This is a genomic window from Streptomyces sp. NPDC001068, from assembly GCF_042897315.1.
In the GTDB taxonomy this organism is placed as follows: Bacteria; Actinomycetota; Actinomycetes; order Streptomycetales; family Streptomycetaceae; genus Streptomyces.
This window is the reverse complement of record NZ_JBIAYD010000017.1, coordinates 1-113,287: the sequence shown is the minus strand read 5'-3', so window position 1 is coordinate 113,287 and position 113,287 is coordinate 1. Positions and strand designations below refer to the sequence as shown.

The window sequence follows — 113,287 nt, the reverse complement described above, 5'->3', positions numbered from 1 at the left end:
CGGCCGGCTACCTGTACGTCAAGCACCTCAACGACAACATCACGTCCGTCTCCGACGACGGCGCCAGCACCGGTGGCTTCAGCAAGGACAAGGCGATCAACCTGCTGGTGATCGGCACCGACAAGCGCACCGGCAAGGGCAACGAGGGGTACGGCGACGCCGGCAGCGTCGGGCACGCCGACACCAACATCCTGCTGCACATCTCCAAGGACCGTTCCAACGCGACCGCGTTGAGCATTCCGCGCGACCTGATCGTGGACGTCCCGGACTGCCCGACCGAGCAGGCCGACGGCAGCCAGAAGGTCATCCCGGGCACCACCGGCGTCCGCTTCAACACCAGCCTCGGCCAGGACGGCCGTACGGCCAGCTGCACCGTGCGCACGGTGACGGAGCTGACCGGGATCAAGCCGGACAACTTCATGGTGGCCGACTTCAACGCGGTCAAGACGCTGACCGACGCGGTCGGCGGGGTCGACGTGTGCCTGGCCAAGGACATCGACGACTCGGACTCGCACCTGAAGCTGTCCAGGGGCACGCACAACATCTCCGGTGAGACCGCGCTGGCCTTCGTGCGCACCCGGCACTCGGTCGGCTTCGGCGGTGACCTCAGCCGGATCCAGCTCCAGCAGCAGTTCCTCAGCGCGCTGATGCGCAAGCTCAGCTCCAACTCGACGCTCAGCAGCCCGACCAAGCTGCTGAAGCTGGCCGAGGTCGGCACCAAGGCGCTGACCGTCGACTCCCAGCTGGACAGCATCGGCAAGCTGAAGGACCTGGGTCTGGAGCTCGGCAAGCTCAACCCGAAGAACCTGACGTTCACCACCGTCCCGGTCATCGACAACCCGGCCGAGAAGGTCAAGGCGACCGTCGTCCTCAACGACACGAAGGCCCCGCCGGTCTTCGCGGCCATCAAGGACGACGTCTCCTTCACCGCGGTCAAGAAGAAGCAGGCGCAGGCCAACAAGGACGCGGCGGCCGCCCGTCTGAAGGGCCCGAAGTCCGCCGCCTCCGAGGTGCGGGTGCGGATCCTCAACGGCGGGGCCCCGTCCGGCAGCGCCCAGGCGGCCCTCAACTGGCTGCAGAACGACAAGGGCGTCCTCAAGTCGGAGAACGCCGGCAACGCGCCCGCCGAGCTCGCCAGGACCACGCTGGAGTACGGCCCCGACCAGGCCTCCCAGGCCCGCGAGCTGGCCTCGCTCATGGGGCTGTCCGGCTCCGCGCTGAAGCCCGGCAAGAGCGTGACCAACTCCCAGGGACTGCCCGCGATGACCCTGACGCTGGGCAAGGACTTCCAGGGGGCTGGGGTGTCCCTCACCGCTCCGACGAAGGCGCCGGACGTGGACAGCAAGACCACCGCGGACAAGGTGACCTGCGCCAAGTAGCCGCAAGGGCTCCGCGGCGGCGGAGAGTTGCTCCCCGGTGACACGAAGTCACAGCAAATAAGCAGGTAACCCTATGGGTCCGTCACGCGTCTAACCGGGCGCGGGGCGGACCCGCGTGGTCCGTGGAACGTCCGACGGGGGGCGTCGGCGGCGGACCGGTGCGCGGGAGTGCGCAGGGTGGGGAGGACAGGGCGTTGACGCAGAGCGATGTGCGGCGGGAAGTGCCTTCGGCCGAGGACACGATGTCTCTCGCACCGAAGGCGTCCGGGGCCCCCGGCGGTACCGACGGCGGCCGCGGGGGCGACGGAAACGGTCGGCAGGGCTCCAACGGCGGCCGGCGCAGACGCGGCAGACGCGTCCTGCGCTGGTCGGCGACCACGCTCTCGGTGGTGATCCTCGGTACGGCCGGTGCCGGCTACCTCTACTACCAGCACCTCAACGGCAACATCCACAAGGGCCAGCGCAGCAGCGGCGACTCCAAGGCCCGCAGGACCGCGCCGAACGCGGCCGGGCAGACGCCGATGAACATCCTGCTGATCGGCTCCGACAGCCGTAACTCGGCGGAGAACGTGAAGCTCGGCGGCAGCAAGGACAACGTGGGCAACCCGCCGCTCGGCGACGTCCAGATGCTCATCCACCTGTCCGCGGACCGCAAGAGCGCGTCGATGGTGAGCATCCCCCGGGACACCCGCGTCGACATACCCAAGTGCACGGACCCGAAGACCGGCAAGGTGTTCCCGGCGACCAACACCATCATCAACGAGTCGCTGGCCCGTGGCGGCGCCGGCTGCACGCTGGCCACCTGGGAGAACCTCACCGGGGTCTACATCGACCACTGGATGACGATCGACTTCGCCGGGGTGGTGAAGATGGCCGACGCCATCGGCGGCGTCGAGGTGTGCGTCAACCAGAGCGTGTGGGACCACCCGACACCGCAGGTGCCCGGCGGCTCCGGGCTGAAACTGACCGCCGGCAGCCACAAGGTCCAGGGCAAGCAGGCCCTGCAGTGGCTGCGCACCCGGCACGCCTGGGGCAGCGACCTGATGCGGGCCCGCGCCCAGCACATGTACCTGAACTCGATGATCCGCACGCTCAAGGGGCAGAACGTCTTCACCGACACCCCGCGGCTGATGGACCTCGCGGAGGCCGCCACCGACTCGCTGACGGTGTCCGAGGAGATTGGCACCGTCAAGAAGCTGTACGGCCTCGCCATGCAGCTGAAGTCGGTGCCGACCGACCGCATCACCAGCGTGACCATGCCGAACGTGCCGGACCCGCAGAACGACGACCACGTCGTGCCGGACACCGCGAACGCCGACAAGATGTGGCAGATGCTCCGCGACGACGTGGCGTTCGACAAGAACGGCGCCCCCGAGAAGAGCGGCGGGAAGAGCACCGCGCCCGCCGCGGCGACCAGTGCGCCCTCCGTCCCGGCCGGGCAGCTGGGAGTGCTGGTGCAGAACGCCACCGGGACCTCGACCGAGGCCGCGGTCTCCGGCCGGGCCCGGACGGTGGCCACGGCCCTCGGCGCCAAGGGCTACACCAGGGCGGCCGCGGACACCTCGGGAACCGCCGAGTCCGTGGAGAGGACGGTCGTGGAGTACCCGAGCGCGGACCTGAAGGGCGACGCCCAGGCGGTCGCCAAGGCGCTCAGGATCCCGGTCGGCCAGGTGAAGCAGACCACCGATGTGTCGGGCGTCACGCTCGCCGTCGGTGCCGACTGGCGTGAGGGGACCATGTATCCCAAGCAGTCCGCGCCGAAGGCCGGTGACCTGCCCGACAACGCCGACGCCATCAACGGCTCGGACACCAAGCAGTGCATGGACGTGTACGCGCCCTACCGGTGGCAGTAGCCCCCGCCTCGTCACCCACGGGTCCCCACACGTACGCCGGCCCGGACCACACCTGGTGGTCCGGGCCGTGCCGAAGCCGGAGGAGGCGGCTGCTCAGCCGGAGGAGGCGGGGTTGAGCACCGCGGGACGGCGGGACGCGATGACCCGCTTCGCCAGGGACCTGGGGCTGGTCAGGAAGCCGTACCCCCACGCCATGTGCATGGTGGCGAGGGCCAGCGGGATCTGCAGGCGCGCCTTGAGCGGCAGGCCCTTGCCGGCCGGGACGGACCCGGCGGCTATCGCGGCCAGGTAGCCGCCCGGGATCACGAACCCGAACGGGGTGACCAGGGCGCCGACCACGATCCCGGCGGCTATCGCGCACACCGCGGTGGGCGGGGCGAGGTAGCGCAGGTTGATGGAACCCTCGTGGTAGCGGGCGACGACGTGCCGCCACCGGCCGTAGTCCTTGTACTGCTTGGCGAGGGCCTTCACCGACGGCCGCGGCCGGTAGGACACCTTCAGCTCGGGAGAGAACCAGATCAGGCCGCCGGCCTCACGGATCCGGAAGTTCAGCTCCCAGTCCTGGGCACGGATGAACTCCTCGTTGTAGCCGCCCTGTTGTTCCAGGGCCTCGCGGCGGAAGACACCGAGGTACACGGTCTCGGCGGAACCCGCCTCGCCGCCCGTGTGGAAGGCGGCGTTGCCGACGCCGATCCTCGAGGTCATGGCCGCCGCGACCGCGTGCTCCCAGTCGTTCTCGCCCTCGGCGTGCATGATGCCGCCGACGTTCTGCGCGCCGGTCTCCTCCAGCAGCCGCACGGCGGTGGCGATGTAGTTCGGGGAGAGCATGCCGTGGCCGTCCACGCGCACCACGATCGGATGCCGGGAGGCCTTGATCGCGGCGTTCAGCGCGGCCGGGGTGCGGCCGGTCGGGTTCGGGACGGTGTGCACGCGGGGGTCTTCGGCCACGAGCTGCGCGGCGATCTCGTCCGTGCGGTCCGTGGACGGACCGAGGGCGATGACGACCTCCAGCTCACCGGCGTACTCCTGCGCGAGGATCGCTTGGACGGCCCCACGCAGATGCCGTTCCTCGTTGAGGACGGGCATGATCACAGAAACTGCGGGGTGCCGCACGTCGGGCTTGGCGTTCATAGGGGGCTCACGTTACCGCGAACGGGGGACAGCGGTGCGCGCCGCCGGTGGCAAGACGCGGGCTGAAGGTCGTATCGGCCTACCGTGCTCACGGATCCCACGTACGGCCTCGTCCGGAGGTGTCCTTTGGCCGCCAGCCCGCCCCGGTCCCCTGCCCGGCCCGCCCGGCCGCAGCGACGACCGCAGCCCACCCGTCAGGCCCCGCGGCCGCCGGTAAGACCCGCGAGGCCCCGGCGGCCGCGCTGGGTCATGCGGGCCGTGACCACACTCTCCGTGGTGGTGCTGGCGTCGGCCGGGATCGGGCACTCCGTGATCGCCAGCCTGGACTCGGACATCGCCCGGGTCGACCCCTTCAAGGACATGAAGAACCGGCCCCGGCAGGGTCACGGCATGAACGTCCTGCTGGTCGGCACCGACGGCCGCGACAAGATCACGGAGAAGGAGCGGCGCAAGTACCGGCTGGGCGGCGCGCCCTGCCACTGCACGGACACCATGATGATCGTGCACATCTCGGCGGACCGGGAGCGGGCGACGGTCGTCAGCCTGCCGCGCGACTCGTACGCCGAGGTCCCCGCGCACACCGACGGGACGACGGGCCGCGCGCACCCCGCCCACCCCATCAAGCTGAACGCGGCCTACGCGGAGGGCGGCCCGCAGCTGACCGTCCGCACGGTCGAGGACATGACCCATCTGAAGATCGACCACTATCTCGAGGTCGACTTCATCACCTTCATGCGGACCGTCGACGTGCTCGGCGGGGTCCGGATCTGCACGCCGCAGCCGCTGAAGGACTCCTACACCGGTCTCGACCTCTCCTCCGGCGCGCACACGCTCAACGGCGGGCAGGCCCTGCAGTACGTCCGCTCCCGGCACGTCGACGCGGCGAGCGACCTCGGCCGGATGAAGCGGCAGCAGCGGTTCCTCGCCTCGCTGATCGAGCGGGCGTCGTCCTCGGGAGTGCTGCTCAACCCGATCAAGTTCCGGGACGTGACGCGGGCGGTGCTGGGCTCGGTGCGGGCCGACACGGGCTTCGGCACGGACGAACTGCTGGACCTCGGCCGGGCGATGCGGAACTTCTCCCCGTCCTCCTCGGAGTTCACCACCGTGCCCATCGGGCAGCTCGAATACGCCGTGAAGGGCATCGGCTCGACCCTGAAGTGGGACCAGCCGAGGTCGGACCAGCTGTTCCGGTCCCTGACCGAGGACAAGCCGCTGGCCCCGCCGGCCCGCAAGCGGCCGGCCGGGCCGCAGCCGGCGCCCGTGGAGGTGGCCCCGGCGCAGATCCACGTCCAGGTCGAGAACGGCACGGGGACGGCGGGGCTCGGCCGGCGGATGGACGCGGCGCTGGCGGCGGCGGGGTTCGCGACGAACCACCAGCCGGTGACGGCCGTCAGCCACGACGTGCGGCGGACGGTGATCACCTTCGACCCCCGGTGGGACCGGTCGGCCCGGTCACTGGCGGCGGCCCTGCCGGGGAGCGAGCTGCGGGCGGTGAAGGGGATGGGTCCGGTGCTGCGGGTGACGACCGGCGCGGACTTCAAGGGGGACGTGCGCAAGGTGCGGTTCGACGAACCGGCGCCGCCGGACGAGGCGACCGTGATCAAGGGCGACGAGACGGAGTGCTGACGGTCGCCGGCCGGGTGCGTGGGCGCTGGTCGCGCGGTTCCCCGTGGGCCGGTGGGCGCTGGCCGCGCGGTTCCCCGCGGGCTGGTGGGCGCTGGTCGCGCAGTTGCCCGCGGGCCGGTGGGGGCCGTTCGCGCGGTTCCCCGCGCCCCTGAAGGGGCGCGCCCGCGGCCGGCGACGGCCCGGTGCCGCTCTAGTCCTCGAACCCCTCGGCGACCCGGCGCTCGCGCAGCTCGCGTATCTCCCGGCGCCTCGCCAGCCGGTGCGTCCGGCGGATCTGGGCCTCCTGGTAGCGCCGCCGGTCCCGGTCGGTCTCCGGTATCACCGGCGGCACCCGGCGCGGCTTGCCGTCCGCGTCGACCGCCGCGAAGACCAGGTAGGCCGAACCGACCTGGGTGGCGGGGGTCGACTCGTTCCAGCGCTCGGCGAGGACCCGCACGCCCACCTCCATGGAGGTGTGACCGGTCCAGTTGACCTGTGCCTTGACGTGGACCAGGTCGCCGACGCGGACCGGCTCCAGGAACGCCATCTCGTCCATGGACGCGGTGACGGCGGGGCCGCCCGAGTGGCGTCCGGCGACCGCGCCCGCCGCGTCGTCCGCGAGCTTCATGATCACGCCGCCGTGCACCGTACCGAGGAGGTTGGTGTCGTTGTGGGTCATGATGTGGCTCAGCGTGGTCCGGGACGCGGACGTCGGCTTGCCGGGTATGTCGGACTCCGCCTCGGGGGCCTGCTCTGTCATGGCCCCCACCTTATGGAAGCCGCGGCGCGGAATTTGTGTCGGGTTCGCAACAGCGGGGCCCTGATTTCCCGACGGCCCTTGTAAGAGGTACCGGCGCTGCCTGCACACTGGGCCACATGAGCGAATGGCCCGAGGGACGGTCGAACGACAACCGCGGCGACCGGTACGGACGCGGTAGCGCGAGCGCGCAGCCTGAGGGCGCCCGCGTGATGCGCCAGGTACGGCGCGGGGAGCCGTCGGCGCCGCCGTACGGCGCGCCGCAGCAGGGAGGCGGCTACGGCGGCGTCCCGCAGCAGCCGGCGTACGGCAACGGATACGCCGACGGCTCCGGGTACGACAACGGGTACGACAGCGGCTACAACAGCGGCCAGGTCTACGGCGGCGGTCCCGGGGGCGGGGGACCCGGCGACCAGTACGCGCGTGAACCGCGGCCGGCTCCGAACTGGCGCAAGCGGATCAAGTGGACGGCGATCGTCGTCCTGAGTGTGCTGATAGTCACCTCGGTCGCCACCTACTTCTGGGCCGACTCCAAGCTGCACCGGGACGTCGACCTGTCGAAGGTGATCGACCGGCCGGCGGCGGGGGCGGGCACCAACTACCTGATCGTGGGCTCCGACAGCCGCAAGGGCATGTCCGACGAGGACAAGAAGAAGCTGCACACGGGGTCGGCCGAGGGCCAGCGCACGGACTCGATGATGATCCTGCACGTCGGCGACAACGGCGACACCCTGGTCTCGCTGCCCCGCGACTCGGACGTGGAGATCCCCTCGTACCAGGGGTCCACGTCCGGCAAGGTCTACAAGGGCACCGGCCGGCACACGAAGCTGAACGCGGCCTACGCCGAGGACGGCCCGACCCTGCTGGTGCGCACGGTCGAGTTCAACACCGGGCTGCACATCGACCACTACGTGGAGATCGGCTTCGCCGGCTTCGCGGACATCGTCGACGCGGTCGGCGGGGTCACCATCGACATCGACAAGGGCTTCAAGGACAAGTACTCGGGCGCCGACTTCAAGTCGGGCGAGCAGACCCTGAACGGCGAGCAGGCCCTGGCCTTCGTCCGCACCCGGCACGCCTTCGCCGCGTCCGACCTCCAGCGCACCAAGAACCAGCAGAAGTTCCTGGCGGCGCTGGCCCACCAGGTGGCCACCCCCTCGACGGTCCTGAACCCCTTCAAGCTCTACCCGACCCTCGGCGCGGGCCTGGACTCCCTGACCGTCGACAAGGACATGAGCCTGTGGGACCTGGCGTCGATGTTCTTCGCCATGAAGGACGTCAACGGCGGTGACGGCACCTCGATGAACATGCCGGTCTCCGGCTCCACCGGCGGCAACCTCGTCTGGGACAAGGCGAAGGTCAAGACCCTGGTGGACGAGCTGAAGAACGACCAGAAGGTCACCGTCACCAGCGACTGAGGCCCGTCGTACGCGGTCCAGGGGCACCCCTCGGGGTGCCCCTTCGCCGTCTCAGCGGGGTGTCACATGGACGCGCCCGCCATCGAGCGGCACATCTCGGCGCAGTTGCGACACGCGTCCGCGCAGCGCTTCATCTGCGGGTCGTCCGGCATGGACATACACGCCTCGGCGCACATGTCGCAGGCCTTGGCGCACATCGCGCACATCTCGGCGGAGAGCGGCGAGCGCCGCATCATCATGTCGGCGCACATCCGGGTCATCTCGGAGCAGTCCATCAGCGCCCGCATGATCCGCATGTGGGCCTGGCCGCCGTCCATGGACATGCAGGAGCTCATGGTCTCCTCGCACATCGTGTGCGTGGCCATGCAGGCGTTCACGCACTCCTGCATCTGCTTGGACATGGCCGTCATGGGTCCGGTCTGGGTCATGGCTCCTCCAGGGGAGAGGGGGAAGGGCCCGGGGCAGGCCCCGTTCGTCTTCGTTCCTAAGCCCGACCGGCCGGTAGCGCCATTCAGGGACAGAACGGAAAAAGGCACCCTAAAGGGTGCCTTTCCGGTGAATCAGGTGCGAATTACGGCAGGTTCCTTGCCATCACGATCCGCTGGACTTGGTTCGTGCCTTCGTAAATTTGCGTGATCTTGGCGTCGCGCATCATGCGCTCGACCGGGTAGTCGCGGGTGTAGCCGTAGCCGCCGAGGAGCTGGACGGCGTCCGTCGTGACCTCCATGGCGGTGTCGGAGGCGAAGCACTTCGCCGCCGCGCCCTGGAAGGTGAGGTCGGCGTCGCCGCGCTCGGAGGCGGCCGCGGCCTGGTAGGTGAGGGCGCGGGCGGCGGCGATCTTCATGGCCATGTCGGCGAGCATGAACTGGATGCCCTGGAAGTCGGCGATCGGCTTGCCGAACTGCTTGCGCTCCTGGACGTAGCCCTTGGCGTAGTCGAGGGCGCCCTGCGCGACACCGAGGGCCTGGGCGGCGATGGTGATGCGGGTGTGGTCCAGGGTCTTCATCGCCGTGGCGAAGCCGGTGCCCTCGGCGCCGATCATGCGGTCGGCGGGGATGCGGACGTTGTCGAGGTAGACCTCGCGGGTCGGCGAGCCCTTGATGCCGAGCTTCTTCTCCGGGGCGCCGAAGGAGACGCCCTCGTCGGACTTCTCCACGACGAAGGCGGAGATGCCCTTGGAGCGCTTGTCGGGGTCGGTCACGGCCATCACCGTGTAGTACTCGCTGACGCCGGCGTTGGTGATCCAGCGCTTCACGCCGTTGAGGACGTAGTGGTCGCCGTCGCGGACCGCCTTGGTCTTCATGCCGGCCGCGTCGGAGCCCGCGTCCGGCTCGGACAGGGCGTACGAGAACATCGCGTCGCCCTTGGCGAGCGGCGCCAGGTACTTCTTCTTCAGGTCCTCGGAGCCGGAGAGGATCACCGGCAGCGAACCCAGCTTGTTCACCGCGGGGATGAGGGAGGAGGAGACGCAGGCGCGGGCCACCTCCTCGATCACGATGACCGTGGCGAGCGCGTCGGCGCCGGAGCCCCCGTACTCCTCGGGGACGTGCACCGCGTGCAGGTCGTTGGCGACCAGCGCGTCGAGCGCCTCCTGCGGGAAGCGGGCCTCCTCGTCGACCGCGGCCGCGTACGGGGCGATCTTCGCCTCGACCAGCGCGCGGACGACGTCGCGGAGCATGTCGTGCTCCTCGGACGGGCGGTACAGGTCGAAGTCAGCCGATCCGGCCAAGGTCTCTCACTCCAGACGCAGTGGTGCTGACGCTAATTACTGTTAAGTAACTCAAAGTTTAGAGCGCGGCCCACGGAACGGTGACGTGAGGTACGCGACAGCGGGAAAGTTGCCCGCAGGAGGGCCCGGTTATGCTCGGCCCCGCAGCAGCACCGACACCCCCGAGCTGGAGCATTCCATGAGCCTCAAGATCACCGTGATCGGCACCGGCTATCTCGGAGCCACGCATGCCGCGGCCATGGCTGAGCTCGGCTTCGAGGTGCTCGGCCTCGACGTCGTACCCGAGAAGATCGCCATGCTGGAGCGCGGCGAGACCCCGATGTACGAGCCGGGCCTCGACGACCTGCTGCGCCGGCACGTGGCGGGCTTCGAGGGCTCCAGCGGGCGGCTGCGCTTCACCACCGACTGGGCCGAGGTGGGCGCGTTCGGCGACGTCCACTTCGTCTGCGTGAACACCCCGCAGAAGCACGGCGAGTACGCCTGCGACATGTCGTACGTCGACTCGGCGATCGCGTCGCTGGCCCCGCATCTCACCCGGCCCGCGCTGGTGGTCGGCAAGTCGACGGTGCCGGTCGGCTCCGCGGAGCGGCTCGCCGCTTACCTCGCCGAGCACGCGCCGGCGGGCGCGGAGGCCGAACTCGCGTGGAACCCGGAGTTCCTGCGGGAGGGCTTCGCGGTGCAGGACACCCTGCACCCGGACCGGATCGTGGTCGGCGTGCGCGGTGAGCGGGCCGAGAAGCTGCTGCGCGAGGTGTACGCGACGCCGGTGGGCGAGGGCACGCCGTTCGTGGTGACGGACTTCCCGACGGCCGAGTTGGTGAAGACGTCCGCGAACTCCTTCCTCGCCACGAAGATCTCCTTCATCAACGCCATGGCCGAGGTGTGCGAGGCGGCGGGCGGTGACGTGGCCAGGCTGGCCGAGGCGATCGGGCACGACGACCGGATCGGGAAGAAGTTCCTGCGGGCCGGGATCGGGTTCGGCGGCGGCTGCCTGCCGAAGGACATCCGCGCCTTCATGGCCCGCGCGGGCGAACTCGGTGCGGACCAGGCGCTGACCTTCCTGCGTGAGATCGACTCGATCAACATGCGGCGCCGGGGCCAGATGGTCGAGATGGCCCGCGAGGCGCTGGGGGGCGGGTCGTTCCTCGGGAAGCGGGTCGCGGTGCTCGGTGCCACGTTCAAGCCGGACTCGGACGACGTACGGGACTCGCCCGCGCTCAACGTCGCCGGGCAGATCCACCTGCAGGGCGGTCAGGTGACCGTCTACGACCCGAAGGGCATGGACAACGCCCGGCGGCTGTTCCCGACCCTCGGCTACGCGGACACCGCGCTGGAGGCCGTGCGCGGGGCGCACGTGGTGCTGCACCTGACCGAGTGGCAGGAGTTCCGGGAGCTGGACCCGGCGGCGCTTGGTGCGGTGGCCTCGGCGAAGGTGGTCCTCGACGGGCGGAACGCGCTGGAGCCGGAGGTCTGGCGGCAGGCGGGCTGGACGTACCGCGCGATGGGGCGTCCGACCGCCTGAGCGCGGGTGCGGGGCTCGAGCCCGGACGACACCGGTTCGGCCGAGGCTCAGTCGGCCGAACCGGTGTCTTGTTGCATTCTGCACCACTCGGCACAGGCGTGACCGGTGAACGGTCCGTGCCTTACCTGTCCTTGGCCCGGTAGCGGCGCATCTTCACGCGCGCCCCGCACACCTGCATCGAGCACCAGCGGCCTCGCCCGGCCGGGGAGCGGTCGTAGTACGCCCAGTGGCAGGTGTCGGCCTCGCAGGCCTTCAGCCGTGTCCAGGTGCCCTCGACCAGGGCGCCGGCGACCGCCGCGGCCACGCGGGAGACCAGCGGGCCGCCGTCGGCCGGTACCAGTTCCGCCGAGCCGTCGGCCGGGTGCACGGCGACGTGGAGGGGGGCGCCGGCCAGCAGTTCCCCCAGCGGGGTCACCGGGCGGTGCGGCGGACGGCCGGCGTGTGCGAGGAGCGTGGCGCGCAGCGACTCGCGCAGGACGCGGGCGGCCGCGACCTCGGCCTCGGTGATGCCGAGCCGTGCCCTGCCGTCCGGGGTGTCGAGCGTGTCGGCGCCCGACTCGAGGTCCAGCGTGTTCACCAGTGCCTCGACCAAGGTCAGGCCGCCCGGTGCGGGCGATCTCCCACTCATCCCTGCGGGTCCTCCCGGAAATATCCCTTGCGAGGTTACCTCCATTGGGGAAGCATGCGGTAACGGTGACCGGTCAACCCGTTCTTCCGGTAACCGGCACCTCGGACCTCGAGGAGGAAGCAATGGCTCTCGCCAAGCTCGGTGACGTCGTCCTGGACTGCCCCGACCCGTCCGCGCTCGCCGGTTTCTACGCCGGGGTGCTGGGCGGTGGCGTCGAGGGGGACGAGGAGTGGGTGGTCCTGACGGTGCCCGGCGGCCGGACGCTGGCCTTCCAGCGGGCGCCCGGTTTCGTGCCGCCGAAGTGGCCCGCGCCCGACGACTCCCAGCAGTTCCACCTGGACCTGCTGGTGGAGGATCTCGACGTGGCCGAGCGGGGGGTGCTGGAGCTGGGTGCGAAGCCGCTGGACGCGGCGGACCGGGAACGCACCTTCCGGGTGTACGCCGACCCGGCCGGGCACCCGTTCTGTCTCTGCGCCTGCTGACCCAGGGAGGACCCGTGGCGATCGTCGCCCGACTGCGCAACGTAGTGATCGACTGTCCCGACCCGCTCGCACTGGCCCGCTTCTACGCCGCCGTGGCCGGGGGCACCCCGGTGGCGGAGGACGACGAGTGGGTCGTCCTGCAGGTACCGGACGGACCGCGGCTCGGCTTCCAGCGGGTGGCCGGGTACACGCCGCCCGAGTGGCCGCGCGCCGACCGCAACCCCCAGCAGTTCCATCTCGACCTCGATGCCGGGGCGACCTGGGAGGAGGTGGACGCGGCCCACGAGAAGGTGCTGGCGCTGGGGGCGCGCCCGCTGGACCTGGAGGACCGGGAGAAGAAGGACTTCCAGGTGTACGCCGATCCGGCCGGCCATCCCTTCTGCCTGTGCCGGATTCCCTGAGCATCTGCCTGTGCCGGATTCCCTGAGCACGTCCCGGGAAGCGGACCCGCCGGCCGGGGTCATGCCTCCGTGTCGGCCGGTCTGCCCGGGAGCGGCTCGCGGCGGCGCTGGGCCGCGCGGGCGGTGAAGTCGGCGCTGCGCAGGACGCGCTGGACGTTTCCCCAGGTCAGCAGGGACAGCTCGGTGTCGGACCAGCTTCGCCGGAGCAGTTCGGCGATCAGGTGCGGGTAGCGGGAGGTGTCGGCGAGACCGTGGGGGTGGGCGGCGCCGGAGTCGTAGCTGCCGGACAGCGCGACGCACTCCGGGCCGGCCACGATCCGGACGTGGTCGAGGTGGTCGGCGACGTCCTGGACGGTCGGCCCGGACTGCTCGGCGGTCAGCGGCACCATGCACAGGCCCTGCTGCCCGCCGAGCCTGGCGAGCAGCGCGTCGGAGAGGTTGGCCGGGTGGGGGCGCAGGGAGGCGGCGGCGGAGCGGGTGCACAGGACGGGGGTCTTGGACAGGGCGAGCACCCGGGCGAGGACCGTCTCCGGGGCGCCGGACAGGTCGGCGAGGACGCCGAGGCGGTTCAGCTCGCGGATCACTTCCTCGCCGAACCGGGTCAGCCCCTCCCGGTCCGCCCAGTCGGCCCCGGCCAGTGACAGGACGCGCAGGCCGAGGGAGTTCAGGACGCGCAGGATGCCGAGGGAGCCGTCGACGGCGGCGGCCGAGGCGGGCCCGAGCACCACGGCGACCCGGCCGCAGTTGCGGGCGTCGATGACCTGCCCGGCGGTGCGCACCAGCCGGAGCCCCTCCGGGTGTCTCTCGACCACCCGGCGCACCAGGTCCAGCTGTTCCAGCGTGGCCCCGACGGCCCGGTCGCCGCGCTCCGGTCCGGGCAGGTCCAGCGACCAGAACAGCACGCCCACGTGTCCCTCGCGCAGCCGGGGCACGTCCGTGTCCACGGCCGCCTCGCCGAGTTCCAGGTCGTACCAGGGCAGCGGCCCCAGTGCGCGCGGCAGTCCGCTGTAGCCGTCCGCGACCGGATGCGCGTCCAGCAGGACGTGGGCGCGTTCCAGGAACTCGGCGTCGGAGACCGCGGGGAACGGGTCGTCCGGGAGGCTGTCGTCCTCGCCGACCTCGGTCGTGGTGGGAATGTCGTGGAGGTCGGCCATTGCGGGCTCCGTACGTCGTCGTGAGCTACGTCGTGATGGGGCTGTAGCCAACGGTCGCACGCCTGCCCGGAAGGGTTCCTGGTGGACGGGGCGTTCGGGGGTACGACGGGGGCGGGGCGCCCGGTACGCCGGTCCGCCCCGCCCCCGTCCTCCCGTCAGCCGTCCAGTTCGGAGATCGTCGCGTTCGACGGCCCCCGCGTGCCCTGGAGGTCACGGGCCACGTCCTCCGCCGCGCCCAGCACGCGGACCGCGTTCTGCCAGGTGAGCTTGGCCAGGTCGGGGCGGGACCAGCCGCGGTCCAGGAGCTCGGCGATCAGGTTGGGGTAGCCGGAGACGTCGTTCAGGCCGTCCGGGGTGAAGGCGGTGCCGTCGTAGTCGCCGCCGATGCCGATGTGGTCGACGCCGGCGGTCTCCCGCATGTGGTCGAGATGGTCGGCGACCGTGGCGGTCGTCGCGACGGGACGGGGGTGGCCCTCCTCGAAGGCGCGGTGGATCTTCATCGCGTCCTCGCCGGTGTCCAGGTGGTGGAAGCCGTGCGCCCGCATGTTGTCGTCGGCCGCCGCCGTCCAGTCCACGGCCGCCTGGAGCACGAACTTCGGTACGAAGGTCACCATGGCCACGCCGCCGTTGGCGGGGAGGCGTTCGAGGACGTCGTCCGGGATGTTGCGGGGGTGGTCGCAGACGGCCCGGGCGGAGGAGTGCGAGAAGATCACCGGCGCGGTGCTGGTGTCCAGGGCCGCGCGCATCGTCGTCGGGGCCACGTGGGAGAGGTCCACCAGCATGCCCAGGCGGTTCATCTCCCGCACGACCTCGTGGCCGAACGCGGACAGGCCGCCCACCTTCGGTTCGTCGGTCGCCGAGTCCGCCCAGTCGTTGTTGTCGTTGTGGGTGAGCGTCATGTAGCGCACGCCCAGCTCGTACAGGGCGCGCAGGGTGCCCAGCGAGTTGTCGATGGAGTGGCCGCCCTCCGCGCCCATGAGGGACGCGATCCGGCCCTCGGCACGTGCCGCCTCCATGTCGGCGGCGGTCGGCGCGGCCCGCAGGTCCCCCGGGTAACGGGCGATCAGCTGCCGCACGCAGTCGATCTGTTCGAGGGTCGCGGGGACCGCGCCCGGCAGGTCCGAGCGCACGTACACCGACCAGAACTGCGCGCCCACCCCGCCCTCGCGCAGGCGCGGGATGTCGGTGTGCAGGTGCGCGTCCTGGTGGGTGGCGATGTCACGGGCGCCGAGGTCGTACCGGACCTGCTCGCGCAGCGCGTACGGCAGGTCGTTGTGCCCGTCGACCACCGGGAACTCGCGCAGCAGGGACCGGGCTTCGTCGAGAGAGGTCATTGCGTATTGCTTCCCGGTGCTCTACTTGCCGAAGCCGAAGCTGTTCGAACCGCTGTCGACCTTGGACCGCAGGCGTTTGCCCTTCTCGGTCGCCTGGTCGTTGAGTTCCTGCTGGAAGTCCCGCATCCGCTGCAGCAGCTCCTCGTCGTGGGTGGCCAGGATGCGGGCGGCCAGCAGGCCCGCGTTGCGGGCGCCGGCGACCGAGACCGTGGCGACCGGGACCCCGGCCGGCATCTGCACGATCGACAGCAGGCTGTCCATGCCGTCGAGGTACTTCAGCGGGACCGGGACGCCGATGACCGGCAGCGGGGTGACGGAGGCGAGCATGCCCGGGAGGTGGGCCGCTCCCCCGGCACCCGCGATGATCACCTTCAGGCCGCGCTCCGCCGCCTGCTCGCCGTACGTCACCATCTCGCGCGGCATCCGGTGGGCGGAGACGACGTCGACCTCGTACCCGATCTCGAACTCGTCGAGTGCCTTGGCGGCGGCCTCCATGACGGGCCAGTCGGAGTCCGAACCCATGACGATGCCAACAACGGGGCTCATTCGGTGATCGTGCCTCTCAGGTAGCCGGCAGCGTGACGTGCGCGTTCGAGAACGTCGTCCAGGTCGTCGCCGTAGGTGTTGACGTGACCGACCTTGCGGCCGGGCTTCACGTCTTTGCCGTACATGTGGATCTTCAGTTTGGGGTCGCGGGCCATGCAGTGCAGGTACGCGGAGTACATGTCGGGGTAGTCGCCGCCGAGGACGTTGACCATGACCGTCCACTTCGCGCGCGGGCGCGGGTCGCCGAGGGGGAGGTCCAGGACCGCGCGGACGTGGTTGGCGAACTGGCTGGTGATCGCTCCGTCCTGGGTCCAGTGGCCGGAGTTGTGCGGGCGCATCGCCAGTTCGTTGACGAGGATGCGGCCGTCGCGGGTCTGGAACAGCTCGACGGCGAGGTGGCCGACCACGCCCAGTTCCTTGGCGATCCGCAGCGCCATCTCCTCGGCCCGCAGCGCGAGGTCCTCGTCCAGGTCGGGGGCGGGCGCGATCACCGTGTCGCAGACGCCGTTGACCTGCTGGGACTCGACCACCGGGTAGGCGACGGCCTGACCGTGCGGGGAGCGCACGACGTTGGCGGCCAGCTCGCGGACGTAGTCGACCTTCTCCTCGGCGAGGACCGGCACCCCGGCCCGGAACGGGTCGGAGGCCTCCTCCGCCGTCTCCACGACCCACACGCCCTTGCCGTCGTAGCCGCCGCGGACCGTCTTCAGGACGACGGGGAAGCCGTCGCCCTCGGACGCGAACCGGACGACGTCCTCCGGGTCGGCCACGATCCGGTGGCGCGGGCAGGGGATGCCGATCGCTTGGAGCCTGGCCCGCATCACGCCCTTGTCCTGGGCGTGCACCAGGGCGTCGGGGCCGGGGCGCACGGGGATGCCGTCCGCCTCCAGGGCCCGCAGATGCTCGGTGGGCACGTGCTCGTGGTCGAAGGTGATCACGTCGCAGCCGCGCGCGAACGCGCGCAGCGTCTCCAGGTCGCGATAGTCGCCGATGACGACGTCGCTCACCACCTGGGCCGCGGAATCCTGAGGAGTGTCACTGAGGAGCTTGAACCTGATGCCCAACGGGATGCCCGCTTCGTGCGTCATACGCGCGAGCTGGCCCCCGCCGACCATGCCGACTACCGGAAACGTCACGCCCCCAGGGTATCGGCCGCGCCACGCAGGCCGGATTCCACGCCCGCGCCCAGGTCTCTTACCGACCGCTTCGGTCCCTCTTGCCCCGCTTTTCCGGTGCTCTTTCCAAGCTGTTCCCGACCTGTGTCGTCATCCACAGGCATGGGCGATACTGGATCGTTAGCATGGCTGGGTCGCAATACCTACGGACGGGAGCCCGCACAACCATGGAACGTGGTTCCTCGGGGCTGCAACGGCTCGTACGCGAGGTCGCCAAATTCGGGGCCGTCGGCGGCGCCGGCATTCTCGTCAATCTCGGCGTCTTCAACCTGGTCCGGCACCTCACCGAGCTTCCGGTGGTGCGGGCGAGCGTGATAGCCACCGTCGTCGCCATTGTCTTCAACTACCTCGGCTTCCGCTACTGGACGTACCGGGACCGTGACAAGGGCGGCCGCACCAAGGAACTCACCCTGTTCCTGCTGTTCAGCGCGGTGGGCCTGGTGATCGAGAACGGTCTGCTGTATCTGGCGACCTACGGTTTCGGCTGGGACAGCCCGCTGCAGAGCAACGTCTTCAAGTTCGTCGGGATCGGCGTCGCGACGCTGTTCCGGTTCTGGTCGTACCGCACCTGGGTGTTCAAGGCGCTGCCGGCCCGCGAGACCGTCGCGGACGCGGAGGCGATCCTGGAGCGGGCCGCCGACTCCGCGGAGCCCAAGACCAGGCAGCGCGTCTTCTGACGTGGCGCAGGGGCTAGCGGACCGTCGGCCGGTCGTCGTCGGCCGCCTTGTGGGCTGGCGGGGTACGGGACAGGAACAGGCCGAACACCGGCGGCTGGGCCTGGAGCAGTTCCAGCCTGCCGCCGTCGGCCTCCGCGAGGTCCCGGGCGACGGCCAGCCCGATCCCGGTGGAGTTGCGGCCGCTGATCGTCCGCTCGAAGATCCGGTTGCCGAGGTCGGCGGGCACCCCGGCCCCCTCGTCGGTCACCTCGACCACGGCCTGGTTGCCGGTGACCCGGGTGCGCAGCGCGACCGTGCCGCCGCCGTGCATGAGTGAGTTCTCGATCAGCGCGGCCAGCACCTGCGCGACCGCGCCGGGCGTCCCCACCGCCCGCAGGTGCCGCTTGCCCGAGCTGACGATCGCCCGGCCCGAGCTGCGGTAGGCGGGCCGCCACTCGGCGAGCTGCTGCTGGATGACCTCGTCCAGGTCGAAGGAGACCGCGGAGCCGGTACGCGGGTCGCGGGAGTTCGTCAGGAGCCGCTCGACGACGTCCGTCAGCCGCTCCACCTGCGTGAGCGCCACGTTCGCCTCCTCCTTCACGGTGTCCGGATCGTCGGTGAGGGTGATCTCCTCCAGGCGCATGGACAGCGCGGTGAGCGGGGTGCGCAGCTGGTGGGAGGCGTCCGCGGCCAGCCGTCGCTCGGCGGTGAGCATGCGCCCGATCCGCTCGGCGGAGGAGTCCAGCACGTCGGCGACCCGGTCCAGCTCGGGGACGCCGTACCGCTTGTGCCGGGGGCGGGGATCACCGGAACCGAGCCGCTCGGCGGTCTCGGCGAGGTCGGTGAGCGGGGAGGCGAGCCGGTTGGCCTGCCGGATGGCCAGCAGCACGGCGGCGATCACCGCGAGCAGGGCGACGGCCCCGATGATCAGCAGCGTGCGGCCGACCTCCCGGGTCACCGTGGAGCGCGGCTCCTGGACGGTGACCGTCTCGCCCTCCTCGCCGTCCACGGTGTAGTGGATGACATCGCCCTCGGGCCTGACCCCGAGTTCGATCGGCGCCTTGCCGGGGATCCGGATGACGGCGTACTGGTCCTTGCCGACCTGGCTGCGCAGTATCTCGGCGGTGATGTTCTCGTCCCCGAGGATGCGGCTGTCGACGATGCTGGCGAGCCGGAGCGCCTCGGAGTCGACGCGTTCCTGCGCGCTGTTGCTGATGGTCCGCGACTCGACGATGACGAGGGACACGCCGAAGACCGCGATGACGACCAGGACGACGGCGAGGGTGGACTGGATCAGGCGACGGCGCACGGCACTCTCCGGGAAACGGCCACGTCAGCGCCCCGAACGGGGCGTGGGGCGCAAACAGGTGCGGCTCCGCCGCGGGTGCGCGACCGGCCCACCGCGACGGCCGGTCGCGCGCACCGCACCAGCCGCCGACGGCGCGGCGCGCGCGGCCGGTCTAGCTCTTCTCGAAACGGAACCCGACACCACGCACCGTGGCGATGTACCGCGGGTTCGCCGCGTCGTCGCCGAGCTTCTTGCGCAGCCACGAGATGTGCATGTCGAGCGTCTTGGTCGAGGACCACCATGTCGTGTCCCAGACCTCGCGCATCAGCTGGTCACGGGTGACCACTCGCCCGGCGTCCCGCACCAGCACCCGCAGCAGGTCGAACTCCTTGGCGGTGAGCTGGAGTTCCTCGTCCCCCATCCAGGCCCGGTGCGACTCGACGTCGATCCGGACACCGTGCGTGGCCGGCGGCTGCGCGGGCTCCGCGGCACCGCGGCGGAGCAGCGCCCGGACCCGTGCGAGCAGTTCGGCGAGCCGGAAGGGCTTGGTGACGTAGTCGTCGGCACCCGCGTCCAGACCGACGACGGTGTCCACCTCGTCGGCCCGCGCGGTCAGGATGAGGATCGGCACGGCGTGGCCCTCGGCACGCAGCCGGCGCGCGACCTCCAGGCCGTCCATGCCGGGCAGCCCGAGGTCGAGCACGACCAGGTCGATGCCGCCCTGCATACCGGCGTCGAGCGCGGTGGGGCCGTCCTCGCGCACCTCGACCTCGTAACCTTCCCGGCGCAGTGCGCGGGCCAGCGGCTCCGAAATGGACGCATCGTCCTCGGCGAGCAGTACACGGGTCATGAGGTGATGGTAGTCCGATTACGCGCTGTGCCGGGGTGTGATCGGCACCAGGCAATTCTTACCTTGGGGCACAGTGGTACGAACCTGTGGGCGAGAGGTGAGACCGTAGGTGGGGCCTTCGAAAGCGGCGCACGGTTCCCCCGACACCTGTGATCCGTGTCTCAAGTCCTTCCATATACGGCGGTGTCCTGACGTACAGTGACGTGAACGCCTGTAGTACACCCGGGGACCTTTGGCGGGCTTTTGGACGCCGAGGGTCTCTTTTGTGTGCGGGTCGGCCCAGGCCGGCCTCGAAAGGAATGACCTCTGGCCGGGCTCCGGACGCGACTCAGCGTCACGGAGTGTGGATCCCGGTGGTCGCCGTCCCCGTCCCGTACCCCGGGGCGGACTCCCCCTGGGCGTGGGGTGGGCGGATCGACCCGCCGGTGCCGGCCGCTCGCCCCCACGGTCGCGCACAGCCCCACCGCGCGTCCCGAGCAGCAAGGAACGACCATGGCGTCCAGCCTGACGAAGGACTCGGTCCGACCGGGCACCCCCGGTTCCGAGAAGACCTTCTTCGGCCACCCCCGCGGACTGGCCACCCTCTTCATGACCGAGATGTGGGAGCGTTTCTCCTACTACGGCATGAAGGCCCTGCTTCCGCTGTACCTGGTCGCCCCCGGCGGCCTGCACATGAACGCGGCCACGGCGACGGCGATCTACTCGGTGTACCTGTCGCTCGTGTACCTGCTCGCGCTGCCGGGCGGCTGGTTCGCCGACCGGGTGCTCGGCCCCCGCAAGACGGTCGCCGTCGCGGGCGTGATCATCATGCTCGGCCACCTCACGCTGGCGCTGCCCGGCTCGGGGACGTTCTTCGGTGGTCTCGGCCTGGTCGCCATAGGCTCTGGCCTGCTCAAGGCCAACATCTCCACGATGGTCGGCCACCTGTACGACGGCCCGGACGACCCGCGCCGTGACGGTGGCTTCACGCTCTTCTACATCGGCATCAACGTGGGCGCCTTCGCCGCGCCGCTGGTCATCGGCACGGTCGGCGAGAACTACAACTGGCACCTGGGCTTCGCGCTGGCCGCGCTCGGCATGGCGCTGGGTCTCGCCCAGTTCCTGCTCGGCACCCGGCACCTGAGCTCGCGTTCGGACGTCGTCCCCACCCCGCTGTCCGCCGCGGAGAAGAAGGCCACCCTGACGAAGGCCGGCTTCTGGGCCGCCGTCGCCGCGGTCTTCTACGTCGTCGTGGGTGTCTCCGGCGTCTACACCCTGAACTGGCTGCTGGTCCCGATCACCGTCGCCGGTCTGCTGATCCCGGTCGTCGTCATCGCGCGCATCAAGCGCGACAAGGACCTGGACCGCGCCGAGCAGTCCAAGATGAGCGCGTACATCTGGTTCTTCGTGGCCGCCGCGGTCTTCTGGATGATCTACGACCAGGGCGGCTCGACCGTCTCCCTGTTCGCCGACGCCTCCGCCAAGAACACCATCTTCGGCTGGGACTTCCCGGTCTCCTGGTACCAGTCCGTCAACCCGGTCATGATCATGGCGTTCGCGCCGGTGTTCGCCTGGGCGTGGCTGGCGATGGCGCGGCGCGGCAAGGAGCCGAGCACGGCCGTGAAGTTCGCCGGCGGCCTGGTCCTGATCGGCGCCTCGTTCTTCCTGTTCCTCGCGCCGCTGTCGATCGCCGACGGCGGTCACAAGGCCGCCGCGATGTGGCTGGTCGGGATCTACTTCGTGCAGACCGTGGGCGAGCTGATGCTGTCCCCGGTGGGTCTGTCCGTGACGACCAAGATGGCTCCGGCCAAGTACGCGTCCCAGATGATGGGCGTGTGGTTCCTGGCGGTCACCGCGGGCGACGCGACGACCGGTCTGCTGTCCATCGCGGGCGTCGACCTCAACAAGACGGGGATCGTGGCGTTCGAGGCGGCGCTGGCGGTGCTCGCCGGTGTGGCCGTGTGGATGTACCGGAAGAAGGTCCGGGAGCTCATGGGCGACGTTCACTGATCGTCTTCTGACGGAGGGCCACCGCATTCCTCGGAATGGGGTGGCCCTCGTCGTGTCCCGGCTAACGGCCGGTGGGGGTCGCTCGCGCGGTTCCTCCCCCAGCCTTCGGCCGGGGGTGCCCCCAGCACCCCTGGGGCGTCACCGCGTCCTCTTCCGCGGCATGAACGTGAACACGGCGCCGCCCAGCAGGATGGCCGTTCCCGCCACCAGGCCCAGCGCCTTCACCGCGCCGTTGCTGCTGTCACCGGTCTCCGCGAGGCCCCCGCTGCCGGAGCTGCCCGAGGAGCCGGAGGAACCACCGGACGTCGACGAACCCCCCGACGCCCCGCTCGCCTGCTCGGTCGTGTCCAGGGTCAGGGAGACCTCGGACCTGGTCGGCGTGCAGGTGGTCGTCGTGCCGAGGGCGTTGACCGTCAGGACACCCGGCGAGAGTGTCGACGTGCCGCTCGCGCCCGGCTTGTAGGTGCCCGTCAGGTCCGGGATCTCGATCGGGTCGCCGGACTTGATCGGCGCGGAGTTGGTGGGCCCCTCCACATGGACCGTGCCCTTGTCGGCGCCGCCCAGGACCACCTCCATCGACGGCTTCACCGAGTCCGCCGGGATGTCCGCGGGGCTGTCCATCACCGACCCGTTGAACCGCACGGTGAGATCGAAACTCCCGCCGTTCTTCCTGGCGTTGATCTGCACCGGCGAGGTCGCGTTCTTGTCGCCGATGGGCGTCTTGCAGGCGTAGGGGACCTGGACCTCCTTGCCGGTGAAGTCGGTCTGGCCGGAGCCGGTGCCGTCGGAGGAGGAGGCGGACGGGGACGGCGACGCGGACTGCGACGGCGAGTCGGAGGGGCTCGCCGAGGTGGACGGGGAGGCCGAGCCGGTGTCGGTCGGTGTCGGTGACCCGCCGGCACCGCCGCCGGTCACCTCGATGGTCGCCGCCTTCGGTACCGCCGCCGACGGGGTGCACACGGTGTCCGTGCCGAACGCGTTGACCTTGTACCCGTCCGGGGTGAGCGTCACCTCGCCGGGCGAGGTGAGTTTCAGCGAGCCCGTCATGTCGGACAGCACCATGTCGCCGCCCTTGGGGATGGCCGGGTTCTCCCGCGGTCCCTGCAGGGCGATGTCGGCGGTCTGGGCGCCGGCGGCCTTGAGCGTGCCGGACGGCTGGACCGAGTTGGCCGGCAGGTCGATGATGTCCGGGTTCTTGGACGCGGCCTGCACGAACTTCCAGGTGATGTCGACCGTGTCGCCGACCTTCGCGGTGGCGGGCGCGGTGATCTCCACCTTCGTGGTCCCGTCGACGGGGTCGGCGACCCCGGCGGGCGGTACGCAGTGGGTGGCGAACGACACCTCGGCCGCCTGCGCGGTCCCGGCGGCCGCGCCCAGCAGCAGACCCGCGCCGCCCAGGACCAGCGCGGCCGCCGCCGCACCCGCTCCGACCGGTGTCACTCTCCTTCGCATGATCACGTGGTTCCCTTCCTGGTGGGAGTCGTGGGACTCGTGGAACTGTCGTCGTGCGGTGCGGAGAGCCGGCCGGCCGCCGTGCCCGGGTCGTTGTCCGGGGTGAACCACGGCAGGGTCGGGGTCGTGTCCGGCGCGGGCCGCGGCGAGCGCGGGCGCGCCGGGCGCAGGGCCGGGCGGCGTACGCCGCGGTGCCGGAGGCCGCCGGCGCGGGGCGGCCGTACCCGGTCCACCACCGCCATGCCGATGCGGAAGACGGCGGCGGGTACGACCACGCAGAGCAGGATCCAGAACAGGGTCACGCCCCAGGGGCGGCCGACGCCCCAGGGCTCCTCGGCGAGGATCCTGCCGTCGTGCCGGAGGGAGACGGTGTAGTCGCCGTGCGCTCCGGCGGAGAGTTCGACGGGCAGCTCGACCCGCGCCTTCCCGCCGGGGGCGAGGGTGCCGTGCCACTGCTGCTCGTCCCACTGCGGGGCGAACACGCCGTGCGCGGTGCCGACCTGGAAGACGGGGTCCTCGATCGTGGTGGAACCCGCGTTGCCGATGGTGAAGACGAGGGTGCGGGACGGGGGCGCGCCGAACCAGGTCAGCAGGCCCGAGGAGCCGTCGAGTCGGGTGTCGGTGAGCATGGCGAGACGTCCGCCCGCGGGTTCGGCGGGCAGCGCCTTCACGGGGTGCCCGGCGACCTGGAAGACGGCGTCGGCGTCGGCCTTCGTGCCGGTCACGGTCGCCACGTGCACCACGCAGGGGCAGGGCACCGGCGGTTCGCTGACCGGGAGCCGCTTGTCGAAACCGCCGTTCGCGTCGGTGGTGACGGCGCGTCCGTCGGCGTTGGCACAGGAGTTGGTGCCGCCGATCACACCCCGGGCCGGGGTGGCCTGACCGCAGATCAGCAGCATCACCAGGGTCCGTGGCCGCCAGCCGGTGCCGCTGACGGTGATCGAACCGCCGGTGCCGGCCTGTGGCTCGGAGACCTTGACGGCCGGCCCGCCGGCCGCCGCCGCCAGGGGCGTCAGGAGCAGCGCGAACACCGCCGCCAGCGCCGTCGTCAGCGCGATCGCCCGCGCCCTCACCTCGCCGCTCCCGTCAACTCCGCCTCCGTGGGGTGGGGTTCGGCCGTCACCTGGCCGGCACGGCGCCTGCGCGGTCGTACGACGATGACCGCGGCGCCCGCCGCCGCCACGCCCGCGACGCCCGCGACCGCGCCCCAGGGCACGAACCGCGCGCGGGCGGCCGCCGTGTCGTGTGCGCCGCCCGCCGCCGTCGCCGTGAGCCGGACCTCGACGGCGTCCAGGGCGGGGTGGCCGGGCCAGGGCTCGCTGAGTCCGGTACGGCTGCCCGGGGCTAGGCGGACCGGGAGGGCGCGCGGGGCCCGGTCGAGCAGGTCCCGGCCGAAGACGCCCTCCGCGTGCACCGCGAGCCTCGGTGCGAGGACGGTCGTACCCCGGTTGACCAGCTGGTAGCTGATGCGGTCGCCGTGGACGGCCACGTGTTCGACGGTCAGCGCGGTCAGGGCGGGGCCCTCGACGCGCAGCCGGACCCGTACGGTGGCGGCGCGGCCGTCGGTGTCCTTCGCGACGAGCGTGCCGGCCCGGTCGCCGGGGGCCGTCCCGGCCGGGACGGTCACCGTGAAGGGCACGTCGGCCCGGGTGCGGGCCGGGACGCGGACGCCCGGCTCGGCGAAGGTGACGGGGACACCGGTGGCGGACAGCCGTACCGTCACCGGACGCCCGCCGCGGTTGGTCACCGACACGGTGTCCTCCAGGACGGCTCCGGGGGCGCCCTCGGCGTAGACGGACGGGCGGCCGCCGCCCGCGGGGGCGATCGACCAGCCGCCGGCCGCCGCCGCGCGCGGGGCGGTGGCGAGCAGGATCAGCGCGGCGAGGCCGAGCACACGGACGGCGGACTGGGCGGACGGCATGGGCGGCTCCAGCGGTCGGACCCTTCGGGTCAGCGGCGTACGGGCTGGTTCCGCCGGGTCAGCCAGAGGGCGCCGGCCGCGCCCGCGAGCAGCACGGTGCCGCCGAGGGTGCCGAGCGCGACGAAGGAGTCCTCGGGTCCGGTCTTCGGCAGGGTGCCCGCGGAGTCGGCCCCGGTGCCGCCGGACGACGAGCCGGAGCCGGTCGATCCCGTGGAGCCGCCCCCGCCCGCGGCGGTCACGTCGAGGGTCAGGGACGGCCCGGGGTTGTTCCCGGGGGTGCAGGTCGTCGTCGTGCCGAGCGCCTTGATGGTGAGGATGCCCGCCGTGAAGGTCACCTTGCCGGTCTTCTCCGGCGTGTAGGTGCCGCTCAGGTCGTTGATCTTGATGGGGGTGTTGGCGGGTATCGCGGCCTGGTTGGGCGAGCCGGTCACGTTCAGGGTCCCGCTGTCGGCGCCGCCGAGCTTGATGGTGGCGCTCGGGTTCATCGCCCCCTTGCCGAGTTCCACGGGGCTGGAGGAGACGCCCTTCTGCCAGGACATCGTGATCTTGTAACCGCTGCCGCTCCGGACGCCCTTGATGTCGATCGGCGAGACGGCACTCTTGTCGCCGATCGGGGTCTTGCAGGAGTAGTCGACGTCGACGACGGTGGCGTGCGCCGCCGGGGCGGCGAGCAGCACCGCCGAACCGGCCAGGGCGGCGGCGGACGCGAGCACGGCGGTGCGTTTCGGGTACGGCGGCACGATCGGTCCACCCCATTCGCTACTGACGAGGTATCAGATTCGGCCGTCAAGGTACGCCGGGGCTCATGAGGAAGGAAGAGGAAGGGAGTGGCGGAAGTGTGAGCACCGAGGGCTCCGGGCGAGTGGAGCGCGCGGGGCGCCGTCCGGTCCGCGGCCGTCGCGCCGCGTGGGCGGGACAGGCCGGCGCACCGGCTCGCACCCGCGAACCGGCATTCGGCCGGCACGCCTACGCCGGTGCCGCCCCCAGTTCGGCCCAGACCGTCTTCCCGGTGTCCCCGGACGCCCGTACGACCCCCCAGTCCAGGCAGAGCCGTTGCACGATGAACATGCCGTGCCCGCCCGGCCGCCCCGCCCGGTGCGGGGTCCGCGGCGCCGGCTGCCCGGCCCCCCGGTCGGACACCTCCACCCGGATCACCTTGTTGTCGCAGGCCAGGAACAGTTCGTCCGGCCCCTCCGCATGCAGGCACGCGTTGGTGACGAGTTCCGACACGACGAGCAGGACGTCCTCTGCGGCGGCCCTGCGGTCGGCGGACTCGGCCGGCAGCCAGCCCCAGTCGTACAGCGCCTGGCGCGTGAAGTCGCGGGCGAGCGGTACCACCCCGCTCTCACCGACGAGGCGGAGCCTGCGGACCTGACGACCCCCCGACGAGGCGGACGGCACGTCGGACGCCGCCGCCTCGGACACCCCGGAAACGCCGCTGGTCTCCGGGCCGCGGTCGCCCGGCGGGTAAGGCCGGGTGGTGCTCATCAGCGCTTCACCTCACCGTTTCACCGGTTCACGATTCAAAAATTGGTGTTGCCGCACTTCGTACGGACCTGTCGGTACTTCCTGCTCAACCGGGACCGGTCGGCCCCCGACAGATCTCTCCTGCCCGGGCGATCGGCCGGGACACCCCCCGGTTGCGAACACCGGCCGCGGACTCAGTTCTCGTCGCCGGCACCGGCGGTGCCGCCGGCGTCGTCGGCGAGGGCCGCCTCGACGGAGTCGTGGACGGTGAAGACCGCCTCGGCCCCCGTGATCTCGAAGACCCGGGCGACGACGGGCAGCATCCCGGCGAGGTGCACCCCGCCTCCCGCGGCCTCGGCCCGCAGCCGGGCGCCGAGCAGTACGTTCAGCCCGGTGGAGTCGCAGAACTCGAGGCGTGAGCAGTCGACGACAAGCCGCGAGAAGCCCTTGTCGAGGAGATCGTCGAGCGGCTCGCGCAGCAGATCGGCGGTGTGGTGATCGAGCTCACCCGCCGGAATCACGACGGCGCTGGGGCCCTCTTCCCGCACCTCCACCAGAAGCCGGCCCGACTGTGCGCTGCCGACCGTCCCGTGGTCCATTGCCGTCTCTCTCCCGAGGTCGTGACCGCTTTTGTCACCGTCTGACCGATGTCGGACGATGCCCACCGATGTCCGCCGAACGTCGTGGCGACGCCCTCGAACATTACGCCTTCTCCACGTACTCCGACACCCGACCAACCTCTCAGAATCGGACAAATGCCAATAGAACGGACTTGCGAGTGGCTCGACGGAGCGGGTAGGGCTAGTAGGGACACGAAAACCGACACGGCCGGCTTTGGAGGCGCCGCACTCCGCAGTGCACGCACGGCTTCGGCAGCCTTATGCCGAGAACGATGGAGGACACCATGTCACCCCGGCTCGACGCATCGCATACCCGGACGGCGACGTCGACACCCCCACCGGAACAACTGGATGCCATCGAGGAATCCGCCGCGGGGCTCGACCTCCCGGAGATCCCCCCGTACGACGAGGTCGACGCGGTCGACGCGCGAGCCCTGTCCAAGACCCTCTTCGAGCGGCTCGAGTCGCTGGAGGAAGGCACGCACGACTACTCGTACGTGCGCAACACGCTCGTCGAGCTGAACCTCGCGCTCGTCAAGTTCGCCGCCTCCCGGTTCCGTTCCCGCAGCGAGCCGATGGAGGACATCATCCAGGTCGGCACGATCGGCCTGATCAAGGCGATCGACCGCTTCGAACTCTCCCGCGGCGTCGAGTTCCCCACCTTCGCGATGCCCACGATCATCGGCGAGATCAAGCGGTTCTTCCGCGACACGTCGTGGTCGGTACGGGTCCCGCGCCGGCTCCAGGAACTGCGTCTCGACCTCGCCAAGGCGGGCGACGAGCTGGCCCAGAAGCTGGACCGCGCCCCCACGGTCGCGGAGCTCGCGGAACGGCTCGGCCTCTCGAACGAGGAGGTCGTCGAGGGCATGGCCGCCTCCAACGCCTACACCGCCTCCTCCCTGGACGCCCAGCCCGACGAGGACGAGTCGGAGGGCGCGCTCGCGGACCGCCTCGGCTACGAGGACCACGGCCTCGAAGGCATCGAGTACATCGAGTCCCTGAAGCCGCTGATCGCCGAACTCCCGTCCCGGGACCGGAAGATCCTCTCGCTGCGTTTCGTCGGCGGCCTGACCCAGTCGGAGATCGGCGAGGAACTGGGCATCTCCCAGATGCACGTGTCCCGGCTGCTGTCCCGCACGCTGGTGCGGCTGCGGAAGGCGCTGACGCTGGAGGAGTGACGGGCGGTCGCCCAGGTCGTACGGCCGCGGGCGCGTGGGGACCGGCCGCCCCACGCGCCCGCGGCCGCGTGACGGACGCGGGCGTCCCCCACGCCCACGAACGCGCAACGGCCCGGGCGTTCCCCACGGCCACGCGACGGACCGGGCTCCCCACGCACCCGCGACCGCGTGACCCACCGGGCGCCTCACCCGCGGGCAAATGTGCCCGGCTGACGCTTTCCGGCCGTCTCTTTTCGTCAAAGGCCTACCTCGCGCCCCACCCGCACCCCAAACTGGCCGGTACGTCAGCAAGGACGGGCCCACGGCGGGCCGGCGCGAAGGGGTGCACCATGGTCCAGGACAACCCGCCCTCGGACGCACGGCTGACCGAACTCCTGCGGGCGCCCGCCGCCACCGCCTACCCGGCCCTCCAGGAACTGCGCGCCCGCCACCACTCCGCGGTCCTCGCCTACGCCCGTCTCTGCGCGGCCGGCGACGCGGCGGCCCGCCGGCTCGCCGCGCAGACCTTCAGCACCGCGGCCCGGGACATCGCGCGCGGCGCCGAGCCGGTCGTCCCCCTCCGCCACCACCTGCTCCTGCTGACCGCACGGCTGGCCGCCGAGTGGGCGCACGACGAACGCTCCGCCGCCCTGGACCCGACCCTCCTCCTGGTCCTGAACGCGACGGGCGCCCCCGAGCCGCCCGCCGCGCCGCTGCTCGCCCCCTTCCAGTCCCTGCCGTCCCGCACCCAGGGCCTGATCTGGTACGGCGTGCTGGACCGGGAACCCCCGGACCTGACCGCCGCCCACCTCGGCCTGACCTCCGAGGACGTCCGCTACGGCACCCCGCCCGCACTCCAGTCGCTGGCCCAGGCCTGCCTGCGCAGCCGGCTGGCCGCCTCCGACGACCCCCGCTGCGCGGACTTCCGCCGGCTGATCGAGGAGTCGGTACGCCCGGAGAGTCCCCGGCACAGCGCCGACCTGCACGCGCACATGGCCGACTGCCCCTACTGCACGGCCGCGTTCGAGGACCTGACCGCCCTCCGCGACAGCCCGCGCACGGCCCTGGCGGAGGGCCTGCTGCCCTGGGGCGGCGAAGCGTACGTACGGCGGGAGCCGCAGGCCCCGGCACCGGCCGCCGAGCCCGTCCCCGACCACGGCCGCCGGACCCCGTCCCGCCGTGTCCTGCTGACCTCGACGGCACTGGGCGTGGCCCTCGTACCGCTCCTGCTGGTGCTCCTGGACCGCCCGGCGCCGTCCTCCGGCGGCCCGGCGGCCGCGACGGCGGCACCGCCCGCCACCCCGCAGGTGACCGTGACGGCGACGGCGACCCTCTCCCCGTCGCCCTCCCCCACGAAGCCCTCGCGCCCCCCGTCCGCGACCCCGACGCACTCGGTGCCGCCCACCGCGACCTCGACCCCGCCCCCGAGCCACTCCGCCGCGCCGCCCCCGTCACCCGCCCCGAAGCCGCCGGGCGCCGGCTACGCCCAGGTCGTGAACGCCGCCACCGGCCGCTGTCTGGACGTCCGGTACGGCGACTTCGACAACGGCACCGACGTGGTCACGGCCGCCTGCTCCGGCTCCGCCTCCCAGCGCTGGCGGGTCGACGCAGACCGGGGCGTCCTGCAGTCCGCCGCGGACCCCGACTTCTGCCTGGACAGCCGGGGTTCGGTCGACAAGGGCGTCGGTATCTGGTCGTGCGGGTCGGTGGACGGCGACCACGGCGACAACCTGCGCTTCACGGTCCTCTCCGACGGCGAGATCCGCCCGGCGATCGCCATCGAGACGGCGCTCACCCCGGACGGCGACGACCAGCTCTCCCTGGACCCGGTGACCGGCGGCACGGCCCAGCTCTGGCGGGCCGGGGCGAGCTGACTCAGCCGGCGACGCGCACGCCCCTGCGCCACACCCCGGCGACCAGCGGAACGCCCGGCCGGTAGGCGAGGTGGACGTGGCTGGGGGCGTCCAGCAGGGTCAGGTCGGCGTAGGCACCCGGGGTGAGCCTGCCGATGTCGTCCCGCCGCAGGGCCCGCGCGCCGCCCGCCGTCGCCGACCACACCGCTTCGTCCGGGGTCATGCCCATGTCCCGGACGGCCAGGGCGATGCAGAAGGGGACGGAGGAGGTGAAGGAGGAGCCCGGATTGCAGTCCGTGGACAGGGCCACCGTCACGCCCGCGTCCAGGAGGCGGCGGGCGTCCGGCCACTCGGCGCGGGTGGAGAACTCGGCGCCGGGCAGGAGGGTGGCGACGGTCCGGCCGTTCGCCAGCGCGTCGACGTCGGCGTCGGTGAGGTGGGTGCAGTGGTCGGCGCTGGCCGCGTCGAGTTCGACGGCCAGCTGGACGCCGGGGCCGTAGGAGAGCTGGTTGGCGTGGATGCGCGGGGTCAGGCCCTTCGCCTGTCCCGCGGTGAGGATCGCGCGGGCCTGGTCGCCGTCGAAGGCGCCCTTCTCGCAGAAGACGTCGATCCAACGGGCGTACGGGGCGCAGGCGTCCAGCATCTCGCCGGTGACCAGGGAGACGTAGGCGGCGGGGTCGTCGGCGTGGTCCGGGGAGACGATGTGGGCGCCGAGGTAGGTCACCTCGTCGGTGTGGGCGGCGGCGATGCGCAGGGCCCGGGCCTCGTCCCGGACCGTCAGGCCGTAGCCCGACTTCGTCTCGAAGGTGGTGGTGCCCTGGCGGAGCGCCTCGGCGAGGTAGCGGGTGAGGTTGCGCTCCAGTTCCTCGTCGGTCGCCGCCCGGGTCGCGGCGACCGTCGTCCGGATGCCGCCCGCGGTGTACGACCGGCCGGACATCCGGGCGTTGAACTCCTGGGTGCGGTCGCCCGCGAAGACCAGGTGGGAGTGGGAGTCCACGAAGCCCGGCAGCACCGCCCGGCCGCCGGCGTCGACCCGGTTGTCAGTGGCGGGTGCTTTGCTGGATTCACCGGTCCACACGACCCGGTCGCCTTCGACGACGACGGCCGCGTCCTGGATCAGACCGAGAGGGGAGTTGTCACCGAGGGAGGGGTCGTTGGTGACCAGCGTGGCGATGTTGGTGATGACGGTGCTGCTGCTCATGGTGTCCTCGTGGGTGGTCGTCAGGCGCGGAGGGCTTCGATCGCGTCGGCGAGCGCTCCCGGCACGTCCGGCACGAGCGCGTGCGCGCCGTCCCGTACGACGTGACGGCCCGCGACGACCGTGTGGCGTACGTCCGCCGCGGTCGCCGCGAATACGGCCGTCTCGGCGCCGAGCCGCGGCAGCGGCCCCGCGGTCCTGACCGAGTCGAGCGCGATGGTCGTCAGGTCGGCGAACATGCCGGTCTCGATGGCGCCCGCGTCGTCCCAGCCGAGCGCGGCGTGGCCGTCGGCGGAGGCAGCGCGCAGCAGGGCGGCGGCCGTCCAGTGGCCCCGGGTACGGGTGCGCAGCCGCTCGTTCAGCTCCATCGCGCGCGCCTCTTCGAACAGGTCGATGACGGCGTGGCTGTCGGAGCCGAGGGAGAGCGGCGAGCCCGCCCGCTGGAGGGCGACGGCCGGTCCGATGCCGTCGGCCAGGTCCCGTTCGGTCGTCGGGCACATGCAGGTGCCGGTGCCGGAGCCGCCGAGCAGCGCGATGTCCTCGTCGGTGAGGTGGGTGCTGTGCACGCCGGTGGTGCGCGGGCCGAGGACGCCGTGGTCGGCGAGCAGGCGGGTGGGGGTGCGGCCGTGCGCGGCCAGGCAGGCGTCGTTCTCCGCCGTCTGCTCGGACAGGTGCACGTGCAGCGGGGCCCGCCGCTCCTCGGCCCAGCGGGCCACGGTCGACAGCTGGCCGGCCGGTACCGCCCGCACCGAGTGGACGGCCGCCCCGATCCTCGCGTGATCCCGTTCCTTGAGAAGTGAACAGCGTTCGGCCCAGGCCTCCGCGCTGCCGTCGGAGAAGCGCGTCTGGTGGGCGTTGGGCGGCTCGCCGCGGTGCTCGTCCACGATGGCCGCGGACAGGTACGCGGTGTCGAGAAGGGTGATCCGGATACCGGCGTCGGCGGCGGCCGCGATCAGCGCCTCGCCCATGGCGTTGGGGTCGGCGTACCGGGTGCCGCCGGGGGCGTGGTGGACGTAGTGGAACTCGCCGACGCACGCGATGCCCGCCAGCGCCATCTCGGCGTACACCGCGCGGGCGAGCGCGTGGTAGGTCTCCGGAGTCAGGCGGTCGGCGAAGGCGTACATCAGCTCGCGCCAGGTCCAGAAGGTCCCGGAGCCGACCTGGACCGTCGAGCGCAGGGCACGGTGGAAGGCGTGCGAGTGGGCGTTGGCCAGGCCGGGGAGGGTGAGACCGCGCAGGATCTCGGCCCCCGGCGGCGGGGCCGGGGTCTCGGTGCGGACCGCGGTGATGCGGCCGTCCGCCGCCTCCACGGCCACACCCGGCTCGACGTGCGTGCCCAGCCAGGCGTACTCCAACCAGTACGTCGTCCGTGTCGTCACCCGCAGGCCAGCCCTTCCAGTACGTCGGCGAGCGCGCTCACCCCGGCCACGCAGTCGTCCTCGGCCGCGAACTCGGCCGGGGAGTGCGAGACACCGGTGGGGTTGCGCACGAACAGCATGGCGGTCGGGATGCGCCCCGACAGGATCCCGGCGTCGTGTCCGGCCCCGGTACCCAGGACGGGCACGGTGAGACCGGTGTCCCGGCCGAGGAGGCGGCCGAGTTCGTCCCGCAGGGCGTGGTCGAACTCGACGACCGGGGTGAAGGACTCCCGGACCACGTCGAGGTCGATGCCGTGCGCCCGCGCGTACTCCCGGGCGGCCGTCTCGATACCGCCGACGACGGTGTCCAGGGTGGCCTGGTCGGCGGCGCGGGAGTCGAGCCAGCCGCGCACCAGGGAGGGGATCGCGTTGACGCCGTTCGGCTCGACGGCGATCTTGCCGAAGGTGGCGACGGCGCCGGCGAGTTCGGCCTCGCGGCGGGCGGCGAGCACGGTCTCGGCGTACGACAGCATGGGGTCGCGGCGGTCGGCCAGCCGGGTGGTGCCGGCGTGGTTGGCCTCGCCCCGGAAGTCGAACCGCCAGCGTCCGTGCGGCCAGATGGCGCTGGCGATCCCGACCCGGTCGCCGGACAGGTCCAGCGCGCGGCCCTGTTCGACGTGCAGCTCGACGAAGGCGCCGATGCGGGCGAGCCGTTCGGGGTCGGCGCCGATGGCGTCGGGGTCGTAGCCGGCGGCCTCCATGGCACGGGGCAAGGTGATCCCGTCCCCGTCGGTCAGCCGGTGCGCCTGTTCGACGGTGAGCTCTCCGGCGGTCAGCCGAGATCCGACACAGGCGAGACCGAACCGGGCGCCCTCCTCGTCACCGAAGTTGACGATGGCCAGCGGCCTGGTGAACTCCACTCCCCTGCCGCGGAGTTCGTCGAGCGCGGCGAAGGACGACACGACCCCGAGGGGGCCGTCGAAGGCCCCGCCGTCCGGCACCGAGTCCAGATGCGACCCGGTGACGACGGCGTCCCCGGCGGCGGGGTCCCCGAGCCAGGCCCACTGGTTCCCGTTCCGGTCGACCTCATGGACCAGTCCGCGCGCCTCGGCCTGCTCGCGGAACCAAGCCCGGCACTCGGCGTCGGCGCCGGTCCAGGCGAAGCGGCGGTAGCCGTGCGAGTCGGGGTGCCGCCCGACGGGGAGCAGCTCACGCCACATCTCGTGGAAGGAAGCCGAGCCCCGCACGGGCCGTGGGCGGTTCCGCGGCGCGGAACGGGTGGGCACGGCCGCACCCGTGCCCGGCGGCAAGGCGTCGGCCTCCACCGGAGCGCCGGCGCCACGTCCACCCTCGCGAGGGTTCACGCGTCGTCGCCCTCACGCATCGGGATGCGGACGCCCCGCTCGTCGGCGACCGACTCGGCGATGTCGTAGCCCGCGTCCACGTGCCGGATGACCCCCATGCCGGGGTCGTTCGTCAGGACCCGGCGGATCTTCTCGCCGGAGAGCTTCGTGCCGTCGGCCACGGTCACCTGGCCCGCGTGGATGGACCGGCCCATGCCCACACCGCCGCCGTGGTGGATGGAGACCCAGGACGCGCCCGACGCCACGTTCACCATGGCGTTCAGCAGCGGCCAGTCGGCGATCGCGTCGGACCCGTCCAGCATGGCCTCGGTCTCGCGGTAGGGCGAGGCCACGGATCCGCAGTCGAGGTGGTCGCGGCCGATCGCCAGCGGCGCCGCCAGCTCGCCGCTCGCCACCATGTCGTTGAACCGCTCGCCGGCCTTGTCCCGCTCGCCGTAGCCGAGCCAGCAGATGCGGGCCGGCAGGCCCTGGAAGTGGACCCGCTCGCCGGCCAGCTTGATCCAGCGGGCGAGGGACTCGTTCTCCGGGAACAGGTCGAGGATCGCCTTGTCGGTCTTGGCGATGTCGGAGGCCTCGCCGGACAGCGCCGCCCAGCGGAAGGGGCCCTTGCCCTCGGAGAAGAGCGGGCGGATGTAGGCCGGGACGAAGCCGGGGAAGGCGAAGGCCCGCTCGTAGCCGGCCAGCTGCGCCTCGCCGCGGATGGAGTTGCCGTAGTCGAAGACCTCGGCGCCCGCGTCCATGAAGCCGACCATGGCCTCGACGTGCTTGGCCATGGACTCGCGGGCGCGGGTGGTGAAGCCCGCCGGGTCCTTGGCCGCGGCGTCCGCCATGTCTTCGAAGGCCACGCCGACCGGCAGGTAGGCCAGCGGGTCGTGGGCGGAGGTCTGGTCGGTGACGATGTCGATCGGCGCGTTCATGGCGAGCAGCTGCGGGACCAGCTCGGCCGCGTTGCCGAGGACGCCGATGGAGAGCGGACGGCGGGCGTCGCGGGCCTCGGTGGCGAGCTGGAGCGCGTGGTCGAGCGAGTCGGCCTTCACGTCCAGGTACCGGTGCTCGATCCGGCGCTCGATGGCGCGCGGGTCGACGTCGATGCAGATGGCGACGCCGTCGTTCATGGTGACGGCGAGGGGCTGGGCGCCGCCCATGCCGCCGAGGCCGGCGGTGAGGGTGATGGTCCCGGCGAGGGTGCCGTTGAACTTCTTCGCGGCGACGGCGGAGAAGGTCTCGTAGGTGCCCTGGAGGATGCCCTGGGTGCCGATGTAGATCCAGGAGCCGGCGGTCATCTGGCCGTACATGGTCAGGCCGAGGGCCTCCAGGCGGCGGAACTCCTCCCAGTTGGCCCAGTCGCCGACCAGGTTGGAGTTGGCGATGAGGACGCGCGGGGCCCATTCGTGGGTCTGCATCACGCCGACCGGGCGGCCGGACTGGACCAGCATGGTCTCGTCCTGCTTGAGGGTGCGCAGCGTACGGACCATGGCGTCGAAGGAGCGCCAGTCGCGGGCGGCCTTGCCGGTGCCGCCGTAGACGACGAGCTTGTCGGGGTGCTCGGCGACCTCGGGGTCGAGGTTGTTCTGCAGCATCCGCAGGGCGGCTTCCTGCTGCCATCCCAGGGCGCTCAGTTCCGTACCGCGCGGTGCTCGTACGGGGCGGGGTCCTGACATGGTCTGCCTCCTAGCGAATGACGGCCAGCGAAATGTTCCTGCGGTTATTCGGTTATTCACATCCTGGCCCGCTGAATAGAACTAGTCAATACATCGGTCCGCCAGCGCGGCCCGCGCTCCGGGTGTTTGGCTGGACGTATGGGCCCTAAGGGTGCGGACGACGACATGTCGGGGGACGACGTGGCGGACGGCAGGACGAGTGGCGGAGCGGGCAGGGACGGTTGCGTGGAAGACGGTGAGCGGGTGCTGCGGCGGGACGACGCGGTGCGGGCGGCGGTGGAGCAGGGACTGCTGGGGCCGGACGCGCCGATCGTAGGCCTGCTGGACGTGACCGGCATCCGTGCCTCGGCGGCGGCGCTGCACCGGGCGTTCGAGGCGGTCGCGGCGCCCGGCACCCCGATACTGCACGCCTTCGCGGTGAAGGCGAACCCGCTGGTGCCGGTGGTGCGGCTGCTCGCCGGGGAGGGCGTCGGCGCCGAGGTGGCCAGCGCGGGCGAGCTGGCGCTGGCGCGCGCGGCCGGGGTGCCGGTGGAGCGGACGGTGTTCGACGCGCCCGCAAAGACCGAGGCGGAGCTGCGCGAGGCGCTGGCGCTGGGCGTGGCGGTGAACGCGGACAACCCGCAGGAGCTGCGGCGCATCGACGCGCTGACCGGCTCCACGAGCACTCGTTCGCCGCTCGGCATCCGGGTGAACCCGCAGATCGGGGCCGGGACCATCGGCGCCACCTCGACCGCGACGACGACCTCGAAGTTCGGGGTGGGACTGCGGGACGAGGGGGCGCGGGAGTGGGTGGTGCGGGCGTTCGCGGAGCGGCCGTGGCTGACCCGGCTGCACGCGCACATCGGTTCGCAGGGGATCTCGCTGTCCCTGCTGGCGCGGGGCGTGGCGGACACCTACGCGCTGGCCGAGGAGATCAACGCCCGGATCGGACGGCGGCAGATCGACACCCTCGACATCGGCGGCGGGCTGCCGGTCAACCTCGCGTCGGAGGCGACCGAGCCGACCTACGCGCAGTACGCCCGGCTGCTCGCGGAGGCCGTGCCCGGGCTGTTCGACGGGCGGTACGGGCTGGTGACGGAGTTCGGGCGGTCGCTGCTGGCCCGGCACGGGACGGTGGTGGCCCGGGTGGAGTACGCCAAGAGCTCCGGCGGGCGGCGGATCGCGGTGACGCACGCGGGCGTGCAGGTGGCCGTCCGGACGGTGTACGTGCCGGGGACCTGGCCGCTCAGGATCGCCGGGTACGACGACAAGGGACGGCCCAAGGAGGGTCCGCCGGTGGTGCAGGACGTGGCGGGGCCGGCCTGTTTCTCGGGCGACCTGCTCGCCGAGGGACGCGCCCTGCCGATGCTGGAGCAGGGGGACTTCGCGGCCGCGCTGGACACCGGCGCGTACTACTTCGGCACCCACTACTCCTACAACTCCCTTGCCCGGCCCGGGGTTTACGGCTTCATGCCGGACGGGGCCGGAGGCGTGGCGTTCGCCGTCGTGCGCACGGCGCAGACCGTCGCGGAGATCGTGGCCGACGCCGGAGGGGCGCACGCCGACGCACTCACCACCCCGCGTGCAACCGGAAGCCGTTGAGGGGTCCGGGACAGAAGGATCAACTGGTACGAAACACAGCTCAGTTGACCAACACTAGCCTGCCGTGAGCATGTTCCACTGGAAAATGCCAAACGCACCCCTCCCGTCGCACACGTTGCGTAGTGTCTGCGTCACTCAACCGGAGAGCCACGCGGCGGGAGGGGAGCCACGGTGCCCGGAATCGACGAGTGCTTACTTGAAGCGATGCGGCTGCCCGGCGCCCGGGGGGCCGCGTTGGTCGACTGGACGAGCGGGCTGGCACTGGGGACCGTCGGGGAGGCACCCGGCGGCGACCACGAGACCACCGCCGCCGAGGCCGCCGAACTGGCCCGGCTGGCCGCCGAGCACGGAGCGTTCAGCACGGAGGACGACATCGAGATGAGTCCTCCGGTGGAGGACCTGATCGTCAGCAACCGGGACAGCTACCACCTGCTGCGGTTCGTGGTCACGTCCTTCGACGCCACTGTGTTCCTGCATCTGTGGCTGGCCCGCGAGGACGGCAATCTCGCCCTCGCCCGGATCCGGCTCGGCGAGATGGCCGAGCGGCTGGTGCTGGGATGACCGTGGTCGACATACCTCCGCCGCTGCCGGTCCGGGACCGCACGGCCCCGCACGACGTGGCGGCCGGCGCGCTGTCGCCGATGCTCATACGCCTCGCCGAGGAACGGGCCACCGGTGTCCTCATCCGCGAGCACGGCACCCTGCACCTGGCCGAGGGCCGCGTGGTGCACGCCGAGAGCCCGCTCGCCCCCGGCCTCGACGTGCTCCTCACGGCCCACGGCACGCTCGACGCGGCGGTCTGGCCCTGGACCGAGGACATACCCGCCGCGACGCACCGGCTGCTCGACGCCGGTCTGCTGCCGAGGGGCGCCGTGGAACTGTGCCGCCTCGGCGCCCTGTACGACGCCGGCTACTTCGCACTCGCGCCCAGCAGCGCCCCGGGCCGGTTCCGGTACGGCACCCCGGCCGCCGCCGGCCCGCTCCCCGCGGTCCCCGTCGCCGCCCTGGAGCGCGAGACCCTGCGCCGCCGCGAACTGCTGTACCGGCTCTGGCCGGACCCGTCGACGGACGGCGCCCCGCTGATCCGCGCCGACCCGGTCGCGGCACCACCGGTCACCCCGCGGCAGCGGGCGGTCCTGAACCGGGTGGACGGCGTCCGCACGGCCCTGGAGATCGCCCGGGAGCTGGGCCGGCCGGCCTTCCACACGCTGGTGGACATCCGGCGGCTGGCGGCGGCCGGACTCCTCGCCCCGAGGAGCACCACCACCGCCCCGCCCCTGCTCCCCCCGGTCACCGACCCCGACATCGCGCTGCTGAAGAGGCTCAGGGATGCGCTGGAGGCCCTTTGAACGGCACCGCCCCGCCGAGAGGAGACAGCTGATGGCGGCAGAACCCGGCAGCTCCGGCAGAGAGGCCGTCCTCGACGAACTACGCAGGTTACGCACCCGGATGCCCCAGCTCACCGGCGCCCTCGCCGCCGGCGTCGACGGCCTGGTCATCGCGCACGACTGCCCCGGCGTCGACCCGGAGGGCCTCGCCGCCCTCACCGCCGCGGAACTGGGCGTCGCCGTACGGGTCTCCGACGCCACCGGCAAGGGCGAGCTCAAGGAGCTGCTGGTGCGCGGCGAGGACGGCTACGTCGCCACCTACGCCGCCGGCCGCAGCGCCGTGCTCACCCTGCTCGCCGAGGACCGGGTGAACGTCGGCCGGCTCCACCTTGAGGGCCGCCGGGCCGCCGCCCGGATCGGCGAGCTGGTCGACGCCGCCGAAGCCGCCGCGAAGGCGCTGCGACCGGCCCGCGGCACCGCGGCCACACGGACCAGGAACACGCGCACACCACGGACCAGCACCACCACGGACACGCGCACCACAACCGAAAGTTGAAAGGAAACAGCACGTCATGACCAACACCGAAACCGCGCTGAAGGAAGCCCTCACCTCCATCGAGGGCGCCACCGGTGTCGCGCTCGTCGACTACACCACCGGCATGGCGCTGGGCACGATGGGCGGCAGCAAGACCTTCGACCTCAACGTGGCCGCCGCCGGCAACACGGACGTGATCCGCGCCAAGATGCGGACCATGGAGCACCTGGGACTCAAGGGCGAGATCGAGGACATCCTGATCACGCTCTCCTCCCAGTACCACCTGATCCGGCTGATCAAGGGCCGGGGCGGCAACGGCCTCTTCCTCTACCTGGTGCTGGACATCAACCGGTCCAACCTGGCGATGGCCCGGCACCAGCTGCGCAAGATCGAGGAGGAACTGGAGGTCTGACCTCCGGGTCCCTGGCTCACACCAGTGCCGCGGCGCGGCGGCGGGTCCCGCCGGGGGCCGCGTCGCCGGCCGCGATGCCGGTACCGCGGTACGCCCTGACGGTCTTGCCCGCCGGGCGGCCGCCGCGGCCGTCGAGCCAGTCGACGCGCAGCCACACCAGCTGCTCCCCGGCCCGCTCCCGGCGGCCCAGCCAGGCCGCCTTCAGCCACAGCCCGGTACCGGTCCCGGCCAGCAGCATGCCGCCGGCGGCCGGCACCGCGAAGGCGCTGCCCAGGGCGACGGCCCAGGCCAGCAGCAGCCACCAGCGGTGCCCGCGCCGCCAGTTCCGCACGGTCACCGCCCGGTCCTGCAGCACATCGTGCTTGCCGGCCCGGGCGGCCCCGCGCAGCAGCGCGGTGTACCGCCGGCGGCGGGTGAGCGCCACGACGGCCGCGCCGGCGAGGAAGAGCGCGGCTCCGGCCAGCACGCCGATCCGGCGCCCGGTGATCCCCTCGGGCAGCAGGCCGACGGCGGCCGCGAACACCCCGGACCACCACAGCGGGGCGGCCCCGGCCCGTACGACCACGGCCACCCGGGCCAGGCCCTGTCCGCCCCGTGCCCCTCGTACCGCACGCGCCATGTCCGCAGCCTCCTCGCCCTGTCGCCCAGTCGGTCCGTAGGGCGGGACGCTAACCGGGGAACGTGAGACGAGTCTTAAAGCCGGCCGCCCGGGCTATTCGACGAACAGCCCCCGGGCCGCCGCGCGCGCGTCGAACTCCTCCAGACGGGCCTGCGCGTCCGGCAGGTCGTCCGCCATCGCCTCCAGGAGCACGCGGCCCAGCAGCATCGGCGCGCACGCCGTGTCGAAGGCGAGCCCGGTGCCGACGGCGGCGGGCAGCAGCAGGTCGGAGACCTTGGCGACGGGCGCGAAGGCGGAGTCGGCGACGGTCACCACGGTCAGCCCGGCCGCCTTGGCGTAGCCCAGGGTGTCCACCACCTCGCGCGGGTGCCGGGGCAGCGCGAAGCACAGCAGTGCCGTGGCGCCCGCCCGCAGGGCCGCGTCGATACGGTCGTGGATCATCGTGCCGCCCTCGTCGAGCAGCCGGACGTCCGGGTGCACCTTGGCGGCGAAGTAGGCGAAGCCGTAGGCCTGCGAGGCGGCGGCGCGCAGGCCGAGCACCGGCAGCGGCCGGGACGCGGCCAGCACCCGGCCGGCCTGCTGGACCGGGCGCGGGTCGGCGAGCATCTCCGCGAGGTGCCGCAGGTTCTCGATCTCGGCCTCGACGGCCTGCTGGTACTCGTTGTACGACCCGTTGCCCGCCGCCTGTTCGGCGGGGACGACCTCGCGCAGGTGCTTGCGCAGCGCCGGGTAGCCGTCGAAGCCGAGGGCGACCGCGAACCGGGTCACGGACGGCTGGCTGACCCCTGCCAGTTCGGCCAGCTCCACGCTGGACAGGAACGGCACGTCGGCGGCGCGCCGCACCATGCTGTGCGCGATGCGCCGCTGGGTCGGCGTGAGCCGGTGCCCCTCGAAGAGCGCCTGCAACCGTGTCGCAGGGCTGTCGGTCACGTTCATGACGTGCTCCCCCTCCAGATGTCCGTGAACCGGTCGAGCAGTCCGGCCGCCGCCGTGACGTCGTCCGTGAGCGGCCGGTCGGCCGGGTCCGCCTCCAGCACCGCCTCGGCGAGGTCCAGCGCCACGCCCACCCCCAGCCCGGGTTCGGGCCGGAGTTCGCGCTGGCGCAGAGCCCGTACCGCGGCGACGAGTTCGCAGCCGACCACCAGACGGTACGCACGGCAGGCGCGCAGCGTTTGACGGGCGGCGAGCGAGGCGAAACTGGCCTGCTCCTCGACGCCTCGGGAGAGTACAGCGTGCCCGAGGGAGGCGGGCGCGGAGAAGGCGCGCAGATCACCGAGGGCGGCGCCGGCCGCGTACTCCAGGATCATCACGCCGGAGGAGGCGGCCTCCTGGTCGGCGAGGAAGGGCCGCAGGCGGGTGAAGGCGGGTTCGTTGAGGGAGGAGAGCCGGGAGGTGGACAGGCGTGCGACCTGGGTGACGGCGAGCCGGAAGTGGTCGAGCGCGAGGGCGAGTTGGGCCTGGTAGAAGCCGCCGTGGTGGTAGGCGGCCAGGTCCGCGGCCGAGATGAGGGGGTTCTCGGCGGCCGCGTTGATCTCGACGGCGAGGACCTGCTCCAGGGCGTCGGCGGCGTCGTGGGCCGGGCCGTGGATCTGGGGCAGGCAGCGGAAGCCGTACGGGTCCTGGATCCGGCCGAGCGGCGGGGTCGGCCGGTCGGCGGCGCCGATCAGCTCCCGCATCCGGCGGGCGACCTCGACGCTGCCCCGGTGCGGGCGGGCCGCGTGCACGGGTGCCGCGTACGCCTCGTGGGAGCCGTCGACGGCGAGCAGGGACAGCGCGGCCACCACCTGGGTGGCCTCGATCAGGCCGCGCAGTTCGTGCAGGGCGAGCGCCGACTGGCCGAGGGTGAGGGCGTTGCTGCTGATCAGGGCGAGGGCGTCGTTGTTGTCGAGGGGCTGGGGATCGGGCGCCTTCTCGCCGCGCCAGGGGTGTTCCCCGGCCAGCGCGAGCCCTACCTGGGCCAGCGCGGCGATGTCCCCGGTGCCGACCGAGCCGAATTCGTTGACGACCGGGTGGGCGCCCGACTCCAGCGCCTCGCACAGGGCGGTGACGACGGTGGGCCTGAGCCCCGCGCCGCCCGCCAGCAGCTGGTTGGCCCGCACCGCGAGCATCGCGCGCACCTGCCGGGCGGGCAGTTCCTCGCCGATCGCCCCGGCGTGGCTGCGCAGCAACCGCAGTCCGTGCCCGGCGGCGGCCTCGGTGGGCACGTCCTCGTTGCGGTTGGCGCCGACGCCGGTGGAGCGGCCGTAGACGCGGCCGGTGGCGGCGATCTGCCGGGCGGCGTTCCAGGACTCCTCGGTGCGCCGCATCGCGTCCGTGCCGGGGACCGGCCGGGCGGCGCCGTCGGCGAGCCGTACGACGTCCTCGACGCCCATTCCGATGCCGTCGAGGATCACCAGGCCGGAAGGTTCCATTCCGGGTGCGTCCACGATACGAGACGACAACAAGCCCAAACTCCCCTCAATCCGGACAGTCGGTCTTGCGTTGCGGTCATCCGTTACCTCGGATTAACGCCAGACCGTTGACAAGCTATTCACCTAGGAAGAACTCTGCATGACGTTATACAGCCGGGCAAGGGACATCTCATGATCCAGTTCGACGCGGTCCACAAGCGCTTCCCCAACGGCACGACAGCAGTCCACGACCTCTCCCTGGAGATGCCGGAAGGCGGTGTGACCGTCCTGGTCGGCTCCTCCGGCTGCGGCAAGACCACCACCCTGCGAATGATCAACCGGATGGTGGACCCCACCTCCGGCACCATCCGGGTCGGCGGCAAGGACGTCCTGGAACAGGACGCGGCCGAACTGCGCCGCTCCATCGGCTACGTCATCCAGCAGGCGGGGCTCTTCCCGCACCGCACGGTGCTCGACAACGTCGCCACCGTCCCGCTGCTGCTCGGCTGGAACCGGAAGAGGGCCCGCGCCCGCGCCGCCGAACTCCTGGAGACCGTCGGACTGGCCGCGGACTCCGGCAAGCGGTACCCGCACCAGCTCTCCGGTGGCCAGCAGCAGCGCGTCGGCGTGGCCCGCGCCCTCGCCGCCGACCCGCCGGTCCTGCTGATGGACGAGCCGTTCGGCGCGGTCGACCCGGTGGTCCGCGCCCAACTCCAGGATGAACTGCTGCGACTCCAGAAGGAGTTGAGCAAGACCATCGTCTTCGTCACGCACGACATCGACGAGGCGGTCCGGCTCGGCGACCGGATCGCGGTCTTCCGCACCGGCGGCCACCTGGTCCAGTGCGCGCCGCCCGCCGAACTGCTGGCCCGCCCCGCCGACGACTTCGTGGCCGACTTCCTGGGCGCCGAGCGCGGGCTGAAGCTGCTGTCGCTGAGGACCCTGGCCGGCCTTCCGCAGGGCCCGGTGCCGGAGGGCGGCGCGTGGACCCTCGTACGCGACCCGGCGGGCAAGCCGCTGCACTGGGCGTCCGAGGACGCCGAACTCCCCCTGCGGCCGCTCAGCGACGGCGACTCCCTGCTGGCCGCGCTCGACGAGTCCCTCGCCTCCCCCACCGGCCTGGTGGCCCGCGTCGACGCGGACGGCGTCCTCACCGGCGTCTCGTCCCGCGACGACATCCACGCGCACGCCGGCCGGGCGCACACCGAGGCCCGGACGGTGGCCGCATGACCATCGACTGGTCGTGGATAGGCGGCCACACCGACGACCTCACCAGCCTGACGCTCTCCCACCTCCAGGCGGCGATGACCGCGGTCCTCCTCGGCCTGCTGATCTCGCTCCCGCTCGCGGTCCTCGCCCACCGGGTCCGCCCGCTGCGCGGGTTCCTGCTCGGCCTGTCCAACGTGCTCTTCACGATCCCCTCGATCGCGATCTTCGTACTGCTGCTGCCGGTCAGCGGCCTGACCCGCACCACCACCGTCATCGGACTCACCGTCTACACGCTGGTCGTGCTGCTGCGGAACACCGTCGAGGGCCTGGACTCGGTCCCCGCGAAGACCAAGGAGGCGGCGAAGGCGATGGGCACCCGCCCGCTGCGCACCCTCCTCACGGTCGAACTCCCGCTGGCCCTCCCGGTGATCATGGCGGGCGTCCGGATCGCCACGGTCATGTCCATCTCGCTGGTGAGCGTCGCCACCTACATCGGTGACGGCGGCCTCGGCCAGCTCTTCACCGACGGCTTCCAGCGCGACTTCCCGACCCCGGTGATCGCGGGCGTGGTGCTCACCATCCTGCTCGCCGTGGTCGCCGACGCCCTGCTGGTGGCCCTCCAGTACGTCCTCACCCCGTGGCGCAGGAGGCGAGCCTGAGATGTACGAGCTGTTCAAGAACCTCGGCACCTGGCTGACCAGCGGCTCCCAGTGGGCCGGCCCGGACGGCATCGCCCACCGGCTCGCCGAGCACCTCCAGTACTCGCTGCTCGCGACCCTGATCGCCGCCGCGATCGGCCTGCCGATCGGCCTGCTCATCGGGCACACCGGCAGGGGCGCGTTCGTCGCCATCAACCTGGCGTCCTTCGGCCGCGCGCTGCCCACCGTCGGCCTGGTCGTCCTGGTCTTCCTGGCCGGCGGCCTGTCGATGCTCCCGGTGTACGTGGCGCTGGTCGCCCTCGCCGTGCCGGCCATCGTCACCAACACCTACGCCGGTATGACGGCCGTCGACCCGGACGTCCGCGACGCCGCCCGCGGCCAGGGCATGCGCGGCCACCAGGTCCTCTTCCACGTCGAGCTGCCGCTGGCGCTGCCCCTGATCATGACGGGCCTGCGCCTCGCGCTCATCCAGGTCGTGGCCACCGCGACCATCGCCGCCTACGTCTCCTTCGGCGGCCTCGGCCGCTACGTCTTCGACGGACTCGCCCAGCGCGACCTCGTCCAGGTGCTCGGCGGCGCGGTGCTCGTCGCGGTCGTCGCCATCGCCCTGGACCTGCTGCTGAGCGGCCTCCAGCGCTTCCTCTTCCGCCACCGCACTGCCTAGGGAACCCGAAGATGAACCGTCGTACCCTCCTCGGTGGCCTGCTCGCCGCCGGATCCGTCCCCGCCCTCGCCGCCTGCTCCGGCGGCATCACCTCCCTGAACGAGAGCAGCGGCTCGGCCGCGGGCGGCGGCTCCAGCAAGGGCGGGATCACCATCGGCACCGCCAACTTCACCGAGAACCAGGTGCTCGGCTACCTCTACGCGGCCGCCCTCAAGGCCGCCGGCGTCAAGGTGAAGGTCCGCCCCAACCTCGGCACCCGGGAGATCGTGATCCCCGCGCTCAAGGCCGGCGACATCGACCTGCTGCCCGAGTACCAGGGCGCCCTCCTCAACTACCTGGCCCCGAAGGACACCTCGGCGGACCCGGGCACCATGCAGAACGCGCTGGCGATGGCCCTGCCCGCCGGCCTCCAGGTGCTGCCGTACGGGCAGGCCGCCGACTCCGACTGCTTCGTCGTCACCAGGGCGACGGCGCAGAAGTACGGTCTGGCCTCGCTGGCCGACCTCGCCGAGCAGAACGGCCGGCTGGTCATCGGGGCCGCGCCCGAGGTGAAGAAGCGCCGGGTGGGCGCGGTCGGGCTGCAGGAGGTGTACGGCGTCCGGTTCAAGGAGTTCAAGTCGCTGGACTCGGACGGCCCGCTGGTCAAGGGCGCCCTGAAGAAGGGCGACGTGGACGTGGCGAACCTCTTCACCACCGACACCGACATCGCGGCCAACGGCTGGGTGGTGCTGGGCGACCCGAAGAACCTGGTCCCCAGCCAGCACATCGTGCCGCTGATCGCCGACCGCAAGGCCGACTCCACGGTCCGCAAGGCCCTCGCCCGGCTCGGCAACCTCCTCACCACCGAACAGCTCACCGAGCTGAACAGCCAGGTGGACAACGACAAGAAGGACCCGGAGGACGTGGCGGACGCGTACGCGGAGCAGCACGGGCTGGTCTGATCACGAAGCCGTATCGCATGATCGATGAGCCGCTGACGGAAGCACCAAATATCCGCAAACAGACACGCGGAGTGACGGTGCGTGTGCTTACGGTGATGATGTGCCAACAGCACCGCACCTGACCTCTGTGAACTCTGAGGAAGCGTCATGGCCTCGAACCGCAGGGCCTTTCTGACCGCCACCGCAACCGCCACCGCGACCGCAGCCGGCGCCCTGGCCGTCGTCCCCGCCCAGGCGACGGCCGGCACCGGCCGGCCGACCGCTCCGCCCGCCACCGCGAGCGCCGCGCTGGCCGAACTCCTCGCCGGCAACCGGCGGTACGCGGCCGGCCGGCCGCGCCGCCCGCGGGACGTCGTCGGCCGGCGCCGGCTGCTGGCCGGCGGTCAGCACCCGTTCGCCGCCGTCCTCGGCTGCATCGACTCCCGGGTCGCCCCCGAGCTGGTCTTCGACCAGGGCCTCGGCGACCTGCTGTGCATAAGGACGGCCGGACAGGTGCTGGACGAGGCCGTGCTCGGTTCCCTCCAGTACGGCGTGGAGGAGCTGCGCGTCCCGCTGGTCCTGGTGCTCGGCCACGAGCGCTGCGGGGCCGTCGCCGCCACCCTCGGCCGGCTGCGCACCGGCGCGGCCGTCCCCGGCCACCTGGAACTCCTCGTCGGGGAGATCACCCCGGCCGCCCGCCGCACCAGGGCGCTGCCCGGCGACTGGGCCGAGCACACCATGCGGGCGCACACGGCATGGGTGCGGGACGCGATCCGCACGGACCCCGCGTTCGCGGCGGCCTCGGTGGTGGCGGCCCGGTTCGACCTGGACAGCGGGCTGGTGTCGCTGCTGCCCTGAAGGCGGACCCCCGGAGAATTGCGGGGGCTAACCCCAGTGCGCGGGGCGGCCGGGCTCCCTACCGTGGGCTCCATGACGGACGCCCGTGACACCGACCTGAAGAAGGAACTCGACGCCACCCTGCACGCCCGCAGGGACCTGGGGCCCGAGTACGAGTCGGAACTGGCCGACTCCTTCATCGAGAAGATCGACCAGCGCATCGACGGCGCGGTCGAACGCAGGCTGCGCAGGGCCCTGGCCGAGCAGCAGATGCAGCACGCCCGGGGTTCGCGCGGCGGCGCCAAGGGCAGCGACTCCTGGGGCGAGCGCTTCGGCTTCGGGATCGTGTCGCTGGTGCTGGCGATCCCGCTGTCGGCGATCGGCGGCGGCGTCGCACACCTGCCGGGACTGATCGCCGCCTGGGTGGGCATCGTCGGCATCAACGTGGCGCAGGCCGTCCGCGTCAACCCCGGCATGTTCGGCCGCCGCGACCGGGACGAGCTCTGACGGACCCGGCTCCGCCGGGTAGGGCTCCGGCCCGCCCGGGGTGCCGGGAGAAGTGGTGCGCGGGGACCGCCGCACCCCCGTTGCCGGGGGGCGGGACGACGGCGGTCCCCGCGAGGGACGCGAGCCGGGTCAGGGCCGGGCTTGCACGTCCGGGCGTCCATGGAGGTCCGGGAGCCGCTCCGGAGGTCCTTGGACGTTCGGTGCCGGCCCGGGCGGGGAGCCGCTCCCGCCCTGCCGACATCCACCAATGTGCCGGAGCCGTGTTAAGCGTGTGCTGCGCGGACGTGACACGCTCGTACCACTTCCGCGAAGTCCACCGCTCGGACAGGGAACGGCAGGTTCCCCGGCGCCGCGGCCGGTTCACCGGACGTTTCGCTAGTGCTTGCCGCCCTTGGCGAGAAACGCCAGCAGGTCCTGCCGGCTGACGACTCCCTTGGGCTTGCCCTCGACGAGGACGATCGCCGCGTCCGCCCCGCCCAGCACCGACATCAGGTCGCCGACCGGCTCGCCGGAGCCGACCTGCGGCAGCGGCGCGCTCATGTGCTTCTCCAGCGGGTCCTCCAGGGACGCCCGCTTGCTGAACAGCGCGTCGAGCAGTTCCCGTTCGACGACCGAGCCGACGACCTCGGCCGCCATCACGTCCGGGTGCCCGGCGCCGGGCTTGACGACCGGCATCTGCGAGACGCCGTACTCGCGCAGCACCTCGATGGCCTCCCCGACGGTCTCCTCCGGGTGCATGTGGACGAGGGACGGGATGGAGCCGCCGGCCTTGTCGCTGAGCACGTCGGCGACGCGGGCGCTCGTGCCCTCGTCCTCCAGGAAGCCGTAGTCGGCCATCCACTCGTCGTTGAAGATCTTGCTGAGGTAGCCGCGGCCGCTGTCCGGCAGCAGCACGACGACGACGTCGTCCGGGCCGAGCCGCTCGGCCACGCGCAGCGCGGCCACGACCGCCATGCCGCAGGAACCGCCGACCAGCAGGCCCTCCTCCTTGGCCAGGCGCCGGGTCATCTGGAAGGAGTCCTTGTCGGACACCGCGACGATCTCGTCGGCGACCGTCCGGTCGTAGGCGGTGGGCCAGAAGTCCTCGCCGACGCCCTCGACCAGGTACGGGCGGCCGGACCCGCCGGAGTACACGGAGCCCTCCGGGTCGGCGCCGACGACCTGCACGCGGCCGTCACTGGCGTCCTTCAGGTAGCGGCCGGTGCCGGAGATGGTGCCGCCGGTGCCCACGCCCGCCACGAAGTGCGTGATCCTCCCGTCCGTCTGCTCCCACAGCTCGGGGCCGGTCGAGTGATAGTGCGAAAGGGGGTTGTTCGGGTTGGAGTACTGGTCCGGCTTCCAGGCGCCGGGGGTCTCCCGGACCAGCCGGTCGGAGACGTTGTAGTACGAGTCCGGGTGCTCGGGATCGACGGCGGTCGGGCAGACCACGACCTCGGCGCCGTACGCGCGCAGCACGTTGATCTTGTCGGTGCTGACCTTGTCCGGGCACACGAAGATGCACTTGTACCCCTTCTGCTGGGCCACGATCGCGAGCCCGACCCCGGTGTTTCCGCTGGTCGGCTCGACGATGGTGCCGCCGGGCAGGAGCTCCCCGCTCTTCTCGGCGGCCTCGATCATCCGCAGGGCGATGCGGTCCTTCACGGAACCGCCCGGGTTGAAGTACTCGACCTTGGCGAGCACGGTGGCCTGGATGCCCTGGGTGACGCTGTTGAGCCTCAGCAGCGGGGTGTTGCCGACGAGGCTGATCATCGAGTCGTGGAATCGCACCGTTGTCTCCGGTTGCTTGCAAAAGGTGTGGTCCTGGTGGTGCCGCCAGCCTAAGGCCCGCTTCGGAGGTTCACTCCCCGTTGAGATTGACGCACGGCCTGTACGGGGCAAGGAGTGGATGAGCGGCAACGAGGAGGTGGCGGCGACGTATGTCGAGCATGTCTAGGGCGCGGGTGGCCCGCCGGATCGCGGCCGGGGCGGCGTACGGCGGAGGCGGGATCGGGCTGGTCGGCGCGGCCGCGGTGGGCGTGGTGCTGGCCGAGGTGCGGATGGCCAGGACGGCGGTGGGCAACGGCAACAGCGGCGGTCGGGTCCCGGTCGCGGACGGCCGCTACGGCGACGTGTACGGCACCGGTGAGGCGCCGCTGCGCCTGACCATGCTCGGCGACTCCACGGCGGCGGGACAGGGCGTGCACCGGGCCGCGCAGACCCCGGGCGCGCTGCTCGCGTCGGGCCTCGCGGCGGTGGCCGAACGCCCGGTCGAGTTCACCAACGTGGCCCTGCCCGGCGCCCAGTCCGACGACCTGGACCGGCAGGTGGCGCTGGTCCTGGGCGCGGCCTCACCGGTCCCCGACGTCTGCGTGATCATGATCGGCGCCAACGACGTCACCCGCCGCATGCCGCCGACCCGTTCGGTGCGCCATCTGTCCGCGGCGGTGCGCCGGCTGCGCACGGCCGGCGCGGAGGTGGTCGTCGGCACCTGTCCCGACCTGGGCACGATCGAGCCGGTACGGCAGCCGTTGCGCTGGCTGGCCCGGCGGGCCTCACGCCAGCTGGCGGCGGCCCAGACCATCGGCACGGTGGAGCAGGGCGGACGCACGGTGTCGCTGGGCGACCTGCTGGGCCCCGAGTTCGCGGCGAACCCCCGCGAGCTGTTCGGCCCCGACAGCTACCACCCCTCCGCGGAGGGGTACGCCACCGCGGCGATGGCGGTGCTCCCCACGGTCTGCGCGGCCCTCGGCCTGTGGCCGGCGGACGAGGAGCGCCCGGACGTCACCCGCCGCGAGGGTTTCCTGCCGGTGGCCCGTGCGGCGGCGGAGGCGGCGGCGGAGGCCGGCACGGAGGTCACGGCGGCGATGCCGACCGGGCCGCGCGGACCGTGGGCGCTGTTGAAGCGGCGCCGGCGCCGGCAGGTCGAGCCGGCCGGCCTCACCGACGACCCGGCGTCCGCGGAGGCGAGGTCGAGGGCGGGTACGTCCGAGTAGGGGCCGGTGGACTGTGCGCGCGTTCTCGGGTGCGGCACCGTCGTGGCTGGTCGCGCAGTTCCCCGCGCCCCTTACGGGGCGCTGCACAGCTGCACCCCCGGACCCAGCCAAGCAAGCGCTTAGAAAGTGCGGCCAGTGTCACACGCCGACACCCGTGACCGATGCCATACGTACGGGTAACTTCCCAAGCACCCCTGCCAACCCCCTTGCCAATGGAGCCGTGAGATGCCCGAAGCCGTCATCGTCTCGACCGCCCGTTCCCCGATCGGCCGCGCCGTCAAGGGCTCCCTGAAGGACCTGCGCCCCGACGACCTCACCGCGACGATCATCCAGGCCGCCCTCGCCAAGGTCCCCGAGCTGGACCCGAAGGACATCGACGACCTGATGCTCGGCTGCGGCCTCCCCGGCGGCGAGCAGGGCTACAACCTCGGCCGGATCGTCGCCGTGCAGATGGGCATGGACCACCTCCCCGGCTGCACGATCACCCGCTACTGCTCCTCCTCCCTCCAGACCAGCCGCATGGCGCTGCACGCCATCAAGGCCGGCGAGGGCGACGTGTTCATCTCAGCCGGTGTCGAGACGGTCTCCCGCTTCGTCAAGGGCAGCTCCGACGGCCTCCCGGACACCACCAACCCGGTCTTCGCCGAGGCCCAGGCCCGTACCGCCGCCACCGCCCAGTCCACCGGCTCCACCTGGCACGACCCGCGCGAGGACGGCCTGGTCCCCGACCCCTACATCGCGATGGGCCAGACCGCCGAGAACCTGGCCAGGATCAAGGGCGTCACCCGTCAGGACATGGACGAGTTCGGCGTCCGCTCGCAGAACCTCGCCGAGGAGGCCATCAAGAACGGCTTCTGGGAGCGCGAGATCACCCCGGTGACCCTCCCCGACGGCACGGTCGTCAGCAAGGACGACGGTCCGCGGGCCGGCGTCACCATGGAGGGCGTGGCCGGCCTGAAGCCGGTGTTCCGCCCCGACGGCCTGGTGACCGCCGGCAACTGCTGCCCGCTGAACGACGGCGCGGCCGCGGTGATCATCATGTCCGACACCAAGGCGCGCGAGCTCGGCCTCACCCCGCTCGCCCGGATCGTGTCGACCGGCGTCACCGGCCTCTCCCCCGAGATCATGGGCCTCGGCCCGGTGGAGGCCTCGCGGCAGGCCCTGCGCCGCGCCGGCCTGACCGTCGACGACATAGACCTGTTCGAGATCAACGAGGCGTTCGCCGCCCAGGTGATCCCCTCCTACCGCGACCTGGACATCCCGCTGGAGAAGCTCAACGTGAACGGCGGCGCGATCGCCGTCGGCCACCCCTTCGGCATGACCGGCGCCCGCATCACCGGCACCCTCATCAACTCCCTGCAGTTCCACGACAAGCAGTTCGGCCTGGAGACGATGTGCGTCGGCGGCGGCCAGGGCATGGCGATGGTCATCGAGCGCCTCAGCTGAGCCACTGAGTGACCGTCACGGGACCTACCGTGACGCGGCGGCCCGGTGTTCGAGAAAACCCCGAACACCGGGCCGATTTGTGATCCAATCTCCCCCAGGATGTGACCTATCTCCCTCCGGGGGCATGTCGCAGCAGGTCAGCGCCATCGTCAAGGCATACCCACGGGTCAAAGTCCTGTCCGTTTCGTGACGTTACGCACTGACAGCTTGATAGTCCACCCTTCAAGCTGATGTAGGAAGTCGGGGGGTCGACTTTGAACCGGGAGTACGTCAGTGAGCGCCATGCCGATCGCCTTGCTGCTCACCACGGCCGCCACGGGCGCCGTGGGCGTCGCTGTCCTGCGCACCGTGATGAAGCTGCGCCGTCAGGTCGCCGAGCTGCACACCCAGCTTGCCCAGAACCAGGCCGCCGCGATGCGCGCGCTGCTGCCGGCCGCGCGCAGCCACGCGGACACCGACCAGATACGCGCCGCCGTGGCCGAGGCGCTGGCCGAGGAGCGGGAGCGGGAGCTGGCGGAGGCGCGGGCCTTCTGGGCCGCGCAGGAGACGCGTGACGCCTCCGACACGCCTTCGCTGCTGGGCCTCGCGGACGGGGAGCCGTTCCTGCCCCGGCACAGCGACTTCGTGGGCCTGGAACCGGTCACCGAGCAGTCGGCGGACGCCGACGACTTCGCGGGGGGCGCCGCCACCGAGTCGCCGGAGCTGGCCGCGGCCCGTCGCCGGCACCCGTCCCACCCGGACTTCGTACCGGTGCAGTCGCCGGTGGTGAACGACCACGAGCGCACGGTCGCGACGCTGGAGCAGCTGGCCGAGTCCCAGGTCGAGCTCTCCGACGTGCGACCGGGGCCGCTGGGCACGCTGGACGTCTACGTCTTCGCCGACGGCACGACGCTGTGCATGACTCCGGGGCACCGGGAGACGGCGGAACGGCTGGCCGCCGCGCTGAACGACGGCGTGACGCCGTACCTGCTGGGCGGGTCGGGGATCTCCGGCGCCTACACGCTGACGTTCGCGTGCGGCGAGGAGAACGTGTACATCCTGGCGGACCGGGTCATAGCGTCGCTGTGAGCGCGGTGCGTGTCCGGGTGCGGGTGCGATGTGGCCGGCCGCGCAGTTCCCCGCGCCCCTGAAGGGGCGCTCGGCGCAACGCCCGTCTTTCAGGGGCGCCGGGGTGCCCCCGGCCGAAGGCTGGGGGAGGAACTGCGCGACCGGCCACGACGGCGCCGCACCCGGCGACACGCCTTCGCGGCCCTCACACCCCCGCCTTCTTCTGCGCCTCCTCCACCAGACGGACCGCGTCGCCGACCTCGGCGTCGCTCTCCAGGACCACCGCCAGGTCGTTCCCGGCCACCGTGATCTGGTCGGCGACCGCGAACATCCCCGCGTCCGGCATCTCCCGGGCCTCGCCGCCCGGCTCCTCGACATCCTGCGCCCAGTTGGCCAACTGCCTGGCCAGCGCCAGCGCCTCCGCGGCCGCTCCCCTCTGCAGCCGACTCTGCGGCGCCGCCCTCAACTTGTCGGCGAAGTGCTCCACGGCACGGGTAAGAGGCGTCGTATCAACCACGCCGTGAGCGTAACGCCTGCCGTCGGCCGTCCTGTCCCGACTGTTGCCAACACGCCAACACTCAGGCACGGTGACGTGAAGGACCGGCTACAACCCCCTTTGCGCACCGGAGGCGCCGATGTCCCAAGTCTTCTCCGAGGAGACCCATCGCAACATGCTCGCCCGCATCCCCCATTGCACCGGTCGTGAAGTGTCCGACTGGTTGCGTACCGTCGCCGAAGGCCCCTCCCTCTTCCGCTTCGAGGAGAAGGTCAGCTGGCTCCGCCACGAGCACAATCTCGCGTACGGCCACGCGAAGGCGTTGGTCCACGAGTACGACCTGAGAAGGGCCGCGCGAAAACTGCTCTAGGCCCGCACGGACGACGAAGGGCCCCGGGGGGTGCCCCGGGGCCCTTCTCGGTCATCCGGCTCGGCCGTCAGGCTCGGTGGTCCGGCCGGTCGGCTAGTCCCTGCTGAAGATCGCCACCAGGCGCAGCATCTCGACGTAGATCCACACCAGCGTCAGGGTGAGGCCGAACGCGGCCAGCCAGGCCTCGTTCTTCGGGGCGCCGTAGGCGATGCCGTCCTCGATCTGCTTGAAGTCGAGGGTCAGGAAGAACGCGCCGAGCAGGATCGCGATGATGCCGACGATCGCACCGAGCGGACCGAAGCTGCGCAGTCCGCCGTCGTCGGCGACACCGAACGCCACCAGCAGCAGGTTGACCGCCATGACCACCACGAAGGCGATGGCGATGGACATGCCGATGCGGGCGTAGCGGGCGGTGACGCGGATCCAGCCGGCCTTGTAGACCAGCAGGGTCGCGCCGGTGACCGCCATGGTGCCGAGCACCGCCTGGAACGGGGCGCCGCTCCACCGGCTGTTGTACATCTCGCTGATCACGCCGAGGAAGACACCCTCGAAGGCCGCGTATCCCAGGATCAGCGCGGGTACGGGGGTGCGCTTGAAGCTCTGGATCAGGGCCAGGACCATCGCCACGATCGCCGAGCCGACGGCCAGGCCGTAGCTGGTGGTGGAGACCGGCAGCAGGGCCCAGGCGAGGGCCGCGCCGACGGCGACCGTGCCCAGGGTCATGGCCGAGCGCAGGACCACGTCGTCCATGGTCATCCGGCCGGTGGTGGCCGGGGCCTGCGGCGGGGCGCCCTGCTGGACGTCCTGCTGGGCGTAGGGGTTGTTCGCGTACGGGTTCTGCGCGTACGGGTTGCCCTGTGCGTACCCGGCCTGCGGCGCGGTGTTGAAGCCCGCGTAGCCGTTGTCGCGGCTGAACCCCCGTCGCGAGAAGACCGGGTTACTGCTCCTCATTTCACTCCTCCATGGCCACCTCGCGTGGCCTTGGCATCAAGAGTAATGGATTGGCAAAAGAACGACCCTCGTACTTGGGGAGGATCTTTCTCTCGTCGTGCTGCGCAACACGCTACGCGGACCCCTCATTCCCGGCCATGGAGGGCTTCATTCCATGACCGGGCCGCGACCTGACCGGAACCGGCCGGAGATGCCTCGGACGTCCAGGGGGAAGCCCGTGTACGCCTCCGCCAGGTCGGTCCCGGCGGCCCGGCCGGACGCGATCCGCTCGAGCCGGGCCAGCTGGAGCCGGGCGTCGAAGGGCGTGTCGTCGGGACCGCGGTGCATCAGGGTCGTCATGTCGTACGAGAACCGTTCGGCCTGCCAGACCCGGCGCAGGCAGGTCGCCGAGTAGGTCTCCAGGAGTTCGGACGAGCCCGTGTCCCGCTCGTGGGTGAGGGCGCGGGCCAGGGTGACCACGTCGCCGACGGCGAGGTTCAGCCCCTTGGCCCCGGTCGGCGGCACGATGTGCGCGGCGTCCCCGGCGAGGAAGACCCGGCCGTGCCGCATGGGCTCGTGGACGTAGGACCGCATGGGGGTGACCGACTTCTGGGTGATCGGCCCGCGCTCCAGACGCCAGGCGTCGCCGGTCTCCAGACGCCGCTCCAGCTCGTCCCAGACGGCCTCGTCGCTCCACTGCCCGGCGTCCGTACCGGCCGGCACCTGGAGGTAGAGGCGGGAGACGGACGGGGAGCGCATGGACAGGAGGGCGAAGCCGCGGTCGTGGCGGGCGTAGACCAGCTCGTCGTGGGAGGGGGCGACGTCGGCCAGGACGCCCAGCCAGGCGTAGGGGTAGGCGCGTTCGAAGACCTGGGAGAGGGCCGCGGGGAACACGCCGCGGGTCACGCCCCGGAAGGCGTCGCAGCCGGCGACGTACGCGCACTCCAGCACCTCCTCCCGCCCCTCGTGCCGGAACCGCACCCGCGGCCGCTCGCTCTCGGCGCCCTCCACCGCCAGGGCCTCCGCCCCGAAGAGCAGCGGGCCGCCCTCCTTGAGCTGGAGGGCGATCAGGTCCTTGCAGACCTCGGTCTGGGCGTAGACCGTCACGGACCGCCCGCCGGTCAGTCCCGGGAAGTCCACGCGGTGGCGGTGCCCGGCGAACCGCAGCTCGACGCCGTCGTGGCGCAGGCCCTCGCGGTCCATCCGCTCCCCGGCGCCGGCCGCGCGCAGTACGTCCACGGTGCCCTGTTCCAGGATCCCGGCGCGCTGGCGGTGTTCCACGTAGGAGCGGTCGCGGCTCTCCAGGACGACCGAGTCGATGCCCGCGTTGTGCAGCAGCCGGGCGAGCAGGAGCCCGGCGGGCCCGGCTCCGATGATGCCGACGGTGGTGCGCATCGGTCGTTCCTTCCCGGGCTGGGGCCGATTCGGGAGGCACTGTTCGCCTGGTGAGACTCGCTTCACCTTGCCGCGCGAGAGTCTCCGTCCGCGTCCGTCCCCTGTCAATGTCCCCTGTCGACGTGCGCCGGCACGCGCGGCCGGCCGCCCGGCCCACCGGAGGCGGTGGTGGTCGGGGCGGCCGGTGGGCGGAGCGGCGGGGCGGGCCGGGGTCAGCGGCGGCCCGGCCAGCCGTCCAGGTGGCGGTGCATGGTGACGTCCTTGCGCGGGTCGCCCTTCGGGGCGTTCGCGACCGCGTCGTGCAGGATCGTGGTCACCTCGGCGGCCAGCCCGTCGGCCTTCGTGCGCAGGTCGTCGGCGGGCAGCGTGGAGCGGCTCAGCGCGTCGAGCCGGCGGTGGATGTCGGCGAGCTTGCCCCGCGCGGCCTTGTCGAGCAGCAGCGGGTTGGGCGTGGCCACCACGAACTGGTAGGCACCGGCCAGGGTCTGGCAGCCCGTGCACTCCTTGTTGGCGGCGTCGCTGAGGTTCACCGCGTTCAGCCGGGTGTGCTCCCCGGCGATCGTGACGATCTGGAAGGACAGCGCCACCGAACGGCAGTGGTCGTCCGCCGAGCAGCCGGCCGAGACGGCGTTGGCCTGGTTGCGTACGGCGGCGGCGTTGACCTTGCCGAACTGACGGATCGTGAACGAGTCGCGGACCTGGGTGTGGTGGCCCCGGTCGGCGTGGGTGAAGACGTGGTCGGAGGCGAACGCGGCGTGCGGCATGGCGGTGGCCGCCTGCGCGGGCAGGGCGGTGGCCGCGCCGGCGACCCCGGCGGCGAACAGGCCTATCCGGACGGCCCGCCGGGTGAGCGGACCTGAGGCCGTACGTGGTTTCCGGTGACTGCTCATGGATGCTCCAGTGCTTCGGTGCTTCTGCGGTGGATGGTTCGGCGGCCGTACCACGGCCCGTGGCCGCTCGTCAGGACGAGACCGGCGCGGGGGGTGACGTGGGCGGGTCGCTGTCCGGCGGCGGTGACGTGCTGGGCGCCGGGGACTCCGGGACGCTCGCCGACGGCGAGAGCGACGGTTCGGGCTCCGGCGCCCCGGTCCCGTCGGACGGCGAGGGCACCGGATCGGCGGCCGTTCCCCCGCTGGACGGCACCGGCGACCTGGAGGCACCCGTGCCGGAGTCACCGGACGCCGACGCGGACGGCGACGCCGAGGCGGTCGCCTCCCGCGAGGACTCCGTCGGCGTGGGCCCCGGACTCCCACCGGGCGAGTCGTCCTGGGCACCGGCCGCCGGGTCCGACGGGTCGCCGGAACCCGCCTGCCGGTCCGGCGTGTCGGCCTGGCGGGCCGGCGGGGCCTCGGTCGGCACCCCCGGCTGCAGGATCGGCGCGATCGGCGGCTGCTTCGGCAGCGGCTTCGGGGTGACGCCGGACATCCACGCGTAGCTGAGACCGGTGAGGCCGGCGAGAGCGAGCGCGCAGATGACGAGCCGCAGCTTCGGCCGCCCGTCCGTGGTCCGTTTCGCCGCCCGGAAGATCCGCCCGCCGATCTTCACGGACAGGTAGACGACACCGGCCATCGGGCACAGCAGCATCAGGCTGCCGATGGTCCCGACCAGCCCCTCGACGATCTTCCCGTCCACGAACGCCGAGCCGGTGCCGACGAGTTGTTCGGTCAGGGAACGGACCATGGTGGTGAGGATCCGCGGCAGGTTCCACAGCGCGTACCCGAGTTCGCCGATGATCAGCGGGACCATCGTGAGCACCCAGGTGGCGACGATGGTGCGCGCCGACTTCTTCAGCCCGGCGACCTCCTCGCGGGACTTGTCCCCCCGGGGCCCCGGCACCAGTGACAGCAGGATCGGCTTGATCTTGCCGTACAGGTCCGGGACGCCGGCCAGGTCGCCGAGGATGTAGTAGCCGTCCAGCCGTACGGCCGGCATCAGCTGTTCCAGGATCTCGAAGTGTCCGAGGTAGACCGTGGCCAGGAAGAACTGCGCCCCGGTGGCGAAGTAGGCACCGGCCATGGCCAGCATGAAGACGATGTTGAAGTAGACGCCGCCGAGGTCGGTCCGGAGCCGGCCGGCCCGGCCGATCCGGTAGACGTCGGTGACGTCGGTGTACATCGAGGGCCAGATGAGGAAGAGCCCGCACCCGATGCAGCCGGGGCGGGCTCCGCCGTATCTGCACGCCGAGGCGTGGCCGAACTCGTGGAAGACGAGGGAGGCCACGGTGAGCACGAAGACGACGAGGATCAGGACGGGCTGGTCGAGCACCTGGAGGACGGGTTCTATCGCCCCGAAGAAGCCGAACAGCCATACGTCCATGGCGACGACCGAGGCCAGCACCAGGGCCACCACCACCGGTCGGTGCAGCCAGGCCAGCGAGCGGGCGATCTTCGCCGTACGCCGCTCGTTGAAGATCACCCGGTGGCCCTTGAGGGCGAGCAGCAGGTCGGAGCGCGGGGCGTCGACCTCGTCGTCCTCCTGGCCCTCCGGGACCGTCACGCCGAGCGGTTCGAGCTTCTTCTCGACGAGGAAGCGGATGTTCTCCCCGCTGACCTCGCGGCCGAAGCGGGCGCTGACCCGGTGGGCGATGGCCTCGGTGTCGCGCACACCGTCGACCGAGGACGCCACCAGGTACAGCAGTCTGGACAGCTGCACGACCTGCCCGTCCCCCCGACGGGCGATGTACTTGGGCTCGGTGAATCCCGAACCCTGGTACTCGCCGTGCAGTTTCAGTCCCGCGCTCAGCCTCGGAACCGGCGCCGGCGGGTCCACCACCGGCAGGTTGCCCGTCGCGACCTGCTCGTAGGTGACCGGCCAGCCGCCGGGTCCGGGCACCGGGCCCGTGTCGTACAGTGCGGCGGACCCGTCTCCGAGCACCGTCATGTGTGGTCTCCCCCCGGATCCCGCATGCAGTTCCCCCCCTTGGCGCCAGGTCGGCGCCGGCCGCGAGCGCCACCGCCGGGGCGACGGCGGTGGCGCTCCCGGGGACTACTGGGTGACGCTGATCGACTGCGCGGCCTGCGAGCTGGCGGACGACCACGAGGAGTGGTCGTTCAGCGCGGCGGACTGGTTGGACGCCTCGATGTTGGCAACGTGCTTGGTGACGTTGACGGTCTTGCCGAAGCTGAACTTCAGCTTGCCGAGGGCCTCGCGGCCCGGCAGCAGCTCGGCGGACTCGTTCTCCAGCTCGTTCATGTCCATGCTCATGACGGATGTCCTTTCGTTCTGTGTGCGATGAGGTCGATGTCGGCACCGGCGCCGTGCGCCGGCGCGGTACTACTGGTGGACGCTGATGTTCTGGGCGGCGCCGGAGTCGGCCGCCGACCACGCCGAGTGGTCGTTCAGCGCGGCGGACTCGTTGGCGGCGCTGATGTTGGCGACGTGCTTGGTCACGTTGACCGTCTTGGTGATGCTGAACTTCAGCTTGCCCAGGGCCTCACGACCCGGCAGCAGCTCCGCGGACTCGGCCTCGAGCTCATGGGCGTCCATCATGATCGCTTCCCCCTCAGGGATAGACATTTCCGATCGGACCGAGTCAGGTTCCCCCCGGACTCTGTCCAATCTGGTCGGACGTGCTGTCCAACGAGATTGGACACTAGGCCCTCCGAGACCCGCCGCGCAACCCCTTCCGGAAATCACCCACTCGGCCGATCGCGGCGGCGACCGTAGAATCGGCCGCGACATGGCAGGACTCCGCAGGTGGCGAGCAGGAAGAGACGGTCAGTGGCCAACGCACTGCAGCAGTTGATCCGTGAGCACCTCGACCGCAAGGGCTGGTCCTACGGCGACGTGGCGCGGCGCGGCGGCATCCCCCGCTCCACCGTCCACCACCTGGCCACCGCCGAGCGGGTGGTCCGCATGCCGCAGACCACCACCCTGGAGGGCCTGGCCAAGGGACTGGAGCTGCCGCTGGAGAGCGTGCGCCGGGCCGCCGCCGAGGCGTGCGGGATCCACGTGTACGACACCTCGCCGGACGCGGAACCGGACAAGGCCGCCGCCGACCCCGAGGTCGCGCTCCTCATCGCGAGCGTCCAGAAACTGTCGGCGGACGACCGCCGGCACGTCACCGCCCTGGTCGAGTCGCTGCTGGACCGTTCCTCCAGACCCGCCGGGGAGAGCTGACCGCCTCCGGGTCACGCGCCCCCGGACGCCCCCGACCCCCCGGACCGCGGTCCGCCGTCGGACCGTTCTTCGAACGCTCTCGGACGGTCTTTCGCCAAGTCGGAAAAAGAATCCGACTCCGCACGAAACCGTGAAGATCCAGGACTAGTCTCTCGTTCTGCCCGGGACGCGAGAGCCGCACGACCACGGGCTCTCAGGGGGAAATGTGTTGTTCGTGCACGGCGGACCGGCCACGGCCGTGGTCCGGGGACCCGAGGGCGAGTCGGTCGTCCTGCTGTCCGGGGAACTGCCCGAGGTGCTCACCGACGCCTCGGTGACCGAGTTGCTCGATCTGGCCGCCGCCATCCTGGACGCCGGCGAACTCGTCCTCTTCGAGGAGTGCCTGCACGCGCTGCGCCGCAACGGCATGCGGGCGGGCCGCCGCATCGAGGTCGACGGCGCGGTCCTGACCGTCTACGAGGGGTGAGCCGAGACTCCGAGGGACGAGCCACCGCGCCCGTGAGGGCGCGGGAAGTGCCCGGAACCGGACTTGAACCGGTACGCCCGCGAGGGGCAGCGAGGTTTAAGCTCGCCGTGTCTGCATTCCACCATCCGGGCAGGCCATGGGCTCCGCAAAGAGATTCCGAGCCTATCGGGAGGCGTCCCCCGAACAGCGGACGGACGACCCGATGTTGTCTTATTTTATTGACGTCTGAGGGTGCATCAGCCACCGGAACGAGCCATCCGCACTTGCCAATAGCGTTACGCGGGGTGGGTGCACGCGTACACGGAATGACGGAATTTCACCGTCCGAACAAGGGGGCTCCACCTGTTCTCGACGACTCGGACCCAGGGTCCGCCGTCATCCCCAGGTATGACCCGGCGCGCTCCGGTCCCCCCTCGGTCGCCCCCCGGAACCGGAACTGCGGCTGACTACACGGGCCGTCGCGGCCGGGACGATGGACACGTCCCCATGAACGCCGTCGTCCCGACAGGAGCACCCTTCCGTGTCCACCACACCCTCCTCCCAACTTCGTCCGGGAGTGCCCCCGGCCGACCGGCGGACCACCTCCGTGGCCGCTCGCGCCACGGAGCTGTCCAAGATCTACGGGCAGGGTGAGACGCAGGTCGTCGCCCTGGACCGGGTCACCGTCGAGTTCCGGCAGGCCGAGTTCACCGCGATCATGGGGCCCTCCGGCTCCGGCAAGTCCACGCTGATGCACTGCGTGGCGGGCCTCGACACCTTCTCCTCGGGTTCCGTGCGGATCGGCGAGACCGAGCTGGGCTCGCTGAAGGACAAGCAGCTCACCAAGTTGCGCCGGGACAAGATCGGCTTCATCTTCCAGGCGTTCAACCTGCTGCCGACGCTGACCGCGCTGGAGAACATCACGCTCCCGATGGACATCGCGGGCCGCAAGCCGGACAAGCAGTGGCTCGACGACGTCATCCGGATGGTGGGCCTCCGGGACCGGCTCAGCCACCGGCCGGCGCAGCTCTCCGGAGGCCAGCAGCAGCGCGTCGCCGTCGCCCGCGCCCTGGCCTCCCGGCCGGAGATCATCTTCGGCGACGAGCCGACCGGAAACCTCGACTCCCGCTCCGGCGCCGAGGTGCTGGGCTTCCTGCGCAACTCCGTGCGGGAGCTGGGCCAGACCGTCGTCATGGTCACTCACGACCCGGTGGCGGCCTCGTACGCGGACCGTGTCGTCTTCCTGGCCGACGGCCGGGTCGTCGACGAGATGTACCGCCCGACGGCGGACGGGGTCCTCGACTTCATGCGCCACCTTCCCGGCGGCGGCGGCACCCCCCAGCCCCCCGAGTTCGAGGCGAAGGGCCGGACCAGCTGATGTTCCGCACCGCCCTGCGCAACGTCCTCGCGCACAAGGCCCGGCTGCTGATGACCGTGCTCGCCGTGATGCTCGGCGTGGCCTTCGTCTCCGGCACCCTGGTCTTCACCAACACCATCTCGGACGCCTTCCAGAACAGCTCCGCCAAGGGCTTCGACGGTGTCGACGTGGCCGTACAGGCCAAGTACCAGGACTCCAAGGGCGATCAGGTGGGCAGGACGCCCGATCTCACCCAGGCGCTGCTCGAGAAGGCCGAGAAGGTTCCCGGTGCGGCGTCCGCCACCGGGGTCGTCTCCGGGTTCACCGCGATCGCCGACAAGGACGGCAAGCTGATCGGCGGCGGCTGGCAGTCCGAGGGCGGCAACTACTGGGGGGCCGAGGACTCCCGCTACCCGCTGGCCGCCGGACACGCGCCGCACGGCGCGAACGAGGTGCTGATCGACTCCAGGACCGCCGAGCGGGCCGGCTACAAGGTCGGCGACACCGTGCGCATCTCGGTGAACGGCCCGGTCCTGAAGCCCACCGTGGCCGGCGTCTTCACCACCGACGACGGCAACGTCGCGGCCGGCGGCAGCCTCGCCCTGTTCGACACGGCCACCGCCCAGCACCTGTTCGGCAAGAAGGGCGCGTACGACGAGATCGACGTGACCGCGAAGCCGGGCACCGGCCAGGGCGACCTCAAGGCCCAGCTGGACCGGGCGCTGCCCGCGAAGCTCGTGGAGACCACCACCGGGCACAAGCTCGCCGACGACCAGGCCGAGGCCATCTCCAGCAGCATGAGCGGCCTGCGCCAGGGCCTGCTGGTCTTCGCCGGCATCGCGCTGTTCGTCGGCACGTTCATCATCGCCAACACCTTCACCATGCTGGTGGCCCAGCGCACCAAGGAACTGGCGCTGCTGCGCGCGGTGGGCGCCTCCCGCCGCCAGGTCACCCGCTCGGTGCTGATCGAGGCGTTCGTGGTCGGCGCGGTGGCCGGAGTGGCCGGTCTGGTCGCCGGCATCGGCATCGGCGCCGGACTGCGCGCGCTGATGGGCTCGTTCGGCGCGACCGTGCCGGACGGCCCGCTGGTCATCACGCCCGGCACGGTGGCCGCCGCGCTGGTGGTCGGCGTCGTCATCACCATGCTGGCGGCCTGGCTGCCCGGCCGCCGGGCCGCGAAGATCCCGCCGGTCGCCGCGATGAGCGCCCTGCACGCCGCCCCGACCACCAAGTCGCTGGTGCTGCGCAACACGATCGGCGCCCTGTTCTCGGCGGCGGGCGTGACGGTGATCCTGGCGGCGACCACGATGAACGGCAGCGACGGCCAGGCCCCCATGGGCCTCGGCGCCGTTCTCCTCATCATCGGCGTCTTCGTGCTGACCCCGCTGCTGTCCCGCCCGCTGATCGCGGCCGCGGCCCCGCTGCTGCGCGGGTTCGGTGTCGCCGGGAAGCTGGCCCGGCAGAACTCGGTGCGCAACCCGCGCCGTACCGCCGCGACCGCCTCGGCGCTGATGATCGGCCTGACGCTGATCACCGGCATGACGGTGATGGCGGGCAGCCTGCAGAGGTCCATCGACAAGATGGCGAGTTCGGCGATCCGCGCGGACTACGTCGTCTCGATGGCCAACGGCAACGCGCTCTCGCCCGGCGTGGCGAAGAAGCTCGCGACCGCCGACGGGGTGACCGACAGCAGCCCGCTGCGCGACGCGATCTCCCGGATCGGCGGCGACACCGAGTTCCTGACCGGCGTCAACGGCTCGGCGATCGGCAAACTGACCGACCTCACGGTGGACAGCGGGTCCTTCAGGGTCGGCGGCTCGGACGTGGTCGTCGACGACGACACCGCCAAGTCGCACCACTGGAAGGCCGGCTCGGACTTCACCGTCCACTACGAGGACGGCCGGACGCAGCGGATGACCGTCGCCGGGGTCTACCAGGGCAACCAGATGATCCGCGGGATCATGGTCGACAACGCCGCCCTCACCCCGCACCAGAAGGACCCGGCCGACATGCAGGTCATGGTGAAGACGGCGGACGGCCCGTCGGACGCGGCGAAGGACCGGCTGGAGAAGGCCCTCGGCTCCAACCCCGCGATCAAGGTCCAGGACAAGCAGGACCTGTCCGACTCCATCGCCAAGGCGTTCACGCTGATCCTGAACATGGTCTACGGCCTGCTCGCGATGGCGGTGATCGTCGCGGTCCTCGGTGTCATCAACACCCTGGCCATGTCGGTCTTCGAACGGCAGCAGGAGATCGGCATGCTCCGCGCGATCGGCCTGGACCGCCGGGCGGTCAAGCGGATGGTCCGGCTGGAGTCCCTGGTCATCTCGCTCTTCGGCGGGGTCCTGGGCCTCGGTCTGGGCGTGTTCTTCGGCTGGGCGGCCGGCCGGCTGCTCGGCGCGAAGATGCCGACCTACGAACTGGTCCTGCCCTGGTCCAGGATGGCGCTCTTCCTGGTCCTGGCCGGCCTGGTCGGCGTCCTGGCGGCCCTGTGGCCGGCCCGGCGCGCGGCACGGCTGAACATGCTGACGGCGATCAAGTCCGAGTAGCCGCGGACACGACGGAGGGGCCCCGCACCACACGTGCGGGGCCCCTCCGTCGTACCGCCGGCCTACCGGTTCCAGGTGCGGGTGCGCAGCGGCAGTCCCGACGCGCCCGACTCCGGGGTCCTGACGGCCAGCACCTGGTTGACGCCGATCCGGTTGCGTTCGAAGGCGAGGGCGGAGGCGGCCATGTACAGCCGCCACACCCGGGCCCGGCCCGGAGTGGTGAGCCGTACCGCCCGTGCCCAGTCGGCCTCCAGGTTGACCACCCAGCGGCGCAGGGTGCGGGCGTAGTGCTCGCGGATCGACTCCACGTCCCGCACCTCGAACCCGGCCCGTTCCAGCTGGGTGACGGTGGTGCCGACCGGGGCGAGCTCCCCGTCCGGGAAGACGTAGGAGTCGATGAACCGGTCGACCTGGTACGCCCCCTCGTCGCGCTGCGGGCGCCGCGCGATCTGGTGGTTGAGAAGGCGCCCGCCCGGCTTCAGGAGCCGGTACAGATCGCTCGCGTACTCCAGGTACTTCTCCGCTCCCACGTGCTCGGCCATGCCGATCGACGAGATCGCGTCGTACGGCCCGTCGCGGACGTCCCGGTAGTCCTGGACCCTGATCTCCACCCGGTCCGTCAGACCCTCGTCCGCGACCCGTTTACGGGCGTACGCGGCCTGCTCCTGGGAGAGGGTGATCCCGACGACGCTCACGCCGTGCTCACGGGCCGCGTGGATCGCCATCGAGCCCCAGCCGCAGCCGACGTCGAGCAGCCGCTGACCCGGGTTCAGGTCGAGCTTGCGGCAGACGAGTTCGAGCTTGTCGCGCTGGGCGGACTCCAGCGTGCCGCCGTCCTCCCAGTACGCGCAGGAGTAGACCATCGACGGGCCGAGGACGGTCTCGTAGAAGTCGTTCCCGACGTCGTAGTGGTGGCTGATGGCCTGCTTGTCACTGCGGCGGGTGTGCAGATGGCCGCGTCTGCGCACCTCCTCGCGGGGCGGGGTGGGCGGCAGCGGCGGTCCGGCGAGCCGCAGCAGCTCCCGGACGGCGGCCCGTACCTCGGGGTCGCGCAGGGCCTGGACGAGGGTACGCCCGTCCTCCCCGCGCTCCCAGATCAGTCCGGACATCGCCGCCAGGGCGCCGTACAGGTCGCCCTCGATGTCCAGGTCGCCGGCGACCCAGGCCCGGGCGAGGCCCAGTTCACCCGGCTTGAACAGCATGTAACGCAGGGCACGGCGGTTGCGGATCACTATCGCCGGGGCGCCCGGCGGTCCAGCCTGTGATCCGTCCCAGGCCCGCAGCCGTACCGGGAGCGGGACTCCCAGCACCTGCTCGGCAACACTCCTCAGCCGCGACGCGGCGTCGGCCATGGCGCACACCTCCAAGACGACGATCCCGGATGCCGGTTACCACGTAAACACCGTGAGGGCAGCATCGCAGTCCCGCGAAGGAGTTACGACTGAGCAAAACGTCTGTAGTGGCCACGCAGTTGCGCGGTGGCCGGGAACGCCGAAGGACCTCCCGCACCACGGATGGCGGGAGGTCCTTCGGATGGTTCTCGGCGGACCGTCGGGCAGGCTCGGGCTAGGAGGCCTTGGCCTTCTCCTCGGTCTTCGGGGCGGCGACCGGGGCCGGCTTGGCGGCCTCGTAGAACTCCTCGCGGGGGTTCTCCATGGCACCCAGGGACACGACCTCGCGCTTGAGGAACATGCCGAGCGTCCAGTCCGCGAAGATGCGGATCTTGCGGTTCCAGGTCGGCATCGCCATACCGTGGTAGCCACGGTGCATGTACCAGGCCAGACGGCCCTTGACCTTGATCTTCGTCTTGCCCAGGACGATCATCGCGACGCCCTTGTGCAGACCCAGACCGGCGACCGCGCCCTTGTTGGCGTGGCTGTACTCCTTCTGCGGGAAGCCCCGCATGCCGGAGACCACGTTGTCGCCGAGGACCTTGGCCTGACGGAGCGCGTGCTGCGCGTTCGGCGGGCACCAGGCGTTCTCGACACCGGCCTTGCGGGCGGCGACGTCCGGCACCTGGGCGTTGTCGCCCGCGGCCCAGATGTAGTCGGTGCCCTGCACCTGGAGGGTGGGGGCGGTGTCCACGTGGCCGCGCGGGCCGAGCGGCAGACCGAAGCGGGAGAGCGCCGGGTTCGGCTTGACGCCGGCGGTCCACACGATCGTGTTGGAGTCGACCTCCAGGCCGTTCTTCAGCACGACGTGGCCGTCCACGCAGGAGTCCATCGAGGTGGAGAGGTAGATCTCCACACCGCGGCTCTCCAGGTGCTCCTTGCCGTACAGGCCGAGCTTGGGGCCGACCTCGGGGAGGATCTTGTCGGCGGCGTCGACCAGGACGAAGCGCATGTCCTCACGGGACACGTTCTTGTAGTACTTCGCCGCGTCGCGCGCCATGTCCTCGACCTCGCCGATGGTCTCCGCGCCCGCGAAGCCGCCGCCGATGAAGACGAAGGTGAGCGCCTTGCGGCGGATCTCCTCGTCGGTCGTGGAGTCGGCCTTGTCCAGCTGCTCCAGGACGTGGTTGCGCAGACCGATGGACTCCTCGATGCCCTTCATGCCGATGCCCTGTTCGGCGAGGCCGGGGATCGGGAAGGTGCGGGAGACCGCGCCGAGTGCGATGACCAGGTAGTCGAAGGGCAGCTCGTACGCCTCGCCCACGAGGGGGGCGATCGTGGCGACCTTGCGGTCCTGGTCGATGGTGGTGACCCGGCCGGTGAGGACCTCCGCCTTCGGCAGCACGCGTCGCAACGGGACGACGACATGCCGAGGGGAGATGCTGCCGGCGGCGGCTTCGGGGAGGAAGGGCTGGTAGGTCATGTACGACCGGGGGTCGACGACCGTGACGGTCGCCTCGCCGTAGCGCATCTTCTTGAGGATGCGCCGAGCTGCGTACAGGCCTACGTACCCACCGCCTACTACGAGGATCCTGGGACGCTCCGTGGTGCTCATGGGATCGAGTATCCACCCGCCTCAGGGGGGGCGCTCGTGCGCCCCTTCACAAGGTCCTACAGGGGTCGTGCTACACTCCGCCGCTCACGTGACCCAGGTCATGGTCGACGGTGGGAACCCACTTCCGATACGACCCGTTGTCAATGCCGTGTGAGCTGCCGCTCCGGCCTTCCGGAGACATCGCGCAGGCACCGGATGTCACCCACATGAGGACCTCCGGAAACACCCCCGAAACGCTCTCCTGAGCACGCGCCCGGGGCCGTTGAGCCCCCGAACGGGCCAACGGGCACCCCTGGACCCCCCACCTGCACCGAATTCCTTGTGAAGAACTTCACGAAGGTTTCCGCCGGGGTGTCGTGGCACGGCGTGTCACGGGCCGTCCGGCCGCTCACCCGGCCACCTCCCGCGCTCATCCGAGGAGCCCGAAAGGGGTGGTGGGACGGCCTGCGGCGGGCCCGGAACGGGGCCCGGAGGATCAGGCGACGGACCAGGCGATGCCGTCCAGGATGTCGTGTTCGCTCACCACGACCTCCGCGGCGCCCACCCGCTCCATGATCGACAGCAGTACGAGGGCCCCGGCGCCGATGACGTCGACCCGCCCGGGGTGCATGGAGGGGATCGCGGCGCGCTCGGCGTGGGTGGACCCCAGCAGCCGCTCGGTGATCTCCCGGACCCGGGCGTAGGGGATACGGGAGTGGTGGATCGCGGCGGAGTCGTACTCCGGCAGGTCCTGGTGGATCGCGGAGAGGGTGGTGACGGAGCCGGCCAGACCGACCAGGGTGCGCGCCTCGCCCAGCGGCACGGTCTGCTCCGCGAGGTCCAGGGCGTGCTCGATGTCCGCCCGCATGGCGGCGATCTCCGCCTCGGAGGGCGGGTCGGCGACCCGCCCCTCGTGCACCAGGTGCCGCTCGGTCATCCGCACACAGCCGACGTCCACGGACCGCGCGGCCCGCACCTGCCCGTCCCCGACGACGAACTCGGTGGAGCCGCCGCCGATGTCCACGACGAGGAACGGCCTGTCGAGGTCGCCCACCCGTCGCCCACCACCCTCGATCGAAGGGCGCTCCGCGCCCCCTTGGTTTTGCCCCGCCAGCTCCCGCGTGGCACCCGTGAAGGAGAACTCGGCCTCCTGGTCGCCGCTGATGACCTCCGGCTCGACGCCGAGGATGTCCAGCACACCGCGGACGAAGTCGTCCCGGTTCTCGGCGTCCCGGGAGGCGGAGGTGGCCACGAACCGCAGCCGCTCGGCGCCGTACTCCTTGATGACCGCCGCGTACTCCCGGCAGGCGGCGAAGGTCCGCTCCAGCGCCTCCGGCGCGAGCCGTCCGGTCCGGTCGACCCCCTGCCCGAGCCGTACGATCACCATCCGCCGGTCCAGGTCGACGAGTTCACCCGTCTCCGGGTCGGCGTCGGCGACGAGCAGCCGGATGGAGTTGGTACCGCAATCGATCGCGGCGACGCGGGTCATGGCTGGTGTTTCCTCACTCTGTAGGTGACCTTGTGGCGGACCGGGCGGCGACGGTCAGCCGTCGGCGGAGGGCACCACGCACGCCCCCTTGGCCCACCACTCGGGCAGCATGGCGATCGCCTCGTCGCCCAGCGGGTTCACACCTGGTCCCGCGGCCAGCGAGTGGGCCACCAGCACGTGCAGGCACTTCACCCGGTCCGGCATCCCGCCGGCGCTCGGGAAGCCCGTCAGCTCCTCGATCTCGTCCCGGCGCCGGATGTAGTCCTCGTGCGCGGCCCGGTACGCCGCCGCCAGCTCCGGATCGCTCTCCAGCCGGGCCGTCATCTCCTTCATCACGCCGTTGGCCTCCAGGGTGCCGATGGCGGAGGCCGCCTTCGGGCACGTGAGGTAGTACAGCGTCGGGAACGGCGTGCCGTCCGGCAGCCGCGGCGCGGTCTCCACGACGTCCGGCTGCCCGCACAGGCAGCGGTGCGCGATCGCCCGCAGCCCGCGCGGTGGCCGCCCGAGCTGCTGCTTGAAGGCCTCGACGTCGGCGTCGGTCGGCTCGGTGCGCGGAGTGGAGGGCGGAGGCGTTTGCATGACTGTGTTCTGCGTGGCTTTCTGTCGGTTCACTGGTCGGACGCGTCGGACTTGTCGACGCCGTCCCAGACGTTCGCGTACCAGGGCCGGTCGGCCGCCCCGAGGTAGGCGTGTGCCTGCTTGGCGGCATTGGGGTCGATGACGATGTAGCCCGTCTCCCCCGGCATCACGTAGTGCAGCCGCAGCCGGATCTGCTGCTCGGCGTACGCGTCGTCCTGCCACCGCGCCTTGACGTCCCGCAGCTGCTCGACCCGCTGCCGGGCCCGCTGCTGCTGACGTTGCAGGTCGGAGATCTCGGCGCGCTGGGAGACGTACTGCCGCATCGGGTAGGCGAGCGCGACGATCATCGTGCACAGCACGATCGCGAGCAGCGCGGCACGGCCGGTGAGCCGGGAGCGGCGGGCCTGCCGTTTGGTCTGGGAGCGGTAGACCCGGGCCGCCGTCTGCTCGCCGAGCAGCTTCAGCCTGGTCGCGGTGGAGAACCGGTCCCGGTCCCTCACGGCCATGTCCCCGCCTCCCGTTCACACGCGCGTACGTCCCCGCACACGGTACGGGACCGGTACGGGGACGTACGTACGACTGGCGCAGCCTTGACCCTTAACGGGTCAGCGACCCCTGACGGATCGGTGGCCCCGCGCGGGTCAGCCCTTGAAGCGCGGGAAGGCGCTGCGGCCGGCGTACACCGCGGCGTCGTCGAGGATCTCCTCGATGCGCAGCAGCTGGTTGTACTTGGCGACGCGCTCGGAGCGGGCCGGGGCGCCGGTCTTGATCTGGCCGCAGTTGGTGGCGACGGCGAGGTCGGCGATGGTGACGTCCTCGGTCTCGCCGGAGCGGTGGGACATCATGCACTTGAAGCCGTTGCGCTGAGCCAGCTCGACGGCGTCCAGGGTCTCGGTGAGCGAACCGATCTGGTTCACCTTCACCAGCAGGGCGTTGGCGGCGCCGTCCTCGATGCCGCGGGCCAGGCGCTCCGGGTTGGTGACGAACAGGTCGTCGCCGACGATCTGGACCTTGTCACCGAGCTTGTCGGTGAGGACCTTCCAGCCGGCCCAGTCGTCCTCGAACAGCGGGTCCTCGATGGAGACCAGCGGGTAGGAGGCGACGAGTTCCTCGTAGTACTCGGTCATCTCGGCGGCCGAGCGGGACTTGCCCTCGAACTCGTACTTGCCGTCCTTGTAGAACTCGGACGCGGCGACGTCGAGCGCGAGCGCGATCTGCTCACCGGGGACGTAACCGGCCTGCTTGATCGCCTCCAGGATGAGGTCGAGCGCGGCGCGGTTGGACTCCAGGTTCGGGGCGAAGCCGCCCTCGTCGCCGAGACCGGTGGACAGGCCCTTGTTCTTCAGGACCTTCTTCAGGGTGTGGTAGACCTCGGCGCCCCAGCGCAGCGCCTCGGAGAAGGACTCCGCGCCGATCGGGGCGATCATGAACTCCTGGATGTCCACGTTGGAGTCCGCGTGCGAGCCGCCGTTGAGGATGTTCATCATCGGCACGGGCAGCAGGTGCGCGTTGGGGCCGCCCAGGTAGCGGAACAGCGGCAGGTCGCTGGCCTCGGAGGCGGCGTGCGCGACGGCGAGGGAGACGCCGAGGATGGCGTTGGCGCCGAGCGAGCCCTTGTTGTCGGTGGCGTCCAGGTCGAACATGGCCTGGTCGATCAGGCGCTGCTCGGTGGCGTCGTAGCCGACGAGCTCCGGGCCGATCTGCTCGATCACGGCGAGCACGGCCTTCTCGACGCCCTTGCCGAGGTAGCGGTTGGGGTCGCCGTCACGGAGCTCGATGGCCTCGAAGGCGCCGGTGGAGGCGCCGGAGGGAACGGCGGCACGACCCGTGCTGCCGTCGTCGAGGCCGACCTCGACCTCGACCGTGGGGTTGCCTCGGGAGTCCAGGATTTCCCGGGCTACGACGACGTCGATGGACGGCACGAGCATCTCCTTCTTGGGATGTGACGCTGGTTGTGCGGGCGCACGCGGGCCTTGTCGGCCCTTGCTCAGCCTTGCGACTAGAGCCTATCCGCCCCGGGCCCGTCAGCCGGCCGACCGACCGGCCCGTGGACACACAGACGGTACTCATTGTTCATGTGCGGAACAAAGGGGGGTCCGATGAAGAACGGAAGAAGAGCGGGTCACGAAGAGGAACCCCGCTCCGGTGCGTACGGGGGAAAACGCACCGGAGCGGGGTTCCGTGGGGGGACGGGGGTGGTCCTCACGTGGCTCCCGCCGGACGGGCCACGGTTGCGCGGGGGCTGCGGTGCAGCCGGGTTCTACTTCAGGTGCAGCTGCTGGCCCGGGTAGATGAAGTCGGCGTCGTCGACGATGTCCTTGTTCAGCTTGAACAGCGCCTGCCAGCCGCCCTTGACCTTGTGCTTCACGGCGATCGTGCTGAGCGAGTCGCCCTTGACGACCTTGTACTCGCCGTCGCCCTTCTTGACCTTCTTGCCGGTCGGGGTGGTGACCGTCTTCTTGGCGGCCGGACGCTCGGCGGAGCGGGAGGCGGTCCGGGTGTCGCTCGAGCGGGTGGCGGTGCCGCTGCTCGACGAGCCGCTGGAGCCGGAGCCCCCGGTGGAGGCGCCGGACAGACCCGTGCCGCAGACCGGCCAGGCACCCTTGCCCTGCGCGGCGAGGACCTTCTCGGCGATCTCGATCTGCTGCGCCTTGCTCGCCTGGTTGGCCTGCGCGGCGTACTGCGTGCCGCCGTACGCGGCCCAGGTGGAGGCGGAGAACTGCAGCCCGCCGAAGTAGCCGTTGCCGGTGTTGATGGCCCAGTTGCCACCGGACTCGCACTGGGCGACGGCGTCCCACTCGGAGGCGGTGGCGGCGGAGGCGGTGCCCGAGGCCATCAGCGGAGCGGCGATGGCGACACCGGTGACGCCGGCGAGCGCGGCGGCACGGGTGGCCATGGACGGACGACGGTGCTTGCCCTTGCCGGAAAACAGCATGGAGGATCCCCTCACCGACGCCTGCGAGGTGAGCTGTCGGGTTCGGGCCGAATGAGTTGCCCGGCCGCGCACCTCACGGTGCGCGGCTTCACCCCGAGCCGGACACGGCGGTCTCAACCACCGGTCCCGGCACCTACCTTGGGTCCCCCGCTCCTGCCTACGGCGCTTGACGCGACGACTGTTCCCGGGTGGCCACTGGCAGGACTCGGCGTTGCGGCGGCCGGGGCTCGTGGTGACGAGCGGCCTCGACCGTAAACAGGCGATCAGGTGAATTTCAAAGATGATCAGGGCTTCTGAGACTCATCCCACACTTTCCCCAAATCGGACATTTACCGTCCAAGCAGGGCGAGTTGAGGGGTCCGCCCCTGTCGCCATCAGTCCGTTTCGCCACTGAGTTTCAGGGTCTGACCGGGGGCGATGTCATCCGCGTCGGCACCGATGTCCGCCTTGTTGGCGGCATACAGCGCGCGCCACCCGCCGTCCAGGCCAAGGGAGTCGGCGATGGAGGCGAGCGTGTCGCCGTCCCGGACGGTGTACGTGCCCGCACCCGGCGAGGCATGCCGGCCGGCGGAGGCGGCACTCTGACCGTTTGTCACGTTTTCGTCCGCCGAGGTGCCGCGGTGCTTGCCGCCGCCGGTGACGGCTCCGGTGTCGACCAGATCCCAAGAGCTGCCCGTCTGCCACGAATTGTCCGAGTCGTCGGATTCGGGCACTACGGGGCTCTCGCTGGCCTTTGCGGTATCAGACGCCTTGGATTCCGACTTGTCCTTCTTCGTGGAACCCGCGGCGGAGTCCTTGCCGGAGTCGTCGCTCGCGCTCGGAGACGGGGTGGCGGAGCCGGAGTCCGTGTCACCCGAGCTGTCGTCCGAGGTGCTGGAGGAGCCGGAGGAGCCGGAGTCCAACGAACCGGACGAAGTGGTCGAATTCGACAGTCCCGAGGAGGAATCGGAGGAGCCGGACACGTCGTCCGATCCGTCGAGGCCCGTGTCGACGTTCACCGAGGCGTCGTCCGAGGACAGCCCGGCGAGCAGGGCACAGGTCCGCCAGGGCTTGGTGCCCTGGTCGGCGAGGATCTTCTCGGCGACGGCGATCTGCTGCGAACGGCTCGCCTGGTCCGGCGTGCCGGCGTACTCCTGGCCGCCGTAGTGGTCCCAGTCCTCCTGGGACATCTGCAGGCCGCCGTAGTAGCCGGTGCCCGCGTCCATGCTCCAGGAGCCGCCGCTCTCGCATTCGGCCACCCGGTCCCAGGTGTTTCCGTCGGCCGCGCTGGCGCTCGCCGCGCCGAGGAGCGGAATGGCGATGGCCGAGCCGGTCACGCCGGCCGCGACGAGGAGAGCCGGAGCCTGACGGGGGCGACGGTGACGACCGTTCCCGGAGAGCATGCGGAGACCTTTCGAGCGACAGCGGTGACCGGCGCGACGGGTCCTGCCGGCGCGCCGCACTGATGGGTGAACGTATAGGCAGACGATCACTTGTCACAAGTTAGTGCCGCGCAGATCACGTGAAGATCACATAGTTGAACGCTCGTCATCTTTGCCCCGTGGGAGGGGCCGGCCGCGCCGGCGGGCTCATCGCGCGCCGGGGGTGAACGTCACGGGAAGCGTGCGCAGGCCGCGCATGATGAGCCCGCCACGCCAGCGCAACTCACCCTCGCCAACCGCCAGTTGGAGGTCGGGGAGACGGGTGAGGAGGGTGCCCAGCGCGCTCTGGCCCTCCAGGCGGGCGAGCGGGGCGCCGAGGCAGTAGTGGATGCCGTGGCCGTACCCGAGATGCGGATTGTCCCGCCGTGCCAGATCGAGCGTGTCCGGCTCGCCGAACCGCTCCGGGTCCCGGTCCGCGGCGGCCAGTACGACGAGGACCGGGTCGCCGGAGGCGACCCGCTGCCCGCCGATGTCGAGCGACTCGGTGGCGAACCGCCAGGTGGCCAGCTCCACCGGCCCGTCGTAGCGCAGGAGTTCCTCCACACCGGTCTCCAGCAGGCCGCGCTCGCCGGCGGCCAGCGAGACCTGCAGGCGGCGGCGCTGTTCCGGGTGGGTCAGCAGGGCGTACGTGCCGTTCCCGATGAGGTTGACCGTCGTCTCGAATCCGGCGAACAGCAGGATGAAGGCCATCGCCGCGGCCTCGTTCTCGGTGAGGTGCTCACCGTGGTCGGACGCGCGGATGAGCCCCGAGATGAGGTCCTCGCCGGGGACCGGCTCGGCGGACAGCGCCTCCCGCTTGCGGTGGATCAGCTCGGCCAGGTATCCGCGCATCTTCTTCACGGAGCGCGCCACCCCGCCCCGTGGTCCTCCCCCGTGGCGGATCATCATCCCGGCCCAGTTCCGGAATTCGTCCTGGTCCTCGCGCGGGACGCCGAGCAGGTCGCAGATGGCGTAGATGGGCAGCGGGAAGGCGAACTCGTGGATGAGGTCGGCCTCACCCCGGTCCGCGAACCCGTCGATCAGCCGGTCGGTCAGCTCCTGCACCCGGGGCGCGAACTCGGCCACCCGGCGCGGCGTGAACGCCTTGCTGACCAGCCGGCGCAGCCGGGTGTGGTCCGGCGGGTCGATGTTCAGCAGGTGGGTCATCAGCTCGGCCTTGCGCTCACCGGGGATCCCGGTCTTCCCCTTCGCGTGCGCGGGCTCGTCGTGATGCGCCGGGTTCTTGGACAACCGGGGGTCGGCGAGGGCCTGCCTCGCGTCGGCGTAGCGGGTGACCAGCCAGGCCTCGACCCCGCTGGGGAGCCGGGTGCGGTGCACGGGCGCGTGCTCCCGCAGCCAGGCGTAGGCGGGGTACGGGTCGGCGGCGAACTCCCAGGTGAAGAGTTCGGGGGCGGTGCTGTCGGCGGGGGTGGGCTGGTTGGTCACCCGCTGACGGTATCCGGCGGCCCGGGTCACCGGACCAGGGTGCCGTCCGTCTCCGCGCCGGGGGTTGCCGGGCCGGGCCACCGTCCGTCTCCGCGAGGGTGTCCGCCCGCGAGGGGGCGACGGGTTCGCGAGGGTGCCCGCCCGCGAGGGCGACGGGTCCGCGTCCTGGGCGCGGGGCCGCGAGGGCGACGGGTTCGCGAGGGTGTCCGCCCAAGGGGGCGACGGGTCCGCGTCCTGGGCGCGGGGCCGCCGTCTAGGCGTCCACCCCTTCCGCGGCCCTCACCGCGTCCCGGTACACGCGGGCCGCCGCCCGCAGGGCCGCCTCCGGGTCGGTTCCCTCCGCCTCCGCGCGGGCGGCGAGCGCGAGCAGTTCGTATCCGATGCCCGGCCCCTGCGGCAGCGGCACCTCCAGCCCGGCCGTCCGCACCCGGGAGGCGAGCTTGGACGCCAGCGCCAGACCGGGCTGTGCGAGGGGCACGCCGTCCGTCACCGACGCGCGCCGCTTCTCGATCGCCTTCGTGCGCAGCCAGTGCTCCTTGACCTCCTCGGGTGTCGAGGCGGTCTCGTCACCGAAGACGTGCGGGTGGCGGTGGATGAGCTTGGCGACGATGCCACCGGCCACGTCGTCGATCGAGAAGGGGGCGTCGGGGTCCTCCTCGGCGATGCGTGCGTGGAAGACGACCTGCAGGAGCACGTCGCCCAGCTCCTCCCGCAGTTCGTCGCGGTCGCCCTCCTCGATCGCCTCGACCAGCTCGTACGCCTCCTCGATGGCGTACTTCGCCAGTCCCTCATGGGTGCGCCGCGACGACCAGGGGCACTCCCTGCGGATGCGGTCCATGACCTGGACGAGGTCGAGGAGCCGGGCGCCGGGCAGGTCGTAGGAGGCGGGCAGCAGTTCCAGCTCGGGCATCGCGACCCGGCCGGAGCCGGCGAGGCGGGCGAGGCCGTCGGTGAGGTCCGGCTCGCCCTCGCCCGTCGCCACGACCACCACCGTCCGTCCGCCGGCGCAGGCGTCGACCAGTTCCCCCGCGGCCGGGGCCGCCTCGTCCACGGCCGTCCCGGCCTCCCGCAGATAGGGCAGCTGCGGGTGCGCGCCGTCCGCGCACAGCACCCGGTCCGCCGATCGCAGCGCCTGCCACGCGGGCCAGGACAGCAGGCCGGGGGCGACCCGGTGGCTGGTGGTGAGGAGAATGATCCGGCCGGTGCCAGGGGTGGTGGGAGCGGGTGATTGCGGCCTGGTGGTGTTCACCATCCGAACGTAACGCACCCGCGCGGCCGGCCTCGGGAGTTGTCCACAGGGCAGGGGCGATCAAGCGATCGTATGACCGCCCCTGTCGGTGCCCCCGGCTACGCCGTCGCCTGGGTCCCCGACGACGTGACCTCCCGTACCCACGGCGTCTTCGCGTCCACCCGGCTGCTCTTCTGGACGTCCCAGGCGCCGTAGCGCGGGTTGAGGTCGACGTGGAGTTCCTGGGACGCCTTGGAGAGGGCCTTCCAGAAGGCGGGCTGCGTGGTGTCGGTGCCGAGGAGCCGGGCGAGTTTCTGCGCCTCCAGCTGGAGGCGCAGGTTGTCGTCCAGGCGCTTGGGGGCGATGCCGTACTTCTGGAGCCAGGCGGTCTCCAGCGCCTTGGAACCGCCGGCCTGCTGCGCGAGGCCGGTGCGCATCTGCTGGATCTCCTTGCGGGTGACGCCGATGCCCGCGTCCTGGGCGGCCCGGTGCAGCACCTGGTCGAGGACCATGTTGTGCAGCGTGTCCCGGGTGAGGCTGCTGGTGGAGGCGAGCACCTGCTGGTACTGCTGTTCGTCCGGCACCGCCGCCCGCTGCGCCTGGCGCACCTCGTTCACCCGGGTCTCCAGCTGGGCGACGGTGATCCGCTGACCGCCGACGACGGCCGCCGCGCCCGGGTGCGCGTCGCTTCCGCAGGCGGTGAGGAAGGGGACCGCGGTGGCGATCGCGGCGGACAGGACGAGCGCGGTGCGACGGCGGCGGTGCAAGGATGCCTCCCGAGGAGATTGTGCGGCGGTGCACAAAGTCTTGCGGTGATCGATGGTAGGCAGTGGGCAAGCTCTGGCCAACCCATTCGACCAACGATTCACACGCGTCGGGGGCACCGCCACACGCCCGGAATCGGAAAGGCGGTCAGCCGCGCGCCTCGACCGCTCGCTCGACCGCGCCGCCCACGTCGGCACGCAGACCGGCGCCCACGCGGACGGCCGTCACGTTGGTGCCGGCGGCCGCGGTGTCCCCCACGAGCACAAAGCCCACGTCGCGGTGGACCGGCGCGGCCTGGGCCGCGACCGCGGCCTCGGGCCGGCCGACGGCCAGGACGACGTCGCAGGAGCGCTGGAGCAGGCCGTTGAGGAAGGGGCGCGCGTTGCCGGTGTTCTGTTCGCCGATCACCTGTGCGTAGCTCACGCGCGCGTGGGTCTTCGAAGAGGCGTCCTGCATGCCCTGCCAGACCTCGGCGGCGGTCCCGCCGGTGATTCCCTTCCCGTCGGTGAGCAGACAGGCGTCGACCTCGGTGTAGTGACGGGCCCGGGTGTCGGGGACCCGCGGCCCGCCTTCACCGTCCGGGCGCAGCGCGACCGTCACGATCACCCCGGCGGCGACCACGGCGGCGACCGCCGCCGCGACGAGGACGCGGATGTGCGGGGTGCGCAGGGCGCGCAGCCGTGCGCCCACCGCGCGTCCCACGACCGCGCCCCGCCCGGCCCGCTCCCGCGGAGCCGTGCGTGCCTGTGACACCTGTCTGACCTGCTTGACCACTTGCCTGCCCGCTGCTCTCGAACCCTTGCCGTGTGTCCCGTCGCTCCCGGTCCGCCCTGCCGTGCGACCCGAAACCCTCGGGACCTGCCGTGCGACCCGCTCCCGCCCCGGACGGTGTCAGGGCCGAGCCGCCCGGCGGGGCCAGGCCGTCCACGCGTGCACGTAGGCCCCGGCGGTGGACAGCAGGACGAGCGCCAGGTCGGCCGCGAACAGGAGACCGTGGCTGTCCGCCGGGGACAGCTCCACATCGGTGACCCAGGCCGCCAGGACCGCGCTGAATCCGGCGAACGCCCGCCAGTCGGCACGGGACCGCCGGCGGAGGGCGAGCACCAGGGAGGGGACGTTGCACAGCAGCCCCAGACTGACCAGGGGCAGCAGGGCGAACCCGGCACGCCCCACCGTTCCGCGCGGCACCCGCGAGGCGACGAGCTTCATGTCCCGCTCCCTGACCGCTCGGGCGGACTCAGCCGACGATGGCGACGGGCGCGTCCCACGCGTCGCGGTCCACGGTGATCGTGTAACCGCCGCGCGACTCCTTGCTGTTGACGATGTACTGGTGCGCGCGGCTGTGGTCGGTGTACTGGGTGGACCCCCACGGCCAGTCCGAGGTGGTCGTGTAGTGCTTGTCCCACAGCGCGTACCAGAGGTTGCCCGGCAGGTCCGTCTTGTCGGTCGCGGTGGCGACGGCCTTGGCGCTGGAGCTGGTGAACCCGTAGTAGCCACTGCGGTAGATCTTGGCCCGCAGCGTCTTGGAGAAGGAACGCACGTACGTCAGCACGGCGTTGTTGCACGACGTGTTCGTGGTGTCGTACGACTCCATGTCGAGGTAGATCGGGCTGCCGGCCTTCATGCCGAGCGCCGACGCCTTGGCCGCCGCGTCACCGGCGTCGCTCACGCCCAGGGAGGCGGCGTTGGAGGCGGTGAGCTTCTCGGGGTTGGAGCCGCTCTGGCAGGGCGGCTGGGCGCCGACGTAGAGCGGGATGAGCTTCCAGCCGAGGGAGTTGACCGACTTGACCCAGGAGGCGGTGAGGTTGGGCTGGCTGCAGCCGCGGTTCTTGCCGCCGACGTAGACGGCGGCGGCGCCGTAGAGGCCGCCCTTCCATGCCTTCATGGCGTTCAGCGAAGGCGCCGCGCAGGTGTCGAAGGCGTGGCCGGTGTACGTCTTCTGCGCGGGCCACACCGTGGCCGCCATGGAGGTCTGCGCCGCGATCCCGGCTCCCGCGACGACGGCCGTGCCGGCCACCGCCCACGTGATGTACCTGCGCCTCCTGGACTGCCGGTGCTCGGCCATCCCCCACCCCTTCGTACGTACGGCTTCCGCGTACGCGTCTGAGCGGCGCACGGCCACGTCTCGCGACGGCGTACGCCCGCTGAACCCTGTGAATCCTCTGAGCCCCCGAGACGGCGCGACGGATTGGTGATGACACGTCAACGCGGCGCCGCAGAGGCATCGCACAGTAGCCGACTCCACCACCAAGATCGGGAAACCGCGGTCCCAGGCCGCCCCAGGATTTGCCAAAGACACAGCAAAGCCACAGGGAACGGCGAACGCCCCCGGACCCCCGGCCGCCTCGGCGACATCCGCTCACGGTGTCGGCGCCATGCTCTAGCCTGGCGCCGCACCCTGCGCCTCCGCTGCGGGGGCGGGAAAGAGGGCGGGATGGAAAAGCGTCTCGAGGCCGGCTGGTTCCAGCGAATAGCGTGGTCGGTTCTGGCGTGGGGATCCCTGGGCCTGTTGGTCTGGGTGCCGTTCCTGTACGCGGCGATCCGCCGCGGCCGGGGGTCGGACTGGGGCGCCGTCGCCTCGTTCGCGCTCTACGAGGTGGTGACCCTGACGTGGACGGCCGTCGTCCACACCGACGACGGCGATCCGGTGCTGGGCATCGTGGTCCTCCTGGCCCTGCTGACGGCGACGGGCATGCTCCTGTTCGCCCTGTTCGACAAGCGGACGCCGAGAGCGCAGAGGCAGGTCCAGGCGCAGGGGTACGGCACGATGGCGCCGCCGCCGGTGACGGGGAACCCGTACCTCCGCTGAACCCACCCACCTGTCGGCCGCCTTCGCCGAACTCCTCGGACAGCCCACGTCCCTGCGCCGGTCCCCGGTGGCCGCCGCGCAGGACGACCGCGCGCGGCCTACGGCCCGGACGCGACGGCGGAGGGTGTGGAGGGGACCGGGCGCGGGTCGTCGGAGGGCGGGGCGACGGTGGGACTGGAGTGCTGCGCCGGCGGTGCCGGGCGGGGGCGGTCCGTGGTGTGGGAGGACAGCAGGAGGACGACGGCGGCCGCGGCCGCCGCGGTGGCGGCGACGGTGACGGACAGCACCCGCCGGATCCGCCGTGTACCCCAGGCACTTCCGGTGGGCGGGCCGGCCGGTGACAGGTCGTGGGCGCTGATGAGCTGCCCGCGTGCTTCCAGCGCGGCGCGCAGCCGTTCCTCGATCGGTGCCCGGCTGTTCATCGGTCCACCTCCAAAAGCTTTTCCAGGGTGTCGAGCGCGCGGCTCGCGGTCGACTTGACGGTGCCACGGGACACGCCGAGCGCCTCGGCGATCTGCGCCTCGGTCAGGTCTGACCAGTAACGCAGGACCAGCACCTCGCGCTGGCGCGCGGTGAGTCGGGCCAGGGCGTCGAAGACCTGCCGGTGCTCCTCGGCGAGCAGCAGCCGTTCGTCGACCGGTGCCCCCGGGCCCTGGTGGGGCGGGGTGTAGGTGCGCGCGGTGCGCCGCCGGCGCAGCACCGAGCGGGCGGCGTTGAGCACGGCGGTGTGCAGGTAGGCGTGCGCGTCCTGGAGGTCGTCCAGGCGTTCACCGTGCCGGCGGCAGACGGCGGCGAAGGCGTCCTGGACGACGTCCTCGGCGGTGTGCAGGTCGTCCACCAGGAAGGTCGCCAGCCGGACCATGTCCAGCCGCCGGGTCCGGTACAGGTCGGCCAGCGTGGGCGCGTCCCTCTCGCCGTCCCGGTCGGCCACCGGACGCAGAGGCCGGAAGCGCCGGCCGGCATGCGGCGCGCCCGACGCCGGGTCGGGGGAGGTGGTCCGGGCGCGGCGCAGTAGCCGGGCCCACCAGGGCAGGGCAAGGGTGAGCTGCATCGTCCTCGTTCACATCAGGGATACGGCGGGGCCGGCGCGCGTCCGGCCCCGCCACACTCATGGTCGGCGACTCAGCGGCTCAGTGGCCCGTGGTGCCCGGGTAGGGCTTGCCGTTCTCGTCACCCGGAACCGGGACCGGGACCGTGTCGCCGCCACTGGAGGCGTGCTTACCCGGGGTGGAGGGGACGGGCTTCGGGTAGGGCTTGCCGTTCTCGTCACCGGGGACCGGGGTCGGGTCGCCGGCAGAGGTGTGCGTACCCGGGGTGGAGGGGACGGGCTTCGGGTAGGGCTTGCCGTTCTCGTCGCCCGGGACCGGGGTCGGGTCGCCGGTGCCGGAGGCGTGCTTGCCCGGGGTGGAGGGGACGGGCTTCGGGGCGTCCGGTGCCGACTTGGCCGGGTGCGCGTGGCCGGCGGTGGCCGCCTGGGCGGCTATGCCGCCGCCCACCACCAGGGCGAGACCGGCGGCCGAGCCCAGCACCCAGGTGCGCAGGGAACGGTTCGACTTCTTGGCGCGGGAATGCCGCATGGGAAACGACTCCAAAGAGTTCAGGGACAACGCTGACAGGTCGGGCGGCGCCGGGACCGTGGATCGCGCCCCGGAAACCGCCTTTCACCCCACCAGACGTGCGGCCCCACCCGGGGTTGTCGCCCCCCGCGAGAAATCTTCGGCGGCACACCGCGGGGTCGGCCGCCGCGACCTGGCGCGGCGGTACACGCCGGGCAAGGCGGCCGGGCGTCGCCTGACCGGACGTCGCTCGACCGTGCAGGAGTCCGCCCGGACCGCGAAGTACCTGACCGGACCGGACGAGCCTCAGGTCCACCGCCGGACCCCTTCACGTCGCTGGACGAGGCCGGCCCGCCGGCGCAACCGGTCCCGGCACTAGATTCCCTGTGGCCAGCCTCGACCGAAGCGAGAGTGAAGGAACGCGGATGAGCGTGATGGGGGTCTGGGTGGTCGGAGTCCTGGCGGACGACGCCGTCGAGGACGCGCGTCGCCGATTCCCCGACGCGGCAGGCGTCCACGGCACGTGGCCGGTGTCGGCCGCCGACATGAACCCCTGGTGCGAGCCCCTCGTACCCGCGGAACTGCTCGACGGGTCACCCGCGCGACAGTCGCACACCGACGAAATCGCGCGCTTCGCCGACGCGGTCCACAGAGTCCGGAACGAGGGGACCGAGGTGGACGAGTTCCAGGACCACCTGCTGCACACGGTCCCGCAGCAGGAGGGCGAGGAAATGTTCTGCGCCGCCGTACCCAGGGGTGACGGCGCGGCGGCGCTCCTGTGGGGACTCGGCCGCGACACGGCGCTCCGATTCCCGGGCTGTTGCGGGCAGTTCCTGTTCGACGCCGCCCAGGTACGGGCCGCGCTTCCCGCCGCCGAACAGGCGCTCGCCCTTCACCCTCCGCGTCGGGCCCACGTGTCCGCCCGGATCCGACTGTGGCTGGACGAGATGGCCGACGACCCGAACCGCGACATCGACGAACTGATCGACGCCCCACTTCGGGTGCTGCGTCACGCGGCGAGCACGGGAGTCGGCGCGGCCGGACTCACCCTTTGGTACTAGCGGAAACCTCTGGAGGCCATGGCCCCCGCTCCCCTCCCGTGGGAACCTCAGAACTCTTCCTTTTGCCATTCGATGCACGTCGGAACCCGACCGCCATTGCCGAGAAACTCCTTCACCGCCTGACGGACAAGACCGACAGGAATTTCGGAGCCCGGCATGAACTCCCGCACATGCCCGAGGAGCATGTATTCGCGTATGCCGCGATCCACCGAGCCTTTCGACACGTAACCTTCATCGACCGAGAGGGTCAGAGCGCCCACCTGGGTGACCCTGTCGACGCCAACCGCCAACTCGTGGTCTCGGTATCCCGATGGCAGCGTGGGGCGATCAAGCGAATAGACCACGGCGCAATTACGGTCGTGCCGCCCGTCCAGCAAGACATCGATGAACGAGTCCACGTCATCCGCACTGACGAGCAGAGCCCGAACTCTGCCCCGCTCGGACTGAAACTGCACATCGAGCACCTCCATCGCCGTCCTATCGCCGCGCTAGCACACTGAGACAAAGCCCTCGCGTCTGCCGTTCAGAGCCGCGGAATCGGCTATGCGCTCTCACCGTCCACCACGTAAAGGCAGAGTTCCACGGGTGTGTCATCGGGGTGGACGTGCTCCACTCCGATGACCAGGTGGACGTCGGCTACTTTCCATCCCTCGCTATGGACGAAGAAGTAGTCATCGCGGTCGAGGACCACGCTCTCCGCCTCCACCTGGTATTCCCGGCCGAGTGCGGCGGCCAGCCGACTGCTCAGCTCGCCGCACTCACGGATCGCGGCCGCGTACTCATCGGCCACCACAGCATCGGACTCCGCGCCGGCAGACCACTGCGCGAGGGTGGCACCGAGGACCACGCTCTCGTCCTCGGACTCGATGCCCAGGGCCAGTCCTTCTCGCAGCAACCGCTTCGGATAGGGCAGCGTGACCGAACCGGTTGGCTGCCAGCCCGAGCCGACGAGCACCCCTGAAATCCGCTCCGCGCTCCAAGGCCGCTCGAACCGGGTGGCTTGACCGACCAGCTCGCAGGCTGGATCAAGATCGATCTTCTGCATCACTTCATCCCTACTGCCGACACATGAAATACGCGCAACGTGCCATTCTCCACTTCCTCCGGAAAACGTTCTCGGAGGACAGCTAGGTAAAAGGCGGCTCCACCCGGGTTTGAGACGGCATAACGAACACCGCTTCCACCCAAATCGGCATTCAAGTCGAGCAGCCTTCGTGCCTGATCGACTGTCGTTCCCTCATCGAACACGGTGCGACTGTGGGACGGATTGTATCGGCTCTTGCTCCAGCCGTTCGGATCGTCGTTGCCCGTCCATTTCGCCTCGACAAGGTATCCGTCAGGACCGGGGCCACCATCAACCTTCGTCAGTCCACCGTTGTGCTGGAACCACTGCTCCTCGTCCGACCCCGTCGCGTGCTCCTGATACCTGAAACCTACGTTGGCGTTCTTCTGCCCCTCGGTAATCGGGTACCTGCCCTGCAGAACGGGACAACTGTCGTTGTGCACCAGGACCGGCGTGTCCCCAGCCTCCACATAGTACGTATGGAGGCTGCCGATCGTGAGGTCGTACGTCGTGGTGTGGGCGTGGTGGAGGCGTACGCCCGTGATCTCGGCCGTGCCGGTCGGGGTCTGGAGGACGTCGCCGGTTCTGAGGTCCTCGGCCTCGACGAACGCCGACCGGTCGACGGCGTTGTCGGCCGGGAACTGCTCGTACAGCTGGGGCGCGGTGTTGCCGGTGTAGGTGACGCGGAGGTGCGGACCGAGCGTGGGGTCGTTGAAGGAGCCGAACTGCTTCCAGTGCAGGGCGTCGCTCGTCGAGGCGTAGACCGCGAGGCCGTAGTCGGCGGTGGTGCCGCTGAACCATCCCTGGATGGCGGACGTGGACAGCGGGACCTGGAGCCAGTCGCCGACGGTGCGGTCGGCGGCGGTGTTGGCGCAGGCGTTGGGCACGCTGGGGGTGAGGTTGCCGATGGAGGAGCCCTTGGCGGGACCCGGGTAGGTGGTGACGCCCTCCGGGGTCCAGTTCTGGGTGACCAGGGCGACGTCGAACCGCTCGGCGGTGCAGGTGGCGGCCCAGGTGTCGAAGATGTCGAGGTGGGACTCGGTGACGGTGGCACCGCTGGCGTCCCAGGCGGTGTCCCAGTGGTTGACGAAGCTGATGGCGCTGTGGGTGCCGGAGTCGTAGGAGCCGACCTTGATGGTCTGCTCGTAGGAGTGGTCCTGGGCGGTGGCGCCGGATTCGGCGTAGGTGGTGGTCCAGCCGTCGTCGACGGTGACCGGGAAGACGCGTCGGGGGCTGTGCAGCCAGTCCTCGTCCAGGGTGATCCGCAGCGCGTAGCCGCCGCCGGTGCGGACGAGTTCGGTGGTGACGGCGTGGGTGGTGGCCGGGTCGCCGGAGCGCGGGTCCACCTTCGAGTCGAAGGCGTACGCCGGCGGTATGCGCTCGACGGTCCTGCCGGCCGGGTCACGCAGGTCGGTCCAGCCGTTCCGGTGCTGGACGGGCGTGAGGCCCTTGAGGCTGAGCGGGAAGGTCCAGGAGTTGCCTGCGGCCGCGGAGTCCAGGACCACGGACTCCTTCACGCCGGTGGCGGTGGGTGAGAGCGCGAGGTCGGTGCCGGCCAGGACGTCGTGGTACGTGACGGTGGAGCCGTGGGCGGTGCCCTTGACGGGGGCGGCGCCCTTGAGGGCGTAGGCGACGCGGTGGCCCTTGCCGTCGGCGAGGGAGGCGAGGGCGGGATCGGTGGCCTCGGCCGCGAGGTCGACGCCGAGGGAGTTGGCCTTCTCGTGCCAGCGGCCGTCCGGGCCGGCCCGCACGTCCACGTCGATGGGGGCCCATCTGCCCTTGCCCACCTGGTAGTTCACGGGGCTGAGGTACATCTCGCGGGTGGTGCTGCCGTCCGCGTTGGTGTAGACGGTCGCGGTGCGGGTCGACTTGGTGGGGCTGCGCTTGCTGGTCCTGGCGTCGAAGTGGCCGCCGCCGCTGCGGCCGCGGGCCGGCCGGGCGTGGTGCGCGTGGTAGGCCGACAGCTCACCGCGGCCCTTGCCGGGCTCGTGGCCCTTGCCGCGGTGGGCGGCGGTCGCCTCGGCGGGGACGTGGTGCGCGCGGCCGGCGGCGGTGCCGGACTGCTGGTGCGGCAGCCTGCCCCAGTGCGGGTCCTCGAACCACGACGCGAGCGACTTCAGGCTCAGGGAGGGCAGTTGAACCGCCGTCAGCTCCATTCCCTGCGCCGCGGCCTGCTGGGTGGTCATGGTCAGCGCGAGCCCGACGAGGGCAAAGAGCGCGGCACAGCGCCGCAGCCGTCGGGTGCGGCGGGCGGAGCGGGCACGGCGGGGCGACCGGAGGCGCACGGGATGACTCCAACAGGCAGGAGCGGCGACAAAAGCGAAGCGATCTTGGCTGCTGTGAACATCCTGTGGACAGAGAGCCTGGACGACCCTCGGGCCGACCTTGACCAGTGGCTACCGAACCCGCGTCATCTCACCCGACCCATCCCTTTTGATCTTGGGTGATTCCTTGCGTCCCTTCCACAGTCATTACCCGAAACCGTTATGCACCTGTGCCCGCGCACACGTTTGCCCGCCCCGCCCTCAGGACGCGCGGAACCGGGACGGCGCCTTCGTCGGGTTACCGCCCGCGGGCAGCTTCTGGCCCGGGCAGCTCGCGAGGACCTTCTTCATCGCGGCCTTCTCCGCCGCGGTCACCCACAGCCCGTACTTCTTCTTCACCGCCACCTGGGCCGCGACATAGGTGCAGCGGTAGGCCTTGGCGGGCGGCAGCCAGGTGGCCGTGTCGCCGTCGCCCTTGCCGCGGTTGGCGCTCGCGTCGACGGCCAGCAGATTGAGCGGATCGTTCGCCAGGGCTATGCGCTTGCTGGCGTCCCAGTACTTGGCGCCCGTCTGCCAGGCGTCCGAGAGGGCGACCATGTGGTCGATGTCGACCAGGCTGCGGCCCCGCTTGTAGGTGATGTCCTTGCCGGAGTAGGGGTCCGGGTCCAGCACACCGGAGGACACCTTGCAGTCCCCGTCGGTGAACTTCACGTCCTTCAGATCGCGCTTGAGTATGTCGTCCCGCGTGTCGCAGGAGTTGGAGTCGGTGTCCGCCCAGGCGGAGCCGAACTTCCCCCGGGTGTAACCGGTCTTCGGTGCCCGGCCCTTGACGGTCAGCGCGTCGGCGGCGGTCAGCGCCGCTCCCCCGCCCCCGCCACCGCCGGTACCCGGGGCTCCCGGGCTCCCCTTGTCCTGGAGGTCCTTGCAGCCGGCCACGGCGAACACCATGACGACGGCGATGACCGCCCCACCCCTCAGACGCGCCACGTGCGCCCCCTCTTCCTGTCTCCTTCCGCCCCCGAGCGGGCGGATCTGTGCCGGCTCACGGTATCCGCCGCGCGGTTCCCGCCGGATGCCCCCCAAAGGGGCGTACGGCAACCAACTTCCCCTTTTCACGACCTCATTCACGCATCGGGAGAAGCCAGGGCAGTACGTCCGCGCGCCCGCTCACACCACACGGCCGTCGCGCGCCGTACCGAACGCCTTGCCGTACCGCACGTTTTGCCGCTCCACGGCCCGCCAAACCGCCGGGCACCGGCCGGCACCGCCTGAACACCGGTCACCGGCACCGGCACCGGCAGGCAGGTGCCACCGGACGACAGCGGGTGCGGGCCGACCGGCCGACGGCGGGCGGGCGGTGGCGGCGGGCGGGGGGCGGGTGTCGGGCGGCCGACGGCGGGTGCCGGGCGGCCGGCCGTGGTCAGCGGGCATCGGGCATCGGGCAGGCAGGCGTGGGCGAAGCCGTGGCTCTCGTGCCGGCGAGGCCTCTCGTGCCGGCGAGGCCGGCCCACGCGCCGAGAAAAGGCGGCGCTGTCGCCGTGCACCGGGCCGGGGCCGCACGAGGCCCCGGCCCGGACGCCCTACGACCCCAGAACCGACGCCAGGAACTCGCCGACCCAGCTCAGCAGCTCGCGCCCCACCAGCGGCTTGCCGCCCACCTTCGCGGTCTTCGGGCGCGGCACCAGCACCTGGTGGGCGGCCGGCTTGATGACCGTCCCCGGGTACAGACGCTTGAGCCGCAGCTCCTGCGACTCGCGCAACTCCACCGGCGCGAAGCGGATGTTGGTGCCCTGCAGGACGATCTCGCCGACCTCGCAGGCGCGGGCGAGCATGCGCAGCCCGGCGACGAGCAGCAGGTTCTCCACCGGCTCGGGCAACTTGCCGTAGCGGTCGGTGAGTTCCTCGCGGACCGCCCGGATGTCCTCCTCCGAGTTGGCGGAGGCGATGGCCCGGTAGGCCTGCAGGCGCAGCCGCTCGCCGGGCGCGTAGTCGTGCGGGACGTGCGCGTCGACGGGCAGCTCGATCTTGACCTCGAGCGGCGGCTCCTCCTCGATCTCGCCGGTCTCCAGCTGCCGCCGGTAGTCGGCGACCGCCTCGCCGACCATGCGCACGTACAGGTCGAAGCCGACGCCCGCGATGTGCCCGGACTGCTCGCCGCCGAGCAGGTTTCCGGCGCCGCGGATCTCCAGGTCCTTCATCGCCACGTACATGCCCGCGCCCATCTCGGTGTGCTGGGCGATGGTCGCGAGCCGTTCGTGCGCGGTCTCGGTGAGCGGCTTCTCCGGCGGGTACAGGAAGTACGCGTACCCGCGCTCGCGGCCACGGCCGACGCGGCCGCGCAGCTGATGCAGCTGGGACAGGCCGAAGGTGTCGCCGCGCTCGACGATCAGGGTGTTGGCGTTGGAGATGTCGATGCCGGACTCCACGATCGTCGTGGAGACCAGCACGTCGAACTTCTTCTCCCAGAAGTCGACGACGACCTGCTCCAGCGCCGACTCCGACATCTGGCCGTGGGCGGTGGCGATCCGCGCCTCGGGGACGATGTCGCGGAGCCGGGCCGCCGCGCGGTCGATCGACTCGACCCGGTTGTGGATGTAGAAGACCTGGCCCTCGCGCAGCAGTTCACGGCGGATGGCCGCGCCGATCTGCTTCTCCTCGTACGGCCCGACGAAGGTCAGCACCGGGTGCCGCTCCTCCGGGGGTGTGGTGATCGTGGACATCTCGCGGATGCCGGTGACCGCCATCTCCAGGGTGCGGGGGATGGGCGTGGCCGACATGGTGAGCACGTCGACGTTGGCCCGCAGCTTCTTCAGCTGCTCCTTGTGCTCGACGCCGAAGCGCTGCTCCTCGTCGACGATGACCAGACCCAGGTCCTTGAACCTGGTCTCCGAGGCGAACAGCCGGTGGGTGCCGATGACGACGTCGACCGCGCCCTCCCTGAGCCCCTCCAGGGTGGCCTTGGACTCGGTGTCGGTCTGGAAGCGGGAGAGCGCCTTCACGCTGACCGGGAACTGCGAGTACCGCTCGGAGAACGTGCCGAAGTGCTGCTGCACCAGCAGGGTGGTGGGCACCAGGACGGCGACCTGCTTGCCGTCCTGGACGGCCTTGAAGGCGGCCCTGACCGCGATCTCGGTCTTGCCGTAGCCGACGTCGCCGCAGATCAGGCGATCCATGGGGATCGACTTCTCCATGTCGTCCTTGACCTCGGCGATGGTGGTCAGCTGGTCGGGGGTCTCCGCGTACGGGAAGGCGTCCTCCAGTTCGCGCTGCCACGGGGTGTCCGTGCCGAACGCGTGCCCCGGGGCCGCCATCCGCGCGCTGTACAGCTTGATGAGGTCGGCGGCGATCTCCTTGACGGCCTTCTTGGCGCGCGCCTTGGTCTTCGTCCAGTCCGCGCCGCCGAGGCGGTGCAGGGTGGGCGCCTCGCCGCCGACGTACTTGGTGATCTGCTCCAGCTGGTCGGTCGGGATGTACAGCCGGTCGCCGGGCTGGCCGCGCTTGGCGGGGGCGTACTCGACGACCAGGTACTCGCGGGTGGCGCCCTGGACGGTGCGCTGCACCATCTCGATGTAGCGGCCGACGCCGTGCTGCTCGTGGACGATGTAGTCGCCGGGTTCCAGGGTGAGCGGGTCGATGGTCTTGCGGCGCCGGGCGGGCATCCGGGCGCCGTCCTTGCCGGCCGCCTTCTGCCCGGAGAGGTCGGTCTCGGTGAGCACGGCGAGTCTGAGCGCCGGGTCGACGAAGCCGTAGTCGATCGAACCGCAGGACACGTGCACGACCGAGGGGCTCAGCTCGCCCAGGTCGACGTCCAGGCGGGCCGCGATGCCCTCGCCGCCGAGCACCTCGACGGTGCGGGAGGCGGTGCCGTGGCCCTCGGTCACGTACACCGTGCGCCAGCCGTCGGCCAGCCAGCCCTTGGTGTCGGCGAGGGCCTTCGCGGTGTCGCCGCGGTAGGTCTCGGTGGCGTGCATGCCGAGCTTGAGGGTGTCGGCGGACAGCTCCTCGTCGGCGGCGAACGGCGACACCGACCACCACATCATGTCCAGCTCGCGGGCGCGGTCGCGGACGTCCGCGATGGACCACAGGGAGGCCGCGCCGACGTCGATGGGTGCCTCGCCGCCGCCCGCGGTGGCCGCCCAGGACGCCTGCAGGAACTCCTGGCTGGTGGCCACCAGGTCGGCGGCGCGGGTACGCACCCGCTCCGGGTCGCAGACGACGGCCATCGCGCCCTTGGGGACCACGTCGAGCAGCAGCTCCATGTCGTCGACGAGGACCGGGGCGAGGGACTCCATGCCCTCGACCGCGATCCCCTCGGCGATCTTGTTCAGCAGTTCGCCGAGCTCCGGGTGGTGTTCGGCGAGGTCACGCGCGCGCCCGCGGACGTCCTCGGTGAGCAGCAGCTCGCGGCAGGGCGGCGCCCACAGGCCGTGCTCGGCGACCTCCAGGGAGCGCTGGTCGGCGACCTTGAAGTAGCGGATCTCCTCGACGTCGTCGCCCCAGAACTCCACGCGCAGGGGGTGTTCCTCGGTGGGCGGGAAGACGTCCAGGATGCCGCCGCGTACGGCGAACTCGCCGCGCTTCTCGACGAGCTCCACGCGCGCGTAGGCGGCGGCCGCGAGCGCTTCCACGACCTCGTTCAGATCGGCGCTCTGCCCGGTGCGCAGCGCCACCGGCTCCAGGTCACCGAGGCCCTTGACCTGCGGCTGGAGCACGGAGCGTACGGGCGAGACGACGACGGAGACCGGGCCGGCCCCGGGATCGTCGAGGCTCGGATGGGCGAGGCGGCGCAGCACGGCCAGGCGCCGGCCGACGGTGTCGCTGCGGGGGCTGAGCCGCTCGTGCGGGAGCGTCTCCCAGGACGGGTACTCCACCACGCCCTCGGACGGCAGCAGGGTGCGCAGGGCGGCGGCCAGGTCCTCGGCCTCGCGGCCGGTGGCGGTGACCGCGAGCACCGTGCGGCCGGTCTCGCGGGCCAGGGCGGCGATCGCGAAGGGGCGGGCCGCGGGAGGGCCGACCATGTCGACGTGCATGCGGTTGCCGTCCGCCGCCGCCTTGATCGCTTCGGCGAGTGCGGCGTCCTTGACGACGGCGTCGAGCAGACCGTGCAGGCTCATTCAGGGCGGCTTTCGCTCGGGGTTCTTCGGGGGGCTTGTCGGGAGTGGGCAACGCGAAGTGCCCGGCGCGGGCTGCGACCGGGGGGTCTCCAGCGTACGACTACGCGGGCGCGGGCGCCGGGGCTGTGGACAACCTCCGCCGCCCGGTGAGGCACCCCGCGCCGCGGTGGCCGTACCAGGGGGCTCCGCCCCCTGACCCCCGAAGCCTATGCCCGCCCACCACCCGACTCGGCCGATCGAGAAGCCGGGCTCGAACAGCAGAGCCACCCCCGGCGACAAAGCCACGCCCGGCGCCGGGAGACCTGGTGTCTCCCGGCGCCGGGCGTTCCCCCGCAACCCCCGTGTGCGGTGGTCCTCCGTGTCCGTCGGCTCAGTCCGTCGCGATCGCCTTCAGGACGTTCATGCGGCCCGCCCGGAAGGCCGGGATCAGCGCGGCGAACAGGCCCACGAAGGCCGAGCCGACGAAGACCCCGATGATCGTCGGCCAGGGGATCTCCAGGACCTTCAGGCCCTGCAGGGCGAGCAGCTTCTGGGCGGTGGCGCCCCAGCCCATGCCCAGCCCCAGGCCCAGCAGGGCGCCGAAGAGGGCGATGACCACGGACTCCATGCGGATCATCCGGCGCAGCTGGCGGCGGGAGAGGCCGATGGCCCGCATGAGGCCGATCTCCCTCGTCCGCTCGACCACCGACAGCGCCAGGGTGTTCACGACACCGAGGACCGCGACGATGATCGCCAGGGCGAGCAGCCCGTAGATCAGGTTGAGGAGCTGCCCGATCTGGTCCTTCAGTGCCTGCTTGTAGTCGGTCTGGTCACGCACCGTGTACTGCGGGTAGTCGTGCAGCGCGGACTTGAGGGACTTGTAGGCGCTGTCCTGCTGCCCGTCCTTGGCGGTGGCGAAGACCAGGTCGTCGAGGGGCATCCGGTCGGCCGGCACGTACTTGGCGAGGGTGGCGATCGACATGTACTTGGAGCCGGCGTCGATGAGGCCGTCGCTGCTGGTGATCGCCCGGACCGTCAGGTGGGCGGTGCGCCCCTCCTTGAACCTGAGGGTGATCTTCGAGCCGAGGTGGATGCCGTGCGCCTTGGCGAACTTCTCGTGCACGGACATCGAGTCGGGCAGGTAGGCGTCCTCGAGGTCACCGGCGACGGTCTTGGTCCGCAGGTCGGTCGCGTACGTCGGGTCGGCCGCCGTGATGTCGGTGTCCTTGAGCGTCTTGCCGTCGGGGGTGGTGTAGTCGGCGGTGGTCACCCGGTACTCGGTGACCCGCGCGAGGCCCGCGGTGTCCTTGACCGCCTTGACGGCCTGCGGGGTGAGCCGCTGGCCGCTGTCGGACTGGATGATGAAGTCCGTGCCGACGGTCTTGTCGAGCTGGTCGGTGGCGGAGGCGACCATGGAGGAGCCGACCACCGAGAGGCAGGCGACCAGCGCGAGGCCGATCATCAGGGCGGCGCCGGTGGCACCGGTACGGCGCGGGTTGCGCAGCGCGTTGCGTTCGGCCATGCGTCCCACGGGGCCGAACATCCGCAGCAGGACGGCGCCCAGGACCCGTACGACCGCGCCGGCGAGCAGCGGGCCGATGACGACGAACCCGATCAGCGTGAGCACGATGCCCAGGCCCAGCCAGGCGGCTCCCTGGGACGCCTTGTCGGCCTCGGCGGCCAGGTAGAGGCCGTAGCCGCCGCCGGCGGTCAGCACGAGGCCCAGCAGGGCCCGTACGACACCGGCCCGGGCGTCGGCGGGGGCGCCGGCGTCGCGCAGCGCGGCCATCGGGGAGACCTTGCCGGCCCGCCGTGCGGGCAGGTAGGCGGCGAGGACGGTGACGACCACTCCGAGGACCAGGCCCAGCACCGGGGTCGTCCAGGCGACCGTCAGATCGCTGGTCGACAGGTGCATGCCCATGGAGCCCATGAGCTTCATCAGCCCGACCGCGATGCCGACGCCCGCGCCGACGCCGAGGGCCGAGCCGACGAATCCGAGCAGCAGGGCCTCGACGAGCACGGACCGGTTGACCTGGCCGCGGCTGGAGCCGATGGCCCGCATCAGGCCGATCTCCCGGGTGCGCTGGGCGACCAGCATCGAGAAGGTGTTGATGATCAGGAAGATGCCGACGAGGAAGGCGATCCCGGCGAATCCGAGCATCGCGTACCTCATGACGTTCATGAAGCCCTCGACGTCCTTCTGGTTGGCGTCGGCGGTCTCCTTGGCGGTCTGCACCTGGTAGCCGGTGCCGAGTTCGCCGATGACGTTCTTCTTCAGCCGGGCGTCGGTGACACCGGTGGCGGCGGTCACGTTGACGTTGGTGAAGACACCGGTCTTCCCGACGAGCGTGCGCTGCGCGGTCCTCGTGTCCAGGTAGAAGATGGCGGCACCGGGGTTGGTGACGGTGAAGTCGGCGATGCCGGAGATCTTCGCGGTGTGCGTGCCGACCGCGCTGATCACGCCGATCTCGTCGCCGAGCTTCAGGTGGTGCTTGTCGGCGGTGTCGGCGTCCACCATGATCTGGCCGGGGTTCGCCGGGGCCGCACCGGAGGTGATCTTCATGGTGCGGGCGTCGTTGGAGTTCCAGCTGCCCACGATGGTGGGTGCGCCGCTGGACGGCGACAGGCTGTCCTTCTTCGCGTCGACGACGGTCACGGACGTCGAGAAGACCGTCCCCTCGGCCGCCTTGACGCCGTCCGCCGCCCGGACCCTGGTGACCACCGAGGCCGGCATGACCGGCGGCCTGCCGTTCTCGGAGGTCGTCTCACCGGAGTCGGAGGCGCCCTTGGCGCTGACCGTCACGTCGGACGAGGTCGCCGCGAACAGCTTGTCGAAGGTCGTGTTCATCGTGTCGGTGAACACCAGGGTCCCGCACACGAACGCCACCGACAGCAGCACGGCCACGGCGGACAGGGCCATGCGTCCCTTGTGCGCGAAGAAGTTGCGCATCGAGGTCTTCATGACGGTCATGACGTACGCCCCCGCGCGTCGAAGTCCTTCATGCGGTCCAGGACGGTGTCCGCGGTCGGCTTGAACATCTCGTCCACGATCCGGCCGTCGGCCAGGTACAGCACCCGGTCCGCGTAGGAGGCGGCCACCGGGTCGTGCGTGACCATGACGATCGTCTGCCCCAGGTCGGTGACGGAGCTGCGCAGGAAGCCGAGGACCTCCGCGCCCGCGCGGGAGTCGAGGTTTCCGGTCGGCTCGTCACCGAAGATGATCTCGGGGCGGGCGGCGAGGGCGCGGGCCACGGCCACGCGCTGCTGCTGGCCGCCGGAGAGCTGCGTGGGCCGGTGCTTGAGGCGGTCCGCGAGCCCCACGGTCTCCACCACGCGCCGCAGCCACTCCTGGTCGGCCTTGCGCCCGGCGATGTCCATGGGCAGCGTGATGTTCTCCAGCGCGTTCAGCGTCGGCAGCAGGTTGAAGGCCTGGAAGATGAACCCGATCCGGTCCCGGCGCAGCTGCGTGAGCTTCTTGTCCTTCAGGCCGGTTATCTCGGTCTCGTCCAGGAAGATCTGACCGCTCGTCACGGTGTCGAGTCCGGCGAGGCAGTGCATCAGGGTGGACTTGCCGGACCCCGAGGGGCCCATGATCGCGGTGAACTGCCCCCGCGTGATGTCCACGTCGACGTGGTCGAGAGCGACGACCCGGGTCTCCCCGGACCCGTACGCCTTGACGACCTGCCGCGCCCGGGCGGCAACGGCCGTACGCCCTCCAGTACCCCCGTGCCTGGGAATGGTCACAGCCGATGTCACGGTATGTCTCCTAAGTCGGTCAGCGGTCGGGCGGCGTGGTGCCGCCTCCTGCTGCGGTGTGTTCGGTACGACGACGAGTGTCGCGGTGGGCGGGGTCGCTCCGCGCTGGTGCGAAGCCCCGTCTTTCCCGGGGGTAAACCCCACCCTTGCCGGTTCGGTCAGCCGCCCCCCGGCGGCGTAAAGCCAGGTTAAGGACGGCGGGTGTGTCATCTCCTCCTCCGCCGGTACGAACCCTCCCCGAGCCGTAGTACGGAGGACCCCCTAGGGGATGTCCACCGACGGGTGGAGTCCTTCTCCGGGTCCGGCTCCACCCTCCGGTGCGGTCAGCCTCCTCCCTCCCCTCGCGTGAGGGTCAAGCGGACGCGCACTCCCGGCAGGTCGGAGCGGATGGGAAGCTGTGCCGGGCGAGATCGGTGCAGGGGGAACGCAAAGGGAGGGGATCCGGCGTGGAGAACACGAAACCCGCGATACACGCGGCCGGGCGGGACACCGGGACGGGCCGCCGGGGGGCCGTGGTGGCCGCCCTGATGCTCGCGATGGCGCTGGCCGCGCTCGACTCCACCGTCGTCTCCACCGCCGTCCCGCAGATCGTCGGCGACCTCGGCGGGTTCTCGGTCTTCTCCTGGCTGTTCTCCGGGTACCTGCTGGCGGTGACGGTGACGCTGCCGGTGTACGGCAAGCTCTCCGACACCTTCGGCCGCAAGCCGGTGCTGATCGCCGGGGCGGTGCTGTTCCTGCTGGGATCGCTGCTGTGCGCGGCCGCCTGGAACATGGCCGCGCTGATCGCGTTCCGGATCGTGCAGGGCCTCGGCGGAGGCGCGCTGCAGGGCACCGTGCAGACCCTGGCCGCCGACCTCTACCCGCTGAAGGAACGCCCGAGGATCCAGTCCAGGCTGTCCACGGTGTGGGCGGTGTCCGCGGTCGCCGGGCCGGGACTCGGCGGGGTGCTGGCCACCTACGCGGACTGGCGGTGGATCTTCCTGCTCAATCTGCCGATCGGCGCGGCCGCGCTGTGGCTGATCGTGCGTCACCTGCGCGAGCCGGCGCGCGCGCCGCGCACCCGCCCGCGGGTGGACTGGGCCGGCGCGCTGGCGGTCTTCGCGTGCGGGGGCGTCCTGCTGACGGCGCTCGTGCAGGGCGGGGTGGCGTGGGCGTGGTGGTCCGCGCCGTCCTGCGCGCTGTTCGCCGCCGGGCTGGCGCTGGCGGGGCTCGTGGTGTGGGTCGAGCGCCGGGCCGCCGAACCGATCATCCCGGGCTGGGTGTGGCGCCGCCGCACGATCGCCGCGGTCAACCTCGCGCTCGGCGCGCTGGGCCTGCTGATGGTGGCGCCCACGGTGTTCCTGCCCACCTACGCCCAGTCGGTCCTCGGCCTCGCGCCGGTCGCCGCCGGGTTCGTGCTGTCGGTGTGGACACTGAGCTGGCCGCTCTCGGCGGCGCTCAGCCAGCACGTGTACCGGCGGATCGGCTTCCGCGACACCGCGCTGCTCGGCATCGGCGCGGCCACGCTGACCCTGTTCGCCTTCCCCTTCCTGCCCTACCCCGGCGCCGCGTGGCAGCCGACGCTGCTCATGCTCGTCCTCGGCGGCGCGCTCGGCCTGTTCCAGCTGCCGCTGATCGTCGGCGTGCAGTCGACGGTGGGCTGGGAGGAACGCGGCACGACCACGGCGTCGGTGCTCTTCTGCCGGCAGACCGGACAGACGATCGGCGCCTCGGTGTTCGGGGCGATCGCCAACGGGGTGCTCGCGGCCCGTCTGGGCGGCGACGGCGACCTCGACTCGGTCACGCGCGCGCTGGACGACGGGACCGCCCCCGAGTCCACCCGCCACGCGATCGCCGACGCGGTCCACTCGGTGTATCTCGGAGCGGCGTGCGCGGCCGCGCTGGCGTTCCTGGTCCTGCTGTTCCTGGCACCCCGACGCTTCCCGGTCCTCAAGGACTGAGTCCCGACCCGGCGTCGCCCCGGCCCCCGAAACGGACTCCCACCCCACGGTTAACGCGGGTAACACCCCTGGTCAGGCGGGCTCTCCACCAGCAAGCGCATACCGGCAGGCCAGTTGGCGAAAAACCCCGCAGCCCCGGCTACTTGCGAGTAGGGTGCGTGACCCCGCTCCCTCCCCTCCCTGCGGTCCGCCGCCACGGACCCGAGCCACGCAAGGAGCACCGGGATGTCCCAGGACCCCTCCCCGCACGATCCGCCGTACCTCACCTACCCCTGGCAGCCACGGCCGCCGCAGCCCCCCGTCCCCCGCCACGTACCGCACCGGGCACCGGTCGGCCACCACAGCGACCTGCGGATGCTGCGCGGCGCCTACCGCCTCCAGCGGCGCACCGCGACCCTCACCGCACTCGGCTACTTCACCCTGTTCCTGCTGCTGTCCGCGTTCGCCCCGGGCGTGATGACGAGCACGGTCACCGACGGCGTACCCGCAGGCCTCCTCCTGGCCGTCGTCCAACTGCCCGTCACCTGGCTGGCGATCGCCCTGTACGAGCACAGCGCGCGCCGCCGCGTCGACCCGCTAGCCGACCGCATCCGCAGAACCGCGGAACTGGACGCCCGGCGAGGAGCCCTACGGTGACCGGCTTCAGCGACTCCGCGCAGTCCATGTCCTCGATGTCCCTGGTCGCCTTCACCGCCGTCGCCACCCTCACCCTGCTGCTGTGCGTGCTGACCGGCCCGGACCGCGACGACCTCGACGCGTTCTACACCGGCTTCGGCTCGCTCTCCCCGCTGCGCAACGGCCTGGCCATCGCCGGCGACTACATCTCCGCGGCCACCGTCCTCGGCACCGGCGGCGTGATCGCCCTGTGCGGCTACGACGGCGTCGTCCTGGCCCTCAGCACGGCACTGTCACTGATGCTGCTGATGTTCCTGCTGGCCGAACCGCTGCGCAACGCGGGCCGGTTCACCATGGGCGACGCGCTGGCCCGCCGGATGCCCGGCCGGGGCGTACGGATCACCGCCTGCGCGGTGACCGTCGCCGCCCTGTTACCGCTGATGCTGGTCCAACTGGCGGGCGCCGGACAGCTGATGGCGTACATCCTCGGCTTCTCCGACCAGTCCGTGCAGACCTGCTGCGTCATCGGCCTCGGCGCGCTGATGATCAGCTACGCGGCCATCGGCGGCATGAAGGGCACCGCCCTCATCCAGATCCTGAAGATCGTGACACTGCTCGGCTCCGGCACCGTGGTCGCCCTGCTCATCCTGCACCGCTTCGCCTGGGACCCCGGCGCCCTGCTCACCGCGGCGGCCCGGGGCAGCGGCGCGGGACCCGCCTACCTGCACTCCGGCCTCCAGTTCGCCGCCGGCCCCAACCCCCGCCTGGACATGATCAGTTCGGAGCTGACCATCGTCCTCGGCGGCGCCTGCCTGCCGCACGTCACCATGCGCATGTACGCGGCCGCCGGCGCCCGCCAGGTCCGCCGCTCGATGTCCTGGGCGGTCTCGTGCGTCGCCCTGTTCGTCCTGATCATCGGCGTCGTCGGCTTCGGCGCCACCGCCCTGGTCGGCCGCACCGCCATCACCGCCGCCGACCCGCAGGGCAACACCGCCTACCTGCTCGGCTCACGCGCCGCGTTCGGAACCGACGTGTCGACGGCGGGCACCCTGCTCTTCACCACCGTCACCACCGCGCTCTTCCTCACCCTGCTCGCCTCCGTCGCCGGCATGATCCTCGCCTGCGCCAACTCCCTCGCCCACGACGTCCTCGCGACCCGCGCCCAGGAACCGCCTGCCCGGCGCGAGATGAGACTCGCCCGAATCAGCGCCGTCGCCATCGGAGCCCCCACCATCCTGCTGGCGACCCTGGTCCAGCACCACAGCCTGCAGCCCCTGGCCACCCTCTCCTTCTGCCTGGGCGCCTCCGCGCTGGCCCCCGCGCTCGTCTACGGCCTCTTCTGGCGCCGCTACACCCGCACCGGCCTGATGTGCACCCTCCTCGGCGGCACCCTCACCGTGCTGCTCCTGATGCCCGGCACCAACCTGGTCTCCGGCACACCGGGGGCCGCCTTCCCGCACGCCGACTTCAACTGGTTCCCCTTCACCACCACCGGCATCGTCTCCATCCCGGCCGGCTTCCTGCTGGGCTGGCTGGGGACGGCCGTCTCCGGCCGGCGCGGGGCGGCGGAACAGCGCAGGCAGTACGAGGCCGTCGAGGGCTGGATCCTGGCGGGCGCCGGACGCCGGGAGACCTGAGCGAGCGCGACGGACCGCGCCCGGAAAGGCGCTACTCCGCCGTCGCCCGCCCCGTCAGGGACACGAGGGAGTCGCGCATGTGGTCCATGTGCGCCTGTACGTCGTCCCAGGTCTCCCCGTGCTCGCGCAGCACCCGCTCGGTGTCCCGCGCGATGCGCTCCTCCCGGACCCGCGCCTCCGCGAGGATCTCCTCGGCCCGCACCCGCGCCGCCTCCTGGGAACTGTGCTGCCACTCCTCCGCCTCGCCGAGGGCACGCGTCGCCTCGGCCAGCGCGGCCTCCGCGCGGGCGATCCGGTCGGCGGACTCCGCGTCGGCCTCGGCGGCCCGCGCGACCTCCTCGCGCTCCGCCTCGGTCCAGCGCTCGGCGAGCTCCCTGGCCTGCTCGGAGATCATCCCGGTGGTGCGCTCGCGCAACTCGCGCAGAGCCGCGAGGGCCTCGCCACGCGCCTCCTTCACCTCCAGCCGGGCACCGATGCGGATCTCGTCGGCCTCGGCCTGCGCGGCGAGCAGCAACTGACGGGCGCGTTCCTCGGCGTCCGCGCGCAGCGCGTCCGCCTCCTCACCGGCCGCGCAGCGCGCGTTCTCCGCGCACGTCTGCGCCTCCACGGCCCCTTCGGTCAGTGCCCGCCTGGCGTTGTCGCGCAGCGCCGCCGCCTCGTCCACCACGAGCCGGAAGATCCGCGCCGCGCGGTCCCCGAGCGCCTCGTACGTCTGGGGCGGGAGCTGCTCCAGGACGGCACGGACCTGCGCGAACTCCGCCTCCATGTCCTTGGCGAGCACGGTGAGCCGCGCGGCACGCTCCCACGCGTCGTCCCGGTCCTGCGAGAGCGCCACCAGGAACGCGTCGACCTCCTCGGGGCGGTAACCACGCCCCCGGACGGTCACGAAGTCGTACGGCGGCATCGATGCGCTGCTCACCCTGGAACCCCTCTCCGCCGGACCCGCACGAAATGATGATTTCGCGCACATCTTGATGGATAGGGCGTAAGTGTTCATAACGCGACACTCCGCAGAGATGTCACGGCCGGAGCCCCGCACGACGCATCCGGCCCCACGAGACCACCGGGAGGTGTGAACCCCCGGCCGCGCGCCCCGGCCCGGGACAGCCCGCGAACACGCGTGGGGGCCGGTCCGGTTCACCCGACCGGACCGGCCCCCACCGCCACCTCCCGCGGCTCCTACCGCCGCACTACAGCAGACCGTCCCACATCTGCTCCAGCAGCACCGACCACCAGCTCTCCGGCGAACCCAGCGCCGCCGGGTCGAGGGAGGCCAACTGAGCCTGGAAGTCGACGGTCCAACGGCCCGCCTGCTCCTGGTTCAGACCGAACCTGAGCCGCCACATCCGGCCCAGCAACGCCAGGCAGCGCGCGAACTCCGGCAGGCCGGTGTTGACGAACTGCGGCGGCACGGCCGCCCCGCCCGGGCCCGCCTCCACCGGCACGGCCACGATGTTCGCGGTGCCGTACTGCACACAGACCGCCTTGCCGAAGTCGGTCCCCATCACCAGGTACGACCCCGCGTCCGCCGCCGGCTGCACCCCGCGCTCCTGCGCCAGCTCGGCCAGCGTCGGCACCGGACGGCCCGGCTGGGCCTGCGCCCAGAAGAACGGCCCCATGTCCAACGGCAGCCCGGCCGCCACCAGCGTGTGCGCCACGACCGGCGGCACCCCCTGCCGCTCCACCGCCGCGGGCTCGAACCGGAACACGCCGGGCCCGAACGCCGCCCCGAGCTCCTGCGCGATCGCCTCCGGCGGGACCGGCGGCGCCGCCTGCACCGGCGGCAACGGCGCCCGCACCGGCGCGGGCCGCGCGGGACCCGCCGCCACCTGATGCAACTCGCCCTGGTGCGCCAGCAACTCCCGCATCCCCTGCTGCCGGCTCGCATGGTCCGTGCCGTACGGCGCGATGCTCGCGAGCCGCGCCTGCGGCCACTGCTCCCGGATCATCCGGGCGCAGTACGCACCGGGCAGCTCGCACGACTCCAACTCCGTGTGCAGCTCCAGCACCTGGTCCGGCGGCACGTTCATGGCCCGCAGCTCGTGGTAGATCTGCCACTCCGGGTGCGGGGTACCCGGCGCCGAACGCCGGATCAACTGCTGCTCCGAGCCGTCCTGCGCGCGGTAGCGCAGCACCGCCTGGTAGCCGGGGCCCACGGTCGGCTGACCCTGCTGCGGGTAGCCGTAGGCGGGCGGCTGCTGACCCGGCACGGACTGCCCGGGCGGCGGCATCGCGCCGGCCGGCACCGGCGGCGGCATCTGCGGGGCACCCGCCGGCACCCCGGGGACACCCGGCGCCGCGGGTCCGGCGGGGGCGGGCGGGGGCAGCGGTGCGCCAGGGGCGCCCACCGGGGGCGCGGCCAGCACGGTCTCCGCGTGGTGCACAGCCCCCTGCGCACCCGGCGCGGAAGGCGCACCGGGAGCACCCGGCGGCTGCGCCCCACCGGCGAACGGCGCGCCGGGGGCGAACGGCGGCGGCTGCGCACCGGGCGCGGGCGGCACACCGGGGGCACCCGGGGCGGCGGGAGCGCCGGGCGGGTTCGGCATGCCCGGGACGCCCGGGCCGGCCAGCATCGTCTCCGAGCGGTGGACATCGCCGGAGGGCGTGCCACCCGGCGGAGTCTGCGGGTTGGGGGCGACTTGCGGCCGCGCCGGACCTCCGGGCCCCTCCGGGCCCAGCGCCGACACCATCTGCGTCGGCACGTAACCGCCCACCGGCGGGGGCGGCGGAGGCGTGCCCCCGGGGCGCCCGCCGGGCGCTCCCGGGGCGCCCGGCGGCGGCGGAGGCGCGGCGGCCGCGCCGCGGGCCTTGCGCGGCGGAGGCGCCGCCCTGCTCGTCGCCGCATCCGCGATGTCACTGGCGTTCGGCGCCGGCGGGCGACCCGCGGCCGGCGGACCCACCGGCGGCCGGGACGCGCCCTGCGCACCGTCCGGCCCCTGCGGATAGCCGTGACCCGGCGCGGCCGGGCTCTGCGGGTAACCGTAAGAGGGCGCGGGCGGGGCGGCGGGGACACCGGGGGCAGAAGCACCCGGAGCGTGGGCGCCAGGCGCAGGAGCACCCGGAACAGGCATACCCGGAGCATGCGCACCCGGAGCCGGCGCGCCCGGAGCCTGGCCGCCAGGCGCGGGAGCGCCCGGAGCATGGGCACCCGGCACAGGCGTACCCGGGGCAGGGGCGCCAGGCGTGGGAGCGCCCGGCGCCGCCGGGGCCTGCGGGTAGCCGTACGTCGGGGCGCCCGGCGAAGACTGCCCGCGGGTGCCGCCCCGCGGCGCACCGGCGCCCGCGGGCGCCCCCTGGGCACCGCCCCGCGCACCCGGCGCGCCCGTGTCGTCGACAGCCGGGGACACCGCCGTGCGCGGCAGTTGACTGCCACCCGCCATCAGCGCCGTCTCGGCGTCTCCCAGCGCACCGTTGTCGGAACCGCTCAGCGGCGGCGCGAACACCGTCGCCGGCAGCGGGACGGAACGGTCCGCACCCGGGTCGGCGTTCGTGTCGGTACCCGCCCAGGGAGTCGCACCGGCAGGCACGTCGGGGGTGTCCGGCGCCCCCGCCCCGGCCGCCGGCCAGGAAGGCCCACCGGATCCACCGGCCCCCGCCGGCACCCCCGCCTGCGTCTGCGCGAGGCCGGCCGAACCCGCCCCCGGCCCGGCGCCGGAACCCACACCCGAACCCACCGCGGGACCCCCGGCCGACCCCCCGGCCGGCCCTGCGGCCGTCCGCTCGTCCGCCCGCCCGGCCGACGGCCCGTCAGCACCCGGCCGCCGGTCCGGAATCCCCAGCTTGTCCGCCGCCTCCTGGAGCCACTCCGGAGGGCTCAACAGGAACGAGGTCTGATTCAGATCGACCCGCGCCGCGGGCGCCGGCACCGCGTCGGCGACCTCCGCCTCGCGGCCGTACTCCTCCTCGTACCGGCGGATCACCTCGCCCACCGGCAACGCCGGCCACAGCGTCGCGTCACCCGTGTCCCGGGCGATGACCAGCCGCTGCCCGCCCGCGTCCGAACGCGGGCCGTCCGCACGGTCCTCGCCCCACACCACGAACCCGAGACCGAACTCCCGCACCCGCACCTCGCGGTGCTGGTACGCCGGCACGTCGCCGTTGATCCACTCCTCGGCGCGCTCCTGCGCCTGCGCGAACGTCACCATGCCGAAACTCACTCCCCCGAGCCAACAGAGACGGCGCGGGCGAAGCCGCCGTCCACCATCAGGTTCGCCACCGTCTCCAACTCCGGCGGAGAACCCGCCAGCCGGGACAGGAACACGTCGAAGTCCTCACCGCACGGCAGCAACAGCCGCTCCACCCGCTCGGCCGGCGGCCACGACGGATCCACGTCGCGCACGTCGTCGTACGCGCAGAACCACACCGAACCGAGCCGGTCGCCCTTCACCTTCACCGCCAGCAGACCGCCCTGCACGAAACACACGCCCAGGTAGTCCTTGGTCAGATGGTCACGCAGACACTTGTTGACGTACACCAGGTCATTGACCGCGGCCTCGTCACGGACCGTGAAGAACGGCTGGTCCAGCAGCAGACCGAGGCCGGCGTCCAGAGCCGTGCCCACCGGCGCACACCCGCCCGCCGCCTTCAGGAAGGAGCGGTACGCGCCCGGCAGCCGGTATCCGAGATCCTCCTCGACACCCTGCACCTGCGACTCCGACACCGCCACACCCGACTTGGGCAGCCCGACATGGGCCGGGCGGGTCTCCTGCAACGGCCGCGTGCCCCGCTTGCCCTGGTCCACGCCCGCCGTCGCCACCCCGCCGTGGTGCCGCAACAACGCCTTCACCTCGACCGGGACCAGCTCCAGCCGCCGCGACCCGGCCACGTGATGCCACGTCCAGCCGTGCGGCGTCGCCACCGCGGGCACCGTGTCCCACAGTTCATGACCCGACCCGGCCAGCACCGCGTTCGCCGACACGTAGTCCGTCAGCCGCAACTCGTCGACCCCGAAGCCCTCCGGCGGGTCCGCGATCTCCACGGCCGCGCGCGCGTAGGGCGAGAAGTCCGGGTAACCCTGCTCGTCGACACGCACCCCCCGGGGATGACGTGCCGCCCGGACCGGATCCGGGAAATGCACGACCTGCCCCGCGTAGGCCGCGTTCGGCGGCGCGGCCTGCCCCCCGGCCTGGCGGCTGGGCGGTGCCCCCATCCCGAGCCGACCTGTCGTCATGACGGTTGCCCCCTGCGGCACTCTGTACGAACCGGAACCGCACCCATCGGCGCGCCCCGGCCCGTAACCGGCTGAATCTTCCACGTCCCAGACGCGTCGACCGCGCCCATTCGCGGTGCCGACAGCCTATGCGGTGCGCGAACCCCGGTCACCGGGCCTCCGCTTCCGTGACCAGCCGTCACCCCGCCGTGACAGCCTGCCCAAACCCGGGCGTGTCGCACCGCCCCAGCTACCGCACACGCCACGGGATTTGGCAGTCTGTGACTTTCGGGGGATGCCCGGGAGGGGAAGACGATCATGAACACCACGCAGACGGGACCACACACCGGCGTGCCCGGCGCAGGTCACAGCGCCACCACCGGCGACCCGCGCATCGGCTGGACCGGCACCGAAACACCTCCCGCGCCCACCCTCCTGTACCGCCGCGACGGCATCCTGCCCACCGTCGCCGCCGCCCTCTCCGTACGCGGCGCCACCCTCACCGGCACCGCCGCCCGCGGCGACCAGCCGCCCCCACTGCACCCCCTGGTCCAGGAATTCCTCGACACCCTGCCCAGCGGACAACGCGACCGGTTCACCGGCCGCTGCGCCGAGGCCATCCTCGTCTCCCGGCACATCGCCTCCGCCGACGGCGCCCGCAGCAAACGCGCCGCCCGCAAACCCATGACCAACGGCGAAGCCCGCAGAGCCCTCAAACAGGCCAAACTCACCGCCCGCCGCATACGCGAGGACGGCGACCCCCTGCACGGCAGCTTCGCCGCCCCCTGCCGGGCCTGCACCGCCCTCACGGCCCACTTCGGCGTCCGCGTCGTCGACCCGACCACCACCGACGACTGACGGCACCCCGCCCCCCCCATGAACACCGCACCCGCACCGAACACGAACAAAGGGCAGATGCACCCCGACCGCACCTCCACCACACGCTTCTCCGTGCCCGTCGACGCAGCCCTGCGCGCCGCCGGCTGGCAGCCCGGACGCTGGGACATAAAACAGGCCGAGGTCTGGGCCGACGCCCTCCGCGAACACACCTCACCCGCCGGCCACCGGCACACCGTCTTCCCCGCCGCCGTGGAAGCCTGGGCCGAATTCGGCGGCCTGCGCATCAACCCCACCGGACCCGGCCGCCAGATCGCCCCCGCCGGCCTCCACCTCGACCCCCTGCACGGCCTCCACCTCGCCCGGACACTCGGCGACCTCGGACGCGCCCTCGACACCGAGATCTGCCCGCTGGGCGAGGAGACCGAGACCCACTCCCTGCTCGCCATCGACACCGAAGGCCGCGTCTACACCCTCGACCACACCGGCGACTGGTACGTGGGCCCCGACATCGACCACGGCCTCACCACCCTCATCGCGGGCGTCGAACCCCACCGCCTCACCACCCACACCTGACCGCCGACCGCGCCTGACCGCCACCCACACCTGACCGCCGACCGCACCTGGCCGCCGCCCACACCTGCTGCCGCGCAGAAGGCCACGGCTCAGGCCGCCGGGATCACCGCCGACACCCGGAAACCCCCCGCGTCCGTCGGCCCCGAGACGAACACCCCGCCAAGCCCCAGCACCCGCTCCCGCATCCCCACCAGACCGTTCCCGCCGGACGGCAGACCCGCCGACGCGGCCGACGCCGGCTCCGGCGGCGGCTCGTTCTCCACCTGCATCGCGATCTCGGCCACCCGATGCGCGAGCCGCACATGGGTCTTGGCACCCGCCGCGTGCTTGTGGACGTTGGTCAACGCCTCCTGCACCACCCGGAACGCCGTCTGCTCCACCGCGACCGCGTACGACCGCACATCCCCCTCCACCGACAGGTCCACCACCATCCCCGCCGCCGCGGACTGCCCGATCAACTCCTCCAGCTCCGACAGATACGGCCCCTCCTCCTCCGCCACCCGCGAGGCCGCCGCCGCCGCGGCCACCCCCACCGCCGCCAACGGCACCGACGCGGCCACCGACACCGGCGCACGCCCCCGGCCGCCGTCCCCGGAACGCAGCACCCCGAGCATCTCCCGCAGCTCCGTCAACGCCTGCCGCCCCATGTCACCCACCAGCGCCGCGTTGCGCACCGCCTTCTCCGGATCCTTCCGCGCCACCGCCTGCAGAGCCGCCGCGTGCACCACCATCAGACTCACCCGGTGCGCCACCACGTCATGCATCTCCCGCGCGATCCTGGTCCGCTCCTCGCCCCGCGCCCACTCCGCACGCTCCTCCGCCCGCTCCGCGAGCAACTGGAGCTCCCGCTCCAGACTGTCCGCGCGCTCCCGCAGGCTCTCCATCAACCGCCGCCGCGCACCCACGTACAGGCCCAGCAGCACCGGAGGCGCGGTCAGCCCCAGCGAGGTCGCCAGCGCCGCGAACGGGACGAACCAGTCCCCCATCGTCAGGTCACCGCGCGCCATGCTCTGCCGGACCCGCACGAACGTGACGATCAACGTGCCCAGGAACGTCATCCCGGACAGCGCCACGATGATCCGCCGCGGCACCTCGGCGGCGGCGAGGGTGTAGAGGCCGACGATGCCCATCAGGAAACCCATCTGGGCCGGCGTGATCGCTATCGACACCAGAACGACCGCGATCGGCCACTTCCTGCGCAGCAACAGCACCGAACCGGCCAGCAGACCGAACACGACCCCGACCGACACCGGAACGCCCGCGTCCCGCGCGAAAGGGATCCCCTCGGCGCCGCACTCCAGCGCCGACACCAGTGCCAGACCACCGTCCAGCACCGCACTACGCCACCGCGACCACCACCACGGCCCTGCCAAGGCCGTCGTGCGGTCTGCCCCCGTCGTGGTCATGCGTCCAGCCTACGGGCGCGAGGGTGGGCTTTTCCGGTGAGTTTCGTCTACTGCCCTACACCACCCTCCGTAACCGAACAACACCGAAACCCACCGCCATCCCTCGAACAGGTGAACCACACCCGTTCCGGCACGGAACCTTCCATTCCACCCGGACGGTATGCCCATGGCACATTCACACGGCAAGTACGCCGACTTCGAGGGGCTGCGGGAGCGGGCGGTGGCACTGCGGCGCGGCGGCCACAGCCTCCGGCAGATCCGCGACGAACTGAAGATCTTCAACAACGACATCCTCAGCCGGCTGGTCAAAGGAGAACCCCCACCGGAATGGACCAAACGCCCGAACGCCAAGGACGACCTGCGCGCCAGGGCGCGGGAGCTGCGGCTACAGGGGTGGACGTACGACCGGATCGAGGCGGAGCTGGGCTGCTCGAAGAGTTCGGTCTCGCTGTGGGTACGGGATCTGCCGAAGCCGGAGCGACGCGACCCGGGGGAACAGGCGAGGCTCGCGGGCCGGAAACGCTGGGAGCACGAACTGGCGGTTCGCGACGCGGAACGCCAGGAGACCAAGGCGGCGGCGAGGCGCGAGATCGGCGAACTGACCGATCGGGAGCTGTTCATGACGGGAGTGGCCCTGTACTGGGCCGAGGGCACCAAGGACAAACCTCACGCACGGCGCGAACGGATCGCCTTCGTCAACAGTGACCCCGACGTGATCCGCCTGTTCCTTGCCTGGCTCGACCTGCTCGGAGTCGAGCGAGAGCGTGTCGGGTACCGAGTGATGATCCACGAGTCGGCGGATGTCGAGGCCGCCGAGAACTACTGGGCGGACCTGGTCGAGGCCGCTCGAGGCGCCTTCGGCAAGACGACCCTGAAGCGGCACAACCCGAAAACCGTACGCAAGAACGTCGGCGACGACTACCGCGGATGCCTCGTACTCACCGTTCGGCAAAGCGCCGAGTTGTACCGTCGCATCGAAGGCTGGTGGTACGGCATAGTAGGGGCTGCCACCGCACCCGATCTACGAAATCGGACATAGCGGCAATCCCGGGTCGTCTAAGGGCAAGACGTCAGATTTTGGTTCTGATCATGGGGGTTCGAGTCCTCCCCCGGGAGCACATGCCCGGTTCGGGTCCTGACTGGTGACAGCACCGTCAGGGCCCGCTCCCATGTCCCCCCTGAAACGCCCCGGTATCCTGCGGATGTCACCCCCACTCATCCAAGAAGCCGAAGGGCAACTCCGTGAGCGCCATTCGCCCGGCAGCCGTCGTCGTTCTCGCAGCGGGTGAGGGCACCCGTATGAAGTCGGCCACACCCAAGGTCCTGCACGAGATCTGCGGCCGTTCTCTGGTGGGCCATGTGCTCGCCGCCTCCCGTGAGTTGGACCCGGCGAACCTGGTCGTCGTCGTCGGGCACGCGCGTGAGCAGGTCGGCGCGCATCTCGCCGAGGTCGACGCCGCCGCCCGCACGGCCGTGCAGGAGAAGCAGAACGGCACCGGGCACGCGGTGCGGATGGCGCTGGAGGAGCTGGGCGGCGCGGTCGACGGGACGGTCGTGGTGGTCTGCGGGGACACTCCGCTGCTCACCGGTGCGACGCTCGCCCGGCTCGCCGCGACGCATCACGGTGACGGCAACGCGGTGACCGTGCTGACCGCGGAGGTCCCGGACGCGACCGGTTACGGCCGTATCGTGCGCGACGAGGCGTCCGGTGCCGTGACGGCCATCGTCGAGCACAAGGACGCGTCCGAGGCGCAGCGGGCGATCCGGGAGATCAACTCGGGTGTGTTCGCGTTCGACGGGCAGTTGCTCGCGGACGCGTTGGGCAAGGTGCGCACGGACAACAGTCAGGGTGAGGAGTACCTGACGGACGTGCTGGGGATCCTGCGGGAGGCCGGGCACCGGGTCGGTGCGTCGGTGGCCGGCGACCACCGGGAGATCGCGGGGATCAACAACCGGGTGCAGTTGGCGGAGGCCCGCCGGATCCTCAACGACCGGTTGCTGGAGCGGGCGATGCTGGCCGGCGTGACGGTGGTGGACCCGGCGACGACGTGGGTCGATGTGGCGGTCACCTTCGAGCAGGACGCCGTCGTGCTGCCGGGGACACAGCTGCTGGGCGCCACGCATCTCGGTGAGGGTGCCGAGGTGGGGCCGAACAGCCGGCTGAGGGACACCCGGGTCGGTGCCGGGGCTCGGGTGGACAACACGGTGGCCGATTCGGCCCATGTCGGTGCGGGCGCGAGCGTGGGACCGTATGCCTATCTGCGGGCGGGGACGCGGTTGGGGGCCAAGAGCAAGATCGGCACCTACGTGGAGACCAAGAACGCCAGGATCGGGGAGGGGACGAAGGTTCCGCACCTCTCCTACGTGGGCGACGCGACGATCGGCGAGTACTCGAACATCGGGGCGGCGAGCGTGTTCGTGAACTACGACGGTCAGAGCAAGCACCACACGACCGTCGGGTCGCACTGCAAGACGGGTTCGGACAACATGTTTGTGGCGCCTGTCACGATCGGGGACGGTGCTTACACCGCCGCCGGGTCCGTGATCACGAAGGACGTGCCGCCCGGTTCGCTGGCCGTGGCCCGTGGCCAGCAGCGCAATATCGAGGGTTGGGTGGCCCGGAAGCGTCCCGGGAGTCCGGCGGCGCAGGCCGCGGAGGCGGCGTCCCGGCAGGGCGTGAGCGAGGACTGACCGGAAACAGGTGCGCCAAAGACGTCGTACCGTGATAAGTGCACACCCGCACCTAACCAGCTGTTCGGCCTGCCGCGCCCGGCGCGGGGGCCGGGGGCGGCTGGACATCCAGCTGTACGGCTGAGACACCTCTGAGGAGACAGTGCTGTGACCGGGATCAAGACGACCGGCGAGAAGAAGCTGATGTTCTTCTCCGGCCGCGCCCACCCCGAGCTTGCCGAGGAGGTCGCCCAGCAGCTGGGTGTCGGGGTCGTCCCGACGAAGGCCTTCGACTTCGCGAACGGTGAGATCTACGTCCGTTACCAGGAGTCGGCTCGCGGTGCCGACTGTTTCGTGATCCAGAGCCACACGGCTCCGATCAACCAGTGGATCATGGAGCAGCTGATCATGATCGACGCGTTGAAGCGGGCGTCGGCGCGTTCCGTCACGGTGATTGTGCCGTTCTACGGTTACGCCCGGCAGGACAAGAAGCACCGGGGTCGCGAACCGATCTCGGCGCGGCTGATCGCCGATCTGATGAAGACGGCGGGTGCGGACCGGATCCTGACGATCGATCTGCACACGGATCAGATCCAGGGCTTCTTCGACGGTCCGGTGGACCATCTGTTCGCTCTTCCGCTGCTCGCGGACTATGTGGGCGGGAAGGTGGACCGGGACAAGCTGACGGTGGTGTCGCCGGACGCCGGCCGGGTGCGGGTGGCGGACCGGTGGTGTGACCGGCTGGGTGCGCCGCTGGCGATCGTGCACAAGCGCCGGGACAAGGACGTGGCGAACCAGGTGACGGTCCACGAGGTGGTGGGCGAGGTCAAGGGCCGGGTGTGTGTCCTGGTCGACGACATGATCGACACGGGTGGCACGATCTGTGCGGCGGCGGACGCGTTGTTCGCGCACGGTGCGGAGGACGTGATCGTGACGGCGACGCACGGCGTGCTGTCGGGTCCGGCGGCGGACCGTCTGAAGAACTCGCGGGTGAGTGAGTTCGTGCTGACGAACACGTTGCCGACGCCGGGTGAGCTGAGCCGGGATCTGGACAAGATCACGGTGCTGTCGATCGCGCCGACGATCGCGAGTGCGGTGCGTGAGGTGTTCGAGGACGGTTCGGTGACGAGCCTCTTCGACGAGCAGTGAGGTTTCTGCACCAGGCGCACCAGGCGCACCACCGGTCGCACCACCGGCCACACCGGTCGCGCTAGCCGTCGTTGAAGATCCTTTTGGTCCGGCCTCCGTCGCCGAGTAGACTGCTCCAGTTGCTCGGCGAGGGAGGCCGGACCTGTTTTCATGCGGGTGCCGGTGGTCCGTTATCGACGCGCTCTTCGTAGCAGGCCGTAGGTGGCCGGGTAACCACGTCCCCATCTACCTCTACGAGGAGTGATCACCATGTCCGAGGTGAAGATCGCCGCCGAGTCGCGCGCCGAGTTCGGCAAGGGCGCCGCCCGCCGCATCCGCCGTGACCACAAGGTCCCCGGTGTCCTGTACGGCCACGGTTCGGACCCGATCCACCTGACCCTGCCGGGCCACGAGCTGCTGCTCGCGCTGCGTACCCCGAACGTCCTGATCTCCCTGGACATCGACGGCAAGACCAACGAGCTGGCGATCCCGAAGTCCGTGGTCCGCAACCCGATCAAGGGCTACCTGGAGCACGTCGACCTGCTGCTGGTCAAGCGCGGCGAGAAGGTCACGGTCGAGATCCCGGTGCACACCGAGGGCGAGCTGGCCCCGGGCGGCAACCTGCTGGAGCACGTGCTGAACGCGCTTCCGGTCGAGGCCGAGGCCACCCACATCCCCGAGGCCGTCACCGTCTCCGTCGAGGGCCTGGAGGCCGGTGCCTCCGTCCTCGCCAAGGACATCACCCTGCCGTCCGGCGTGACCCTGGCCGTCGAGGAGGACGCGGTCGTCCTCCAGGTCCTGGCCGCGCAGGCCGAGGAGGCCCCCGAGGGCGAAGAGGGCGCGGCCGAGGAAGTCGCCGAGGCCTGATCCTCACCTTCGTTTCATCGTTCGTCAGCCGCTGCTTCCTGTCGGGAGCGGCGGCTGGCGCGTATCAAGGAGACATGGACGTGACCACCCCCGCAGCCGCCAACGCCCCCTGGCTGATCGTCGGCCTCGGCAATCCCGGACCGGAGTACGCGATGAACCGGCACAACGTCGGTTTCATGGTCGCGGACCTGCTCGCGGGGCGGATCGGGGGGAAGTTCAAGCGGGCCGGCAAGGCGCAGGCGCAGGTCGTGGAGGGGCGGCTCGGGGCGCCGGGTCCGGCGAGCCGGCGGGTGGTCCTGGCGAAGCCGATGTCGTTCATGAACCTGTCCGGCGGTCCGGTGAACGCGTTGCGCGACTTCTACAAGGTGCCGCTGGCGAACATCGTCGCGGTCCATGACGAGCTGGACATCGACTACGGCGTGCTGCGGCTGAAGCTGGGTGGCGGCGACAACGGGCACAACGGTCTGAAGTCGATGACGAAGGCGATGGGCGCGGACTACCACCGGGTGCGGTTCGGGATCGGGCGGCCGCCGGGCCGGATGCAGGTCGCGGACTTCGTGCTGAAGGACTTCGCCTCGGCCGAGCGCAAGGAGCTGGACTACTTCGTGGACCGGGCCGCGGACGCGGTGGAGGCCCTGGTCACCGAGGGTCTCGAGCGGGCGCAAAGCTCGTACAACTCCTGACTTGTCGCCCACCGCGGTTGACCGGCCGTAGGGGTATGGCCAATGATCCCGGCCATGCCTGCTGCGTCGGTCCCCTCCTCCCGTACCGCCCCGGTCACCGCCCTGCGGTTCGGCCGGGTCCTGGCGATGGGCGCGGTCGCCGTGCTGATCCTGGTCGGCGGGGTGTGGGCGTCGTGGAGCACGGCGCAGGACGTGATGCTGACGAAGGGCAAGGAGCGGGGCACCGTCGAGGTGACCGCGTGCGCCGCGGAGACCTGCACGGGTCCGTTCACCCCGGTGTCGTCCGGTGCCGTCCCGCGCTCCCGGGTGGTCATCGGCGAGTCGGTGGCGGTGCGCAAGGGGCGGACCTACGACGTGATCGTGAAGCCCGGCACCGACGGTGTGGTCCGGTCCGGCCCGGCCGGGGTCCTGTACGCCTGGGTGCCGCTGGGCGGCGCGCTGCTGCTGGCGTCGGTGGTGGTGGCCGGCGGCCTGCGGCTGAGACGGGTGGCGTGGGTGCTGGGCGGTTCCGGTGCGGCCCTGCTGACGGCGGCCTTCTTCGCGGTGCAGTGAGCGCGCACGAGCGTGCCCCCGGGTGTGTGGGCGAATTCCAGGGGTCGTTGCAACACGGTGGTCAACTGGCTGTGGCCAGGAGCCTAGCGAGACGCTCGGCTGGGGTTTCCCAGTCGAGCGTTT

General features: G+C 71.6%; 103 protein-coding genes, 2 tRNA genes and 1 riboswitch (1 of these 106 cut by a window edge). Of the genes, 44 read left to right on the top strand and 61 right to left on the bottom strand.

Annotated elements, in window-relative coordinates; translation table 11 throughout:
* Both ACFY3I_RS37970 and ACFY3I_RS37965 read left to right on the top strand, forming a co-directional pair.
* A protein-coding gene (locus ACFY3I_RS37970) for an LCP family protein (protein WP_390865510.1) crosses the window boundary here: on the top strand, window positions 1-1,379 show its 3' portion. Its footprint begins 346 nt before the window's first position; only the last 1,379 of its 1,725 coding nucleotides appear in the window; its start codon lies off the left edge, out of view; the stop codon is at window positions 1,377-1,379.
* Between the two features lie 242 nt (window positions 1,380-1,621).
* On the top strand, window positions 1,622-3,232 hold the full coding sequence (locus ACFY3I_RS37965) for an LCP family protein (protein WP_390865509.1): 1,611 nt from the start codon (window positions 1,622-1,624) through the stop codon (window positions 3,230-3,232).
* 93 nt (window positions 3,233-3,325) lie between these two features.
* Here ACFY3I_RS37965 and ACFY3I_RS37960 read toward each other — a convergent pair whose 3' ends face one another.
* A complete protein-coding gene (locus ACFY3I_RS37960; protein ID WP_365284375.1) occupies window positions 3,326-4,363 on the bottom strand; it encodes a glycosyltransferase family 2 protein in 1,038 nt (345 codons plus the stop codon).
* A gap of 249 nt (window positions 4,364-4,612) precedes the next feature.
* On the opposite strand from ACFY3I_RS37960, the gene ACFY3I_RS37955 reads away from it, so the two are divergent.
* Entirely contained in the window at window positions 4,613-5,989 is a 1,377-nt protein-coding gene (locus ACFY3I_RS37955; RefSeq protein WP_390865508.1) for an LCP family protein, read from the top strand.
* A 190-nt stretch (window positions 5,990-6,179) separates the two neighbouring features.
* Here the strand turns inward: ACFY3I_RS37955 and ACFY3I_RS37950 are convergent, their stop codons facing one another.
* Complete coding sequence (locus tag ACFY3I_RS37950; RefSeq protein WP_365284379.1) at window positions 6,180-6,728, bottom strand: acyl-CoA thioesterase; 549 nt, start codon at window positions 6,726-6,728, stop codon at window positions 6,180-6,182.
* A gap of 116 nt (window positions 6,729-6,844) precedes the next feature.
* Between ACFY3I_RS37950 and ACFY3I_RS37945 the strand changes: the two genes are divergently transcribed.
* On the top strand, window positions 6,845-8,143 hold the full coding sequence (locus tag ACFY3I_RS37945; protein ID WP_390865507.1) for an LCP family protein: 1,299 nt from the start codon (window positions 6,845-6,847) through the stop codon (window positions 8,141-8,143).
* Window positions 8,144-8,205: 62 nt separating this feature from the next.
* On the opposite strand, the gene ACFY3I_RS37940 is transcribed toward ACFY3I_RS37945, so the two are convergent.
* Together ACFY3I_RS37940 and ACFY3I_RS37935 are read right to left on the bottom strand one after the other, a co-directional pair.
* The gene (locus tag ACFY3I_RS37940) at window positions 8,206-8,571 is read right to left on the bottom strand and encodes a four-helix bundle copper-binding protein (protein ID WP_365284383.1); all 366 of its coding nucleotides are present in this window, start codon (window positions 8,569-8,571) and stop codon (window positions 8,206-8,208) included.
* Between the two features lie 143 nt (window positions 8,572-8,714).
* Entirely contained in the window at window positions 8,715-9,872 is a 1,158-nt protein-coding gene (locus ACFY3I_RS37935; RefSeq protein WP_365284389.1) for an acyl-CoA dehydrogenase family protein, read from the bottom strand.
* 178 nt (window positions 9,873-10,050) lie between these two features.
* Here ACFY3I_RS37935 and ACFY3I_RS37930 point away from each other — a divergent pair, with 178 nt between their 5' ends.
* Window positions 10,051-11,394 carry a UDP-glucose dehydrogenase family protein gene (locus ACFY3I_RS37930; protein ID WP_390865506.1) on the top strand — a complete coding sequence of 448 codons (1,344 nt, stop codon included), beginning with the start codon at window positions 10,051-10,053 and terminating at the stop codon, window positions 11,392-11,394.
* A 121-nt stretch (window positions 11,395-11,515) separates the two neighbouring features.
* Here ACFY3I_RS37930 and ACFY3I_RS37925 read toward each other — a convergent pair whose 3' ends face one another.
* Window positions 11,516-12,022 carry a CGNR zinc finger domain-containing protein gene (locus ACFY3I_RS37925; protein ID WP_390865505.1) on the bottom strand — a complete coding sequence of 169 codons (507 nt, stop codon included), beginning with the start codon at window positions 12,020-12,022 and terminating at the stop codon, window positions 11,516-11,518.
* Between the two features lie 122 nt (window positions 12,023-12,144).
* Between ACFY3I_RS37925 and ACFY3I_RS37920 the strand changes: the two genes are divergently transcribed.
* Window positions 12,145-12,504 (top strand): VOC family protein, encoded by a 360-nt coding sequence (locus ACFY3I_RS37920; protein WP_390865504.1) that lies wholly within the window; start codon window positions 12,145-12,147, stop codon window positions 12,502-12,504.
* Window positions 12,505-12,518: 14 nt separating this feature from the next.
* Complete coding sequence (locus ACFY3I_RS37915; RefSeq protein WP_365284397.1) at window positions 12,519-12,905, top strand: VOC family protein; 387 nt, start codon at window positions 12,519-12,521, stop codon at window positions 12,903-12,905.
* 59 nt (window positions 12,906-12,964) lie between these two features.
* On the opposite strand, the gene ACFY3I_RS37910 is transcribed toward ACFY3I_RS37915, so the two are convergent.
* The 4 genes from ACFY3I_RS37910 to ACFY3I_RS37895 all read right to left on the bottom strand — a co-directional run bounded on the left by ACFY3I_RS37910 (window position 12,965) and on the right by ACFY3I_RS37895 (window position 17,075).
* Window positions 12,965-14,059 (bottom strand): dipeptidase, encoded by a 1,095-nt coding sequence (locus ACFY3I_RS37910; protein ID WP_365284399.1) that lies wholly within the window; start codon window positions 14,057-14,059, stop codon window positions 12,965-12,967.
* A 155-nt stretch (window positions 14,060-14,214) separates the two neighbouring features.
* Window positions 14,215-15,393 carry a dipeptidase gene (locus ACFY3I_RS37905; RefSeq protein ID WP_390865502.1) on the bottom strand — a complete coding sequence of 393 codons (1,179 nt, stop codon included), beginning with the start codon at window positions 15,391-15,393 and terminating at the stop codon, window positions 14,215-14,217.
* 21 nt (window positions 15,394-15,414) lie between these two features.
* Window positions 15,415-15,939, bottom strand: a complete 525-nt coding sequence (gene purE / locus ACFY3I_RS37900) for a 5-(carboxyamino)imidazole ribonucleotide mutase (RefSeq protein ID WP_365284403.1) — start codon at window positions 15,937-15,939, stop codon at window positions 15,415-15,417.
* On the bottom strand, window positions 15,936-17,075 hold the full coding sequence (locus ACFY3I_RS37895) for a 5-(carboxyamino)imidazole ribonucleotide synthase (RefSeq protein ID WP_365284405.1): 1,140 nt from the start codon (window positions 17,073-17,075) through the stop codon (window positions 15,936-15,938). Before ACFY3I_RS37895 ends, purE begins: the two co-directional genes overlap by 4 nt.
* Window positions 17,076-17,281: 206 nt before the next feature.
* Here ACFY3I_RS37895 and ACFY3I_RS37890 point away from each other — a divergent pair, with 206 nt between their 5' ends.
* A complete protein-coding gene (locus ACFY3I_RS37890; protein ID WP_365284407.1) occupies window positions 17,282-17,791 on the top strand; it encodes a GtrA family protein in 510 nt (169 codons plus the stop codon).
* Between the two features lie 13 nt (window positions 17,792-17,804).
* Here ACFY3I_RS37890 and ACFY3I_RS37885 read toward each other — a convergent pair whose 3' ends face one another.
* A complete protein-coding gene (locus ACFY3I_RS37885; protein WP_365284409.1) occupies window positions 17,805-19,079 on the bottom strand; it encodes an ATP-binding protein in 1,275 nt (424 codons plus the stop codon).
* A 151-nt stretch (window positions 19,080-19,230) separates the two neighbouring features.
* Window positions 19,231-19,908, bottom strand: coding sequence for a response regulator transcription factor (locus ACFY3I_RS37880; RefSeq protein WP_007382513.1), 678 nt, complete (start codon window positions 19,906-19,908; stop codon window positions 19,231-19,233).
* A gap of 492 nt (window positions 19,909-20,400) precedes the next feature.
* On the opposite strand from ACFY3I_RS37880, the gene ACFY3I_RS37875 reads away from it, so the two are divergent.
* Window positions 20,401-21,897: an oligopeptide:H+ symporter gene (locus ACFY3I_RS37875; RefSeq protein ID WP_365284411.1), complete on the top strand. Its 1,497-nt coding sequence runs from the start codon at window positions 20,401-20,403 to the stop codon at window positions 21,895-21,897.
* Window positions 21,898-22,035: 138 nt separating this feature from the next.
* Here the strand turns inward: ACFY3I_RS37875 and ACFY3I_RS37870 are convergent, their stop codons facing one another.
* The 6 genes from ACFY3I_RS37870 to ACFY3I_RS37845 form a co-directional block, all read right to left on the bottom strand.
* Window positions 22,036-23,349, bottom strand: a complete 1,314-nt coding sequence (locus tag ACFY3I_RS37870) for a hypothetical protein (protein WP_390865501.1) — start codon at window positions 23,347-23,349, stop codon at window positions 22,036-22,038.
* Window positions 23,350-23,351: 2 nt separating this feature from the next.
* Entirely contained in the window at window positions 23,352-24,422 is a 1,071-nt protein-coding gene (locus tag ACFY3I_RS37865) for a hypothetical protein (protein ID WP_365284416.1), read from the bottom strand.
* Window positions 24,419-25,270 (bottom strand): hypothetical protein, encoded by an 852-nt coding sequence (locus tag ACFY3I_RS37860; RefSeq protein WP_390865500.1) that lies wholly within the window; start codon window positions 25,268-25,270, stop codon window positions 24,419-24,421. Before ACFY3I_RS37860 ends, ACFY3I_RS37865 begins: the two co-directional genes overlap by 4 nt.
* A 29-nt stretch (window positions 25,271-25,299) precedes the next feature.
* On the bottom strand, window positions 25,300-26,010 hold the full coding sequence (locus ACFY3I_RS37855; protein WP_390865499.1) for an LPXTG cell wall anchor domain-containing protein: 711 nt from the start codon (window positions 26,008-26,010) through the stop codon (window positions 25,300-25,302).
* Window positions 26,011-26,236: 226 nt separating this feature from the next.
* Window positions 26,237-26,758 carry an ATP-binding protein gene (locus ACFY3I_RS37850; protein ID WP_365284422.1) on the bottom strand — a complete coding sequence of 174 codons (522 nt, stop codon included), beginning with the start codon at window positions 26,756-26,758 and terminating at the stop codon, window positions 26,237-26,239.
* A gap of 173 nt (window positions 26,759-26,931) precedes the next feature.
* The gene (locus tag ACFY3I_RS37845) at window positions 26,932-27,336 is read right to left on the bottom strand and encodes an STAS domain-containing protein (protein ID WP_365284423.1); all 405 of its coding nucleotides are present in this window, start codon (window positions 27,334-27,336) and stop codon (window positions 26,932-26,934) included.
* A gap of 305 nt (window positions 27,337-27,641) precedes the next feature.
* On the opposite strand from ACFY3I_RS37845, the gene ACFY3I_RS37840 reads away from it, so the two are divergent.
* Window positions 27,642-28,535, top strand: a complete 894-nt coding sequence (locus ACFY3I_RS37840; RefSeq protein ID WP_390865498.1) for an RNA polymerase sigma factor SigF — start codon at window positions 27,642-27,644, stop codon at window positions 28,533-28,535.
* A gap of 329 nt (window positions 28,536-28,864) precedes the next feature.
* Window positions 28,865-30,388: a ricin-type beta-trefoil lectin domain protein gene (locus tag ACFY3I_RS37835; RefSeq protein ID WP_390865497.1), complete on the top strand. Its 1,524-nt coding sequence runs from the start codon at window positions 28,865-28,867 to the stop codon at window positions 30,386-30,388.
* A gap of 1 nt (window position 30,389) precedes the next feature.
* Here the strand turns inward: ACFY3I_RS37835 and hutI are convergent, their stop codons facing one another.
* The 4 genes from hutI to hutU form a co-directional block, all read right to left on the bottom strand.
* Window positions 30,390-31,568 carry an imidazolonepropionase gene (gene hutI, locus ACFY3I_RS37830; protein ID WP_390865496.1) on the bottom strand — a complete coding sequence of 393 codons (1,179 nt, stop codon included), beginning with the start codon at window positions 31,566-31,568 and terminating at the stop codon, window positions 30,390-30,392.
* Window positions 31,569-31,588: 20 nt separating this feature from the next.
* Window positions 31,589-32,950, bottom strand: a complete 1,362-nt coding sequence (locus ACFY3I_RS37825) for a formimidoylglutamate deiminase (RefSeq protein WP_390865532.1) — start codon at window positions 32,948-32,950, stop codon at window positions 31,589-31,591.
* Window positions 32,941-34,143 (bottom strand): allantoate amidohydrolase, encoded by a 1,203-nt coding sequence (locus tag ACFY3I_RS37820; RefSeq protein WP_390865495.1) that lies wholly within the window; start codon window positions 34,141-34,143, stop codon window positions 32,941-32,943. Before ACFY3I_RS37820 ends, ACFY3I_RS37825 begins: the two co-directional genes overlap by 10 nt.
* Window positions 34,144-34,283: 140 nt before the next feature.
* Entirely contained in the window at window positions 34,284-35,948 is a 1,665-nt protein-coding gene (gene hutU / locus ACFY3I_RS37815; RefSeq protein WP_365284431.1) for a urocanate hydratase, read from the bottom strand.
* A gap of 165 nt (window positions 35,949-36,113) precedes the next feature.
* Between hutU and ACFY3I_RS37810 the strand changes: the two genes are divergently transcribed.
* The 5 genes from ACFY3I_RS37810 (at window position 36,114) to ACFY3I_RS37790 (ending at window position 39,804) form a co-directional block, all read left to right on the top strand.
* A complete protein-coding gene (locus tag ACFY3I_RS37810) occupies window positions 36,114-37,529 on the top strand; it encodes a diaminopimelate decarboxylase (protein WP_390865494.1) in 1,416 nt (471 codons plus the stop codon).
* Between the two features lie 171 nt (window positions 37,530-37,700).
* Entirely contained in the window at window positions 37,701-38,090 is a 390-nt protein-coding gene (locus ACFY3I_RS37805; RefSeq protein ID WP_365284436.1) for a hypothetical protein, read from the top strand.
* Window positions 38,087-38,878, top strand: a complete 792-nt coding sequence (locus ACFY3I_RS37800; RefSeq protein ID WP_390865493.1) for a transcriptional regulator — start codon at window positions 38,087-38,089, stop codon at window positions 38,876-38,878. Before ACFY3I_RS37805 ends, ACFY3I_RS37800 begins: the two co-directional genes overlap by 4 nt.
* Window positions 38,879-38,909: 31 nt before the next feature.
* Window positions 38,910-39,413, top strand: coding sequence for a roadblock/LC7 domain-containing protein (locus ACFY3I_RS37795; RefSeq protein ID WP_365284440.1), 504 nt, complete (start codon window positions 38,910-38,912; stop codon window positions 39,411-39,413).
* Window positions 39,414-39,429: 16 nt separating this feature from the next.
* On the top strand, window positions 39,430-39,804 hold the full coding sequence (locus tag ACFY3I_RS37790) for a hypothetical protein (RefSeq protein ID WP_365284443.1): 375 nt from the start codon (window positions 39,430-39,432) through the stop codon (window positions 39,802-39,804).
* A gap of 16 nt (window positions 39,805-39,820) precedes the next feature.
* On the opposite strand, the gene ACFY3I_RS37785 is transcribed toward ACFY3I_RS37790, so the two are convergent.
* The 3 genes from ACFY3I_RS37785 to ACFY3I_RS37775 all read right to left on the bottom strand — a co-directional run bounded on the left by ACFY3I_RS37785 (window position 39,821) and on the right by ACFY3I_RS37775 (window position 42,834).
* Complete coding sequence (locus ACFY3I_RS37785) at window positions 39,821-40,423, bottom strand: hypothetical protein (RefSeq protein ID WP_390865492.1); 603 nt, start codon at window positions 40,421-40,423, stop codon at window positions 39,821-39,823.
* A gap of 93 nt (window positions 40,424-40,516) precedes the next feature.
* Window positions 40,517-41,359: a MurR/RpiR family transcriptional regulator gene (locus ACFY3I_RS37780; protein ID WP_390865491.1), complete on the bottom strand. Its 843-nt coding sequence runs from the start codon at window positions 41,357-41,359 to the stop codon at window positions 40,517-40,519.
* On the bottom strand, window positions 41,356-42,834 hold the full coding sequence (locus tag ACFY3I_RS37775; protein WP_365284449.1) for an aromatic amino acid ammonia-lyase: 1,479 nt from the start codon (window positions 42,832-42,834) through the stop codon (window positions 41,356-41,358). Before ACFY3I_RS37775 ends, ACFY3I_RS37780 begins: the two co-directional genes overlap by 4 nt.
* Window positions 42,835-43,005: 171 nt before the next feature.
* On the opposite strand from ACFY3I_RS37775, the gene ACFY3I_RS37770 reads away from it, so the two are divergent.
* From ACFY3I_RS37770 to ACFY3I_RS37745, 6 genes are all read left to right on the top strand, one after another.
* On the top strand, window positions 43,006-44,043 hold the full coding sequence (locus tag ACFY3I_RS37770; protein ID WP_390865490.1) for an ABC transporter ATP-binding protein: 1,038 nt from the start codon (window positions 43,006-43,008) through the stop codon (window positions 44,041-44,043).
* A complete protein-coding gene (locus ACFY3I_RS37765; protein WP_351320847.1) occupies window positions 44,040-44,681 on the top strand; it encodes an ABC transporter permease in 642 nt (213 codons plus the stop codon). The genes ACFY3I_RS37770 and ACFY3I_RS37765 overlap by 4 nt, the downstream gene beginning before the upstream one ends.
* 1 nt (window position 44,682) lies before the next feature.
* Window positions 44,683-45,345, top strand: a complete 663-nt coding sequence (locus ACFY3I_RS37760; protein ID WP_365284453.1) for an ABC transporter permease — start codon at window positions 44,683-44,685, stop codon at window positions 45,343-45,345.
* Between the two features lie 11 nt (window positions 45,346-45,356).
* Window positions 45,357-46,286 (top strand): ABC transporter substrate-binding protein, encoded by a 930-nt coding sequence (locus ACFY3I_RS37755; protein WP_390865489.1) that lies wholly within the window; start codon window positions 45,357-45,359, stop codon window positions 46,284-46,286.
* A 147-nt stretch (window positions 46,287-46,433) separates the two neighbouring features.
* Window positions 46,434-47,123, top strand: coding sequence for a carbonic anhydrase (locus ACFY3I_RS37750; protein ID WP_390865488.1), 690 nt, complete (start codon window positions 46,434-46,436; stop codon window positions 47,121-47,123).
* A 72-nt stretch (window positions 47,124-47,195) separates the two neighbouring features.
* Window positions 47,196-47,609, top strand: a complete 414-nt coding sequence (locus ACFY3I_RS37745) for a hypothetical protein (RefSeq protein ID WP_365284459.1) — start codon at window positions 47,196-47,198, stop codon at window positions 47,607-47,609.
* A 375-nt stretch (window positions 47,610-47,984) separates the two neighbouring features.
* On the opposite strand, the gene ACFY3I_RS37740 is transcribed toward ACFY3I_RS37745, so the two are convergent.
* On the bottom strand, window positions 47,985-49,376 hold the full coding sequence (locus ACFY3I_RS37740) for a cystathionine beta-synthase (RefSeq protein WP_365284461.1): 1,392 nt from the start codon (window positions 49,374-49,376) through the stop codon (window positions 47,985-47,987).
* A gap of 149 nt (window positions 49,377-49,525) precedes the next feature.
* On the opposite strand from ACFY3I_RS37740, the gene ACFY3I_RS37735 reads away from it, so the two are divergent.
* From ACFY3I_RS37735 to ACFY3I_RS37725, 3 genes are all read left to right on the top strand, one after another.
* Entirely contained in the window at window positions 49,526-50,581 is a 1,056-nt protein-coding gene (locus ACFY3I_RS37735) for an SGNH/GDSL hydrolase family protein (protein WP_390865487.1), read from the top strand.
* Between the two features lie 225 nt (window positions 50,582-50,806).
* Window positions 50,807-52,027, top strand: a complete 1,221-nt coding sequence (locus ACFY3I_RS37730) for an acetyl-CoA C-acetyltransferase (RefSeq protein ID WP_365284465.1) — start codon at window positions 50,807-50,809, stop codon at window positions 52,025-52,027.
* 273 nt (window positions 52,028-52,300) lie between these two features.
* Window positions 52,301-53,095, top strand: coding sequence for a hypothetical protein (locus tag ACFY3I_RS37725; protein ID WP_390865486.1), 795 nt, complete (start codon window positions 52,301-52,303; stop codon window positions 53,093-53,095).
* A 184-nt stretch (window positions 53,096-53,279) separates the two neighbouring features.
* On the opposite strand, the gene ACFY3I_RS37720 is transcribed toward ACFY3I_RS37725, so the two are convergent.
* Window positions 53,280-53,591, bottom strand: coding sequence for a hypothetical protein (locus tag ACFY3I_RS37720; protein ID WP_390865485.1), 312 nt, complete (start codon window positions 53,589-53,591; stop codon window positions 53,280-53,282).
* A 118-nt stretch (window positions 53,592-53,709) separates the two neighbouring features.
* On the opposite strand from ACFY3I_RS37720, the gene ACFY3I_RS37715 reads away from it, so the two are divergent.
* Entirely contained in the window at window positions 53,710-53,940 is a 231-nt protein-coding gene (locus ACFY3I_RS37715; protein ID WP_365284471.1) for a DUF4287 domain-containing protein, read from the top strand.
* 93 nt (window positions 53,941-54,033) lie between these two features.
* On the opposite strand, the gene ACFY3I_RS37710 is transcribed toward ACFY3I_RS37715, so the two are convergent.
* The 6 genes from ACFY3I_RS37710 to ACFY3I_RS37685 form a co-directional block, all read right to left on the bottom strand.
* Window positions 54,034-54,891, bottom strand: a complete 858-nt coding sequence (locus ACFY3I_RS37710) for a Bax inhibitor-1/YccA family protein (protein ID WP_390865484.1) — start codon at window positions 54,889-54,891, stop codon at window positions 54,034-54,036.
* Window positions 54,892-55,038: 147 nt separating this feature from the next.
* Complete coding sequence (locus ACFY3I_RS37705) at window positions 55,039-56,265, bottom strand: 4-hydroxybenzoate 3-monooxygenase (RefSeq protein ID WP_390865483.1); 1,227 nt, start codon at window positions 56,263-56,265, stop codon at window positions 55,039-55,041.
* 212 nt (window positions 56,266-56,477) lie between these two features.
* Window positions 56,478-57,155: a hypothetical protein gene (locus ACFY3I_RS37700; protein WP_390865482.1), complete on the bottom strand. Its 678-nt coding sequence runs from the start codon at window positions 57,153-57,155 to the stop codon at window positions 56,478-56,480.
* 70 nt (window positions 57,156-57,225) lie between these two features.
* Window positions 57,226-59,145, bottom strand: a complete 1,920-nt coding sequence (locus ACFY3I_RS37695; RefSeq protein ID WP_390865481.1) for a hypothetical protein — start codon at window positions 59,143-59,145, stop codon at window positions 57,226-57,228.
* 105 nt (window positions 59,146-59,250) lie between these two features.
* Window positions 59,251-59,469, bottom strand: a complete 219-nt coding sequence (locus ACFY3I_RS37690) for a hypothetical protein (RefSeq protein WP_365284481.1) — start codon at window positions 59,467-59,469, stop codon at window positions 59,251-59,253.
* 69 nt (window positions 59,470-59,538) lie between these two features.
* The gene (locus tag ACFY3I_RS37685; protein ID WP_365284483.1) at window positions 59,539-59,754 is read right to left on the bottom strand and encodes a hypothetical protein; all 216 of its coding nucleotides are present in this window, start codon (window positions 59,752-59,754) and stop codon (window positions 59,539-59,541) included.
* 231 nt (window positions 59,755-59,985) lie between these two features.
* Between ACFY3I_RS37685 and ACFY3I_RS37680 the strand changes: the two genes are divergently transcribed.
* Complete coding sequence (locus ACFY3I_RS37680; RefSeq protein WP_365284485.1) at window positions 59,986-60,384, top strand: helix-turn-helix transcriptional regulator; 399 nt, start codon at window positions 59,986-59,988, stop codon at window positions 60,382-60,384.
* Window positions 60,385-60,598: 214 nt separating this feature from the next.
* Window positions 60,599-60,850 carry a hypothetical protein gene (locus ACFY3I_RS37675; RefSeq protein WP_365284486.1) on the top strand — a complete coding sequence of 84 codons (252 nt, stop codon included), beginning with the start codon at window positions 60,599-60,601 and terminating at the stop codon, window positions 60,848-60,850.
* Window positions 60,851-60,898: 48 nt separating this feature from the next.
* Here the strand turns inward: ACFY3I_RS37675 and ACFY3I_RS37670 are convergent.
* A tRNA-Leu gene (locus ACFY3I_RS37670) sits at window positions 60,899-60,981 on the bottom strand.
* 425 nt (window positions 60,982-61,406) lie between these two features.
* Between ACFY3I_RS37670 and ACFY3I_RS37665 the strand changes: the two genes are divergently transcribed.
* Entirely contained in the window at window positions 61,407-62,207 is an 801-nt protein-coding gene (locus tag ACFY3I_RS37665; RefSeq protein ID WP_390865531.1) for an ABC transporter ATP-binding protein, read from the top strand.
* On the top strand, window positions 62,207-64,735 hold the full coding sequence (locus ACFY3I_RS37660) for an ABC transporter permease (protein WP_390865480.1): 2,529 nt from the start codon (window positions 62,207-62,209) through the stop codon (window positions 64,733-64,735). The genes ACFY3I_RS37665 and ACFY3I_RS37660 overlap by 1 nt, the downstream gene beginning before the upstream one ends.
* A 62-nt stretch (window positions 64,736-64,797) precedes the next feature.
* Here ACFY3I_RS37660 and ACFY3I_RS37655 read toward each other — a convergent pair whose 3' ends face one another.
* The 14 genes from ACFY3I_RS37655 to ACFY3I_RS37590 form a co-directional block, all read right to left on the bottom strand.
* Window positions 64,798-66,087, bottom strand: coding sequence for a class I SAM-dependent methyltransferase (locus tag ACFY3I_RS37655; protein ID WP_390865479.1), 1,290 nt, complete (start codon window positions 66,085-66,087; stop codon window positions 64,798-64,800).
* 214 nt (window positions 66,088-66,301) lie between these two features.
* Window positions 66,302-67,681: an NAD(P)/FAD-dependent oxidoreductase gene (locus tag ACFY3I_RS37650; RefSeq protein ID WP_390865478.1), complete on the bottom strand. Its 1,380-nt coding sequence runs from the start codon at window positions 67,679-67,681 to the stop codon at window positions 66,302-66,304.
* A gap of 475 nt (window positions 67,682-68,156) precedes the next feature.
* Complete coding sequence (locus ACFY3I_RS37645) at window positions 68,157-69,149, bottom strand: exopolyphosphatase (protein WP_390865477.1); 993 nt, start codon at window positions 69,147-69,149, stop codon at window positions 68,157-68,159.
* Window positions 69,150-69,203: 54 nt separating this feature from the next.
* Window positions 69,204-69,728 (bottom strand): DUF501 domain-containing protein, encoded by a 525-nt coding sequence (locus ACFY3I_RS37640; protein ID WP_390865476.1) that lies wholly within the window; start codon window positions 69,726-69,728, stop codon window positions 69,204-69,206.
* 29 nt (window positions 69,729-69,757) lie between these two features.
* Window positions 69,758-70,234, bottom strand: coding sequence for a septum formation initiator family protein (locus tag ACFY3I_RS37635; RefSeq protein ID WP_365284498.1), 477 nt, complete (start codon window positions 70,232-70,234; stop codon window positions 69,758-69,760).
* 135 nt (window positions 70,235-70,369) lie between these two features.
* On the bottom strand, window positions 70,370-71,656 hold the full coding sequence (gene eno, locus ACFY3I_RS37630) for a phosphopyruvate hydratase (protein WP_351320945.1): 1,287 nt from the start codon (window positions 71,654-71,656) through the stop codon (window positions 70,370-70,372).
* Between the two features lie 332 nt (window positions 71,657-71,988).
* Entirely contained in the window at window positions 71,989-72,663 is a 675-nt protein-coding gene (locus tag ACFY3I_RS37625) for a transglycosylase family protein (protein WP_390865475.1), read from the bottom strand.
* 3 nt (window positions 72,664-72,666) lie between these two features.
* Window positions 72,667-72,838: riboswitch (cyclic di-AMP (ydaO/yuaA leader) on the bottom strand.
* 199 nt (window positions 72,839-73,037) lie between these two features.
* Window positions 73,038-74,045 (bottom strand): transglycosylase family protein, encoded by a 1,008-nt coding sequence (locus ACFY3I_RS37620; protein ID WP_390865474.1) that lies wholly within the window; start codon window positions 74,043-74,045, stop codon window positions 73,038-73,040.
* A 186-nt stretch (window positions 74,046-74,231) separates the two neighbouring features.
* Window positions 74,232-75,509, bottom strand: coding sequence for a cytochrome P450 (locus ACFY3I_RS37615; protein WP_390865473.1), 1,278 nt, complete (start codon window positions 75,507-75,509; stop codon window positions 74,232-74,234).
* A gap of 253 nt (window positions 75,510-75,762) precedes the next feature.
* Window positions 75,763-76,761: a nucleoside triphosphate pyrophosphohydrolase gene (locus ACFY3I_RS37610; protein ID WP_390865472.1), complete on the bottom strand. Its 999-nt coding sequence runs from the start codon at window positions 76,759-76,761 to the stop codon at window positions 75,763-75,765.
* Between the two features lie 95 nt (window positions 76,762-76,856).
* On the bottom strand, window positions 76,857-77,504 hold the full coding sequence (locus ACFY3I_RS37605) for a SurA N-terminal domain-containing protein (RefSeq protein WP_365284509.1): 648 nt from the start codon (window positions 77,502-77,504) through the stop codon (window positions 76,857-76,859).
* A gap of 145 nt (window positions 77,505-77,649) precedes the next feature.
* Window positions 77,650-78,255 carry a hypothetical protein gene (locus ACFY3I_RS37600; RefSeq protein ID WP_390865471.1) on the bottom strand — a complete coding sequence of 202 codons (606 nt, stop codon included), beginning with the start codon at window positions 78,253-78,255 and terminating at the stop codon, window positions 77,650-77,652.
* A 138-nt stretch (window positions 78,256-78,393) separates the two neighbouring features.
* On the bottom strand, window positions 78,394-78,711 hold the full coding sequence (locus tag ACFY3I_RS37595) for a hypothetical protein (protein ID WP_390865470.1): 318 nt from the start codon (window positions 78,709-78,711) through the stop codon (window positions 78,394-78,396).
* 28 nt (window positions 78,712-78,739) lie between these two features.
* On the bottom strand, window positions 78,740-79,567 hold the full coding sequence (locus ACFY3I_RS37590) for a glycoside hydrolase domain-containing protein (protein ID WP_390865469.1): 828 nt from the start codon (window positions 79,565-79,567) through the stop codon (window positions 78,740-78,742).
* A gap of 369 nt (window positions 79,568-79,936) precedes the next feature.
* Here ACFY3I_RS37590 and ACFY3I_RS37585 point away from each other — a divergent pair, with 369 nt between their 5' ends.
* Window positions 79,937-80,311: a hypothetical protein gene (locus tag ACFY3I_RS37585; protein WP_390865468.1), complete on the top strand. Its 375-nt coding sequence runs from the start codon at window positions 79,937-79,939 to the stop codon at window positions 80,309-80,311.
* A 98-nt stretch (window positions 80,312-80,409) separates the two neighbouring features.
* Here ACFY3I_RS37585 and ACFY3I_RS37580 read toward each other — a convergent pair whose 3' ends face one another.
* The 3 genes from ACFY3I_RS37580 to ACFY3I_RS37570 form a co-directional block, all read right to left on the bottom strand.
* Window positions 80,410-80,733 (bottom strand): hypothetical protein, encoded by a 324-nt coding sequence (locus tag ACFY3I_RS37580; RefSeq protein WP_390865467.1) that lies wholly within the window; start codon window positions 80,731-80,733, stop codon window positions 80,410-80,412.
* Window positions 80,730-81,362 carry a SigE family RNA polymerase sigma factor gene (locus ACFY3I_RS37575; protein ID WP_390865465.1) on the bottom strand — a complete coding sequence of 211 codons (633 nt, stop codon included), beginning with the start codon at window positions 81,360-81,362 and terminating at the stop codon, window positions 80,730-80,732. Before ACFY3I_RS37575 ends, ACFY3I_RS37580 begins: the two co-directional genes overlap by 4 nt.
* Window positions 81,363-81,441: 79 nt before the next feature.
* Window positions 81,442-81,888 (bottom strand): hypothetical protein, encoded by a 447-nt coding sequence (locus ACFY3I_RS37570; protein WP_390865464.1) that lies wholly within the window; start codon window positions 81,886-81,888, stop codon window positions 81,442-81,444.
* Between the two features lie 404 nt (window positions 81,889-82,292).
* On the opposite strand from ACFY3I_RS37570, the gene ACFY3I_RS37565 reads away from it, so the two are divergent.
* Window positions 82,293-82,928: a hypothetical protein gene (locus tag ACFY3I_RS37565; RefSeq protein ID WP_390865463.1), complete on the top strand. Its 636-nt coding sequence runs from the start codon at window positions 82,293-82,295 to the stop codon at window positions 82,926-82,928.
* A gap of 47 nt (window positions 82,929-82,975) precedes the next feature.
* Here the strand turns inward: ACFY3I_RS37565 and ACFY3I_RS37560 are convergent, their stop codons facing one another.
* The 7 genes from ACFY3I_RS37560 to ACFY3I_RS37530 all read right to left on the bottom strand — a co-directional run bounded on the left by ACFY3I_RS37560 (window position 82,976) and on the right by ACFY3I_RS37530 (window position 95,104).
* The gene (locus ACFY3I_RS37560) at window positions 82,976-83,398 is read right to left on the bottom strand and encodes an Imm1 family immunity protein (RefSeq protein WP_390865462.1); all 423 of its coding nucleotides are present in this window, start codon (window positions 83,396-83,398) and stop codon (window positions 82,976-82,978) included.
* A gap of 71 nt (window positions 83,399-83,469) precedes the next feature.
* Entirely contained in the window at window positions 83,470-83,973 is a 504-nt protein-coding gene (locus ACFY3I_RS37555) for a hypothetical protein (protein WP_390865461.1), read from the bottom strand.
* Window positions 83,973-86,276, bottom strand: a complete 2,304-nt coding sequence (locus ACFY3I_RS37550) for a DNRLRE domain-containing protein (protein WP_390865460.1) — start codon at window positions 86,274-86,276, stop codon at window positions 83,973-83,975. Before ACFY3I_RS37550 ends, ACFY3I_RS37555 begins: the two co-directional genes overlap by 1 nt.
* A gap of 240 nt (window positions 86,277-86,516) precedes the next feature.
* Window positions 86,517-87,203 (bottom strand): HNH endonuclease family protein, encoded by a 687-nt coding sequence (locus tag ACFY3I_RS37545; RefSeq protein WP_390865530.1) that lies wholly within the window; start codon window positions 87,201-87,203, stop codon window positions 86,517-86,519.
* A 632-nt stretch (window positions 87,204-87,835) separates the two neighbouring features.
* On the bottom strand, window positions 87,836-91,369 hold the full coding sequence (mfd, locus tag ACFY3I_RS37540; protein ID WP_390865459.1) for a transcription-repair coupling factor: 3,534 nt from the start codon (window positions 91,367-91,369) through the stop codon (window positions 87,836-87,838).
* A 370-nt stretch (window positions 91,370-91,739) separates the two neighbouring features.
* Window positions 91,740-94,319, bottom strand: coding sequence for an FtsX-like permease family protein (locus tag ACFY3I_RS37535; RefSeq protein ID WP_365284532.1), 2,580 nt, complete (start codon window positions 94,317-94,319; stop codon window positions 91,740-91,742).
* A complete protein-coding gene (locus ACFY3I_RS37530; protein ID WP_390865458.1) occupies window positions 94,316-95,104 on the bottom strand; it encodes an ABC transporter ATP-binding protein in 789 nt (262 codons plus the stop codon). The genes ACFY3I_RS37535 and ACFY3I_RS37530 overlap by 4 nt, the downstream gene beginning before the upstream one ends.
* Before the next feature lie 446 nt (window positions 95,105-95,550).
* On the opposite strand from ACFY3I_RS37530, the gene ACFY3I_RS37525 reads away from it, so the two are divergent.
* From ACFY3I_RS37525 to ACFY3I_RS37515, 3 genes are all read left to right on the top strand, one after another.
* Complete coding sequence (locus ACFY3I_RS37525; protein WP_390865457.1) at window positions 95,551-97,044, top strand: MFS transporter; 1,494 nt, start codon at window positions 95,551-95,553, stop codon at window positions 97,042-97,044.
* A gap of 225 nt (window positions 97,045-97,269) precedes the next feature.
* Window positions 97,270-97,680: a DUF485 domain-containing protein gene (locus ACFY3I_RS37520; RefSeq protein WP_390865456.1), complete on the top strand. Its 411-nt coding sequence runs from the start codon at window positions 97,270-97,272 to the stop codon at window positions 97,678-97,680.
* Window positions 97,677-99,296: a cation acetate symporter gene (locus ACFY3I_RS37515; protein ID WP_390865455.1), complete on the top strand. Its 1,620-nt coding sequence runs from the start codon at window positions 97,677-97,679 to the stop codon at window positions 99,294-99,296. Before ACFY3I_RS37520 ends, ACFY3I_RS37515 begins: the two co-directional genes overlap by 4 nt.
* A 31-nt stretch (window positions 99,297-99,327) precedes the next feature.
* On the opposite strand, the gene ACFY3I_RS37510 is transcribed toward ACFY3I_RS37515, so the two are convergent.
* The 3 genes from ACFY3I_RS37510 to ACFY3I_RS37500 form a co-directional block, all read right to left on the bottom strand.
* Window positions 99,328-100,215, bottom strand: a complete 888-nt coding sequence (locus tag ACFY3I_RS37510; RefSeq protein WP_365284542.1) for a cellulose-binding protein — start codon at window positions 100,213-100,215, stop codon at window positions 99,328-99,330.
* Between the two features lie 271 nt (window positions 100,216-100,486).
* Complete coding sequence (locus ACFY3I_RS37505; RefSeq protein WP_390865454.1) at window positions 100,487-103,441, bottom strand: SUKH-4 family immunity protein; 2,955 nt, start codon at window positions 103,439-103,441, stop codon at window positions 100,487-100,489.
* Between the two features lie 8 nt (window positions 103,442-103,449).
* A complete protein-coding gene (locus ACFY3I_RS37500) occupies window positions 103,450-104,466 on the bottom strand; it encodes an SMI1/KNR4 family protein (RefSeq protein WP_365284546.1) in 1,017 nt (338 codons plus the stop codon).
* A gap of 297 nt (window positions 104,467-104,763) precedes the next feature.
* Here ACFY3I_RS37500 and ACFY3I_RS37495 point away from each other — a divergent pair, with 297 nt between their 5' ends.
* Both ACFY3I_RS37495 and ACFY3I_RS37490 read left to right on the top strand, forming a co-directional pair.
* Window positions 104,764-105,303, top strand: coding sequence for a YwqJ-related putative deaminase (locus tag ACFY3I_RS37495; protein ID WP_390865453.1), 540 nt, complete (start codon window positions 104,764-104,766; stop codon window positions 105,301-105,303).
* Between the two features lie 57 nt (window positions 105,304-105,360).
* The gene (locus ACFY3I_RS37490; protein WP_390865452.1) at window positions 105,361-105,858 is read left to right on the top strand and encodes an SUKH-3 domain-containing protein; all 498 of its coding nucleotides are present in this window, start codon (window positions 105,361-105,363) and stop codon (window positions 105,856-105,858) included.
* An 89-nt stretch (window positions 105,859-105,947) separates the two neighbouring features.
* On the opposite strand, the gene ACFY3I_RS37485 is transcribed toward ACFY3I_RS37490, so the two are convergent.
* Window positions 105,948-107,264: a sensor histidine kinase gene (locus ACFY3I_RS37485; protein ID WP_390865451.1), complete on the bottom strand. Its 1,317-nt coding sequence runs from the start codon at window positions 107,262-107,264 to the stop codon at window positions 105,948-105,950.
* Between the two features lie 166 nt (window positions 107,265-107,430).
* Between ACFY3I_RS37485 and ACFY3I_RS37480 the strand changes: the two genes are divergently transcribed.
* The 7 genes from ACFY3I_RS37480 (at window position 107,431) to ACFY3I_RS37450 (ending at window position 113,164) form a co-directional block, all read left to right on the top strand.
* Window positions 107,431-108,303 (top strand): hypothetical protein, encoded by an 873-nt coding sequence (locus ACFY3I_RS37480; protein WP_390865449.1) that lies wholly within the window; start codon window positions 107,431-107,433, stop codon window positions 108,301-108,303.
* Window positions 108,304-108,309: 6 nt separating this feature from the next.
* A tRNA-Gln gene (locus ACFY3I_RS37475) sits at window positions 108,310-108,380 on the top strand.
* Between the two features lie 126 nt (window positions 108,381-108,506).
* Window positions 108,507-109,955: a bifunctional UDP-N-acetylglucosamine diphosphorylase/glucosamine-1-phosphate N-acetyltransferase GlmU gene (gene glmU / locus ACFY3I_RS37470; RefSeq protein ID WP_390865448.1), complete on the top strand. Its 1,449-nt coding sequence runs from the start codon at window positions 108,507-108,509 to the stop codon at window positions 109,953-109,955.
* A 147-nt stretch (window positions 109,956-110,102) separates the two neighbouring features.
* Window positions 110,103-111,083 carry a ribose-phosphate diphosphokinase gene (locus ACFY3I_RS37465; RefSeq protein ID WP_365284556.1) on the top strand — a complete coding sequence of 327 codons (981 nt, stop codon included), beginning with the start codon at window positions 110,103-110,105 and terminating at the stop codon, window positions 111,081-111,083.
* A 249-nt stretch (window positions 111,084-111,332) separates the two neighbouring features.
* The gene (locus ACFY3I_RS37460) at window positions 111,333-111,929 is read left to right on the top strand and encodes a 50S ribosomal protein L25/general stress protein Ctc (RefSeq protein ID WP_365284558.1); all 597 of its coding nucleotides are present in this window, start codon (window positions 111,333-111,335) and stop codon (window positions 111,927-111,929) included.
* A gap of 74 nt (window positions 111,930-112,003) precedes the next feature.
* The gene (pth, locus tag ACFY3I_RS37455; RefSeq protein WP_365284560.1) at window positions 112,004-112,612 is read left to right on the top strand and encodes an aminoacyl-tRNA hydrolase; all 609 of its coding nucleotides are present in this window, start codon (window positions 112,004-112,006) and stop codon (window positions 112,610-112,612) included.
* 42 nt (window positions 112,613-112,654) lie between these two features.
* Window positions 112,655-113,164, top strand: coding sequence for a hypothetical protein (locus ACFY3I_RS37450; RefSeq protein ID WP_390865447.1), 510 nt, complete (start codon window positions 112,655-112,657; stop codon window positions 113,162-113,164).
* The last annotated feature ends 123 nt before the right edge of the window (window positions 113,165-113,287 follow it).

Coding starts and splice junctions, on each gene's coding strand:
- ACFY3I_RS37965 (WP_390865509.1), top strand. CDS start 1,622: ATGTCTCTCGCACCGAAGGCGTCCGGGGCCCCCGGCGGTACCGACGGC.
- ACFY3I_RS37960 (WP_365284375.1), bottom strand. CDS start 4,363: ATGAACGCCAAGCCCGACGTGCGGCACCCCGCAGTTTCTGTGATCATG.
- ACFY3I_RS37955 (WP_390865508.1), top strand. CDS start 4,613: ATGCGGGCCGTGACCACACTCTCCGTGGTGGTGCTGGCGTCGGCCGGG.
- ACFY3I_RS37950 (WP_365284379.1), bottom strand. CDS start 6,728: ATGACAGAGCAGGCCCCCGAGGCGGAGTCCGACATACCCGGCAAGCCG.
- ACFY3I_RS37945 (WP_390865507.1), top strand. CDS start 6,845: ATGAGCGAATGGCCCGAGGGACGGTCGAACGACAACCGCGGCGACCGG.
- ACFY3I_RS37940 (WP_365284383.1), bottom strand. CDS start 8,571: ATGACCCAGACCGGACCCATGACGGCCATGTCCAAGCAGATGCAGGAG.
- ACFY3I_RS37930 (WP_390865506.1), top strand. CDS start 10,051: ATGAGCCTCAAGATCACCGTGATCGGCACCGGCTATCTCGGAGCCACG.
- ACFY3I_RS37925 (WP_390865505.1), bottom strand. CDS start 12,022: ATGAGTGGGAGATCGCCCGCACCGGGCGGCCTGACCTTGGTCGAGGCA.
- ACFY3I_RS37920 (WP_390865504.1), top strand. CDS start 12,145: ATGGCTCTCGCCAAGCTCGGTGACGTCGTCCTGGACTGCCCCGACCCG.
- ACFY3I_RS37910 (WP_365284399.1), bottom strand. CDS start 14,059: ATGGCCGACCTCCACGACATTCCCACCACGACCGAGGTCGGCGAGGAC.
- ACFY3I_RS37905 (WP_390865502.1), bottom strand. CDS start 15,393: ATGACCTCTCTCGACGAAGCCCGGTCCCTGCTGCGCGAGTTCCCGGTG.
- purE (WP_365284403.1), bottom strand. CDS start 15,939: ATGAGCCCCGTTGTTGGCATCGTCATGGGTTCGGACTCCGACTGGCCC.
- ACFY3I_RS37890 (WP_365284407.1), top strand. CDS start 17,282: ATGGAACGTGGTTCCTCGGGGCTGCAACGGCTCGTACGCGAGGTCGCC.
- ACFY3I_RS37880 (WP_007382513.1), bottom strand. CDS start 19,908: ATGACCCGTGTACTGCTCGCCGAGGACGATGCGTCCATTTCGGAGCCG.
- ACFY3I_RS37875 (WP_365284411.1), top strand. CDS start 20,401: ATGGCGTCCAGCCTGACGAAGGACTCGGTCCGACCGGGCACCCCCGGT.
- ACFY3I_RS37870 (WP_390865501.1), bottom strand. CDS start 23,349: ATGCGAAGGAGAGTGACACCGGTCGGAGCGGGTGCGGCGGCGGCCGCG.
- ACFY3I_RS37860 (WP_390865500.1), bottom strand. CDS start 25,270: ATGCCGTCCGCCCAGTCCGCCGTCCGTGTGCTCGGCCTCGCCGCGCTG.
- ACFY3I_RS37850 (WP_365284422.1), bottom strand. CDS start 26,758: ATGAGCACCACCCGGCCTTACCCGCCGGGCGACCGCGGCCCGGAGACC.
- ACFY3I_RS37845 (WP_365284423.1), bottom strand. CDS start 27,336: ATGGACCACGGGACGGTCGGCAGCGCACAGTCGGGCCGGCTTCTGGTG.
- ACFY3I_RS37840 (WP_390865498.1), top strand. CDS start 27,642: ATGTCACCCCGGCTCGACGCATCGCATACCCGGACGGCGACGTCGACA.
- ACFY3I_RS37835 (WP_390865497.1), top strand. CDS start 28,865: ATGGTCCAGGACAACCCGCCCTCGGACGCACGGCTGACCGAACTCCTG.
- hutI (WP_390865496.1), bottom strand. CDS start 31,568: ATGAGCAGCAGCACCGTCATCACCAACATCGCCACGCTGGTCACCAAC.
- ACFY3I_RS37820 (WP_390865495.1), bottom strand. CDS start 34,143: ATGTGGCGTGAGCTGCTCCCCGTCGGGCGGCACCCCGACTCGCACGGC.
- hutU (WP_365284431.1), bottom strand. CDS start 35,948: ATGTCAGGACCCCGCCCCGTACGAGCACCGCGCGGTACGGAACTGAGC.
- ACFY3I_RS37810 (WP_390865494.1), top strand. CDS start 36,114: ATGTCGGGGGACGACGTGGCGGACGGCAGGACGAGTGGCGGAGCGGGC.
- ACFY3I_RS37800 (WP_390865493.1), top strand. CDS start 38,087: ATGACCGTGGTCGACATACCTCCGCCGCTGCCGGTCCGGGACCGCACG.
- ACFY3I_RS37795 (WP_365284440.1), top strand. CDS start 38,910: ATGGCGGCAGAACCCGGCAGCTCCGGCAGAGAGGCCGTCCTCGACGAA.
- ACFY3I_RS37790 (WP_365284443.1), top strand. CDS start 39,430: ATGACCAACACCGAAACCGCGCTGAAGGAAGCCCTCACCTCCATCGAG.
- ACFY3I_RS37785 (WP_390865492.1), bottom strand. CDS start 40,423: ATGGCGCGTGCGGTACGAGGGGCACGGGGCGGACAGGGCCTGGCCCGG.
- ACFY3I_RS37780 (WP_390865491.1), bottom strand. CDS start 41,359: ATGAACGTGACCGACAGCCCTGCGACACGGTTGCAGGCGCTCTTCGAG.
- ACFY3I_RS37775 (WP_365284449.1), bottom strand. CDS start 42,834: ATGGAACCTTCCGGCCTGGTGATCCTCGACGGCATCGGAATGGGCGTC.
- ACFY3I_RS37770 (WP_390865490.1), top strand. CDS start 43,006: ATGATCCAGTTCGACGCGGTCCACAAGCGCTTCCCCAACGGCACGACA.
- ACFY3I_RS37765 (WP_351320847.1), top strand. CDS start 44,040: ATGACCATCGACTGGTCGTGGATAGGCGGCCACACCGACGACCTCACC.
- ACFY3I_RS37760 (WP_365284453.1), top strand. CDS start 44,683: ATGTACGAGCTGTTCAAGAACCTCGGCACCTGGCTGACCAGCGGCTCC.
- ACFY3I_RS37755 (WP_390865489.1), top strand. CDS start 45,357: ATGAACCGTCGTACCCTCCTCGGTGGCCTGCTCGCCGCCGGATCCGTC.
- ACFY3I_RS37750 (WP_390865488.1), top strand. CDS start 46,434: ATGGCCTCGAACCGCAGGGCCTTTCTGACCGCCACCGCAACCGCCACC.
- ACFY3I_RS37745 (WP_365284459.1), top strand. CDS start 47,196: ATGACGGACGCCCGTGACACCGACCTGAAGAAGGAACTCGACGCCACC.
- ACFY3I_RS37735 (WP_390865487.1), top strand. CDS start 49,526: ATGTCGAGCATGTCTAGGGCGCGGGTGGCCCGCCGGATCGCGGCCGGG.
- ACFY3I_RS37730 (WP_365284465.1), top strand. CDS start 50,807: ATGCCCGAAGCCGTCATCGTCTCGACCGCCCGTTCCCCGATCGGCCGC.
- ACFY3I_RS37715 (WP_365284471.1), top strand. CDS start 53,710: ATGTCCCAAGTCTTCTCCGAGGAGACCCATCGCAACATGCTCGCCCGC.
- ACFY3I_RS37710 (WP_390865484.1), bottom strand. CDS start 54,891: ATGAGGAGCAGTAACCCGGTCTTCTCGCGACGGGGGTTCAGCCGCGAC.
- ACFY3I_RS37705 (WP_390865483.1), bottom strand. CDS start 56,265: ATGCGCACCACCGTCGGCATCATCGGAGCCGGGCCCGCCGGGCTCCTG.
- ACFY3I_RS37700 (WP_390865482.1), bottom strand. CDS start 57,155: ATGAGCAGTCACCGGAAACCACGTACGGCCTCAGGTCCGCTCACCCGG.
- ACFY3I_RS37695 (WP_390865481.1), bottom strand. CDS start 59,145: ATGACGGTGCTCGGAGACGGGTCCGCCGCACTGTACGACACGGGCCCG.
- ACFY3I_RS37690 (WP_365284481.1), bottom strand. CDS start 59,469: ATGAGCATGGACATGAACGAGCTGGAGAACGAGTCCGCCGAGCTGCTG.
- ACFY3I_RS37685 (WP_365284483.1), bottom strand. CDS start 59,754: ATGATGGACGCCCATGAGCTCGAGGCCGAGTCCGCGGAGCTGCTGCCG.
- ACFY3I_RS37660 (WP_390865480.1), top strand. CDS start 62,207: ATGTTCCGCACCGCCCTGCGCAACGTCCTCGCGCACAAGGCCCGGCTG.
- ACFY3I_RS37655 (WP_390865479.1), bottom strand. CDS start 66,087: ATGGCCGACGCCGCGTCGCGGCTGAGGAGTGTTGCCGAGCAGGTGCTG.
- ACFY3I_RS37650 (WP_390865478.1), bottom strand. CDS start 67,681: ATGAGCACCACGGAGCGTCCCAGGATCCTCGTAGTAGGCGGTGGGTAC.
- ACFY3I_RS37645 (WP_390865477.1), bottom strand. CDS start 69,149: ATGACCCGCGTCGCCGCGATCGATTGCGGTACCAACTCCATCCGGCTG.
- ACFY3I_RS37640 (WP_390865476.1), bottom strand. CDS start 69,728: ATGCAAACGCCTCCGCCCTCCACTCCGCGCACCGAGCCGACCGACGCC.
- ACFY3I_RS37635 (WP_365284498.1), bottom strand. CDS start 70,234: ATGGCCGTGAGGGACCGGGACCGGTTCTCCACCGCGACCAGGCTGAAG.
- eno (WP_351320945.1), bottom strand. CDS start 71,656: ATGCTCGTGCCGTCCATCGACGTCGTCGTAGCCCGGGAAATCCTGGAC.
- ACFY3I_RS37625 (WP_390865475.1), bottom strand. CDS start 72,663: ATGCTGTTTTCCGGCAAGGGCAAGCACCGTCGTCCGTCCATGGCCACC.
- ACFY3I_RS37620 (WP_390865474.1), bottom strand. CDS start 74,045: ATGCTCTCCGGGAACGGTCGTCACCGTCGCCCCCGTCAGGCTCCGGCT.
- ACFY3I_RS37610 (WP_390865472.1), bottom strand. CDS start 76,761: ATGGTGAACACCACCAGGCCGCAATCACCCGCTCCCACCACCCCTGGC.
- ACFY3I_RS37595 (WP_390865470.1), bottom strand. CDS start 78,711: ATGAAGCTCGTCGCCTCGCGGGTGCCGCGCGGAACGGTGGGGCGTGCC.
- ACFY3I_RS37590 (WP_390865469.1), bottom strand. CDS start 79,567: ATGGCCGAGCACCGGCAGTCCAGGAGGCGCAGGTACATCACGTGGGCG.
- ACFY3I_RS37585 (WP_390865468.1), top strand. CDS start 79,937: ATGGAAAAGCGTCTCGAGGCCGGCTGGTTCCAGCGAATAGCGTGGTCG.
- ACFY3I_RS37580 (WP_390865467.1), bottom strand. CDS start 80,733: ATGAACAGCCGGGCACCGATCGAGGAACGGCTGCGCGCCGCGCTGGAA.
- ACFY3I_RS37575 (WP_390865465.1), bottom strand. CDS start 81,362: ATGCAGCTCACCCTTGCCCTGCCCTGGTGGGCCCGGCTACTGCGCCGC.
- ACFY3I_RS37570 (WP_390865464.1), bottom strand. CDS start 81,888: ATGCGGCATTCCCGCGCCAAGAAGTCGAACCGTTCCCTGCGCACCTGG.
- ACFY3I_RS37565 (WP_390865463.1), top strand. CDS start 82,293: ATGAGCGTGATGGGGGTCTGGGTGGTCGGAGTCCTGGCGGACGACGCC.
- ACFY3I_RS37560 (WP_390865462.1), bottom strand. CDS start 83,398: ATGGAGGTGCTCGATGTGCAGTTTCAGTCCGAGCGGGGCAGAGTTCGG.
- ACFY3I_RS37555 (WP_390865461.1), bottom strand. CDS start 83,973: ATGCAGAAGATCGATCTTGATCCAGCCTGCGAGCTGGTCGGTCAAGCC.
- ACFY3I_RS37545 (WP_390865530.1), bottom strand. CDS start 87,203: ATGGTGTTCGCCGTGGCCGGCTGCAAGGACCTCCAGGACAAGGGGAGC.
- mfd (WP_390865459.1), bottom strand. CDS start 91,369: ATGAGCCTGCACGGTCTGCTCGACGCCGTCGTCAAGGACGCCGCACTC.
- ACFY3I_RS37535 (WP_365284532.1), bottom strand. CDS start 94,319: ATGACCGTCATGAAGACCTCGATGCGCAACTTCTTCGCGCACAAGGGA.
- ACFY3I_RS37520 (WP_390865456.1), top strand. CDS start 97,270: ATGTCCCAGGACCCCTCCCCGCACGATCCGCCGTACCTCACCTACCCC.
- ACFY3I_RS37505 (WP_390865454.1), bottom strand. CDS start 103,441: ATGGTGACGTTCGCGCAGGCGCAGGAGCGCGCCGAGGAGTGGATCAAC.
- ACFY3I_RS37500 (WP_365284546.1), bottom strand. CDS start 104,466: ATGACGACAGGTCGGCTCGGGATGGGGGCACCGCCCAGCCGCCAGGCC.
- ACFY3I_RS37495 (WP_390865453.1), top strand. CDS start 104,764: ATGAACACCACGCAGACGGGACCACACACCGGCGTGCCCGGCGCAGGT.
- ACFY3I_RS37490 (WP_390865452.1), top strand. CDS start 105,361: ATGCACCCCGACCGCACCTCCACCACACGCTTCTCCGTGCCCGTCGAC.
- ACFY3I_RS37485 (WP_390865451.1), bottom strand. CDS start 107,264: ATGACCACGACGGGGGCAGACCGCACGACGGCCTTGGCAGGGCCGTGG.
- ACFY3I_RS37480 (WP_390865449.1), top strand. CDS start 107,431: ATGGCACATTCACACGGCAAGTACGCCGACTTCGAGGGGCTGCGGGAG.
- ACFY3I_RS37460 (WP_365284558.1), top strand. CDS start 111,333: ATGTCCGAGGTGAAGATCGCCGCCGAGTCGCGCGCCGAGTTCGGCAAG.
- pth (WP_365284560.1), top strand. CDS start 112,004: ATGGACGTGACCACCCCCGCAGCCGCCAACGCCCCCTGGCTGATCGTC.
- ACFY3I_RS37450 (WP_390865447.1), top strand. CDS start 112,655: ATGATCCCGGCCATGCCTGCTGCGTCGGTCCCCTCCTCCCGTACCGCC.